This is a genomic window from Mangrovimonas futianensis (assembly GCF_021245805.1).
GTDB classification, from domain to species: Bacteria; Bacteroidota; Bacteroidia; order Flavobacteriales; family Flavobacteriaceae; genus Mangrovimonas; species Mangrovimonas futianensis.
The window spans coordinates 1-115,343 of the sequence record NZ_JAJJNF010000007.1 but is presented as its reverse complement, the minus strand read 5'-3'; the positions used below and the strand labels follow the sequence as shown (position 1 = coordinate 115,343).

106 protein-coding genes and 1 tRNA gene (1 of these 107 running past the window's edge) are annotated in these 115,343 nt (G+C 36.6%); 54 read left to right on the top strand and 53 right to left on the bottom strand.

Going from position 1 to position 115,343, the window contains the following annotated elements; translation table 11 throughout:
• The 4 genes in view from LOK78_RS12775 to miaB are tightly spaced (at most 6 nt apart) and all read right to left on the bottom strand, a layout consistent with a single transcriptional unit that may run on beyond the window.
• On the bottom strand, nt 1-88 hold the start of the coding sequence (locus tag LOK78_RS12775; protein WP_232635164.1) for a DUF8458 domain-containing protein. 914 nt of this gene lie to the left of the window's left edge; 88 of the gene's 1,002 nt are visible here — the first part of the coding sequence; the start codon lies at nt 86-88; its stop codon lies beyond the left edge, outside the window.
• Nucleotides 89-92: 4 nt separating this feature from the next.
• Nucleotides 93-602, bottom strand: coding sequence for an LptE family protein (locus tag LOK78_RS12770; protein ID WP_166961024.1), 510 nt, complete (start codon nt 600-602; stop codon nt 93-95).
• Nucleotides 603-608: 6 nt separating this feature from the next.
• Complete coding sequence (locus LOK78_RS12765) at nt 609-1,877, bottom strand: sigma-54 interaction domain-containing protein (protein ID WP_053970393.1); 1,269 nt, start codon at nt 1,875-1,877, stop codon at nt 609-611.
• Between the two features lie 4 nt (nt 1,878-1,881).
• Nucleotides 1,882-3,327 (bottom strand): tRNA (N6-isopentenyl adenosine(37)-C2)-methylthiotransferase MiaB, encoded by a 1,446-nt coding sequence (miaB, locus tag LOK78_RS12760; protein ID WP_232635163.1) that lies wholly within the window; start codon nt 3,325-3,327, stop codon nt 1,882-1,884.
• Nucleotides 3,328-3,473: 146 nt separating this feature from the next.
• Here miaB and LOK78_RS12755 point away from each other — a divergent pair, with 146 nt between their 5' ends.
• The 9 genes from LOK78_RS12755 to LOK78_RS12715 all read left to right on the top strand — a co-directional run bounded on the left by LOK78_RS12755 (nt 3,474) and on the right by LOK78_RS12715 (nt 15,280).
• The gene (locus tag LOK78_RS12755) at nt 3,474-4,709 is read left to right on the top strand and encodes an LVIVD repeat-containing protein (RefSeq protein WP_232635162.1); all 1,236 of its coding nucleotides are present in this window, start codon (nt 3,474-3,476) and stop codon (nt 4,707-4,709) included.
• Between the two features lie 74 nt (nt 4,710-4,783).
• Nucleotides 4,784-5,524, top strand: coding sequence for a hypothetical protein (locus tag LOK78_RS12750; RefSeq protein ID WP_232635161.1), 741 nt, complete (start codon nt 4,784-4,786; stop codon nt 5,522-5,524).
• A gap of 160 nt (nt 5,525-5,684) precedes the next feature.
• Complete coding sequence (gene topA / locus LOK78_RS12745; RefSeq protein WP_232635160.1) at nt 5,685-8,171, top strand: type I DNA topoisomerase; 2,487 nt, start codon at nt 5,685-5,687, stop codon at nt 8,169-8,171.
• Nucleotides 8,172-8,180: 9 nt separating this feature from the next.
• A complete protein-coding gene (locus tag LOK78_RS12740; RefSeq protein WP_232635159.1) occupies nt 8,181-9,347 on the top strand; it encodes a formimidoylglutamase in 1,167 nt (388 codons plus the stop codon).
• Nucleotides 9,348-9,510: 163 nt separating this feature from the next.
• Entirely contained in the window at nt 9,511-10,872 is a 1,362-nt protein-coding gene (gene porK, locus LOK78_RS12735; RefSeq protein WP_053970392.1) for a T9SS ring complex lipoprotein PorK/GldK, read from the top strand.
• A gap of 74 nt (nt 10,873-10,946) precedes the next feature.
• The gene (gene porL, locus LOK78_RS12730; RefSeq protein ID WP_053970256.1) at nt 10,947-11,585 is read left to right on the top strand and encodes a type IX secretion system motor protein PorL/GldL; all 639 of its coding nucleotides are present in this window, start codon (nt 10,947-10,949) and stop codon (nt 11,583-11,585) included.
• A 55-nt stretch (nt 11,586-11,640) separates the two neighbouring features.
• Nucleotides 11,641-13,215 carry a type IX secretion system motor protein PorM/GldM gene (porM, locus tag LOK78_RS12725; RefSeq protein ID WP_232635158.1) on the top strand — a complete coding sequence of 525 codons (1,575 nt, stop codon included), beginning with the start codon at nt 11,641-11,643 and terminating at the stop codon, nt 13,213-13,215.
• 48 nt (nt 13,216-13,263) lie between these two features.
• Nucleotides 13,264-14,163 (top strand): type IX secretion system ring subunit PorN/GldN, encoded by a 900-nt coding sequence (gene porN / locus LOK78_RS12720; protein WP_053970254.1) that lies wholly within the window; start codon nt 13,264-13,266, stop codon nt 14,161-14,163.
• A gap of 73 nt (nt 14,164-14,236) precedes the next feature.
• Nucleotides 14,237-15,280: an NAD(P)/FAD-dependent oxidoreductase gene (locus tag LOK78_RS12715; protein WP_232635157.1), complete on the top strand. Its 1,044-nt coding sequence runs from the start codon at nt 14,237-14,239 to the stop codon at nt 15,278-15,280.
• On the opposite strand, the gene LOK78_RS12710 is transcribed toward LOK78_RS12715, so the two are convergent.
• The gene (locus LOK78_RS12710; protein ID WP_232635156.1) at nt 15,255-15,653 is read right to left on the bottom strand and encodes a DUF983 domain-containing protein; all 399 of its coding nucleotides are present in this window, start codon (nt 15,651-15,653) and stop codon (nt 15,255-15,257) included. The genes LOK78_RS12715 and LOK78_RS12710 overlap by 26 nt on opposite strands.
• Nucleotides 15,654-15,735: 82 nt before the next feature.
• Here LOK78_RS12710 and LOK78_RS12705 point away from each other — a divergent pair, with 82 nt between their 5' ends.
• The 8 genes from LOK78_RS12705 (at nt 15,736) to LOK78_RS12670 (ending at nt 22,608) form a co-directional block, all read left to right on the top strand.
• The gene (locus tag LOK78_RS12705; RefSeq protein ID WP_232635155.1) at nt 15,736-17,643 is read left to right on the top strand and encodes an ABC transporter ATP-binding protein; all 1,908 of its coding nucleotides are present in this window, start codon (nt 15,736-15,738) and stop codon (nt 17,641-17,643) included.
• 168 nt (nt 17,644-17,811) lie between these two features.
• The gene (locus tag LOK78_RS12700) at nt 17,812-18,639 is read left to right on the top strand and encodes a leucine-rich repeat domain-containing protein (RefSeq protein ID WP_232395331.1); all 828 of its coding nucleotides are present in this window, start codon (nt 17,812-17,814) and stop codon (nt 18,637-18,639) included.
• Nucleotides 18,640-18,711: 72 nt separating this feature from the next.
• On the top strand, nt 18,712-18,891 hold the full coding sequence (locus tag LOK78_RS12695; RefSeq protein ID WP_232635154.1) for a CPXCG motif-containing cysteine-rich protein: 180 nt from the start codon (nt 18,712-18,714) through the stop codon (nt 18,889-18,891).
• Between the two features lie 61 nt (nt 18,892-18,952).
• Nucleotides 18,953-19,025, top strand: a tRNA-Met gene (locus tag LOK78_RS12690).
• A gap of 54 nt (nt 19,026-19,079) precedes the next feature.
• Nucleotides 19,080-19,382 (top strand): hypothetical protein, encoded by a 303-nt coding sequence (locus LOK78_RS12685; RefSeq protein WP_166961149.1) that lies wholly within the window; start codon nt 19,080-19,082, stop codon nt 19,380-19,382.
• A gap of 144 nt (nt 19,383-19,526) precedes the next feature.
• Nucleotides 19,527-20,492 carry an aldo/keto reductase gene (locus LOK78_RS12680; protein ID WP_232635153.1) on the top strand — a complete coding sequence of 322 codons (966 nt, stop codon included), beginning with the start codon at nt 19,527-19,529 and terminating at the stop codon, nt 20,490-20,492.
• A 32-nt stretch (nt 20,493-20,524) separates the two neighbouring features.
• Entirely contained in the window at nt 20,525-21,559 is a 1,035-nt protein-coding gene (locus LOK78_RS12675) for an Atu2307/SP_0267 family LLM class monooxygenase (RefSeq protein ID WP_232635215.1), read from the top strand.
• A gap of 2 nt (nt 21,560-21,561) precedes the next feature.
• Nucleotides 21,562-22,608 carry an NAD(P)-dependent alcohol dehydrogenase gene (locus tag LOK78_RS12670; protein ID WP_232635152.1) on the top strand — a complete coding sequence of 349 codons (1,047 nt, stop codon included), beginning with the start codon at nt 21,562-21,564 and terminating at the stop codon, nt 22,606-22,608.
• Nucleotides 22,609-22,808: 200 nt separating this feature from the next.
• On the opposite strand, the gene LOK78_RS12665 is transcribed toward LOK78_RS12670, so the two are convergent.
• Both LOK78_RS12665 and LOK78_RS12660 read right to left on the bottom strand, forming a co-directional pair.
• Nucleotides 22,809-22,994, bottom strand: coding sequence for a VOC family protein (locus tag LOK78_RS12665; protein ID WP_232635151.1), 186 nt, complete (start codon nt 22,992-22,994; stop codon nt 22,809-22,811).
• Between the two features lie 11 nt (nt 22,995-23,005).
• Entirely contained in the window at nt 23,006-23,761 is a 756-nt protein-coding gene (locus LOK78_RS12660) for a metallophosphoesterase (RefSeq protein ID WP_232635150.1), read from the bottom strand.
• Nucleotides 23,762-23,858: 97 nt separating this feature from the next.
• On the opposite strand from LOK78_RS12660, the gene LOK78_RS12655 reads away from it, so the two are divergent.
• Nucleotides 23,859-24,317, top strand: coding sequence for an RNA methyltransferase (locus LOK78_RS12655; RefSeq protein WP_053970211.1), 459 nt, complete (start codon nt 23,859-23,861; stop codon nt 24,315-24,317).
• Between the two features lie 4 nt (nt 24,318-24,321).
• On the opposite strand, the gene hutF is transcribed toward LOK78_RS12655, so the two are convergent.
• Both hutF and LOK78_RS12645 read right to left on the bottom strand, forming a co-directional pair.
• Complete coding sequence (gene hutF / locus LOK78_RS12650) at nt 24,322-25,701, bottom strand: formimidoylglutamate deiminase (protein WP_232635149.1); 1,380 nt, start codon at nt 25,699-25,701, stop codon at nt 24,322-24,324.
• Complete coding sequence (locus LOK78_RS12645) at nt 25,701-26,492, bottom strand: N-formylglutamate amidohydrolase (protein ID WP_232635148.1); 792 nt, start codon at nt 26,490-26,492, stop codon at nt 25,701-25,703. The genes hutF and LOK78_RS12645 overlap by 1 nt, the downstream gene beginning before the upstream one ends.
• Before the next feature lie 109 nt (nt 26,493-26,601).
• Here LOK78_RS12645 and era point away from each other — a divergent pair, with 109 nt between their 5' ends.
• The gene (gene era, locus LOK78_RS12640; RefSeq protein WP_053970208.1) at nt 26,602-27,486 is read left to right on the top strand and encodes a GTPase Era; all 885 of its coding nucleotides are present in this window, start codon (nt 26,602-26,604) and stop codon (nt 27,484-27,486) included.
• A gap of 9 nt (nt 27,487-27,495) precedes the next feature.
• Here era and LOK78_RS12635 read toward each other — a convergent pair whose 3' ends face one another.
• Nucleotides 27,496-28,002 (bottom strand): GTP-binding protein, encoded by a 507-nt coding sequence (locus LOK78_RS12635; RefSeq protein WP_232635147.1) that lies wholly within the window; start codon nt 28,000-28,002, stop codon nt 27,496-27,498.
• 80 nt (nt 28,003-28,082) lie between these two features.
• Between LOK78_RS12635 and der the strand changes: the two genes are divergently transcribed.
• Nucleotides 28,083-29,387, top strand: a complete 1,305-nt coding sequence (gene der, locus LOK78_RS12630) for a ribosome biogenesis GTPase Der (RefSeq protein ID WP_053970206.1) — start codon at nt 28,083-28,085, stop codon at nt 29,385-29,387.
• Between the two features lie 127 nt (nt 29,388-29,514).
• On the top strand, nt 29,515-32,322 hold the full coding sequence (locus tag LOK78_RS12625) for an outer membrane beta-barrel protein (RefSeq protein ID WP_166961176.1): 2,808 nt from the start codon (nt 29,515-29,517) through the stop codon (nt 32,320-32,322).
• A gap of 148 nt (nt 32,323-32,470) precedes the next feature.
• Here LOK78_RS12625 and LOK78_RS12620 read toward each other — a convergent pair whose 3' ends face one another.
• From LOK78_RS12620 to LOK78_RS12590, 7 genes are all read right to left on the bottom strand, one after another.
• Nucleotides 32,471-35,086 (bottom strand): carboxypeptidase-like regulatory domain-containing protein, encoded by a 2,616-nt coding sequence (locus tag LOK78_RS12620; protein WP_232635146.1) that lies wholly within the window; start codon nt 35,084-35,086, stop codon nt 32,471-32,473.
• A gap of 3 nt (nt 35,087-35,089) precedes the next feature.
• On the bottom strand, nt 35,090-35,875 hold the full coding sequence (locus LOK78_RS12615) for a GLPGLI family protein (RefSeq protein ID WP_232635145.1): 786 nt from the start codon (nt 35,873-35,875) through the stop codon (nt 35,090-35,092).
• A 275-nt stretch (nt 35,876-36,150) separates the two neighbouring features.
• Nucleotides 36,151-36,978 (bottom strand): TPM domain-containing protein, encoded by an 828-nt coding sequence (locus LOK78_RS12610; RefSeq protein ID WP_232635144.1) that lies wholly within the window; start codon nt 36,976-36,978, stop codon nt 36,151-36,153.
• On the bottom strand, nt 36,975-37,421 hold the full coding sequence (locus LOK78_RS12605) for a TPM domain-containing protein (protein ID WP_166961184.1): 447 nt from the start codon (nt 37,419-37,421) through the stop codon (nt 36,975-36,977). Before LOK78_RS12605 ends, LOK78_RS12610 begins: the two co-directional genes overlap by 4 nt.
• Nucleotides 37,422-37,426: 5 nt before the next feature.
• Nucleotides 37,427-38,026: a LemA family protein gene (locus LOK78_RS12600; RefSeq protein WP_232395401.1), complete on the bottom strand. Its 600-nt coding sequence runs from the start codon at nt 38,024-38,026 to the stop codon at nt 37,427-37,429.
• A gap of 75 nt (nt 38,027-38,101) precedes the next feature.
• Nucleotides 38,102-38,431 carry a MerR family transcriptional regulator gene (locus tag LOK78_RS12595; protein WP_232395402.1) on the bottom strand — a complete coding sequence of 110 codons (330 nt, stop codon included), beginning with the start codon at nt 38,429-38,431 and terminating at the stop codon, nt 38,102-38,104.
• Nucleotides 38,431-39,402 carry a M23 family metallopeptidase gene (locus LOK78_RS12590; RefSeq protein WP_053970200.1) on the bottom strand — a complete coding sequence of 324 codons (972 nt, stop codon included), beginning with the start codon at nt 39,400-39,402 and terminating at the stop codon, nt 38,431-38,433. Before LOK78_RS12590 ends, LOK78_RS12595 begins: the two co-directional genes overlap by 1 nt.
• Before the next feature lie 130 nt (nt 39,403-39,532).
• Between LOK78_RS12590 and alaS the strand changes: the two genes are divergently transcribed.
• The 7 genes from alaS to LOK78_RS12555 all read left to right on the top strand — a co-directional run bounded on the left by alaS (nt 39,533) and on the right by LOK78_RS12555 (nt 48,131).
• On the top strand, nt 39,533-42,145 hold the full coding sequence (gene alaS, locus LOK78_RS12585; RefSeq protein WP_232635143.1) for an alanine--tRNA ligase: 2,613 nt from the start codon (nt 39,533-39,535) through the stop codon (nt 42,143-42,145).
• Between the two features lie 4 nt (nt 42,146-42,149).
• Entirely contained in the window at nt 42,150-43,097 is a 948-nt protein-coding gene (locus LOK78_RS12580; RefSeq protein WP_232635142.1) for a GSCFA domain-containing protein, read from the top strand.
• Between the two features lie 78 nt (nt 43,098-43,175).
• Nucleotides 43,176-43,697, top strand: a complete 522-nt coding sequence (locus LOK78_RS12575) for a Riean_0653 family protein (RefSeq protein WP_053970196.1) — start codon at nt 43,176-43,178, stop codon at nt 43,695-43,697.
• A gap of 263 nt (nt 43,698-43,960) precedes the next feature.
• On the top strand, nt 43,961-45,880 hold the full coding sequence (locus LOK78_RS12570; RefSeq protein ID WP_232635141.1) for a tetratricopeptide repeat-containing sensor histidine kinase: 1,920 nt from the start codon (nt 43,961-43,963) through the stop codon (nt 45,878-45,880).
• Nucleotides 45,870-46,520, top strand: a complete 651-nt coding sequence (locus LOK78_RS12565; RefSeq protein WP_166961201.1) for a response regulator — start codon at nt 45,870-45,872, stop codon at nt 46,518-46,520. Before LOK78_RS12570 ends, LOK78_RS12565 begins: the two co-directional genes overlap by 11 nt.
• A gap of 136 nt (nt 46,521-46,656) precedes the next feature.
• The gene (locus tag LOK78_RS12560; RefSeq protein ID WP_232635140.1) at nt 46,657-47,271 is read left to right on the top strand and encodes a DUF4230 domain-containing protein; all 615 of its coding nucleotides are present in this window, start codon (nt 46,657-46,659) and stop codon (nt 47,269-47,271) included.
• A gap of 110 nt (nt 47,272-47,381) precedes the next feature.
• A complete protein-coding gene (locus LOK78_RS12555) occupies nt 47,382-48,131 on the top strand; it encodes an enoyl-CoA hydratase/isomerase family protein (protein ID WP_232635139.1) in 750 nt (249 codons plus the stop codon).
• On the opposite strand, the gene LOK78_RS12550 is transcribed toward LOK78_RS12555, so the two are convergent.
• Nucleotides 48,128-49,891, bottom strand: a complete 1,764-nt coding sequence (locus LOK78_RS12550; RefSeq protein WP_232635138.1) for an aromatic amino acid hydroxylase — start codon at nt 49,889-49,891, stop codon at nt 48,128-48,130. The two genes, LOK78_RS12555 and LOK78_RS12550, sit on opposite strands and share 4 nt — an antisense overlap.
• Nucleotides 49,892-50,254: 363 nt before the next feature.
• Between LOK78_RS12550 and LOK78_RS12545 the strand changes: the two genes are divergently transcribed.
• The gene (locus tag LOK78_RS12545) at nt 50,255-50,608 is read left to right on the top strand and encodes a hypothetical protein (RefSeq protein ID WP_157492040.1); all 354 of its coding nucleotides are present in this window, start codon (nt 50,255-50,257) and stop codon (nt 50,606-50,608) included.
• Between the two features lie 35 nt (nt 50,609-50,643).
• On the opposite strand, the gene LOK78_RS12540 is transcribed toward LOK78_RS12545, so the two are convergent.
• From LOK78_RS12540 to LOK78_RS12530, 3 genes are all read right to left on the bottom strand, one after another.
• Nucleotides 50,644-51,183 (bottom strand): DUF4136 domain-containing protein, encoded by a 540-nt coding sequence (locus LOK78_RS12540; RefSeq protein ID WP_053970189.1) that lies wholly within the window; start codon nt 51,181-51,183, stop codon nt 50,644-50,646.
• A gap of 19 nt (nt 51,184-51,202) precedes the next feature.
• On the bottom strand, nt 51,203-53,191 hold the full coding sequence (gene hutU / locus LOK78_RS12535; protein ID WP_232635137.1) for a urocanate hydratase: 1,989 nt from the start codon (nt 53,189-53,191) through the stop codon (nt 51,203-51,205).
• 127 nt (nt 53,192-53,318) lie between these two features.
• Nucleotides 53,319-53,477 (bottom strand): C1orf53 family protein, encoded by a 159-nt coding sequence (locus LOK78_RS12530; RefSeq protein WP_232395455.1) that lies wholly within the window; start codon nt 53,475-53,477, stop codon nt 53,319-53,321.
• A 49-nt stretch (nt 53,478-53,526) separates the two neighbouring features.
• Here LOK78_RS12530 and LOK78_RS12525 point away from each other — a divergent pair, with 49 nt between their 5' ends.
• A complete protein-coding gene (locus tag LOK78_RS12525; protein WP_232635136.1) occupies nt 53,527-53,850 on the top strand; it encodes a hypothetical protein in 324 nt (107 codons plus the stop codon).
• Between the two features lie 7 nt (nt 53,851-53,857).
• On the opposite strand, the gene LOK78_RS12520 is transcribed toward LOK78_RS12525, so the two are convergent.
• Nucleotides 53,858-58,240, bottom strand: a complete 4,383-nt coding sequence (locus LOK78_RS12520; protein ID WP_232635135.1) for a RemA C-terminal-like gliding motility protein — start codon at nt 58,238-58,240, stop codon at nt 53,858-53,860.
• A 250-nt stretch (nt 58,241-58,490) separates the two neighbouring features.
• On the opposite strand from LOK78_RS12520, the gene LOK78_RS12515 reads away from it, so the two are divergent.
• The 3 genes from LOK78_RS12515 to hemL are packed head-to-tail and all read left to right on the top strand — an operon-like array spanning nt 58,491 to nt 61,556.
• Nucleotides 58,491-59,399, top strand: a complete 909-nt coding sequence (locus LOK78_RS12515; RefSeq protein WP_232635134.1) for a 1-aminocyclopropane-1-carboxylate deaminase/D-cysteine desulfhydrase — start codon at nt 58,491-58,493, stop codon at nt 59,397-59,399.
• Between the two features lie 4 nt (nt 59,400-59,403).
• Nucleotides 59,404-60,255, top strand: a complete 852-nt coding sequence (locus LOK78_RS12510) for a glucosaminidase domain-containing protein (protein ID WP_232635133.1) — start codon at nt 59,404-59,406, stop codon at nt 60,253-60,255.
• Nucleotides 60,256-60,266: 11 nt separating this feature from the next.
• Nucleotides 60,267-61,556, top strand: a complete 1,290-nt coding sequence (gene hemL, locus LOK78_RS12505; protein WP_232635132.1) for a glutamate-1-semialdehyde 2,1-aminomutase — start codon at nt 60,267-60,269, stop codon at nt 61,554-61,556.
• 37 nt (nt 61,557-61,593) lie between these two features.
• On the opposite strand, the gene LOK78_RS12500 is transcribed toward hemL, so the two are convergent.
• The 5 genes from LOK78_RS12500 to LOK78_RS12480 all read right to left on the bottom strand — a co-directional run bounded on the left by LOK78_RS12500 (nt 61,594) and on the right by LOK78_RS12480 (nt 65,073).
• The gene (locus tag LOK78_RS12500) at nt 61,594-62,043 is read right to left on the bottom strand and encodes a DUF4890 domain-containing protein (RefSeq protein WP_053970182.1); all 450 of its coding nucleotides are present in this window, start codon (nt 62,041-62,043) and stop codon (nt 61,594-61,596) included.
• Between the two features lie 80 nt (nt 62,044-62,123).
• Nucleotides 62,124-63,434, bottom strand: coding sequence for an APC family permease (locus LOK78_RS12495; RefSeq protein ID WP_336246336.1), 1,311 nt, complete (start codon nt 63,432-63,434; stop codon nt 62,124-62,126).
• A gap of 59 nt (nt 63,435-63,493) precedes the next feature.
• Nucleotides 63,494-64,024: a GNAT family N-acetyltransferase gene (locus LOK78_RS12490; protein ID WP_232635130.1), complete on the bottom strand. Its 531-nt coding sequence runs from the start codon at nt 64,022-64,024 to the stop codon at nt 63,494-63,496.
• Entirely contained in the window at nt 64,021-64,671 is a 651-nt protein-coding gene (locus LOK78_RS12485; protein ID WP_232635129.1) for a class I SAM-dependent DNA methyltransferase, read from the bottom strand. Before LOK78_RS12485 ends, LOK78_RS12490 begins: the two co-directional genes overlap by 4 nt.
• 24 nt (nt 64,672-64,695) lie before the next feature.
• The gene (locus tag LOK78_RS12480; protein WP_232635128.1) at nt 64,696-65,073 is read right to left on the bottom strand and encodes a hypothetical protein; all 378 of its coding nucleotides are present in this window, start codon (nt 65,071-65,073) and stop codon (nt 64,696-64,698) included.
• A 171-nt stretch (nt 65,074-65,244) separates the two neighbouring features.
• On the opposite strand from LOK78_RS12480, the gene LOK78_RS12475 reads away from it, so the two are divergent.
• Genes LOK78_RS12475 through LOK78_RS12465 form a run of 3 tightly spaced genes read left to right on the top strand, consistent with a single transcriptional unit; the run spans nt 65,245 to nt 68,408 of the window.
• The gene (locus LOK78_RS12475; RefSeq protein WP_232395420.1) at nt 65,245-65,847 is read left to right on the top strand and encodes a SprT-like domain-containing protein; all 603 of its coding nucleotides are present in this window, start codon (nt 65,245-65,247) and stop codon (nt 65,845-65,847) included.
• A gap of 9 nt (nt 65,848-65,856) precedes the next feature.
• Nucleotides 65,857-66,936 carry a mannose-1-phosphate guanylyltransferase gene (locus tag LOK78_RS12470; RefSeq protein WP_232635127.1) on the top strand — a complete coding sequence of 360 codons (1,080 nt, stop codon included), beginning with the start codon at nt 65,857-65,859 and terminating at the stop codon, nt 66,934-66,936.
• A gap of 8 nt (nt 66,937-66,944) precedes the next feature.
• Nucleotides 66,945-68,408, top strand: a complete 1,464-nt coding sequence (locus LOK78_RS12465) for a DUF389 domain-containing protein (protein ID WP_232635126.1) — start codon at nt 66,945-66,947, stop codon at nt 68,406-68,408.
• A gap of 4 nt (nt 68,409-68,412) precedes the next feature.
• On the opposite strand, the gene LOK78_RS12460 is transcribed toward LOK78_RS12465, so the two are convergent.
• Together LOK78_RS12460 and LOK78_RS12455 are read right to left on the bottom strand one after the other, a co-directional pair.
• Complete coding sequence (locus LOK78_RS12460) at nt 68,413-69,180, bottom strand: ABC transporter ATP-binding protein (protein WP_166961244.1); 768 nt, start codon at nt 69,178-69,180, stop codon at nt 68,413-68,415.
• Complete coding sequence (locus tag LOK78_RS12455) at nt 69,180-69,917, bottom strand: MlaE family ABC transporter permease (RefSeq protein ID WP_166961246.1); 738 nt, start codon at nt 69,915-69,917, stop codon at nt 69,180-69,182. The genes LOK78_RS12460 and LOK78_RS12455 overlap by 1 nt, the downstream gene beginning before the upstream one ends.
• 109 nt (nt 69,918-70,026) lie before the next feature.
• Here LOK78_RS12455 and pafA point away from each other — a divergent pair, with 109 nt between their 5' ends.
• Nucleotides 70,027-71,685 (top strand): alkaline phosphatase PafA, encoded by a 1,659-nt coding sequence (gene pafA / locus LOK78_RS12450; RefSeq protein ID WP_232635125.1) that lies wholly within the window; start codon nt 70,027-70,029, stop codon nt 71,683-71,685.
• Nucleotides 71,686-71,702: 17 nt separating this feature from the next.
• Here the strand turns inward: pafA and LOK78_RS12445 are convergent, their stop codons facing one another.
• The 6 genes from LOK78_RS12445 to rsfS form a co-directional block, all read right to left on the bottom strand.
• On the bottom strand, nt 71,703-71,969 hold the full coding sequence (locus tag LOK78_RS12445; protein ID WP_053970172.1) for an acyl-CoA-binding protein: 267 nt from the start codon (nt 71,967-71,969) through the stop codon (nt 71,703-71,705).
• Complete coding sequence (locus LOK78_RS12440; protein ID WP_166961252.1) at nt 71,969-72,619, bottom strand: phosphatidylserine decarboxylase family protein; 651 nt, start codon at nt 72,617-72,619, stop codon at nt 71,969-71,971. Before LOK78_RS12440 ends, LOK78_RS12445 begins: the two co-directional genes overlap by 1 nt.
• Nucleotides 72,609-73,430, bottom strand: a complete 822-nt coding sequence (locus LOK78_RS12435; protein ID WP_166961254.1) for a phosphatidate cytidylyltransferase — start codon at nt 73,428-73,430, stop codon at nt 72,609-72,611. The genes LOK78_RS12440 and LOK78_RS12435 overlap by 11 nt, the downstream gene beginning before the upstream one ends.
• Nucleotide 73,431: 1 nt before the next feature.
• Entirely contained in the window at nt 73,432-74,043 is a 612-nt protein-coding gene (locus tag LOK78_RS12430) for an LUD domain-containing protein (RefSeq protein WP_053970169.1), read from the bottom strand.
• A 126-nt stretch (nt 74,044-74,169) separates the two neighbouring features.
• Complete coding sequence (gene ftsH, locus LOK78_RS12425) at nt 74,170-76,161, bottom strand: ATP-dependent zinc metalloprotease FtsH (protein ID WP_232635124.1); 1,992 nt, start codon at nt 76,159-76,161, stop codon at nt 74,170-74,172.
• An 8-nt stretch (nt 76,162-76,169) separates the two neighbouring features.
• Nucleotides 76,170-76,541, bottom strand: coding sequence for a ribosome silencing factor (gene rsfS, locus LOK78_RS12420; RefSeq protein ID WP_053970167.1), 372 nt, complete (start codon nt 76,539-76,541; stop codon nt 76,170-76,172).
• 94 nt (nt 76,542-76,635) lie between these two features.
• Between rsfS and LOK78_RS12415 the strand changes: the two genes are divergently transcribed.
• The gene (locus tag LOK78_RS12415; protein WP_232635123.1) at nt 76,636-77,367 is read left to right on the top strand and encodes a biotin--[acetyl-CoA-carboxylase] ligase; all 732 of its coding nucleotides are present in this window, start codon (nt 76,636-76,638) and stop codon (nt 77,365-77,367) included.
• Here LOK78_RS12415 and LOK78_RS12410 read toward each other — a convergent pair.
• Together LOK78_RS12410 and pyrE are read right to left on the bottom strand one after the other, a co-directional pair.
• On the bottom strand, nt 77,364-77,759 hold the full coding sequence (locus LOK78_RS12410; RefSeq protein ID WP_232635122.1) for an SRPBCC family protein: 396 nt from the start codon (nt 77,757-77,759) through the stop codon (nt 77,364-77,366). The two genes, LOK78_RS12415 and LOK78_RS12410, sit on opposite strands and share 4 nt — an antisense overlap.
• Nucleotides 77,760-77,784: 25 nt before the next feature.
• Nucleotides 77,785-78,429 carry an orotate phosphoribosyltransferase gene (gene pyrE, locus LOK78_RS12405; RefSeq protein WP_232395427.1) on the bottom strand — a complete coding sequence of 215 codons (645 nt, stop codon included), beginning with the start codon at nt 78,427-78,429 and terminating at the stop codon, nt 77,785-77,787.
• A 129-nt stretch (nt 78,430-78,558) separates the two neighbouring features.
• Here pyrE and LOK78_RS12400 point away from each other — a divergent pair, with 129 nt between their 5' ends.
• Complete coding sequence (locus LOK78_RS12400; RefSeq protein WP_166961264.1) at nt 78,559-79,140, top strand: NUDIX hydrolase; 582 nt, start codon at nt 78,559-78,561, stop codon at nt 79,138-79,140.
• 78 nt (nt 79,141-79,218) lie between these two features.
• Nucleotides 79,219-79,698 (top strand): hypothetical protein, encoded by a 480-nt coding sequence (locus LOK78_RS12395; protein WP_166961266.1) that lies wholly within the window; start codon nt 79,219-79,221, stop codon nt 79,696-79,698.
• On the opposite strand, the gene LOK78_RS12390 is transcribed toward LOK78_RS12395, so the two are convergent.
• From LOK78_RS12390 to LOK78_RS12380, 3 genes are read right to left on the bottom strand one after another with little or no spacing between them, the layout of a single operon-like run.
• A complete protein-coding gene (locus tag LOK78_RS12390; protein WP_232635121.1) occupies nt 79,693-81,984 on the bottom strand; it encodes a TonB-dependent receptor plug domain-containing protein in 2,292 nt (763 codons plus the stop codon). The two genes, LOK78_RS12395 and LOK78_RS12390, sit on opposite strands and share 6 nt — an antisense overlap.
• Nucleotides 81,977-82,870 carry a FecR family protein gene (locus LOK78_RS12385; protein ID WP_232635120.1) on the bottom strand — a complete coding sequence of 298 codons (894 nt, stop codon included), beginning with the start codon at nt 82,868-82,870 and terminating at the stop codon, nt 81,977-81,979. Before LOK78_RS12385 ends, LOK78_RS12390 begins: the two co-directional genes overlap by 8 nt.
• A 51-nt stretch (nt 82,871-82,921) precedes the next feature.
• Nucleotides 82,922-83,437 carry an RNA polymerase sigma factor gene (locus LOK78_RS12380; protein WP_232635119.1) on the bottom strand — a complete coding sequence of 172 codons (516 nt, stop codon included), beginning with the start codon at nt 83,435-83,437 and terminating at the stop codon, nt 82,922-82,924.
• Nucleotides 83,438-83,544: 107 nt separating this feature from the next.
• On the opposite strand from LOK78_RS12380, the gene LOK78_RS12375 reads away from it, so the two are divergent.
• The 5 genes from LOK78_RS12375 to LOK78_RS12355 all read left to right on the top strand — a co-directional run bounded on the left by LOK78_RS12375 (nt 83,545) and on the right by LOK78_RS12355 (nt 90,631).
• Nucleotides 83,545-85,881, top strand: coding sequence for a LamG domain-containing protein (locus LOK78_RS12375; RefSeq protein ID WP_232635118.1), 2,337 nt, complete (start codon nt 83,545-83,547; stop codon nt 85,879-85,881).
• 79 nt (nt 85,882-85,960) lie between these two features.
• Nucleotides 85,961-86,392 carry a hypothetical protein gene (locus LOK78_RS12370; protein ID WP_232635117.1) on the top strand — a complete coding sequence of 144 codons (432 nt, stop codon included), beginning with the start codon at nt 85,961-85,963 and terminating at the stop codon, nt 86,390-86,392.
• A 256-nt stretch (nt 86,393-86,648) separates the two neighbouring features.
• Nucleotides 86,649-88,211, top strand: a complete 1,563-nt coding sequence (locus LOK78_RS12365; RefSeq protein ID WP_232635116.1) for a T9SS type A sorting domain-containing protein — start codon at nt 86,649-86,651, stop codon at nt 88,209-88,211.
• 159 nt (nt 88,212-88,370) lie between these two features.
• Nucleotides 88,371-89,699, top strand: a complete 1,329-nt coding sequence (gene ffh / locus LOK78_RS12360; protein ID WP_053970157.1) for a signal recognition particle protein — start codon at nt 88,371-88,373, stop codon at nt 89,697-89,699.
• A gap of 44 nt (nt 89,700-89,743) precedes the next feature.
• The gene (locus LOK78_RS12355) at nt 89,744-90,631 is read left to right on the top strand and encodes a bifunctional 5,10-methylenetetrahydrofolate dehydrogenase/5,10-methenyltetrahydrofolate cyclohydrolase (protein WP_053970156.1); all 888 of its coding nucleotides are present in this window, start codon (nt 89,744-89,746) and stop codon (nt 90,629-90,631) included.
• 8 nt (nt 90,632-90,639) lie between these two features.
• Here the strand turns inward: LOK78_RS12355 and LOK78_RS12350 are convergent, their stop codons facing one another.
• The 7 genes from LOK78_RS12350 to LOK78_RS12320 form a co-directional block, all read right to left on the bottom strand.
• Nucleotides 90,640-90,822 carry a hypothetical protein gene (locus LOK78_RS12350; RefSeq protein ID WP_082316494.1) on the bottom strand — a complete coding sequence of 61 codons (183 nt, stop codon included), beginning with the start codon at nt 90,820-90,822 and terminating at the stop codon, nt 90,640-90,642.
• 115 nt (nt 90,823-90,937) lie between these two features.
• A complete protein-coding gene (rluF, locus tag LOK78_RS12345; protein WP_232635115.1) occupies nt 90,938-91,696 on the bottom strand; it encodes a 23S rRNA pseudouridine(2604) synthase RluF in 759 nt (252 codons plus the stop codon).
• A 15-nt stretch (nt 91,697-91,711) separates the two neighbouring features.
• Nucleotides 91,712-92,461: an alpha/beta fold hydrolase gene (locus LOK78_RS12340; RefSeq protein ID WP_232635114.1), complete on the bottom strand. Its 750-nt coding sequence runs from the start codon at nt 92,459-92,461 to the stop codon at nt 91,712-91,714.
• Between the two features lie 74 nt (nt 92,462-92,535).
• The gene (locus LOK78_RS12335; RefSeq protein WP_166961278.1) at nt 92,536-92,901 is read right to left on the bottom strand and encodes a cupin domain-containing protein; all 366 of its coding nucleotides are present in this window, start codon (nt 92,899-92,901) and stop codon (nt 92,536-92,538) included.
• Nucleotides 92,898-93,875 carry a YitT family protein gene (locus tag LOK78_RS12330; RefSeq protein WP_232395435.1) on the bottom strand — a complete coding sequence of 326 codons (978 nt, stop codon included), beginning with the start codon at nt 93,873-93,875 and terminating at the stop codon, nt 92,898-92,900. Before LOK78_RS12330 ends, LOK78_RS12335 begins: the two co-directional genes overlap by 4 nt.
• A 4-nt stretch (nt 93,876-93,879) precedes the next feature.
• The gene (locus LOK78_RS12325) at nt 93,880-94,431 is read right to left on the bottom strand and encodes a hypothetical protein (RefSeq protein WP_232635113.1); all 552 of its coding nucleotides are present in this window, start codon (nt 94,429-94,431) and stop codon (nt 93,880-93,882) included.
• A gap of 28 nt (nt 94,432-94,459) precedes the next feature.
• On the bottom strand, nt 94,460-95,986 hold the full coding sequence (locus LOK78_RS12320) for a helicase HerA-like domain-containing protein (protein ID WP_232635112.1): 1,527 nt from the start codon (nt 95,984-95,986) through the stop codon (nt 94,460-94,462).
• 136 nt (nt 95,987-96,122) lie between these two features.
• Between LOK78_RS12320 and LOK78_RS12315 the strand changes: the two genes are divergently transcribed.
• Complete coding sequence (locus tag LOK78_RS12315; RefSeq protein ID WP_053970390.1) at nt 96,123-96,752, top strand: 7-carboxy-7-deazaguanine synthase QueE; 630 nt, start codon at nt 96,123-96,125, stop codon at nt 96,750-96,752.
• Between the two features lie 38 nt (nt 96,753-96,790).
• Here the strand turns inward: LOK78_RS12315 and LOK78_RS12310 are convergent, their stop codons facing one another.
• The gene (locus LOK78_RS12310) at nt 96,791-97,354 is read right to left on the bottom strand and encodes a DUF2911 domain-containing protein (protein WP_166961290.1); all 564 of its coding nucleotides are present in this window, start codon (nt 97,352-97,354) and stop codon (nt 96,791-96,793) included.
• Between the two features lie 231 nt (nt 97,355-97,585).
• On the opposite strand from LOK78_RS12310, the gene asnB reads away from it, so the two are divergent.
• The 6 genes from asnB (at nt 97,586) to secDF (ending at nt 107,404) form a co-directional block, all read left to right on the top strand.
• Complete coding sequence (gene asnB / locus LOK78_RS12305; protein WP_232635111.1) at nt 97,586-99,250, top strand: asparagine synthase B; 1,665 nt, start codon at nt 97,586-97,588, stop codon at nt 99,248-99,250.
• Between the two features lie 333 nt (nt 99,251-99,583).
• Nucleotides 99,584-101,521 carry a DNA topoisomerase (ATP-hydrolyzing) subunit B gene (gene gyrB / locus LOK78_RS12300; protein ID WP_232635110.1) on the top strand — a complete coding sequence of 646 codons (1,938 nt, stop codon included), beginning with the start codon at nt 99,584-99,586 and terminating at the stop codon, nt 101,519-101,521.
• Nucleotides 101,514-102,476 carry a DUF6588 family protein gene (locus LOK78_RS12295; protein WP_232635109.1) on the top strand — a complete coding sequence of 321 codons (963 nt, stop codon included), beginning with the start codon at nt 101,514-101,516 and terminating at the stop codon, nt 102,474-102,476. Before gyrB ends, LOK78_RS12295 begins: the two co-directional genes overlap by 8 nt.
• Nucleotides 102,477-102,656: 180 nt before the next feature.
• The gene (mdh, locus tag LOK78_RS12290) at nt 102,657-103,583 is read left to right on the top strand and encodes a malate dehydrogenase (RefSeq protein ID WP_053970145.1); all 927 of its coding nucleotides are present in this window, start codon (nt 102,657-102,659) and stop codon (nt 103,581-103,583) included.
• A 13-nt stretch (nt 103,584-103,596) separates the two neighbouring features.
• Nucleotides 103,597-104,259: a DUF4412 domain-containing protein gene (locus tag LOK78_RS12285; RefSeq protein ID WP_232635108.1), complete on the top strand. Its 663-nt coding sequence runs from the start codon at nt 103,597-103,599 to the stop codon at nt 104,257-104,259.
• 160 nt (nt 104,260-104,419) lie between these two features.
• Entirely contained in the window at nt 104,420-107,404 is a 2,985-nt protein-coding gene (gene secDF, locus LOK78_RS12280) for a protein translocase subunit SecDF (RefSeq protein WP_232635107.1), read from the top strand.
• Nucleotides 107,405-107,480: 76 nt separating this feature from the next.
• Here secDF and LOK78_RS12275 read toward each other — a convergent pair whose 3' ends face one another.
• The 5 genes from LOK78_RS12275 to folE form a co-directional block, all read right to left on the bottom strand.
• Nucleotides 107,481-107,975: a DUF192 domain-containing protein gene (locus LOK78_RS12275; RefSeq protein ID WP_232395444.1), complete on the bottom strand. Its 495-nt coding sequence runs from the start codon at nt 107,973-107,975 to the stop codon at nt 107,481-107,483.
• Between the two features lie 4 nt (nt 107,976-107,979).
• Nucleotides 107,980-108,906: a prolipoprotein diacylglyceryl transferase gene (gene lgt, locus LOK78_RS12270; protein WP_232635106.1), complete on the bottom strand. Its 927-nt coding sequence runs from the start codon at nt 108,904-108,906 to the stop codon at nt 107,980-107,982.
• A gap of 303 nt (nt 108,907-109,209) precedes the next feature.
• Entirely contained in the window at nt 109,210-109,446 is a 237-nt protein-coding gene (yidD, locus tag LOK78_RS12265) for a membrane protein insertion efficiency factor YidD (RefSeq protein ID WP_232635105.1), read from the bottom strand.
• Between the two features lie 4 nt (nt 109,447-109,450).
• Entirely contained in the window at nt 109,451-110,935 is a 1,485-nt protein-coding gene (gene cysS / locus LOK78_RS12260) for a cysteine--tRNA ligase (protein ID WP_232635104.1), read from the bottom strand.
• A 23-nt stretch (nt 110,936-110,958) separates the two neighbouring features.
• Nucleotides 110,959-111,636: a GTP cyclohydrolase I FolE gene (folE, locus tag LOK78_RS12255; protein WP_232635103.1), complete on the bottom strand. Its 678-nt coding sequence runs from the start codon at nt 111,634-111,636 to the stop codon at nt 110,959-110,961.
• 159 nt (nt 111,637-111,795) lie between these two features.
• Between folE and LOK78_RS12250 the strand changes: the two genes are divergently transcribed.
• Both LOK78_RS12250 and LOK78_RS12245 read left to right on the top strand, forming a co-directional pair.
• Nucleotides 111,796-112,269 (top strand): hypothetical protein, encoded by a 474-nt coding sequence (locus LOK78_RS12250; RefSeq protein ID WP_232635102.1) that lies wholly within the window; start codon nt 111,796-111,798, stop codon nt 112,267-112,269.
• 19 nt (nt 112,270-112,288) lie between these two features.
• Nucleotides 112,289-115,343: PKD domain-containing protein (locus LOK78_RS12245; protein WP_232635101.1), on the top strand; the 3,055-nt coding region annotated here is incomplete at its 3' end.

Below are 115,343 nucleotides of genomic sequence, written 5' to 3'. Positions count from 1 at the left end.
CATCAATAATGGCGCGAATTCCGTCCACATCTGCAGAAGAAATGTCCTGCGGATGTTGTAAAATATTATGGAATTCGGCTCGATTCATAAGGTTACCATTTAGCTAAGGTAGCATTAAATATGTCTTGAGTCAAACGTTCAAATAATTCTTCGTGGGCTGTGTCCTTGTCCGAACCAATTAATTGTTGGTTACCGGCATAGTCATAGAAAAAGGTAAAGCGTTGTTCAAATGTTTCGTCTGGTTCACATTTGTCATAATATCGGACGTTAACTGACATAGTCAGTCTGTTTTGGGCTGCCGTATTGTTGGCTGTAGCCGTAGTTGGCGAGATGCGGTATTCAGTGATTTCCCCTTCGTAAATCATATCCCCGCCGCTTTTTACCAATTCCAAATTGGTCTGGTTAAGTAACAAATCGGTTAGGGCATTGGTGAAATCCCTGTCAAGTCCTGGCTCAATCAATAAGGCGTTGTTTTGAAAATAGTTGACTTGAAATGTTTTATTTTCGGGGCAGATTGAGGCTCCTGTAAAGGAGTAAAATCCGCAACCGGAAACCAAAACAAATAAGGCAATAATCGAAAACAGTTTTAGGAATTTTGTCATGATAGATTAGAGGTCGTATTGTTTAATTTTTCTGTAAAGGGTGCGCTCACTGATGCCCAAATCCTGTGCTGCCAATTTACGCTTTCCATGGTGTCTTTCAAGCGATTTTTTGATTAATTCCAATTCTTTGTCTTGAATAGATAAGGTTTCTTCTTCTTCCACATCTTCAGCAAAGTGGTATTTATCCTCTAAAGTTTCTTCTGGTAAAGGTTCTGGGAGGCTTCGGTTTTCTGGAAGCGATAGCACTTCAAGGTCTTCTAGATCTTCAACGGCATCTTCGGCTTCATCTTCGCCGTATATTTTTTGAATCAAACCTTCATGGCTTTTTTGAACTTCGGTAGCATTTCCGCTTTTCATCAATTCCATGGTTAGTTTCTTTAAGTCATTAAGGTCGCTTTTCATGTCGAAAAGCACCTTGTATAAAATCTCCCTTTCACTGCTAAAGTCACTTTCAGACTTGCTGTTGTTAACAACGGCAGGAAGATTGTTGCCTACATTGGGTAGATAACTTCGTAGTACTTCTGCTGTTATAGTTCTGTTTTGTTCAATAACAGATATTTGCTCAGCAACGTTTCTTAATTGTCTGATGTTTCCGTTCCATCTATATTTGAGTAGGATACTTACGGCATCATCAGTCAATTTGATAGTTGGCATTTTATATTTAAGCGCAAAATCACTGGCAAACTTTCTAAAAAGCAAGTGAATGTCTTCCTTACGCTCTCTTAAAGGGGGTAAATGAATTTCTACAGTGCTAAGGCGGTAGTATAAATCTTCCCTGAATTTTTCCTTTTTGATGGCTTCAAACATATTCACGTTGGTAGCCGCTACAATTCTCACATTCGTTTTTTGAACTTTAGAACTACCTACCTTGATAAATTCACCGTTCTCTAAAACCCGGAGTAAGCGTACTTGTGTAGGGAGCGGTAATTCTCCAACTTCATCTAAGAAAATGGTTCCACCATCAGCAACTTCAAAATATCCGGAGCGTGTTTGTGTGGCTCCTGTAAAAGCACCTTTTTCATGACCAAACAACTCACTGTCTATCGTCCCTTCGGGAATGGCACCACAGTTTACAGCAATGTATTTACCATGTTTTCTATGGGATAAAGAATGTATAATTTTAGGAATACTTTCTTTCCCAACCCCACTTTCTCCTGTCACTAAAACTGAAATGTCTGTTGGTGCTACTTGAATGGCTTTTTCTATGGCCCGATTTAATTTGTGATCGTTACCAATAATGCCAAATCGTTGTTTTATAGCTTGAATAGATTCCATAAGTTTAGTTGTTTTCAGAGTAGCCAACAGCTTCTCCAATAAGGGTAGCCGTAGTACAATCGGTGATTTTTACATTCACAAAATCTCCTACTTTATAGTGTTCCTTAGGAAATACAACCACTGTGTTCTGGCTGTTTCTTCCTGACCAATGGGCATCTGATTTTTTTGATGATTTTTCAATCAAAACTTCCTCTACCTTGCCCAAGTGTTGCTCTGTTCTGTATAAACTATGTTGTTGTTGTAGATTTATAATTTCTTGCAAGCGACGCTTTTTGGTGGCTTCAGGGACATCATCTTCCATTTTTCTTTCAGCCATAGTTCCCGGTCTTTCAGAGTATGCAAACATGAATCCGAAGTCATATTTTACGTATTCCATCAAACTTAAGGTGTCTTGATGGTCTTGTTCAGTTTCAGTAGGGAACCCAGCAATCATGTCTTGAGAAATGGCACAATCTGGAATGAGGCGTTTGATGTTGTCAATCATTTCAAAATACTCTTCACGGGTATGCTGACGATTCATTTCTTGTAAGATTCTATTGCTTCCACTTTGAACAGGTAAATGGATATAATTGCAAATATTGTTATGCTTAGCCATGGTTTCAATCACGTCTAAAGTCATATCCTGCGGGTTAGAAGTTGAAAATCTAAAGCGCATTTTTGGTTGTGCTTTGGCGCACATCTCCAATAATTGAGAAAAATTAACGGCAGTCGCTTTTTGAAGATCAGATGCCTTTGAAAAATCTTTTTTCAATCCGCCTCCATACCACAAGTAGCTATCGACATTCTGACCAAGTAAAGTAACTTCTTTAAAGCCTTTGCTCCAAAGATCATTAATTTCTTCGATAATACTTTGTGGGTCACGGCTTCGTTCTCTACCACGGGTAAAAGGAACCACACAAAAAGTGCACATGTTGTCACATCCACGGGTGATGGAAACAAAGGCAGTAACTCCATTACTGTTTAATCTAACGGGAGCAATATCGCCATAAGTCTCCTCTTTAGAAAGAATCACATTAACGGCATTTCTTCCTTCATCCACTTCGGCAACCAGGTTGGGTAGATCCTTGTACGCGTCTGGGCCAACCACCAAGTCAACGATTTTTTCTTCCTCTAAAAACTTACTTTTAAGGCGTTCTGCCATACATCCCAAAACACCAACTTTCATGTTTGGGTTGATTTTTTTTACGGCATTATATTTCTCCAAACGTTTTCTAACGGTTTGTTCGGCTTTATCTCTAATGGAACAGGTGTTGACCAAAACCAAATCGGCATCTTCTAAGTTTTGGGTTGTATTAAATCCATTTTCAGAGAGGATGGACGCAACAATTTCACTATCACTAAAATTCATTTGGCAGCCATAACTCTCTATAAAAAGTTTTCTTTGGTTGCCTTCTTTCTGATCAAGGATCAGTTTTTCTCCTTGTTTGTTTTCGTCTATGATTTTCTCCATACTAAATGTGTAGAATCTATTTCTATCAATAAGAGTGCAAAGATAGGATTAATTTAAATATAGTGACATAATGGCAGAAGTTAAAATTCATTTAATTAGGAGGCAACCTTTTTGTTATTTTTACATCTAATAGATAAAAACCAACCATGAAAAAAGTCGTTTCCTTTCTGTCAATTTTTGTGCTCCTTGTTAATTGCGCTAATAACGATGATAGTGCACAATATGAGTATGTTAATGTGGCGCATCCCATTTTAATGTCTAAAATTGAGTTGAGAACTTCGGTAGAGGTTATGGGGCCGCAAGCTATTGTGGAATCTGGGAAAATTTACTATTACAACGGTTACATATTTATCAATGAAGATAATGCAGGAGTTCATGTGATAGATAACACCAATCCCTCTGATCCCAATTTAATTGCTTTTATCAAAATACCTGGAAATAAGGATGTTTCAATTAAGGATGGATTTTTGTTTGCTGATAGCTTGATTGATTTGGTGGTATTTGATATTTCTGACATGAACAATATTGAAGAAGTCAATAGATTAGAGGATGTTTTTAATGTTTACAATTATGATATACCCGAAGGAGCTTATATGGTTGATTTTGATTCTTACGATTACACCGAAAATGTCATTGTGGGATGGTATCTTGAGGAGGAACGAATTGAGTTGAATAGTGATACAGATTTTGGTGTCAATGGTCCTTTTATTGGTGCGGCAGAAAGTAGTAGTGACGTAGGTGTTGGTGGTTCTTTGGCTAGATTTCAAATTGTCGATAACTTCTTGTATACAGTAGGGGAGTATGAATTAAGTATTATTAATATTTCCAGTCTATCATCACCAGTTTTGGATGGTAGTTTTTATGCGGGTTGGAATATTGAAACCCTTTTTTATTATGAAGATTACTTATATATGGGAGGAAACAATGGCATGTTTATATATGATATTCACGATAGGACGAATCCCATTTTTATGTCGGAGTTTCTTCATTGGGAAGGCTGTGATCCTGTAGTGGTCGATGGAAATTATGCATATCTTACTTTAAGGGGCGGAAACCCATGTGGTCAAATGGAAAGCGTTTTAGAGGTCATCGATATTTCCAATAAACAGAATCCAACTTTAGTTGGGCAATATAGTCTCGAAAACCCATATGGCTTGGGATATCAGGGAAACAGTCTGTTTGTGTGTGATGGAACAGCCGGATTAAAAATATTTAACAAAGCCAATCCTTTGGAGTTACAGCAGCTTCAGAATTTTGAAGATGTTGATGGCCGTGACGTGATTCCTCTTGAAACCACTTTGTTATTGGTAGGGGATGGTTTTTTAAACCAATATGAATATTCTGAAAACTCTATAAATCTCTTGAGTACTTTTAGCTTTTAATTCTGGTTATTAGTTGTTTAACGATGAAATATTTATTAGTTTGGAGGTTGTAACTAACCTAAAACTAAATCGTTATGTCTGATTGGGTCCGTGCTAAAATTGAAAATGCTCCAAAACTTGATTTTGGAGATGTCTTTAACGACTCCGTAGCTTTATTTAAGAAAAGTTGGTTGCATGGTTTGATCATGCAGCTGGTAATTATTGCCATAACTATTCCAGTGGTGATGATTTTTTACTTTCCTATTATTGCTTTGGCTTGGTCAGAGTCTATTGATGGTAGATACAATGAAGAGGCTGTAGAGGCCTATTTGTCTGAAATGCCGTTGGGGATGATTTTCTTTTATTTTTTGGCTATTTTGGCGATTGCCTTAGTATCCCTGGCTATAAAAACAGCATTTTTCAGAATGTTGAAAAAACTGGATGAAAATGAGGAAGTGAAAACCGGGGATTTGTTCTATTTTTTCAAAAAGGAATATGTAGGTAAAATGATTTTAATATTACTGGTTACCTTAGGTCTTTCCATATTGTTTGGAATGTTTTGTGGTTTACCATTAATATATGCCATTGTGCCCATGTCTTTCTTCAATATCTTTTTCGCATTTAATCCCGAGTGGTCGGTAGGTGATATGATTACTAATAGTTTTGTGTTAGGAAATAAAAAATGGTTGATTTCCTTTGGGCTTATTGTGATCTCTTCCATATTGGCTTCTGTGATAGGATTTTTAATGTGTGGTGTTGGTGTTTTGGTGACTTCGGCGTTTACTTATCACCCTGTGTATGTCATTTATAAGAAAGTTATTGGATTTGATAATTAGATAATTTTAAATATGATAAATCTCAAATGTAAAGTCTGCAAAAGCAGACTTTTTTTATTGTCAAGTATGTAATAATTAAGGTGGAATCTATCGGCATAATGCAGAAAATTAGGATGATTTCTTTTTTTTCGCCTACATTTGTAGCCTTAAAAAGGTATTTATGGCAAAGAATTTAGTTATCGTTGAGTCACCCGCAAAAGCAAAAACTATTGAGAAATTCTTAGGAAAGGACTTCAAGGTTGAGTCTAGTTTTGGGCATATTGCAGACCTTCCTTCCAAGGAATTAGGGGTGGATGTTGACGGTGATTTTAAGCCAAAATATGAGGTTTCCAAGGATAAGAAAGCTGTCGTAAAAAAACTAAGAGATTTAGTGAAAAGCGCCGAAATCGTTTGGTTGGCAAGTGATGAGGATCGTGAGGGTGAGGCCATAGCTTGGCATTTGGCAGAAACCTTAAAATTGGATAAATCCAAAACCAAGCGTATTGTCTTTAATGAGATTACCAAGTCGGCTATCCAAAAAGCTATTGAAAACCCAAGAGGAATTGATTATGATTTAGTTGATGCCCAACAAGCAAGACGGGTGTTAGATAGAATTGTAGGGTATGAGCTGTCTCCGGTTTTATGGAAAAAAGTGAAAGGCGGATTGTCTGCGGGTCGCGTGCAATCTGTAGCTGTTCGCTTAATTGTTGAACGAGAGCGTGAAATTCAAGGATTTGAAGCAACGGCTTCATACAGAATAGACGCTGAGTTTTCAACGGAAGATGGACACACCTTTAAGGCCAAGTTGCCAAAGAACTTTGATTCTAAGGAAGAGGCATTAAAGTTTTTAGAGCAAAATGTGTCAGCTCATTTTGAGGTTGCCGATTTAGAGAAAAAGCCTGCCAAGAAATCACCAGCGGCTCCGTTTACAACCTCTACTTTGCAGCAGGAGGCCTCAAGAAAATTATATTTTTCGGTAAGTAAAACCATGACCATGGCTCAACGTTTGTATGAGGCGGGATTGATTACTTACATGAGAACCGATAGTGTGAATTTATCGGATGAAGCTCGTAAAGGAGCTCAGAATGAAATAGAAAAAGCTTACGGATCCAATTATAGCAAGCCAAGAAATTTTACGGGTAAAACCAAAGGGGCCCAAGAAGCTCACGAAGCAATCAGACCAACTGATTTTTCAAGGCATAGTGTTAATGTGGAAAGGGACCAAGCGAGATTGTATGATTTGATTTGGAAACGTGCTATTGCGTCACAAATGAGTGAAGCTGAATTGGAGCGAACCAATGTGAAAATCTCGGCAGATAAGCATCAGGAGCAATTTACTGCCAATGGGGAAATCATCAAATTTGATGGTTTCTTAAAGGTTTACCTAGAAGGGACAGATGAGGAGGATTTGGAACAAGAAGGAATGTTGCCTAACTTGAAAGTAGGTGAATCACTCCTTAATAATTATATAACAGCGACACAAAGATTTACACGCCCACCATACCGTTATACGGAAGCTTCTTTGGTTAAGAAATTAGAAGAGTTAGGTATTGGTCGTCCGTCTACTTATGCTCCTACAATTTCAACCATTCAAAACAGAAATTATATTGAAAAGGGAACTGTAGATGGAACCGAGCGTGAATATGTGCAGCTTACTTTAGCCAAAGATCAAATTAAAGATCAAACCTTGACAGAGAAGGTTGGGTCTGATAAAGGAAAATTAGTTCCTACGGATATTGGAATGATTGTAACAGACTTTTTAGTGAATCATTTCGATACTATTTTGGATTACAATTTCACCGCCAAGGTTGAGGAAGATTTTGATGAAATTGCCGGCGGTAAGGTGGATTGGTCTAAGATGATGAGGGAATTCTATAAGGACTTTCATCCTACTGTAACAGATGTTGAAGAAAATGCTGAAAGGGAATCTGGAGAACGCATTTTGGGTAAAGATCCGAAAACCGGAAGGCAAGTAAGTGTACGTTTGGGTAAATTTGGTCCTATGGTGCAAATAGGAACGGTTGATGAGGAAGAGAAACCGATGTTTGCCAGCTTAACGCCAGAACAACAATTGAACACCATCACTTTTGAAGAGGCTATGGATCTTTTCAAACTTCCTAAGAACTTAGGCGATTATGAAGGTGAAGAAGTGGAAGTCAATAATGGTAGATACGGACCTTATGTAAGACATGGAAAAACCTTTATCTCATTGCCTGCGGGTCAAGACCCTTTAAGTGTGGAAATGGAGGATGCCGTTGTTTTGATAAAGCAAAAACAAAAGGCAGACGCACCTATATATCATTATGAAGGTAAGGAAGTGACGAAGGGTAAAGGGCGTTTTGGGCCATTTATCAAGTGGAACAATATGTTTATTAACGTCAATAAGAAGTATGATTGGGATAATTTATCTGAAAGTGATATTGTTGAGTTGATAGAGGATAAAATCCAAAAAGAAAAAGATAAGTTAATCCATAATTGGGAAGCTGAAGGAATTCGTGTTGAAAAGGCCAGATGGGGACGCCACAATATTATAAAAGGAAAAACTAAGGTGGAATTGGCTAAGACTGTAGACGTCTCAGAAATGACATTGGAAGAAGCTAAATCTCATCTAGAGAAGGTAGCACCAAAGAAAAAAGCAACCAAGAAAAAAACGACAACCAAAAAGTAATAGAAGTAAATGAATTTTAATTTTCTTTCCCCTGTTTCAGAAGCTGTTTTGGCTCATAATGAATTGCTGTCAACCCAAGCCTTAGGAAAAAAAATTAAGATTTACTCAAAACAACAGGGCTTTCCAGATCTTGAAGGCGCAAGAATTGCCATTGTTGGTGTTCTTGAGAATAGAAATGATATCAATTATATAGGAGAGGAGTTTAACTTCAACGAAGTAAGAAAATCTCTGTATTCGCTTTTTCCAGGAAATTGGTCTTCAACCATTGTTGATTTGGGAGATATCAATAAAGGGGAATCGGTGGAAGATACTTATTTCGCCTTAAAGACTATTTTGGAAATTTTAATTCCCAAAAAAATCATACCTATTATATTAGGAGGGAGTCAAGATCTTACATATTCTAATTATAGAGCTTATGATTCTTTAGCTCCTATGGTCAATATCGTTAATGTTGATTCTAAATTTGATTTGGGGGATTCCCAAAAGCCCATTAAGAATGATAGCTTTGTTGGTAAAATTATATTAGACCAACCTTATAATTTGTTCAATTATGCTTCCGTGGGGTATCAGACCTATTTTAATTCTCAGGAAGAAATTGACCTCATGGATAAATTATATTTTGAATATTATCGCTTGGGACAGGTTTCAAAAGATATATCATTGGTAGAACCAGTTATGAGGGATGCTAATATTGTTACTATTGATTTGGGATGTATTAAAGCAGCTGAATTAAGTGAAAGACAAAAAGTGACTCCTAATGGTTTTGACGGAAAGGAGATATGTGCTATTACCAGATATGCCGGTATTAGCAACAAGGTGTCGTCTTTTGGCATTTATGAATACAAGCCTTCATCAAACGATGATATCACCTCCATGCTAATGGCTCAAATGATTTGGTATTTTATTGAGGGTGTCAATTACAGGGTGAAGGATGATGATTTCTCTGATGAAGATAGCTATCAAAAATTCATAACCTTGACAGATGACCAAGAGCTCATCTTCTATAAAAGTAATAAAACCCAACGTTGGTGGATAGAAATTCCATTTTTATCAAATGTTAATAATAAATTAAAAAGACATACGTTATTACCTTGCATGCACGAGGATTATTTGGATGCCTGTAACAATAAGTTACCAGACCGTTGGTTTAAGGCTTTTCAAAAGAACAGTGTCTAATTGCTGATTTGTTAATTATCGGAAATTTTATCGTTGAAATGCACAATTTTCACGACAAAGAGTATTTTTTTTTAAAAAAAAGTTGTTTTTTCGAAAATATATAAATATGTTTACGCTCTTTTAAAAATTAAGACTAAAAATTAACCTCGAGTTTTCTATGGATATGAAGAAGTTTATTTTACTAACCGCAACAGTAGCCCTGCTTTTTAGCTGTAACTCTGGAGATAGAGGACAGTTAGTTGGAGTAAAGGGTAAGAAATGGCACCCAGAAAAACCTTATGGGATGGAACTGGTTCCGGGAGGAGCCTTTATAATGGGTAAAGCCGACGATGATTTGGCCGGAATTAATGACGCGCCATCTAAGACAGTATCTGTGAGATCCTTTTACATGGATGCTACAGAAATTACCAATAGCGAATATCGACAGTTCGTTAATTGGGTGAGAGATTCCATCATCAGAACTAAGTTGGCTATTTTGGCTGACGAGGTGGGTGAAGCACCAGGTAACGGTGGAATCGGGGAATTTGCATTTAAAGATGCAGATCCAGAAAACATGACCGTATATGAGAAGTACATGTACGACAATTACAGTGGCTTAGGTCCAACTGGTTATGAAGGAAGAAAATTAAATCATGATGCAGATTTGATTTTTGATACTGATGACTACCCAGATGAATACTATGCTGAAGTAATGGATACGATGTATCTTCCTTTAGAGGAGTCTTACAACGGTCAAAGAACTTGGGATGTTACCAAGTTTAAATTCCAGTACACTCATATGGATATAGAGAAAGCTGCCAAAAACAAAGGTGAAAAGCGTTCTGACTATATCATAAAAGAGGAAGTTGAGATTTATCCAGATACCACTGTTTGGATTAGAGACTTTGCTTACTCTTACAATGAGCCAATGCACAATGACTATTTCTGGCATGATGCTTATGGGGATTACCCTGTAGTAGGTGTGTCTTGGAAACAAGCTAAAGCATTTTGTAGCTGGAGAACTCTTTATCACAATGCTTACAGAAAAGAAAGAGGAAGACACTTTGTGAATTCTTACCGTTTACCTTCTGAAGCTGAATGGGAGTATGCTGCTAGAGGTGGATTGCAAGCTGCAACTTATCCTTGGGGTGGATACTATACCAAAAATGATAGAGGATGCTTCATGGCAAACTTCAAGCCTTTAAGAGGTGATTATGCAGCTGACCAAGCTTTATATACGGTAGAGGCAAAATCTTATGAGCCAAATGATTACAATCTTTACAACATGGCTGGAAACGTGTCAGAATGGGTAAGCGCATCTTATGATCCTGCCTCTTATGAATATGTTTCTACTATTAACCCAAGTGTTAATGATGTAAACAACCAACGTAAAGTAGTTCGTGGTGGTTCTTGGAAAGATGTTGCTTATTTCTTACAAGTATCTTCAAGAGATTACGAATATGCTGATTCTGCTAGAAGTTATATCGGATTTAGAACCGTACAAGACTACATGGGTACAGATGTAACCTTAAATGCTAGCAACTAAAATTGTATACAATTAAAACTAAATTAATATTAAACTACCAAAAAAGTATTTTACTTAACTAAAAAACAAAAATTATGGCACAGAAAGGAAACTTATCAACAATGAATATGGTCTATGGACTAGGAGCTGCAGTTGTTATTATTGGAGCACTATTTAAAATCCAACACTGGCCCTTTGGATCCCTTATTCTTACTATTGGGATGATTGTTGAGGCTATCGTATTTACCGTATCAGCTTTTGAAAAGCAACAAGGAGAATTAGATTGGTCTTTAGTATATCCTGAATTAGCTGGTGGAGAGTCTACTAGAAAACTAGGAAAAAAAGAAGAGCCTAAAGATGCAGAAGGTATGTTGTCTAAAAAATTAGATAACTTATTAAAAGAAGCTAAAATCGACGCTGAATTAATGACAAGCTTAGGAAACAGCATCAAAAATTTTGAAGGAGCTGCTAAAGGAATTTCTCCAGCTGCTGACGGAATTGCTGCTACTAAAAAATACAGCGAAGAATTGACTATGGCTGCTGCACAAATGGAATCTTTAAACAGCTTATACAAAGTACAGTTAGAAAGTGCTAACCGTCAAGCTGCTATCAACGAAGAAACTGTAGAAAACGCTGCCAAACTTAAAGAGCAAATGCAATCATTAGCTTCTAACCTATCATCATTAAATGGTGTTTATGGTGGTATGTTGAACGCAATGGGAACAAAAGCCTAATTAGTATTAGCTATTAGAAACCCTTAATTTTTAATAACAAGAAAACTAATTAGATATGGCAGGAGGAAAATTATCTGCAAGACAGAGAATGATTAACCTTATGTACTTGGTTTTTATTGCGATGATCGCAATGACCATGTCCAAAGAAGTGCTTTCAGCATTCGGGTTAATGAACGATAAATTTGTTAGAGCTAACGAATTGGCAGCAACTTCAAACGAAGGTATGCTAGCTGGATTGAAGCAAAAAGCTGAAGAGAAACCAGCAGAATTCGGTGTAGCTGCTAACAAAGCTGAACAAATCAGCAAAATTTCAGAAGATTTTTTCAAGTTTTTGGAAACCCAAAAAGCAATGATTCTTGAAAAAGGAAAATTTGAAAGAGAAGAAAATGGAGAATTACCAGCCGAAAAAATGGATAAAGGTGATTTCCTTGACGAATACTGGTTTACGGGAGACCGTTTGACTAAAGAAGGTGAAGCTTTTATGGCTCGTTTAAACAAGTATAAAAGTGATATTAAAGAAATCTTAGGTGATGATGTAAAATATCAAACTGCTGTAGAAAACTTTGATCAACGTTTTAGTACTGCTGAAGTTACTAACAATGATGGTAAAAAGCTAAACTGGTTAGATTATCATTATAAAGGTTTCCCTGCAATTGCTTCTTATACAAAATTGACTGCAATGCAGAATGATGTTAAAGCTACTGAAACTAACATGTACAACCTTTTCTTAGGAAATACTTTGGATCAAGCTGTATCATTGAAAAATTATACTGCTATTGTAGTTCCAGACAAGAATGCATTTTTCGCTGGTGAAAAGTTCACAGGTAAAGTGGTTTTAGGTAAATATGCTACTGTAACTCCTACTAAATTGAGTGTTGAAGGTGAAAACTTAGACATGAATAGAGAAGGAGCAGTTGATTCTACTGGTGCTGCTCGTATCGAGTTTACTGTAGGAAATGTTGGTGAGCATGATGTTAATGGTCAGTTTACTTTCTTAGAAGATGGTAAGGAATTACCAATTGACTTCGCTGGGAAATATGTAGTTGTTCCTAGACCAAATTCAGCGACTATTTCAGCTGACAAAATGAACGTAGTTTATAGAGGTGTTGTTAACCCAATGACTATTTCTTTCGCTGGAGTACCAGAGCACAAAGTAAATGCTAATGCTGCCGGACTTAAAAAAGTTGGAAATGGGAAGTATGAAATGAGACCTGGTTCTGGTAGAGAAGTAACAATTAATGTTACTGGTACATTAGATGATGGTTCTGCAGTTTCTGATAAGAAAACCTTTAGAATTAAGGATATTCCAAAACCAACAGGTACTATCAGTGGACAAATGGATATCGTTAAGTTACCAAGAAGAAACGTTGAAATTGGAACAGTTGGAGCAATTTTAGAAGACTTCGACTTCGAATTACCAATTCAAGTAACGTCCTTTAAGGTAAAAGTTCCTGGTCAACCATCTGTTGCTGTAAGTGGAACAAAATTAAATTCTCAAGCTAAAAACGCGTTGAGTAGAGCTAGAAGAGGGGATAATATTCAAATTTTTGATATTAAAGCCCAAATCAATGGTAACTCTTCATACAAGTTAAAAGACGTTTCTCCAGTAATTGTAGAATTGGCTGACTAATTTGTAGAAGGGATTGATGACAAGCCCTAAATTTTAAAAATTAAAAAAATGAATTGTAAAAGTTTTTTATTAACCGTTATAGGCGTTTTTTCAATGTCAGCTGCTTTTTCGCAGGCTAATATTCTTAACGCTAAAAGTCCCGATGAGATAGGGGTAAAAACTGAGGCTCAAAAGTTAGCCGATGATGATAAGCCTTTAGAGTATGGTTATGTAGACGATAGAGACGTCTTGTATTCTAGGATGATTTGGGAGAAAGTTGTTCTTGATGAGCGTGTAAACTTTCCTTTATATTATCCTGTAGATACCATGAACATTGGTAAAGATAGAAGATCATTATTTGACGTTCTATGGAAAGCAGTGAATACTGGTGATATAGAAACTGTTTACGGTGATTCATATTTTACTAGTGAGCGTACTCTTAAAGATCTAGTTCCAGCTATGTCTAAAGTGGATACTTTGGATATTGGATATGATCAATATAACGCTGAAGGAATTGTATCTCCTGAGTATGTTACCAAAAGAGATATTTCTTCTTATGATGTAAGCGCTTATTTAATTAAAGGACTTTGGTACTTTGACAAGCGTCAAGCAGAAATGAAATACCGTATTTTAGGTATTGCACCGGCTGCTCCAGACGTTAACTTTATCGACTCTGAAGATGAAGCTAACAAAGAACCAATTCCGTTATTCTGGGTATTCTATCCAGATGCAAGAGGTGTTTTGCATGAAGCTAAGTCTTTCAATAATAAGAATAGTGCAATGCCATATTCGTATGATCACTTGTTAAACTCTAGAAGATTTAACGGGTATATATACAAAGAAGAAAATGTATATGGTGACCGTAAGGTTAACGAGTACATTGCAGAAAACGCTTTGATGCAATTATTGGAATCTGATAGAATCAAAGAGAAAATCAGAAACTTTGAATTGGATATGTGGGCGTACTAATAATTCCCACAACTCAATAAAATTTAAAGCCCACTATGTTTAGTGGGCTTTTTTTATGATGTAAATTTGCGTTATGGAAGTTGATTATCTTATTGTAGGTTTTGGGTTGGCCGGATTGGCGTTTTCTGAGGTATTGGAAACCCAGAATAAATCTTTTTGCGTTATTAGTGATGACTCTCAGCAATCTTCTAAGGTGGCTGTAGGACTTTATAATCCCGTTATTTTAAAACGTTTTTCTGGGGTATGGAAGTCCCATGAGCAATTAGCTTTGGCTTTACCTTTTTATCAAGCAATAGAATCAAAACTTGGGTGCAAAATTTTGGAGCCAATGCCTGTGTATAGAAGGTTTAATAACATCGAGGAACAAAATGCGTGGTTTGAGGCTATGGATAAGTCCGCTTTGCAGCCCTATTTGTCTCCTAATATTGTTAAAAACCATAATCTCAACATAAAAGCCGAATTTGGATTGGGTGAAGTTTTGCAGAGTGGTAGAGTGCATACTGAAAGACTTCTATCAAAATTTCAGTCTTATTTAATTGAAAAGAATGCCTATGAACACGAACGTTTTGACCATTCACAATTAGAGATTGTAGCGGGAGGTTTTAAATATGGTGAATTAAAAGCAAAACATATAGTATTTTGTGAAGGTTATGGGGTGACAAGAAACCCGTTTTTCAAAGATATCCCGCTTAATGGTACTAAAGGGGAAGTGATGGTTATTAAGTCATCAGATCTACAATTTGAGAGTATTTTAAAAGGGCCATGTTTTATTTTGTCAGAAGGCAATGATCTTTACTCTGTTGGCGCAACCTATGATTGGGAAAGCAAAACACATGAAGTTTCCCAAAAGGGAAGGGATGAATTGGTGGAAAAGGTCAAGTCGTTGATTTCATGTGAATTTGAGGTAGTAGACCAAAAGGCAGGGATAAGACCAACTGTAAAGGATAGAAGACCATTGGTGGGGGAGCACCCCATTCATAAATCCATGTTTGTTTTAAATGGATTAGGAACAAGAGGGGTGATGATAGCTCCTTATGTTGCCAAACAATTATTTGAAAGCATTGAATTAGGCATCCCTCTTGACGATGAAATCAATGTGAATCGGTATTCTTTTTAGCCCAATTTTTATTGTAATGCATAAAAATATTGATCCAAATATTGCGAGAAAGCCTCATAATGATTGGACCAAAGGCCACCAAGGTCAATACAATCGAAACAAATGCCGTTAGTAAACTGGTACCTATAAATACATAGCTTATTATAAAGGCAGCTACGGCAAAAGCAATTCCTACAGCATAACTCACATACATAGAACCGTAGAAAAATGAAGGTTCAAGCCTATATTTAGTATGGCAATGTGAGCAGTGATCGTTAATTTTCAATACATCTGGTAAGATGTAAGGGTTCTTATTGGTGTACATCGACTCCATTTGGCAAACGGGGCATGTTCCTGTAAATATGCTATATAGTTTAGTTCCTTTTTTTATCATTATTAATTCCGTTATTTTTGCCGTTTGAAAGATAACATAAAACCAAGGTATAAATCAACCTTAACACCAAATAAAATCATATATGCTGAATATACATAACCTTTCGATCTCCTTTCAAGGTGAATACCTGTTTGAAGAAATTACATTCAAATTGAGCATGGGTGACCGTGTTGGATTGATAGGAAAAAATGGTGCAGGAAAATCTACCATGTTGAAGATTTTATCTAAGGAATTGGAACCTGATTCTGGCCAAATTGCCATGGACAAGAATGTAACTATTGGTTTTTTAAAGCAGGATATAGATTTTGAATTTGGTAGAACGGTGTTAGATGAAGCTTACGAAGCATTCCGTGAAATAAAATCCCTAGAAAGTAAATTGGAGGAAATCAACCACCAACTAGTAGAGAGAACAGATTATGAAAGTGATGGTTACCACCAATTAATGGTTGATTTAAATGAAGTTCAGCACCAGTATGAAATTTTAGGAGGCTACAATTATCAGGGTGAAACCGAGAAGGTGTTGCAAGGTTTAGGATTTAAGAGAGAGGATTTTAACAAACTTACAGATACCTTTTCTGGAGGATGGAGAATGCGTATCGAATTGGCCAAGTTACTTCTTCAAAACCATGATATTCTATTGCTGGATGAGCCTACCAACCACTTAGATATAGAATCGATTATTTGGTTGGAAAACTTTTTGAAAAGCAGTTCTGGAGCCGTAGTCATTGTCTCTCACGATAAAATGTTTTTAGACAACGTGACGAATCGTACCATTGAAATTTCCTTAGGACGTATTTATGATTACCCAAAGTCGTATTCAAAGTTTTTGGTGCTTAGGAAAGAAATTAAAGAGCAGCAAATGGCTGCTCAAAAGAATCAGGAAAAACAAATACAACAAACCGAAAAACTGATTGAAAAATTTAGGGCTAAGGCTTCTAAGGCTTCCATGGCACAATCGCTTATTAAGAAACTTGATAAGATTGATAGAATTGAGGTTGATGAGGAAGATAATAGTGTGATGACACTTAATTTTCCCGTTTCTGTCACACCAGGAAAAGTCGTTTTAGAGGCTGAAGATATCTCAAAGACTTATGGAGATCTACAAGTGTTAAAAGGTATTGATTTGTTGGTGGATAGAGATAGTAAAATAGCTTTTGTAGGTCAAAATGGACAGGGTAAATCAACCTTAGCCAAAATCGTAGTGGGTGATATTAAACACCAAGGTCACTTAAAGCTGGGTCACAATGTACAATTAGGATATTTTGCTCAAAACCAAGCGGAATATCTTGATGGTAATAAAACGGTATTGGACACTATGATTGACGCTGCTAATGAAAAGAATAGACCTAGGGTGAGGGATATTTTGGGAGCCTTTTTGTTTAGAGGTGATGAAGTTGATAAATATGTGCGAGTTTTATCTGGAGGTGAGAGAAATAGGTTAGCGCTTGCCAAATTGATGCTTCAACCATTTAATGTGCTCATTATGGATGAGCCTACCAACCACCTAGACATCAAGTCAAAACAAGTACTGAAAGAGGCTTTAAGGAAGTTTGAAGGAACCTTGATTTTGGTCTCACACGATAGGGACTTTTTACAAGGATTGACTAACGTGGTTTATGAATTTAAAGATCAAAAGATACGGGAGTATCTTGGAGATATCGATTTTTATTTAGAACAGCGACAAGTTGAAAACTTAAGAGAAGTCGAAAAGCGTGATGTTAAAAAGGAAACCCCAAAGGAAAGTAAGAAGGAGTCCTATGTAGATCAGAAAAAACTAAAATCCCTAAACAATAAGTTGAGTAATACGGAGTCAAAGATTAGTCAATTGGAGAAGGAGATTAAAGAGATTGATGTAGAGTTACAGACCAATTATGATGAAGTAGTTTCAGATCCGAAATTTTTTGATGCTTATCAAAAGAAAAAAGATACTTTAGAAAAATTGATGCGAGATTGGGAAGAAATTCATAGTGAAATAGATCAACTTTCATAATTAAATTTATATCTGTATGAAAATCAATGATTTTGGTGGTTTAGGGGTGTTTATGAAGGTATTGAAGTAGGATTTAGTCAGAATTACCTTTGCATTTCATCGAAAAAATTTGTTTTTCATCAGATTTGAGTCTAATATTGTTTAGAGATTAACCCAAATCACTAACCAATGAAGACTATTAAACTACTTATTGCCTTCTTTTTTGTTTCGGTTTATTTGTTTGCCGACGTTTCTCCTAAAGAAAAATCGGCTTTACTTGCTTTGTATGAATCTACGAATGGAAATGAATGGACTACAAAATGGAATTTAGATCAAGACGTGAACTCCTGGTTTGGTGTTGATGTAGAAAATGATCATGTAGTAGGGGTTAGTCTGGAATATAATAACCTTCAAGGGAAGTTACCAACTGAATTAGGAGACTTAGAACACTTAGAAGAACTGAATCTTGGGTTTAATAAATTAATAGGTAACATTCCACAGTCTATAGTTAGACTTCAAAATTTGAAATCACTTCAGTTATACATGAATCAATTGACAGGAAACATTCCTACTCAAGTTTGTGAATTGTCCAAGTTGGAAACCTTGAAATTGTATAGCAATCAGTTTTCTGGAGAAATTCCAAAGGAAATTAAAAATTTGACCTCATTGAAAGTACTTCATTTGGGGAGTAATGAACTTACTGGAACCATACCAAAAGAAATAGAAAGTTTATCTAGTTTAGAAGTATTATGCCTGCTTGATAATAAATTGTTTGGTTCTATTCCAAAGGGTATTGGGCAACTACAACATTTAAAGGAACTTATTCTTTCCACAAATCAATTAACAGGTACTGTGCCGTTTGAGTTAGGAACGCTTCCGCATCTAGATGTTTTTATGGTAAGTGATAATCAATTGGATAAGGAATATGTGAGTGTTGTTGGACAGAATCCTCCAACTATTATGAAGTTACCTGCAAATGAGGAAGAAGGTTATGCCACAGAATTTAGCGAAGATTAATAGCCAATTATAAATTGAATTTTGAAAAAAAAGAGGTTCCCTAAGACCTCTTTTTTTTTGTATCTTATTTAAATGATAGAGCACTTCTTTACATGCCCATATTGTTGGGAAACCATTTCTATGTTAATTGACGTTTCCATTAAAAATCAGGAGTATATTGATGATTGCGAAGTGTGTTGTAATCCCATTAAAGTTCAGGCTGTTTCAAATAGTCTTGAGCTCACTGGATTTGAGGCAAAATCTATGGAGTAATAATTTTTTTAGTATTATTCTTGCATAAAGTAAAAAGGGTTGTATATTTGCAGTCCAATATCGCGGGATAGAGCAGTAGGTAGCTCGTCGGGCTCATAACCCGAAGGTCACTGGTTCGAGTCCAGTTCCCGCTACAAATGACAAAGTCGCAGTATTAAACGGTTTGGAGCTTCCAAACCGTTTTTTTTATGCTTAATTTTACGGAGCTCTTAGAGCGTGAATACGAAAATGAATACGAAAGTGAATACGATTTGTCATTGAAGCAGAAATTTTCCACCCCCAAAATCTATACGGGAAAAGGTGACATCAAAAAGAGATGGTATGTCTATTTTTCCTTTGCCGACCCAGAGACTGGAAAACTGAAAAGACAGAAACCTATCTATGGGTCTGCCAACAAGTATAAGACCAAAGAAGAACGTTTGGCCGTACTTACAGTTTACCAAAAACTTACCTTGAAATTATTGAATCAAGGGTGTACGTCTTCAAACTAATTTGGACACTAGGGCCATATGATAATTGTAAAATGTTAACACTCAATGGGCTATTGGCTAAATCATTTTAAGAATATTATAACAGTCCAAAGCCCCTTGTTTTCTTGGTATTTAGATAACTTAGGACTTCTTAAGTAAAACATCATGAAAAAAATAAAAATAGGTCAAACAGACCTGCAGGTTGCTCCCATAAATTTGGGAGGCAATGTGTTTGGCTGGACCCTTAATGAAAAAGAATCCTTCCACATTTTAGATGCCTTTATAGATCAAGGCTTTAATTTTATCGATACCGCCGATATGTATTCCTACTGGGTAGATGGTAAAGGAGGCGGACAGTCTGAAACCATTTTAGGTAAATGGATGAAAGAGAGGAAAAATAGGGAACAGGTCATTATGGCTACCAAAGTGGGAGGAGAAACGGGAATACATCCTAAAGATACCAGCAAAAAACATATTTTTAAGGCAGTTGATCAATCCTTAACACGCTTGCAAACCGACTATATCGATTTGTATTACACCCACTTTGATGATGAGGTAACACCAGTTGAGGAAACCCTAGAAGCTTATCAAGAAATCATACGGGCTGGGAAGGTAAGGTATATTGCGGCTTCCAATTTATCCCCAGAAAGAATACACGACTCCTTTCAAGCCTCAGAGAAATATGGTTTGCCCAAATACCAGGCACTACAACCGCATTACAATTTATTGGAAAGGGATTTTGAATCCACATACCGACCCCTAGCAGAACAATACGGACTTACGGTGTTTCCTTATTGGTCATTGGCTTCGGGATTTTTAACGGGTAAATACCGTTCAGAAGCAGATTTGGAAAAAAGTCCGCGTGGTGGTAGTGTTAAAAAGTACCTGAATGATAAAGGACTCGCCATACTTGAAGCTCTTGATACGGTTTCAAACAAACATCAAACCACTCCAGCAACCGTGTCTTTGGCTTGGTTGTTGTCACAGCCTACCATTGGGGCACCAATAGCTAGTGCTACCAGTCAATCTCAGTTAAAAACATTGTTTGAAGCACCGCTTTTGAATTTGGATGCCGAAGATTTGGAACTGTTGGATAAGGCCAGTAGTCCTGTAAATACCATCAATTCCTAAATCTGTAAAGTACTATCAATACTATGAATCAAATAGAATTTGGTCTGGGCATGTTTGGAGATCTTTCATTCGACAGGCATACCAATCAAGCCCAACCTCCAAAAGAGCGTTTAGCACAAATGCTTGAGCAAATAAAATTGGCAGATCAATTGGGTTTGGATGCCTTGGTTCTTGGGGAGCACCACCGTCCAGATTACGCCGTGGCCTCCCCAGAAATTGTCTTGGCAGCCATGGCTTCTGTGACTAAACATATCAAGTTAAGTAGTGGGGTTACGGTTTTAAGTTCCTCCGATCCCGTAAAGGTATACCAGGATTTTGCAACGCTCGATCTGCTTTCAGATGGGCGGGCAGAAATATGTGCAGGTCGGGGTAGTTTTATAGAATCCTTCCCCTTGTTTGGGTATGATTTAAAGGACTATCACGCCTTGTTTGAAGAAAAACTACAGTTGCTATTAAAGCTTAATGCCGAGGGAACGGTGACTTGGCAAGGAAACTTTAGGGCATCCTTGCATGAGCAAACCATTTATCCCAGACCCGAAAAACCTTTACCTATTTGGGTAGCTGTAGGGGGCACGCCTGAATCGGTTTATAGAGCCGCCAAATTAGGATTGCCTATTATTTTTGCCATCATTGGTGGGATGCCACAACAGTTTAAACCCTTGATAGATTTTTACAAGCAGGAGTATGAAAATCATGGTCATGATATGGGCTCCATGCAAATAGGCGTGCATTCACATACCTATTTGACGGCTTCAAGAGAGGATTTACTAGCTGAGTATTTTCCGCTATATGCAGCACAAATGGATCGGGTGGGGAAAAGCAGAGGGTGGTCACCTTATACCCAAGCGCAGTTTGAAGGAGGAATATCTCCCGAAGGCGCTCTTTTTATGGGAGAACCCAATCAAGTAGTAGATAAAATATTAAGTCTGATAGAAATGTTTGGCTTAACTAGATATGTGGCCCATATAGATGTGGGCGGGCCTGCACATAAAGATTTAATGAAGGCCATAGAATTGTATGGAACCAAAGTGGTTCCAGAAATAAGAAAATCACTAAAACAACAATAAAGATGACAGTTAAAGCATATGGCGCACATGCCAAAGATAAAGATTTAGAACCGATTCAAATTGAACGCAGAGGGTTAAAGCCCACAGATGTTCATTTAGATATTTTGTACTGTGGTGTTTGTCACAGTGATATACACACTGCCCGCAGTGAATGGGGACCAGCCAAATATCCGGTGGTTCCTGGACATGAGATTATAGGAAGGGTAACTGCAGTAGGTAACGAGGTGACGCGTCACAAGGAAGGTGATTTGGTGGGTGTGGGTTGTATGGTGGATTCCTGTAGAACCTGTCATTCCTGTCAAGATGATTTGGAGCAATACTGTGAAACTGGAGCTACGTTTACCTATAACAGTCACGACCCACATACCGGCGGACATACTTATGGCGGGTATTCGGAAAGCGTGGTGGTAGATGAGGCATTTGTACTAAGCATTCCAGAAAGTTTGGATACTGCCAAGGTAGCACCTCTATTGTGTGCTGGTATTACCACTTGGTCGCCATTAAAGCATTGGAATGTGAAAAAAGGAGATAAAGTAGGGGTTATTGGTTTAGGCGGATTGGGCCATATGGGAATCAAGTTTGCCCATGCCTTAGGTGCCCACACAGTGATGATCACTAGGTCTCCAGGCAAAGCAGGTGATGCTGAAGCTTTGGGAGCCGATGAGGTACTTATAAGCACCGATGCCAAACAAATGAAAGAACATGCTAATTCCTTTGACTTTTTACTGAACACGGTTCCTGTTGATCATGATGTGAATCCGTATTTGGGATTGATGAAACGGGATACAACCATGGCCATGGTGGGTGCCATTGAACCGCTTTCTAAAGTACACGGTGGAGCGCTTATTTCAAAACGTAAAAATATAGCAGGTTCCATGATAGGAGGGATTAAGGAAACCCAAGAGATGCTGGATTTTTGTGGCGAGCACCAAGTGTTACCCGATGTAGAAATGATAGATATTCAAGAGGTGAATAAAGCCTGGGAGCGTGTGGTTGATGCCGATGTCAAATACCGCTTTGTCATTGATATGGCATCTCTTAAGAAATAAATCAAATAGAAAAGCAGAAGGAACCTTCTGCTTTTTTTATTCTTGAACTTCTGCCAAATATAGAGCATTTTGGTCTGGGTCTTTAAAATGGGCCAGTCTGATGTAACGATCCTTTTCAACATTAAAGAGAATACCTTTGGCGGGTTAAGTCAGCAACCGCTTCGTCAAAGTTGGTAACCCCAAGCCCGATACTCAAATTATTACCTGTTTGGGTGTTTTCTTTGGTAGGGTGCAGACCCAAAATCACATTGGCGGCTTGTACTTCGGCATAATGGTCGTCCCCAATGATTCAATAAATGTAATCCCAAAACTTCCGTATAAAACAGAATACTTTGATCCATATGGGATATCATGATGTTGATTCGGGTGGCTGTTAAAGTTTTCATGTCTTGAAGTTTTAAGTTAAGACTAAGGTTTTTTCATAATTGAAATCGTGATGTTCTTCAGAATGGATATAGCCAAACTGGTTAGTGACCATCTTGGTTCCGGAAATTTCAAAATCCCTTTGGTTGCCATGGCTGTGTCCATAAATCCAATATTGAATGTTGTTTTTGGAGATGAATTCGGTTTTATCGGTACAAAAGGCTTCACTCAACAAGTTGCCCTTAAATTCAGGGAGGTGGCATTGGGTGCTGGGTAAATGATGGGTAACCACTACCTTTTTTCCCTTCTTTTGAACTTCGTCCGAAATAAACTCAAAGGACTTATTATGTAGTTTATTGAAATGGTGCATGTAAAATTGACCGCCTTTATAAATGATGTTTCTAAAATCAATCATGCCGTTAATCACTTCATACATCTGCTTGCTGATATGCGACCACATGGTCGAAAAAATAAAGGTATAATCATCTATTTGTAAGGAGGTGTTATTTAGCAACGTGACATTGGGGGCAATGTTTTTTACAATAGGATATAAAGCATAAGCGGCATCATAACCACCGTAAAATTCATGGTTCCCGGGAATGAGAAAGACCTCTTTAAAATCCTGAGATGCTTGTTTGATAAAGTCTAGTTTGGCGTAGTTTCGGTTTAAAAAGTAGGTGTCACCAGCAATGATTAAAATATCGCCCTTTGGTATAATGGGATGCTTTTTAAACCACTCGCGGTTCTCTTTTAATTCCAGGTGTAAATCTGAACAAACTTGTATGGTCATCTGCTGTCAGGTTGTTGGTAAAGTTACAACATCCATTTCATCAAACTTGGAGATACACCCAGCTTTTTAAGCTTCCTTGAATTGTTACCTTTGCATCATGAACGATAATTTTGTCAATGAGTTTTTCGGAATCGGGATTCAAAATGGGAAAACCCCAGAGAATTTAGGGGTGCTTTGGCGGTCTGCCCAAAATATGGGAGCCAGTTTTATATTTACTATAGGAAACCGATATGCCAAACAGGCTTGTGATACCCACAATGCGGTCAAGGCTATGCCTTATTTTCATTACGATACCTTTGAAGAGTTTTACAACAACTTACCAAAGGGAGCCAGACTGGTAGGTGTGGAATTAACAGAGGATGCCGAACCTCTGGAAACCTTTCACCATCCAAGACGTTGTGTCTACTTATTGGGTGCCGAAGATCACGGTCTTTCCAAGAAGGCGATTGAGAAAAGCCATCATTTGGTAAAGTTCACTTCTCAACTTAGCCTCAATGTATCTGTTGCCGGAAGTATCGTCATGTATGACCGTGGAATAGGGAAGCCTCGTTCCTAAGATTTTATAATCTCGATTTCAGGTCTCTCAAAGCTTTTACAAAATCGGATACAATGTGTCCTTGATTGTGGTGATGTCCTTTAAACGTGATCCACTCCCCAGCAACCATGGTACCCAAAATATGAGACACATCACTAGCATACACTATGGTATTGCATATATGTTTTATATTGGTAGCCGCCATAAGAGGCGAATTGGCATCAAAGATCACTGTGTTAAAAGGTTGCCCAATTTCAAAAAAGGATTCATGTGAGCGCCCCATGGCTTGTCTTCCGGCTTTGTAGGCCATAGTGATGGCATTCAAACCACTGTCCCCATGGTAGGGTAGGTAAAAGGTGTTGCGCTTATGGGTCGTTAAACGCTGGCCATAATCTAGAAGACGTAATTCTTCCATCGGACTGATTCCTATATGGCTATCGGTGCCGATACTCCATGACCCGTTAAGTGCTTTGTAGTCGTGAAATCTAAACAGACCGTCTCCTAAGTTTCCTTCCGTAGTAGGGCACAAAACCACATGTGCGCCAGATGTAGCAATCCCCTTAACTTCATCATCATTTAAATGGGTGGCATGTACCAAATGATAGTTAGGGTTTAGGTCCATGTTGTTCAATAACCATTCAACAGGGCGCTGTTGGTAAAAGGCTTTACAGTCTTCAATCTCTTTAATTTGTTCTGAAACATGAATGTGAAATGGTCGGTTATTACCAAAGTTTCTGCCCACCTGTATGATGTCTTCACCGGTTACGGCTCGTAAAGAATGAATCCCCAAGCCAACTTTTGCCTGGTCATAATATTGTGCTGCTTTTTCACTGCTTTCCAACAAGCGATAGTAGTCCTCAATGGTCTTTGAAATAAATCGCTTCTGTTTGCTTTCAGCTTCTTTTCCAAAGCCTCCTTTTTGATAGAACATAGGAACCAAAGTTATTTGGATTCCTGCTGTTTTAGCAGCGGAAATTAAACGGGAACCAAGTTCAGCTAAGTTGCTGTAAGGATTTCCGTCAGGGTCGTGGTGTACATAATGAAATTCGGCTACCGAGGTGTATCCATGTCTCAACATCTCGCTATACAACATGGTGGCAATGGCTTCCAGATGTTCAGGCGATACTTGCAATGCCAAGTCATACATGGCCGATCTCCAGCTCCAAAAATCATCGGGTTGCCCGCTACCTTCATGTAATTCGGCCAACCCTGCCATAGCATATTGAAAGGCATGTGAATGGGCATTTTGAAATCCCGGTAAGGCAAAACCATTAATGTTTTCGGCTTGGGCCAAGTCATCTTGCTTGATAGAAAGGACGCAACCGGTCTCATCTAAGGTTACTACAGCGTTGGTCAACCAACCAGTTTCTGTTAAAAGCGCGTTGAATCGATAGGCTTTGCTCATTAGGAAAGGGTATTTATTAGGTTCTCAAAAAGGGATTTTAAAATAAGTCGCATCTGTTCGGCACGCTCGGGATGGTATTGGGTCTCGGAATCATCCATATAATTCGTCTTGGCCATTTCCAATTGCAATGCGTGGATGTTTTCTGAAGGCTTTCCAAAACTTCTAGTGATGTGTCCCCCTTTAAATGGGTGGTTATGCTTGAAGTTGAAGGAGTGGGAATCCAATACACTTATGGCTGAATCAATAAGTGCTTTGGAAGCGGATGTTTCGTCGTTGTCTCCCAAAATTAAATCTGGAAAAGGGGCTTCCTGTATACCAGGCACTACTTTTCTGATGGAATGGGCGTCAAAAAGAAGGGCTTTTCCAAATTGCGATTTGGTTTGGTTTAAAAGCTCTGAAACTTTTTGGTGATATGGCAAAAAATACTGCTGTAATCTATTTTCAATTTCTTGCTCCGTTGGCGTTTCATCTTGATATAAAGAATCGCCATTAAAATTGGTGGTTGGTACCAAGCCCGTAATCACACGGCCATCATTATACAAAGGCTTGCTATTTGGATCACGGTTTAAGTCGATAACCCATCGGTTGTATCGAGCGGTTATCATCGTGATGCCCATAGCAGGGGCAAAATTGTATAACTGATCTATAAACCAATCGGTATCGTCTGGATTGGATATGACTTCTTGTTTTAATTGCTTTTTCACGTCGTCTGGAAACAGGGTTCCAGAGTGAGGTGAACTTAATATAATAGGAACTTTTTTGGCTGTAGGTTCAATAATGTTGTATACCATGTGCTGGTTGTAAAATTAGTCTGTAGTTACAAAAGTACAAGTTATCTCTTTACCTTGATGCAAGTAAACCGTTAAGGTTGTACCTTTGCCAAAATTGAAACGGACAAAGATGGGGCATAAAGCAGGTTTTGTGAATATTATAGGAAATCCCAATGTGGGTAAATCTACATTGATGAATGCTTTTGTAGGTGAAAAATTATCAATTATCACTTCTAAAGCTCAGACCACGAGACATCGTATTTTGGGCATTGTCAATGGCGAGGATTTTCAAGTGATATTCAGTGATACCCCGGGAATTATCAAACCAGCTTATGAGCTTCAAGAAAGTATGATGGACTTTGTTAAGTCTGCTCTAGAGGATGCCGATGTGTTGGTTTATATGGTTGAGATAGGGGAGAAGGAGTTAAAGGATGAAGCATTTTTTAATCGAATTGTCCACTCTAAAATTCCTGTTTTATTGTTGTTGAACAAAATTGATACTTCCAATCAAGAACAACTGGAAGCCCAAGTGGAACTGTGGAAAGAGAAAGTTCCCAATGCCGAAATTATCCCTGTGTCTGCTTTGGAAGGATTTAATGTAGAAACCGTTTTTACTAGGATTGTTGAATTGTTACCAGACTCACCTCCATTTTATCCAAAAGATCAATTGACTGATAAGCCTGAACGATTTTTTGTTAATGAAACGATTAGGGAGAAAATATTACTGCATTATAAAAAGGAAATCCCTTATTCTGTTGAGGTTGAAACCGAATCCTTTGTGGAGGAAGAAGAGATTATCAGAATCCAATCAGTCATCATGGTTGAGCGTGATACTCAAAAGGGAATTATTATCGGACATAAAGGTTCGGCCTTAAAAAGAGTAGGTGTAGAATCCAGAAAGGATTTGGAAGCCTTCTTCGGGAAACAGGTTCATTTAGAGCTGTTTGTCAAGGTGAATAAAAATTGGAGAAGCAATCCAAATCAGCTAAGAAGGTTCGGATACAATCAAAAGTAAGCATCTGTATTACAGTAAATGTTCCTGCTTCAAGACGTCGTTCATAAAATCATGTAATTGATGCATTTGCTCTTTGCCTGAATGTCTTCCCATTCTACCCAATAAATAGAGGGTTACCCATGCTATAATCATCAAAAACATGATGGTGAGCTGTACCACAAATGGTAATTCCAAAGTCCAGTTAGAGTAAGCCCAAATTCCAAAAACGATAAAAAGACCAGCCACGATAAAATGAAGAAACATAAACATGGTCCATATGGTTGGGTTGGGGCCAAACAAACCGTGAACCGTACAGTGGTCTTGATCTTTAGGCAACACTTCCAAATGCAATTGGGGAGACCAATAATGTTGTTCTGCTTTTGGTATTCTGATAAAAACATGGTTGTCTATTCTGGAAACCACAAAGCTTTTTTGGGTGGTTTTGTTGTATTCAAATGCCTTAAGAATGGTTTGATTTGATTTTGATAAATCTAATTGAAATCGGGGTCTTAAAACAATGTCATTGGATAAAGCCATAAAAGAAGCTGATAATCTGCAGAAAAATAGTATTTTTTCTTCAGATTGTAAACACTACCTTTGCAAACAATTCTAAGATTATGAGTAGTATCGTTGCTATAGTAGGACGTCCCAATGTCGGTAAGTCTACATTTTTTAATAGGTTGATCAAACGTCGTGAAGCCATTGTTGATGCTGTAAGCGGCGTGACTAGAGATCGCCATTATGGTAAAAGTGATTGGAACGGACGGGAATTTACTGTGATAGATACCGGAGGGTACGTTGTAGGTAGTGATGATGTTTTTGAAGCCGAGATTGATAAACAGGTAGAATTGGCTATTGATGAAGCCGATGTTATCATTTTTATGGTGGACGTAGAAGCTGGTGTTACTGGTATGGATGAGGACGTCGCCAAATTATTAAGAAAGGTAGAGAAACCTGTTTTCTTGGCCATTAATAAAGTAGATAATGCTGCTAGGGTTCATGATGCTTTAGAATTCTACTCTTTAGGATTAGGGGAATATTATACCATTGCAAGTATCAACGGAAGTGGAACTGGAGAATTACTGGATGCTGTAGTTGAATCCTTGCCTGAAAAAGAAGAAAGAGAAGAAGAGGAGTTGCCACGATTTGCCGTGGTAGGGCGTCCCAACGCCGGTAAATCTTCTTTTATTAATGCCTTAATTGGCGAAGACCGTTATATCGTTACCGATATTGCAGGAACTACTAGGGATTCTATAGATACCAAATATAACCGTTTTGGTTTTGAATTCAACTTGGTGGATACTGCCGGAATCAGAAGAAAATCAAAGGTTAAAGAAGATTTAGAGTTCTATTCGGTGATGCGAAGTATACGGGCTATTGAGCACTGTGATGTGTGCTTGCTTGTCTTGGATGCTACAAGAGGCTTTGATGGTCAAGTTCAAAACATCTTTTGGTTGGCAGAACGCAACCGAAAAGGGATTGTTATCTTGGTGAATAAATGGGACCTTGTAGAAAAGGATAATAAAACCCTTAAAGATTTTGAAAAGCAAATAAGACAAGAAATAGCGCCTTTTACAGATGTGCCTATTGTCTTTATCTCAGTGTTGAACAAACAGCGTATTTTTAAAGCTATTGAAACTGCTGTAGAAGTATTTCAAAATAGGAGCAAAAAGATAAAAACTAGAGAGTTGAATGATGTTATGCTTCCTATTATTCAAAACAATCCACCACCGGCATATAAAGGGAAATACGTCAAAATTAAATTTATCACGCAATTGCCTACACCACAACCGCAATTTGCGTTTTTCTGCAACCTTCCACAATATGTAAAGGATCCTTATAAACGCTTTTTAGAAAATAAATTGCGGGAACATTTTGATTTTCATGGAGTTCCGGTAACCGTTTATATGCGTAAAAAATAGGATTTAATAGGGGCTAACTCATTGAATTTTAAGGAAAGTTTAGGTTTTTTTTAAGAAGTTTCATACGATTACTAAGCTATTTTCGTTCTCTTAACTGAATAAGCTAAACATCAATCAAAAAAAGTCAATGAAGAAATTCCTTGTGTTTATGGCATGTTTCTATGCCCTAACCTCCATTGCCCAAACCAATCCATTTAAAATTTCTGGAAAACTAGTTGCAGAAGAAGATCAATCACCCTTAGAATCGGCTACTGTTTATTTACAAAGAGTTAAGGACAGCTCTTTGATTACCTATACCATTTCTGATAAAGACGGTCGATTCTCCCTACAGGAGAAAACGGGAGATACGGAAGCCAATTTGTTTGTTTCGTATGTAGGTTATAAAACCTATTATCAAAATATCAAATTGGATAAAGAGGTGATTGACCTTAAAAATATTGTCATGGCAGTAAGTTCTGACGCCTTGGATGAGGTCGTGATTAAGGCTTCGGCTCCTGTGACCATTAAAAAGGATACTTTAGAATTTAATGTGAAGTCCTTTAAAACCAAAAAAGATGCAACGGTAGAAGATTTACTGAAACAATTACCAGGTGTGACGGTTGAGGATGATGGAACCATTAAGGTCAATGGAAAATCTGTAAATAAAATATTGGTTAATGGGAAGCCGTTTTTCGGTAATGATCCAAGTATTACAACCAAAAATTTAACCAAGGATATCATTGAAAAGATTCAGGTGGTAGACACCAAAAGTAAATCCGAGGCATTTACAGGAGAAGTGACTGATGGGGAAAACAAAACCATCAATTTAACGATTAAAGAAGAAAACAATAAAGGTGTTTTTGGAAGGGTGTCTGCAGGTGGCGGTACCGATGAGCGGTACGAATTTGCCGGAATGTTTAATTATTTTGATAACGATAGGCGAATCAGTGTTTTAGCAGGAGGTAATAACATCAATTCCCCCGGATTTAGTTTTGGGGAAATTGAAAAAATGTTTGGTCGTGGAAACAGTATGTCCTGGAACAGTAACGGTTCCTTTACGATTGATGGAAGAACTTTTGGTGGCGGACAAGGAATTACGACTTCCCAAAATGCAGGGATGAATTATGCGGATGTAATAGGAAAGGACACCGATGTCTCTGCCGATTATTTCTTTTCGGGAAGTAGCTCTTTTAATGAATCGACCACGCAACGTGAAAACATTTTGCCCGATTCTAGATACTATACAGATTCGAGATCTAGAAGCGATAATGACACAGATAGCCATTCGGCAAATTTGGAATTTGATATAAAGGTTGACTCTACATTTTTGATCAATGTGCAGCCTTCGTTTCGTTATTCAAGAACCAAGACCTCCTTTGATAATGGAGAAAGTTCCTTCAATGATGAAAGACAATTGACCAACACATCGGCAACAAATTCCTTTGTGGAAAGAGATGGTAAAACCTTTAATAACCGAATCAATATCACCAAGAAGTTTGACAAAGGAGGGTATTTACGAGTTGGTATAACCAATGAAATAGGTCAATCAAACAGTGACGATTTCCTGAATTCTGAAACCTACGTCTATGGAGCGGATGAGTTGGACCCTAATAATCCAGACTTCATTTTAATTGATGAAACCATAAGAAACCAATTTACAGATGGGAATGGTGAAACCGAAAATTTGGGTTCTGAAATAAGGTATAGTATTCCCATTGTAGAAAAGAAGTTTTTTGTGAATTTGGAATACAAGTTTAATCGAAACAAGTCTACCGATGTTAAATCCACCTATGATTTGGATGATATGGGGGAATATTCTCAATTCAATGAAGATTTGAGTACAGACTTTGAGTATTTAGATCAAAATAGTACACCGGGATTATCCTTGAGCTACCGTGGCGAAAAATTCTCAGCTAGAGCTGGAGCCGAATATATTTTTAGAACGCTTGAAAACCGTGATAATTTAAGACCTCAATTTAATATAGAACGTGATTTTGAAGCGGTTCAATTATATTCCAATGCCAATTACCGATTTAGTGGTAAATCCTCAATGTATATGGGGTATAGGCTGAACAATGATCCGCCAGAATTATTCCAGCTTCAAGCCTTTACAAATGTGTCAGACCCATTGAATACCATTGTAGGTAATCCTAATTTGGAGCCGTCAAACAATCATAGATTGTACATGGGATTCAACAATTATGACTTTCAAAAACATACAGGATTTTGGTCTTATGTCAATGCTCGAGTAACAGATAATGCTGTGGTTTCCAAAACCATCATTGATGAAAATTTTGTGAGAGAAACAACTTATGAAAATGTCGATGGGAACTATCAAATTTATGCGGGAATGGATTACAATAAAGAAGTGAAAATAGATTCTTTAAGAACGGTGAGATTTGGGGTAGGTGCCAATGGTAATTTTTCAAGAAACGTCAACTTCAATAATGGAGTGCAATATGCCAGTGACGTGAGGTCTCTATCTCCTGAAGTAAACTTTAAGTTCACTTGGAAAGATGTATTTGAAATTCGACCTAGGTACTCGTTGACATTTACAAACAATTCATACGATTTGGAAGAATTTGAAGATCAGAGATTCCAATACCACAATTTGAATATTAGAACCGGGTTTTTCCTTCCAAAGAATCTTGAATGGCGAAATGATATAACCTTTAATTATAATCCCAACATTTCGGCCGGTTTCCAGAAAAGTGCTTGGTTCTGGAATACAACAGTGGCCTATTCCTTTCTACAGGATAAAGCGACAGCGACTTTTAAAGTCTATGATTTGTTAAACCAAAATACCAATGCCAGAAGAACGGCTACCCAGAATTATATTCAAGATTCACAAAGCACCGTACTACAACAATATTTTATGTTGAGCTTTAGTTGGAAGTTCAATAGTTTGGGTAAAAAGGGAGAAGTGAATGACCGTGGTGGTTTCTGGATGGACTAAGAAATATTTAAAAATGAAATAACCAAAAAGGGGCGTCTCAAATTGAAACGCCCCTTTTCTTTTAATTATAATTGTGGAAGATCAGTCATTTTGGATGACGATTCTAAAAATGAAAATATAGGTGAGTTTGTTTAAATAAGAATCATTTTTATAAGGTAAACAGAAGTGTCAGAAATACTTGGGAAGGTCTTATAATATATGAACTTTGTAAACTATAATATTCATTATTTTGCATGTTAATATAGCTTTTTGTATTTAAAATATTATTCCACGAAAGCTTTACGTCTATAGGATGTTTTTTGAATGAATATTGGTATTGTATATTCAAGAAAACAGTATTTTGATTGCTTTGAAGGTTATTATAAAAATGTTCAAAATCTGCGTTTAAGAATTGGCGTTTACTTAGATAAAAAAAAGCAGATAAGGAATTGCTCCAATTTTTTACTCTCTCAAAACTTACATCCTTGGATTTTAGTTGTGAAGTTTTCAACTGGGTGTTCAAACCAATAGTGAGCCATTTATTTGCTTCAATATCGGCTTTAAATGCGAATTGCTTCCCAATAGTTTTATATTTATCAAATACATTATTTACTATCTGATCTCGTTTAAAAACAAAGAAGCTAGAGCTGCCAGTTAAGGTAGTTTTCCAATCATCGATATATTTACTAAGGTTCAATGCCATATTATTCTGAACTTGATTATTGTCTTGCTCAAGACTAAAAATAGTAATGGCGCCATTAGAAGACACTCGATAGTCAAACAATAGATTATTTTTAATTTTGGTTAAAGAAATTGAAACCGAACCAAACAACCCTTTAAGAGAATTCCTGTAGCGAAGAGCAAGGGATCCCCTGTGTTGAATTTGTTTCCTCAAAATGGGCTCATTGCTGGTCAAACTTCTATAATTTTCCAATATTAAACCACGATGTAGGTTCTCTGCTTCACCAAATGAATTGGATATTTGTCCTGAAAACTGTGTTTCCCAAAAAGGAGTAAGTTTTTTAGATAGGAACAGATCAGGTTCAAATGTAAGTGGTTTAGAAGCGATATTATATTCGGGTGATTCTATATTCCTCAAAAATAAAGGTGTGCGCAAAGTTATACGCCATATATTATCCTTGTATTCAAATTTGTTTGTTAAAAATGTTGTGAAAGAGCGTAATCCATAATCATTAGTCGTTTCAGTTAATGGGTTATTATTAATACCAGTCATTATATCAGATTCAAATTCTTCCTTGATAAAGGAAAACCCAGCTGTTGGAACAATTGTAAAAACTCCTATTCTTTTCGTAAATCCTATAGAATTATGGGTGTAAAAGGTATGATAATTCAAAAATTGGTGTGTTCTCTCATAGTTTTCACCATTATTAAAGTAATCAATAAAAACTCCTGGGGTTACCATCAATTCTTGAGAGGTATTTACGTAGCCTACACTAGAGTTGAATTCTAGTAGCTGCTTTCCCATTGGTTTTAAAATATGAAACTGGTTTTTAAGATTCCAGAAAGGGTTTAAAGCTTGTTGTGAGATTGAAGTGATATTATTTTTGATAAAACCATGATTCTTGTCCCAATAATTATTAGAACTAAATACATTTTTAAAGTAATTTTTCTTCACGTTTTTTTCTAACGTAATTTTAGTATTTAAGGAATGTAAACGAAAAGTATTTTCTATACTTTCAAAATAGTTTAAGTTGTTGGAGGCATTTTTGTAAATACTTTCTTGGAATCCATTTTCTTTTCGAGTTCCATTTAAGTAGGATAAATTAACTTTTAAGTCTAATCCTTTTTTTAATCTCTCAAGGTGATTTGCTGAACCAAAATGATCCCTATTATTTAACCATCTTTCATTAGAGAAAGGCGGGTTTTGTAATTGTTGAATCTTTAAAAAATTCCTTTTTGAATCATCAAATATGGGTAAGTTGGATTGGGATGATGAAAAATCAGAATTGTATGAAGATAAATCCTCTCCAATATTATTGTACTGATAACTAGTGAAGGTTTGTCGCTTTTTAGAAAGTAAGAATGGTGTGATTTCTGTTTTAAGCAAACCCGGAGAAAAGCCAATACCTCCTTCAACTTTACCGCTCAAACTTACATTATTTTTCAATTTGATATTGATAGAAGTACGTTGTGAACCTACCAAACTATCCAAAACTTTAATGGGTTGGTGATTCTCTAGAATTTCTACACGAGCTACATCTTCGACAGAAATACTTTCATTGGCAAGTTTATACTTTCCTTCCATTAAGTCTAGACCTTCAATGTAGTATTTTTCAATAGGCTCCCCCATATAGGTGATCTGTCCTGATGGAAGAATACTTAGTCCAGGCATTTTTTCTATAACATCAGCTATAGTCCTGTCGCTCTGATTTTTAAAAGTAGAAACATTGTAAGCAATGGTGTCTCCTCTTTTCCTAATCGGATCAGATTTTAAAAAAACTTCTTTCAGTTGTTCCACAGATTCCTGTAATACAATATCCAAATGTGTATTTTTTTTTGAGAGTACTTTTTTCCATTTCTTAAATCCCAAAGACTGTATTTCAATTTCGAGTCCTTCTTTTTCTAAATTAATTTGAAATGAAAAGCCCCCTAATTCGTCAGTAATGGCATATGCTATAATTGCTTGAGAATTTGTGTTTTTTATAGTTGTGACAGCACCAACTAAAGGATTGCCTGAATTATCTTTTACAGTGCCTGTTAGCTGGATTTGGGAAAATGAAACAAAACAAACTAATCCTAAAATAATGAATGACCATACCTTCATAAATTATTCCAATTCTAGAGGATTATTTTCCTTTTCCAACAACTTGGCAAAAGATTCGATATATTTTTTATGAACCTCTGGGGTAATTGTAATATTAGGGTTTTTAGAATAACTAAAAGGGTCGCGCCTATAACGAAGTTCGGTTTCCTTAAATGTTTCTCTATCTGTTAGAATGTAATGCTTTAAATTTGTTTTGAAGGCTGTGTTAGTTTCCAGCTTCTCAAAACCTAGTAATTCAAAATGATAGTGTTTTTGCATGTCATACAATTCAATAATTAAGCCTGGTAAACCATTAAATTTAAAGGGACCATCCATAATAGGTATTTCTGAGGTAAACCAAACAATATAATTTCTACCCGAAAATTTTACAGTAGCTTTTTGAGCATTATATTCATTGATGATTTTCGTTTCTCCAGATAGTTTCCAATTAAATTGGTTTTTAGGTTGTTCGTAATAAAAAAAGTCTTCTTTAATTTGACGGGTGAAGTATAATACATCCTTTTTATAGTCCTTTATTATAAAATATTGAAAATCTGTAACCGCCGTTTTTGAAGTATGCCCAGAATTACTAAACACTACAGGTTGATTGCCTATTGCTTTAGAACGACTGGAAAAAACAGAAGTATTTTCGCCAATCAATAAAACCATAATTTCCATTTTAGGATTATTTACGGATGTAGAATCTAGGCTATATGTAAGTTTATAGGTGGCTTTATACTGAAATTGATCCTTAAGGTTTTGTGAATAAAGACTAACTGAAAATAAAATAAAAAATAAAGTGATTTTCATAAGAGGTAATATGATGATATTGAGGGAGATGTTAATTTACAATATTCTTTCAATAAAAGAGATGTCTTCTTAAATTTAATATGAATTCATTGCTATTTAGACTTAGTATAATGGTCTTTGCTTTAGAAATTTAAAGATTTAGAAAGAGTTTTAACTGTTGAACAGGCTATACTTGTGATTTTCGGAGAGATTAGCTAACGTTTTTAAAATTTAAAACCAAAAAGGGGCGCCTCAAATTGAAACGCCCCTTTTGTTTTTTAAGTTACAAAGAAGATTTACCAACTTCCTCCAGCACCACCGCCGCTAAAGCCACCGCCCCCAAAGCCACCGCCAAAGCCGCCACCTCCGAAGCTTCCTCCGCCACCAAAGCCGCCAGAGGATCTGCCGTAACCACCTCTTCCCATATTGCTCAATATAATGGCGTCCCAAATATCAAAGCCGCTAGAGCGTCTTCCGCCTGAGCCACCGCCGCCCCGTTTATTTTTTGATAGGGCAATGATAAAGACAATAAGGAAAAAGATGAGAATAATGATGGGGCCTATTGGAAACTCATCGGCTTGCGAGGATTTGCGAGTTCCTTTATAAGTTCCTTCCAGTACTTTAAAAATAGCATCGGTTCCTTTATCCAAACCTCCATAGTAGTCCCCTTTTTTAAATTCAGGGATAATGATGTTTCTTATGAGTTCTCCAGTAATACCTGCTGTTAATTTATGTTCTACGCCATAACCTGGAGAGATCCATATTTTTCGATCCTTGTACGATAGTAGAACAAACACGCCATTATCTTCCTTGGCCTGACCTACTCCCCATTGGTGAGCCCATTTTGGTGCTAGTAAACCAATGTTTTCGCCTTTTGTGCTCTCAATGATGGCTACTACAATTTGAGTTGAAGTAGTGTCAGAGTATTTTATCAACTTGTTTTCAAGATTGCTTTTTTGAGAGCTATTCAACAAGTTAATATAGTCATAAACACTGGTCTGTTCCTTAGGAACAGGCGGAATATCAAATTGTGCTTGAGATACTGAGGTTAAAAGTAATAGGGACAATAAGGTCCAGAGGCGTTTGAAACCCCATAGTTTATTGCCTTGTTTGTTTATTATCATGAAATGGAACCTTTTGAAATATCGTCTGGTAATTCGTTTATATCATTGGCATCCCAAGGGAAAAAGGATTCCAGTTCCTTTCCAGCTTTTAGAATACCATCAATAAGTCCTTGTTTAAAATGTCCTTGTTTAAATTGAGCTTGGATGGCATTTTTGGTGGTCTCCCAAAAATCATGTTCTACCACCTCATTAATGCCTTTATCTCCATAAATGACAAACGAGTGGTCATCAACTGCAACATAAATAAGTACGCCATTTTGCTGTTTGGTGTTATCCATTTTTAATAAATGAAAAACCTCCAAGGCTCTTTCAAAGGTGTCTTTTTTGGCTTCTCTTTCAATGTGAACCCTTATCTCGCCAGAAGTATTTTTTTCTGCAATCCTTATGGCTTCAATAATTTCCTGCTCTTCTTCAGAAGTTAAAAAGTCTTCAATGTTGGACATAATGTTTAATCAAATTGGAAATCAACTTCAACCGGCTTTTCAGCTCCAGGTTCTGAATCGAAGTAAGGTTTGCCCTCAAAGCCAAACATACCTGCCAGAATGGAGTTTGGAAACTTCTTAACATGGTTGTTGTAAGGTTTTATAGCCTCATTATAACGTGTTCTCGCAGTTTGAATCGTATTTTCCGTACTGGTCAATTCGTCTTGAAGTTTAAGGAAATTTTGATTGGCTTTAAGATCTGGATACCTTTCTACGGTTACCAATAATCTTGATAAGGCACTGCTTAAACCGCCTTGAGCCTCGTTGAATTGTTTTAATTGTTCTGGTGTGATATTAGAAGGATCAATAGTCGTTTGCGTTGCTTTAGAACGGGCTTCAATCACTTCGGTTAAAGTAGTGCGTTCAAAATCAGCAGCTCCTTTTACTGTGTTTACTAAATTGCCAATCAAATCATTTCTTCTTTGATACGAGGTTTGAACATTACCCCAAGCTTCGCTTACGTTTTCGTTTAATTCTACAGCGGTATTGTTAAATCCTACTGCCCACCTATAAACTCCAAATCCTACAACAAGGATAATAATTAAGGGTATAAGCCATTTTTTCATAATAGTGACGTGTTTAAAGTTTTAAAATGTTATGATGATTAATACAAATAATTTGTAGCTTGATTTAGAAAATTGTTACAGCTGTTCTTTAATTTTAATGAGCTGAGATTTAATACTTTCTAATTTACTAATTATTTCAAAATTACTGAGGGATTTTTTCTTTTCCTCTTTAAGATGTGTTTTGGCACCTTCTAGCGTAAAGCCACGTTCTTTTACCAAATGATAAATGAACTGAAGGTTTTTAATGTCTTCTGGTGTGAATTTTCGGTTTCCCTTGGCGTTTTTTTTAGGTTTTAAAACATCAAATTCTTTTTCCCAAAAACGAATCAATGAGGTATTGACATCAAAAGCTTTGGCCACTTCGCCAATTGTGTAATATCGTTTTTCGGGCAAATTGATGTGCATCAGTCAAGAGATTGATTTTCCATACTCGCATGTTGCAGTAATTCATCAAACTCCTCGGCAGTTAAACTTCCGTAGTAGAAATTGATGGGGTTGATGCGTTCGCCGTCTTTATGGACTTCATAATGGAGGTGTGGTGCTTCAGATCTACCGGTACTTCCTACAAAACCTATCAAATCACCACGTTTCACTTTTTGATTTTTCTTGACGTTGTATTTGTAAAGGTGCCCATAGATGGTCACATAGCCATAACCATGATCAATTTCTATGTGATTCCCATAACCTGTTGCTCTATTGTCAGCACGTGTTACAACACCGTCTCCTGTGGCGTAAATGGGTGTTCCCCTAGGAGCTGAAAAGTCCATGCCCCAGTGCATTTTTCTTGCTTTTGTAAAAGGGTCAGAACGCACGCCATAACCAGAAGCCATACGGCGTAAATCTTCATTTCTTACAGGTTGAATGGCAGGAATGGCTGCTAGTAATTTTTCTTTTTCTTCAGCCAATTTAGCTATTTCATCAAGAGATTTGGACTGAACCACAATCTGTTTTTGAAGGATGTCCAAACGCTTGTTGGTTTCAATGATCAATTTGGAGTTGTTAAATCCTTCTAGGTCTTTATAGCGATTGATACCCCCAAAACCAGCTCTACGTTGTTCTTCAGGTATAGGATTGGCCTCAAAATATAAGCGATATATGTTGTTGTCTCGATCTTCAATACTGGATAAAACGGCTTCGGCCTCATTCATCTTTTTGTTGATTAACTGGTATTGCAATTGAAGATTGGATAATTCACGTTTTAGAGCACGCTCCTTAGGAGATTCGATATACTGGCTTGAAATAAATACTGACAAAAAACCAAAGAGGGCAGAGGCCAATAAAAAAACAGAAATATACTTAAAGGTTCGTCTTTTTTTGCGCTCTATTTTTCGGTATGAAAGGGTTTCTGGATCGTAATAATATTTTACCTTACTCATTACTTAAATTATGCTATTTTTGCAATTAGTAAAAATCATTTAAATAGATTGATTTTAAAGCGAAACGAACAAAGATAAAAATTGTTTCGCAATTAATATAATTTTAACAGCAACGAGAATTTCCAACTCTATGAAATCGCAAGAGATTCGCTCTACTTTTTTAAACTTTTTTGAGAATAAAAGTCACCTAATTGTACCATCGGCTCCGATGGTTTTAAAGGATGATCCTACCTTAATGTTTGTCAATTCGGGAATGGCTCCTTTTAAGGAATACTTCTTAGGCAATACAGAACCCAAAAGTAGCCGAATTGCCGATTCCCAGAAATGTCTAAGAGTTTCAGGAAAACACAACGATCTGGAAGAAGTAGGGTATGATACCTACCATCATACGCTTTTTGAGATGTTGGGGAATTGGAGTTTTGGAGATTATTTTAAAAAAGAGGCTATTGCTTGGGCTTGGGAATTATTAACCGAAGTTTACAAGATAGATAAAGAGATTCTTTACGTTACTGTTTTTGAAGGAAATGAAGCTGAAGGCATCCCTATGGATCAAGAGGCCTATGATTTGTGGAAAGCTATCATACCTGAAGACAGAATCCTGTTAGGAAATAAGAAAGACAATTTTTGGGAAATGGGAGATCAAGGTCCTTGTGGTCCTTGTAGTGAGATTCATGTAGATATTCGTTCTGTAGAAGAAAAGGCTCAAAAATCTGGAAGAGAATTGGTGAATCAAGACCACCCACAAGTGGTAGAAATTTGGAATTTGGTATTCATGCAGTACAACCGAAAAGCCAATGGCTCTTTGGAAAATTTACCAAATAGGCATATTGATACCGGGATGGGATTTGAGCGCTTATGTATGGTGCTGCAGGGAAAACAAAGTAACTATGATACCGATGTTTTTACTCCGATAATAAGAGAGATAGAAACTATTTCTAGAGTAAATTATGGCAAGGATGAAAAAATTGATGTAGCAGTTCGGGTTATAGCAGATCATGTGAGAGCTGTTGCTTTTTCTATTGCCGACGGACAATTACCAAGTAACACTGGAGCTGGATATGTCATAAGAAGAATCCTTAGAAGAGCGATTCGATATAGCTTCACCTTTTTGGATCAAAAAGAGCCATTTATTTATAAGTTGATTGAAACGCTTTCAAATCAAATGGGAGAGGCTTTTCCAGAGATTAGAAAGCAGCGTGTATTAATAGAAAATGTCATACGAGAAGAGGAGCAATCCTTTTTGAGAACTTTAGATCAAGGATTGTTATTATTGGCGGGAGTGATTGAAACTTCAAAGGAAAAAACAATTTCTGGTAAAAAAGCTTTCGAATTGTACGACACCTATGGATTTCCTTTGGATTTAACACAATTAATTGCTCGTGAAAAAGGATATCAAGTAGATGTAGAGGCTTTTCAAACGGAGATGCAAAAACAAAAGGACCGATCTAGACAAGCTTCTGCTTCAGAAACTTCAGACTGGGTCATTTTGAAAGACGATGATGTGGAAGAATTTGTAGGTTATGACCGATTACAGGTAGATGTTCGCATTACTCGTTACCGAAAAGTGACTACAAAGAAAGATGGAGAGCAATATCAATTGGTTTTCAACCTGACACCTTTCTATCCAGAAGGAGGTGGACAAATAGGAGATAGAGGGCATATAGAAAGTTCTAATGGAGATGTGGTTTATATCATAGATACAAAAAAGGAAAACAATGTCATCATTCATTTTGTAAAGAACTTACCAAAGAATATAGAAGAAACCTTTAAAGCTGTGGTTAACGAGGAAGCTAGGAACTTAACGGCTTCTAATCATACAGCGACACATTTATTACATCAAGCATTGAGAAGTATTCTTGGGACTCATGTGGAGCAAAAAGGGTCTTTGGTGAAAGCTAAAGGTTTGCGTTTTGATTTTTCACACTTTTCAAAGGTCGAGAAAGATCAATTGCAGCAAATAGAAGATTTCGTTAATGCTCGAATAAGAGAAAATATTCCATTACAAGAACAACGTAATATTCCTATTCAAGAGGCTATTAATGAAGGAGCCATGGCATTATTTGGGGAGAAATATGGCGATAGTGTACGTACCATAAGATTCGGGAATTCAATAGAACTTTGTGGTGGAACCCATGTGCAAGAAACAGGTAAGATTTGGTACTTTAAGATTGTTTCTGAAAGCGCCGTAGCATCAGGAATTAGAAGGATTGAAGCTATTACAAATGCTGAGGTTGGGGATTATTTTATAGAAATTGATAGAGACTATCAATCATTAAAGGAGTTGCTAAAAAGTCCTAAAGATCCTGTGACTGTGGTTCAAGAGCTTCAAGAAGAAAACAATGCGCTTAAGAAAGAAATAGAAAACTTGTTGAAAGAAAAGGCCAAAAACTTGAAAGGAGACTTGCAACAGGAAATCACCGAAGTGAATGGAGTACAGTTCTTAGCCAAACAGGTGGATTTGGATGCAGCCGGAATCAAGGATTTAAGTTTTGAATTAGGCGGACAAATGGACAATCTTTTCTTGTTATTTGGTGCCGAGCAAAATGGAAAAGCGATGTTGTCATGCTATATTTCTAAAGAGTTGGTAGCAGATAAAGGTTTGAATGCAGGAACTATTGTAAGGGAGTTAGGAAAGTACATTCAAGGAGGCGGTGGCGGACAGCCATTCTTTGCTACAGCAGGAGGTAAAAACCCGGCGGGGATCAAAGAGGCATTGGATCAGGCCAAGACTTACTTAAATTGATACATTGAAATTTAGAACCGAAATAACTTTAAACAAAGAAAAGGAAGGTCTCATTGATTACGATTCCAAGCTTTTTTTAATCGGTTCTTGTTTTGTAGAAAATATAGGTTCAAAATTGAACTATTTTAAATTCCAGTCGGTACACAACCCGATTGGAATTTTTTTTCACCCGCTAGCCATTGAAAGGTTTGTTCAAAGGGTTGTTGACGACATTCCATACAAGTCTGAGGATATTTTTGAGATGGATGGCGTTTGGAAGTCATTTGAGGCCCACTCACAGATGAATGCTCTTGATCTGGAAGACTTACTCCAAAATTTAAATCAATCCCAGCAGAATACACTCAAAACTGTAAAGGAGGCTACCCATGTAGTCATCACTTTAGGAACAGCATGGGTATATGAACATCAAGCTTCTGAAAAAGTTGTGGCTAATTGCCATAAAGTACCTCAAAGGGAATTTAGAAAGAAGCTATTGTCTATAGAGGAGATAGTTTCAAGTTTAATGAAAATAACTTCATTGTTAAGACAGCTTAACCCAACTGTAAAGATCATTTTTACAGTTTCTCCTATCAGACATATTAAGGATGGTTTTGTTGAAAACACAAGAAGCAAAGCGCATCTTTTGGCAGCTATTCACCAAATAATTGATGATTTGGATTTATTCTATTTCCCCGCATATGAAATTATGATGGACGATTTAAGGGATTACCGTTATTATGCAGAGGATTTGGTTCATCCCAATAATATGGCTATCGACTACATTTGGAATCTGTTTCAAAAGGTATGGTTTTCGGAATCAACCGAACCCATTATGAAACGCGTGGATAAAATTCAAAAAGGCCTGCAACACAAACCGTTTAATCCTGAATCCGAATCTTACAAAGCTTTTCTTAGTCAATTGGAGAGAGAAAAGTTAGAACTACAGAAAGAAATTCCGTCTATACATTTTTAATAAATACGACATTTGTCGTATTGAATTTAATTTCAGTAGGTTGCATTTTTGCTGAACTATTAATCAAAACTTATTGAAATGAAAACATTTAAATTGACACTTATGCTATTTATGGCATTGGGTTTCGTAACGCTCACTTCTTGTAAAAAGGACGACGATGGCGGTGATCCGGGTGATACTCAAGCGGCATCAGGAACCATTACAGCAAAAATTAATGGAGAGAGTTTTACTTCGCTTGAGATAACCTCTTTTGCTACTGTACAATCGGGGGGAGGTAATACGGTTCTAGTAATGCAGGGAAACTCCTCATCTCAAGCAATCAATATGCAAATTAATTATTATGATGGAGTAGGTACCTATGATATAACTGATGAAAGTGTCTTTATCCTCGCTTCTTATATTGAGCCCAACACCCAGAATCCTGCTCAAAGTCAAACTTGGAGTGCTCCTTTTGATGCATCTGGGGTGGTTGGGGAAATTAATATTTCAGAAGAAACGGATGCTACCATAAAGGGGACTTTTCAATTTACAGCCAAAAACCCGAATGATGGATCAACTAGGGAAGTAACGGATGGTTCTTTCAATTTAAATAAGATGTAGTTATTTAATGATGTCAAAGGGGTTTTTTTAGCAATATTTAAAAAGAAAAAATAAGTGCAAAACCCTTAATCTTTTAGAACGAGTAGTTTGTCGATTAAATTACTAGGAATTGATATTTTTAACTATATTTAGGAAGCTATTAATCAATTTAATAAGAAAGACATCAGTAGAAAGATCATAAGATCTCCATTGATGTCTTTTTTTATATTACCATGACAAAGATTCCCCTTCTTTTCTGTTGTTTTTTTTTCTTAAGTTTTTCTTTGATTTCACAAAACCTGGATAGTCTTTATGCAGCCACAAAGGAAATGAAAAATGATTCGGTAAAAATTAGAGCCTTAAACAGAATTGCTTCTTCTTATCTCTTTAACGATGCTAAAAAAGCATTAGATATGATTGAAGAAGGTGAGCATCTCGCTAAGCAAAGCCAATTTATGTTTGGCTTGATAGAACTTACCAATACCCATGGAATCTATATGGATATTACAGGGAAAGCTGACTCGGCTAGATATTATTTTGAAAAGGCTTTGAAATTGAGCCGAGATCATCAATTCAAAAACATTGAGGTCATGTGTTTGAATAACTTAGGGATGTTCCATTGGAACCAAAGTCATTATAAGCAAGCGTTAAATTACTTTTTTCAGGCTTTGAAAATGTATGAAAATCAAGGGAGTGAAAGAGGTACAGCTGCGCCACTTAATAATATCGGATTGATTTATCAAGACATGAATTTGCCTGAAAAATCACTAGAGTATCACCAAAAAGCCTTGGAAATTAGGGAGAAATACAATTTAGAAAAAGAACAAGTAGCATCATTAAACAACATAGGGATAAATCTAAAAACCTTGGGTAGGTTTCATGAAGCGGTTATGGTTCTTGAAAAAGGTCTTAAGCTTGCCGACAAAAGCAACAATAAAATTGGCTATTATCAAATATTAGACAACTTGGCCAATGCTTATCAAGAACTTGGAGACTATAGCAAAGCCATAGATTTGTACTTTAAGGCATTAAATAAGCCTGAGAATTATGAGTTTGACGAAAGAGAAAATATTTCAATTTTAATGAATTTAGTTTCTCTTTTCAATTACAAAAATCAACCTAAGGAAGCTTTGAAATATTCCAAACAGGCTTTTGATCTCATAGATAAATACCCTGCTGAAAGCATTGCTAATGGAGAGTTATATTTAAATACAGCTGAAAGTTATTTCATGCTTCAGGATTTGGATCAGGCCAGACAGCTAACTAAAGAATATGTGGTTTTAAAGGATTCCCTTTTTTCTAAGGAAAATGCTAAAGAGTTTGCCAATTTGGAAGTGAAATATGACACCGAAAAGAAAGAGAAGCAAATACTAGTTCATAGGGCTGAACTAGCTGAGCAAAAGCTTACCATTCAAAACAAAAACTATCAGATTTACGGAGCCATTGCTGCAGCCATTTTATTGGGGGTAATTGGCTTTTTTATGTACAACCAACAAAAGCTTAAAAATATTCAGTTGGCTAAAGAAAGCGAACTTAAAAGTGCTCTTTTAAAAATTGAAACGCAAAACAAGTTACAAGAACAACGGTTGCGCATTTCAAGAGATCTTCATGATAATATAGGAGCACAATTGACCTTCATCATTTCATCTTTAGATAATTTAAAGTATGCCTATAATATCCAAGATAGTCGTCTTAAAGATAAGTTGGACGAAATTGGGCACTTTGCTTCAGATACGATCTTTGAATTGCGAGATACCATTTGGGCAATGAATAAGGAGTATATAACCATTGAAGACCTTCAGTCACGTATTATCAATTATTTGGAAAAAGCTAAAAAGGCTACCCAAGGCGTTCAATTTCATTTAGGACTTGCTCCAACGGTTGATAAATCGGATGTGTTCGACTCGATAAAAGGTATTGCTGTTTATCGAATGGTTCAGGAAAGTATTCATAATGCTTTAAAGCATGCCAATGCTTCTGAAATCATAATAGAAATTGATAAGCCTAAAAACTATCTGGTCACCATAAAGGATAACGGTCAAGGTTTTTCCATTGATGATGTAAACCGGGGAAATGGGCTGCATAACCTAGAAAAGCGTTCAGGAGACATTGGAGCTTCTTGCCAGATTGATTCTAAACCCGGAGTTGGCACTCAAATTACTTTAAGTTTACCACCTCATAATAGTTTAAGCAATGCCAGTTAAAATTGTTGTTGTAGATGATAATTCCTTTCTGATAAAGACGGTAAAAGAAAAATTGTCTTTTTTTGAAGATTTACTTTGTAAGTATACTGCAATACAAGGAGAAGATTTGTTGGAGAAACTTGAGAAAGACCATCTCGTCGATTTGATTTTAATGGATATTGAAATGCCACAGTTAAACGGTATTGAAGCTACCGCCCATGTGAAAAAGAAATACCCGCAGATTAAGATTATTATGCTTACCGTTTTTGATAATGACGAACATATTTTCAAGGCAATAAAAGCTGGGGCAGACGGCTATTTGTTGAAAGATATTAATGCTCAGGATTTACATGATGGTATTCTAGATACCATGAATGGAGGAGCAGCAATGAATCCTTCCATAGCTCTAAAGACCCTAAAGCTTCTTAGGGAGCCCATGGAACTGGAGGATGGCAATTGTCAAGAGGAAATCACTTTAACCAAAAGGGAGATAGATGTTTTAGAACAATTGAGTAAAGGATTAAGTTATATCCAAATATCAGATAATCTATTGATTTCTTCAGGAACCGTTAGAAAGCATATTGAAAATATTTACAAGAAGTTACAGGTTCATAACAAATTGGAGGCAGTTCAGAAGGCTAAAAACAACAAGTTGATTTAATTATTAATTAACCTTTCAGTAATATAAATATTCTATTTCATACTTATTTTTACACAGCTATTAATTTATCAAAGGGGTAAAAGCATTGGTTAGGCTTTGTTGTCGAAGCAACCAATGCTTTTTGTATTTTAGGGCTATGCGAAAAATCATATTGGGAGTTGTTATTGCCTTGGCAATTATTTTTGTTTTTAGGCAATGCGAAAACAAAAAGGAAGATCAGATTATACTACAGGAAAACTCCGATCTTATTTTGGAACAAATTAAGAATGTTGGTAAGCTGGTGGTTACCGAGGGTCACTTTAGTGATGTGTTTACCTATAAAAATTCAAAGGCGCTTTTTGGCGATTTGATCAGCGCAGAAAAAAAGGCATTGGTAGTAGTCAATGCCGATGTTACAATTGCTTATGATTTGAGTCAAATTGAATATGAATTGGATGAATCAACCAAAACATTGAGAATACTGAGCATTCCAAAGGAGGAAATAAAGGTCAATCCAGATTTTGAATATTACGATGTGCAAGCAGATTTTCTTAATCAGTTTGACGCCAAGGACTATAACCAGATTAAGAATAAGGTGAAAGTTTCCTTGATGAAGAAAATTGAAGCTTCCGATTTGAAGAAAAATGCCGAAAATAGATTGATAAGCGAGCTCTCCAAATTTTATATTCTTACCAATAGTTTGGGATGGACTTTGGAGTATAACGGCTCATCTATTAATGAAATAGAAGAACTTGAATTTTTGCCATTTTAAATCAAGCTAGAATATTTTATGTTTTGGTTTATCTACGGGAAAAACCTCATGATTATCATTTTTAAAAATCATTAAAAACTGTATATTCGGCTTTAAAATATTAAAACATTATGTCCAATCCATACGTTAATTTTTCTGTTTCGGAGCATGTTGGTACCATTGAGTTTTACCATCCATCCCATAATTCACTCCCCAGTGATTTATTGAAAAAATTACAGAATGCCATTTTGGATGCAGACAAGGATCCTGGTGTCAAGGTAATTGTTTTAAAAAGTGGTGGTGATAGAACGTTTTGTGCCGGGGCTAGTTTTGATGAGCTCAAACAGATTCAAACACCGGAGGAGGGATTGGCTTTCTTTTCTGGATTTGCCAATGTGATTAATGCTATGAGGCGATGTTCCAAGTTTATTTTGGTAAGAGCCCAAGGAAAAGCAGTAGGTGGTGGTGTTGGTATTTTAGCGGCCGCAGATTATTGTGTGGCTACCCAGCACGCCTCGATCAAATTAAGCGAATTGAGCATAGGGATAGGACCTTTCGTTATAGCTCCTGCAATTGAGCGAAAAATTGGGGTAGGAGCCTTATCTCAATTAAGCATGGATTGCAAAAATTTCTATTCGGCAGAGTGGTGTCTAGGGAAGGGTTTGTATTCTGAATGTTTTGAAGATGTAAAGGATATGGACCATACACTTGAAAAACTTGCTAAAAGCTTGTCTAGTTACCATACAGATGCCATGGCATCCATGAAACGGGCTTTGTGGTCTGGGACAGAACACTGGGACAACCTACTGATTGAACGGGCTAAAACCAGTGGTGAGTTGGTTCTTAGTGAAACGACAAAAAACTTCCTGAATAAATTTTAATTCAATACTCCAGATTTTTCAATAATGTCCAATCCGTCATCAATAAGATGACCTACCTGCGGTCTGTTGGATTTGATACCTTCCAAATGCTTTAAAATAGCTTCGCAGAGTTCCTGTTTGCTGGATTGGAATGCCAATTCATATAACTCTATTGGAAGCAACCAATCTTCTGGATGGTTTTCAATTAACTGTTCTAAAACTTTGTGTCTGGAAATAGTTTGGGTATTGCCTTCTCTGTAATCTCTAACCTGTTGATAAAGTATCTCTAGCTCTTCCTCTTTAGGAGTTTTTTTAATCTTAATCGTTTCTGTAGATGACTTGTGAGTCAATAAATCAAAACTATTGAAATCTGCTGGTCCCGAAAATGCTGAAACAACTTTCTTACCAACAGCCATATCGTAAATGCCCCATTCTGGTTGGAAAAGAATCTCTTCTTTGTACGATACGGTACAGTTTTCAAAGCTGATTAAAATAATTTTACCCTGTAAGTTTCTCTTTCCTGTAATGATATTTCCAGTGACTTTGACGCCGCCTTCAAATTCTAATGTAACACGCTCTCCTTCAAAAATGTTATAGGCCGTTAGATCTCTAGGGCTCATATCCTCGATAGATATATTGATGCCTTTAAGTTTTCCTATAGGAGAACCAAAGCCTCCATTATGATGATTTGTGCCATGTCCAACAAGTTGTTTTTCTCTGTAGGAGAGAGCTGTTTTTCCTGTTGTTTGAATATAAATAGGTTTGTCTTTGTGAGAAATTACATTTGAAAAAACGCCAGAAATTTGAAGACCAGTGCTTAATTCAATAGACCCTAGAGCTTCTGATTCAATAAGTTTATTGACTCCCGATAAACCTCCAGTTCGAAGTGCCATGGTATTTGCAAATTCTTCTAAAACCAAACTTAAATGGGCAAAATTGGAGGTCACAAACAATTGGGGTTGGGGTTTCGTAATGTCAAAACTTTGGTCTGCGGCTTTAATAGAATACGGAAGTTTTTTTACTTGGTCTGTCATACACCAAGTACTTTCGCCTATTGAAGAAAGTAATCCAGCGCCATAAATTTTTGGATTATCCAAAGTGCCTATCAATCCATACTCAACGGTCCACCAATGTAGGTTTCTTATTAAAGCCATTTCACTTGGTTTACCCATGTTTTCCTGAAGGTATTCAACATCGGCTTCAGCTTTTTGAATGTCCTCTTCTTTACTTCCTGGAGCTTCTTTCAATATGGAAAGGTATCTTACAGCCTCATAAAGTTCATAATCTTTGGCAGAAGAAATGGCTTTACAACCTATTTCTCCAAATCGTCTTAAATATTCGGCATATTCAGGATTTGCAATTATAGGGGCATGTCCCGCTCCTTCATGGATGATGTCTGGTGCTGGTGTGTATTCAATATGTTCCAATTGCCTGATGTCACTGGCAATTACCAGCACATTATAGGCCTGAAATTCCATAAACGCATTCGGAGGAATAAATCCATCTACTGCTACGGCTGCCCAACCAATTTCTTTAAGAATGCGGTTCATTCCATACATGTTAGGAATGTCATCAATAGAAATGCCAGTTTGTTTTAATCCGTCAACATATGATTTGTGAGCTACTTTACTCAAATAGTCCACATTCTTTCTCATCACATATCTCCAAACAGCTTGATTAATTGGGGTGTAATCATCATAGTTCTGTGGTTTGATGAATTGTTTTAAGTGCTTTGGAAGCCTATCTAAAATGTTATTGGATTCTATTGATTGTAATTCCATAATTCTTAAAAGTATCTGGGTAAAGTTACAAAATATTCAATTTTTTTGTTGGTATAAAGGAAAATAACCTATCTTCCTTTGTTTTGCAATTCATCTTGCCTATTTAACTATTTATAAGTCAAGGACGTAATTACTATTCGGATTTTCTTTGAGGAAAAATAATTTTAAAGAGTTTTATAATTTGTTAGATGAACTAATAAAGGAGATCAAAAAATGGGAGATATTGAATATTAGATACGTTTTTATTGGATAAAGTGAAAAGCTATGCTGTAAAAGGCATTTTTCATAGCTGAGGAAAAATAATTCAATTTAATTTGTATATTTAGCACTTAAATTAAAATTCTAATTAACTATTATTATATTATGAAAAAGGTCATTTCCTTATTTGGTTTTATGTTGCTTTTCTTTGTTGGAATGCAAACTACTGTAGCTCAAGATAAAAAAGTTGCTGCATCAGAAGATTTAATTGCACAGGCTAAACAAGATGCAATAGAATTGAGTAAAAAACTACATTTAAATGGTCAACAAGAAGAGTTGGTTCTTGAAGTGTTTGTTGAGGCTGCAAAGAATACAGGAGAGATAAAAAAAGCTAATCTAGAGCCAAAATTAGAGAAAGCTAGAATGGATGTCATTAATGAAAATCTAGATCTTAAGATGACTGATATCCTAACACCAGAACAATACAAGAAGTATCATTACATGGATATGCCTAAATAAAAAAAAAGCGACTTTAAGTCGCTTTTTTTTATGCTTTATTTTTTTTGTCCAGGAGGATATTGCATTAGGATTTCATGGACAAATTCAGAAATTCTTTCAATTTTCTTATCCATGTTTTGAGTCAGGTATCCACTTCCAACACCCTGCCAAACCAATTCTTTTCTTTGGGCATCAATAAGATCAACATATAAGGTTCCTTCGGTACTTGTTGATACAGAACTGTAAGAGTTCCAGTAATAAGGACTCCAGCCCCAACCATAACCATATGGTCCCCAGCCGTTGTTGTAAACATTCACTTGCTCTCTAGATTTGGTAAAAATGCTTATTAACAAATCGGGAGTTTCAGATTTGGTAAAGCCTTTGGCTAACATCTCGGTTTCAATGGCTCGAAGAATCCTTCGTTTGTCTAAATCGCTTATTTCGGCTTTATCAATACCTGGTTTGTAAAAGGCAAATGATTTATAATTGTCAAAATTTGCGTTTTTGTCATAATCCGTTGCCACCCTTACAGAGGTGCAAGAGGATACAGAGATTAACAAAAGTAATACTCCAAAAGTTCTTAAAGTGTTTTTCATAGCGTATGATTTAGTCCTTCTAATTTAGCAAATTTTCGTCAACTAAATTTGGTAAAGTTACGCTTAGTAATGGCTCGTTTTCCATGGCTCTTTGAATGGCTGTCATCGCACCATCATTTCTGGCCCAACTGCGTCTTGAAATACCATTGTTGACATCCCAGAAAAGCATTGATTTTAAGCGCTTTTCTGCGTCTAAAGTACCATCAAGAACCATGCCGAATCCGCCATTTATAACTTCACCCCATCCAACTCCACCACCGTTGTGTATACTCACCCATGTAGCGCCTCTAAAACTATCTCCAATAACATTGTGAATGGCCATATCGGCAGTAAATCGGGATCCGTCATAGATGTTGCTTGTTTCTCGGTAAGGAGAATCTGTACCTGAAACATCATGATGATCTCTTCCTAAAACAACGTAGCCTATTTCCCCATTGGCAATGGCATCGTTGAAAGCCTTTGCAATTCTCATACGACCCTCTGCATCGGCATAAAGAATTCTGGCTTGGGAACCAACAACAAGTTTGTTTTCCTGTGCACCTTTGATCCATTGAATATTATCTGCCATTTGTTGTTGGATGTCTTCTGGTGCTTGCTTCATTAAATCTTCCAAAACTTGACAAGCTAAAGCATCTGTTTTTTCCAGGTCTTCAGGTTTTCCTGAAGTGCAAACCCATCTGAATGGTCCGAATCCATAGTCAAAACACATGGGTCCCATGATATCTTGTACATAGCTAGGATACTTAAATTCACGACCTATAGTTGGATTTTCGGCCATAACATCTGCTCCGGCTCGGGAAGCTTCCAATAAAAAGGCATTTCCGTAATCAAAAAAATAGGTGCCTTTGGCTGTATGTTTATTGATAGCATTAGCATGACGACGTAGGCTTTCTTGCACTTTGTCTTTGAATAGTTCTGGCGTGCTTGCCATCATATTATTAGCTTCTTCAAAAGATAATCCCACTGGATAGTATCCTCCAGCCCATGGGTTGTGAAGGGACGTTTGGTCACTTCCTAAATCTATTTGAATGTTTTCGGTATCAAATTTTTCCCAAACATCAACGACATTGCCTAGATAGGCCAATGAAATGGTTTCTTCAGCTTTTTTTGCTTTTCGAACTCTGGTAACTAGATCATCTAAATTGGTAATGATTTCATCAATCCATCCTTGTTCATGTCTAATTCTGGTGATTTTAGGATTCACCTCCGCACAAACGGTGATGCAACCTGCAATATTTCCTGCCTTTGGTTGAGCACCGCTCATTCCGCCAAGACCAGAGGTAACAAAGAGGTGACCATTAGGTATTTTGTTTATTTTTCTGAATCCGTTTAAAACGGTAATTGTAGTTCCGTGAACAATACCCTGTGGACCGATGTACATATAACTCCCAGCTGTCATTTGTCCGTACTGGGTGACACCTAACGCATTGAATTTCTCCCAATCGTCCGGTTTAGAATAATTAGGTATCATCATTCCATTGGTAACTACAACCCTCGGAGCCTCTTTGTGAGAAGGGAACAAGCCCATTGGGTGGCCAGAATACATGACTAATGTTTGTTCATCGGTCATTTGAGCCAAATATTTCATGGTTAATAAGTATTGGGCCCAATTTTGAAAGACAGCACCATTACCACCATAGGTGATTAATTCATGTGGATGTTGAGCCACAGCATAGTCTAGGTTGTTTTGAATCATCAACATAATGGCTGCAGCCTGCTTGCTTTTTGCCGGGTATTCCTCTATAGGGCGAGCATACATTTTATAATTGGGACGGAATCTGTACATGTAAATTCGTCCATAGGTTTCTAGCTCTTCCTTAAATTCAGGTATTAATGCTTTATGATGTTTGGGCTCAAAATACCTAAGTGCATTTTTAAGTGCCAAGGTTTTTTCTTCTTGGGATAAAATTTCCTTTCGTTTAGGAGCGTGGTTTATTTGATTGTCGAATGGTTTTAGGGTAGGTAATTCACTAGGTATCCCCTGTAATATTTCTTCTTTAAATGTCATTGTTGCTTTAATTTAGTTAAACTTGTTTGGTGTGAAGTGTTCAAGAAAAACTAGGGGTAACGAATATCTACCCGGTGGTGGGTATTTGCAACTTTTTTGCGATATGTCATTAACAACCGATCCAAGGCTATTGAGAATTTGTCTTTTTGTTATATCCGTATGGGCAATGCCTACAGCCACTTTCACAACAATAACCTCTTTTTAAATGGTATTGTTCGGTAAAGCATCGGTAGCCTTCAGGGGTTAAATAATAATCGCCTTCCTCAATAGGAATTCTTTTTTTTATCATGTGGCAAAGATAATGTAATTTGGATTGATTTTAGTTTTCTGAAAATATGATTGTCATTTCAAAAAAATTGATACCAAAAGGCTATAGTGGTTTGACTATTTTTCCTTTTATCATTTTAAAATATCCCGAATTAAGAAATGACAAGGTATTGTTGCTTCATGAAAGGATCCACAAAATACAGCAATTGGAACTTTTTATTATTCCTTTTTATGTGTGGTATTTTTTGGAATTTACCATACGATTCTTCAAGTATAGAAATAAACGATTGGCCTATCGGAACATTTCGTTTGAAAGAGAAGCTTATTTAAACGAAACAGATCCTGACTATCTAAAATCAAGATCTGTTTGGGCCTTTTTAAAATATATTTAGTTGGTGTTTATTTTAAAATCACTTTTTGTGTTTTCTTAAATCCATTTTTAAGAGTTACGGAAACCAAATAGGAACCTGTTGAAAGATTTAAGGATTCTAACTTTACCTGAGAGGAGCTTAGAGCATTCTCTTGTATAAGGCGCTTTCCTGTGAGGTCTAAAATATGAATTTCTTCAATGGGACCTTGTGAGGAATTCACCAAAATATAACTGCCATTTGGAGCTTTTATTGAAATGGTGTTTTCCAACATAGATTCAGGTAAGCTAAGCGTTTCATTCGTGTATCTTAAAATGAATCGATCGTTGTAAATGCCCTCATCACTGTTAAAGCTGAAAGGAGCCATTCTTAAATCTGAAATAATTCCCGTATAAGTGTCTTCCAAATAAATGTTTTGGGTGGCGTCTTCAAAAAGTCCGTCCACATGATTTATGGAAATGGTATAATTTCCATTTTGAGGTAATTTGAGACCTAGGGGTACGGTGTCCAATTCATCAAATGGCACGCTTTTTCCTTGGATGGCCAAAGATTTATCTTCAACCAGTGAGTATAGTTCAAATTCAATTTTCACGCCTTGAGCAGGTGCATCATAAATGGGATCATAGCCATTTATAGCATTGGAAACATATCCCACTAAAATATTGGAGGTTGGTAAGCCAGGAGATGACAAGGATAGCCAAATGCGGTGCTTTTCATCAAAAGTTATGGATGCAGTGGAATTGCTATTAGTCTTGTAAAATTGTGAATTGTCATAAGTTTCATAGCTAACAGAGTCATACTCATATCGCATGCTGTTGTCAAAATTGGCAATTTCAGAGGTACTTCCATTATCTGTCATAAGTGTGAAAAATCCTTGACCGGCCGCGATAAATCCTTCAAAACCAAATTGGGTGCCTCCAGTGGCATTATATGTTAAATAATCTGCGGAATCATAATTGGAAGCATAATCTCCATAGAATGGATCATCTGTGGCTGTTGATGGATTAATGCCGTGGGTCCATAAATAAATAAAGGGTTCTAAATGCGTCGCGTTACTGGCAAGAAACTTATCGGCGCTAATGGCTGATGGGTATGGATTCCCCAAGAGGTTCCAGTTGTCGTCATCTTTTGTAACAGGAGTTGTGGTTGGTCCGTTGGTGTAATTAACTCCTGTATAAGTTCCTCTGGAAATGGGGACAGAAATATCCCCATTGTTTGGTGTTCCTATAAATTCTGTAGTAAAACTCGTGTTGGTTGGTGAATTTGAAATGTATCCCATTCCACTGGTCATGATTTCATTACCATTAATCCAATTTCCGAAATTACTGGTGTATGTTCCCCCATTGTTTACTGATGGAATCCATTTCCAAATAAGGCCCCCAGAAGGCAGATTTCCTGAGGAAAAATTAGCCACAGGAGCAGACCAATAGACATAATCTGTCGCATCATCCACATCTGCAATTCTCTTAAGGTGTATGTCACCTGAATTGGTGGTATTATTAATCTGAACCAAGTTGGCTCCATTTCGAACATCTAGCTCTAAAATAGAAGAATCGGTGTTGTCTTCAATGGCAATCCAATCCATGACGACTAAATTATTATTATCCAAAACATTTAGGTTTCCACTGTCTTTGATGGTCAAATTTTTTGCTAGAGCGGTATACAATACTGGTGGCATGGGAGTTGTTAAGAATGGAATGTTACTTTCGGAATCTTGGATTATTACGCAATTCGTCTCATCAGGAACTCCGTAAGGAGCCCAATTGTTAGCTTCATTCCAGTTGCTATTATCCGTGCCTTTCCATACCTTGGTTTTATTGGAAATGATGACATCTTTACTGATGTCACAGCCGTTATTAAGAGTGGCAATGGCTGTAAATGTAAAATCTTCCAATTCCAGTTGAGCAATGGTTGGCTTTACATACACGGTTCCAATGGTAGTTCCAGGAACATAAGGAATAGTAGCTGCTGCATCGGTATAGGCATCCACGGAAGGTGTTCCAGACCATGTGAAAGATGGTGTTAGCGGTCTGGAGCCATAAAGCTCGATATTATCTATGGCTACACCATCCCCCCATTCAGAGTAGTAGTAAATTCGAAATCTTAAGTTTGGTTCATTTATGTAGCTTGATAAATCATAGGTTAAATGAGAGAATTGCGTTCCGTATCCGATGTCATCCGTTATATTTGCTACAATGTTGGGCCATGTATTACCACCATCTGTGGATATTTCCAAATTAACCTCTTCTGGAACTGATAGGTTGTATCTTGAAAAATACATATCTAACTCTAGGGTCAAATTGGTGAAAGTGGAGGAGTCCAATGCATCAGAAACTAATTCGTTTTCTGTGTAATCCCCTGAATCCGCTACACTTATTACGAAGCTATTTGTTCCAAACCCAGAGGAAATGGCAGGATACCACACATATCCATTAGGAACATATGTGCTAGCTTGGACTTGCCAAGTGGAAATATCATCAGCAGGTGAACCGTTTGTGATTATATTATTTTGAGAAAAGGTACCAAAACCACTTTCAAAATCTTCATCAATGAGGTAGGCAATTTCAGTATCGCCTGTTGCCGAGATCTCTATAATATCATTTTCACCGCAGATTTCTGGTGTTTCAGGTACAAAGCTTAAAGTTGTGACAGGGTTGATGGTACCAATGATTTCTAGTCTTCTCACTGATTCACAGGTACCATTGGTGGCCGTAACCCAATAGCTGGTAGTGGCACTAATGAATGGTGACCAAGTACCACTATTGGTAGTGGCTAAAAGGTTGCCACCAGTCTCAGCGTCATACCATTTAAATTGAGTGGTATCTGAAGATCCAGTAACTGTTAAATCTACATTGCCCTCCCCGCAGGTTGTACCATCGGTAATACTTGTTATCTGTGAGGAACAATTTTCAATAACTGTAAATAGATAGTCTTCGGCTTCACCTAAGTTATTTACCCCATTAGAAAATCCAAAGTTTTGACATGCTGTGTAATTGTAAGCTCCAAAAACCTCAGAACCACTATTTTGTTCCCTTCTTAGATATCTTATTCTAATTCTATAATTACCAATTCCTTGGTTGCTAGGAATTGTAAAACCAAATGATGTTGATGCTGTGACTACTACCCCTGAATCGTAAACAATTTCACTATTGTCATTTGCAAAAAACCCATCCTTATTCCAATCTACCCATGCTTTCCATCTTCCTCTGCCAGTACTTGTTCCTACCGAAACATTTATTCCTTCTCCTTGGGCTTGTATACACGGGGTGGTAGAAGTGAAATCTTGATATCCTGGGGTAGTGTTTGAGAAAGTACTTGAGTTTGAGGTGTAATTCAAAGAGCTGATAAACTCAACGTCTTCAATGTAATGATCTTCATTCTCTGGAGTTGTAGTTGTAGGGGTGCAGTAACTTGAATTGGTGGTCGTTACACTCCCAGATAACGGATTAGTTGTAAAATATAAAGGTCCTCCAGTGCAGTCCGAATTAAACGAGAAAACATAGACGTAATAGGTGGTGTTCTGGGTTAAACCTGTGGCGGTGAAGTTGGTACTACCATCAATATCCACTACAGTGGCAGTTCCAATGGAGTCTCCTATATTGTAATTAACCCCATCAACAGGTGTTGGGGGAGTAGCCGACGTACTGATTACAACCAAATAATTATCTGGTTCTGGGGAAGGGGCGGTAAATGAACCATATGCCGAATCACCTGTGGCCGATAAGGTTAAGGTTGTGGGTTGCTGAGAAGGTGTAGCGCAAGCGGGTAATGGTGTTCCTTTAACTTCAATATCATCAATAGTAAATGCAGGATAATTTCCCGTAGAGTTATCATTATTCCAGCCAAACCCCAAATAGAAACTTTGTCCGTCAACCACAGATAAATCAAGATTGGTTACACTTTGAGTCGTATTTTGTCCTTCGTACTCTCCGGGTAATACGGCCCAAGTGCTACCATCAAAGGAGTAGAGTACCGAACCATAATCAAAGTTAGCCTCACCTTGGCAAATCCAATTGAAATCTAACGTAACCGATTCAAAGTTGGTCGCATCGATGGGGGTTGTGAAATATACTAAGGTTGCAGCTACCTTGTTGGCTTTGTATTGAGGCATGGTTCCAGAAGTAGCTGGATTATTAACACTTACTGCCATAGAATATGATCCAGAAATCACATTACATCTTGTGTTGTCAAATACCCAGAAGTAATTGTCATTGGTGGCTGGTGTGGTAGTAAATTGACCATTCTGCCATCCAAGATATGGACTTGCTTGATTTTCTGGTCCAGAGGCTGCTTCAAAGTCTTCAAAAAAAAGCGTGGTTTGTGCTTGAACAAAATAACCTGATAAAAGAAGGAGGGTATAGATGAAATGTTTGAATGCTTTGCAACAATTTTCCTGTAAGTAATTTTTTTTCATATGCCAATCTAGGCAACCCAAATCGGGTTGCTATTTATTAATTATTCTTAGGATACCAAAGAAATAAGTTGGCGTATTAGTGGTTTGGAAGATTCGAGAGGGTAATTGGTAAAAGTATATTAAACTAATGTAAATATATTAATATTTGTTTTAAAAATGTTAAATCGCTGTGCATTGTTGAATATTGTAAAAAATAGGTAGAATATTTTTTAATTTCCCAATATTTTGAACGTCTATTTGTTTGATTTTTATGAATTTGTCTTTTAATTCTGTTGAAAACCAATTTGTTGGTAGTTTTTTAGGAGGGATTTCTGTTACAATAAAACGGGAGGATCGCATTCATCCTATGATTTCAGGGAATAAATATCGAAAATTGAAGTATAACCTTTTGGAAGCTCGAGAAATGGGATGTTCTAAACTACTGACATTTGGAGGAGCATTTTCAAATCATATTGCTGCCGTGGCTGCAGCAGGTAACGAATTTGGTTTTGAAACCATAGGGATTATTCGGGGAGAAGAATTGGAATCAAAGATTCCAGATAATCCTACTTTATCATATTCAGCTTCACAGGGGATAACCTTTAAATTTGTCACACGGTCTCAGTATCGTCTGAAAGGGGAGGCACATTTCATTAACAATTTAAGAGAAGAGTTTGGATCCTTTTATTTGATTCCAGAAGGAGGAACAAATAATTTAGCAGTTCAGGGGTGTGAAGAGATATTGGCGCAGGTTGATCAAGAAATGAATTATATCTGTTGTGCTGTGGGTACGGGAGGAACCATTTCGGGTTTAATAAATGCTTCAAATAAAGATCAAATGGTTTTGGGATTTCCCGCTTTGAAAGGTGATTTTTTGTCGGAGGATATTCGTAAGTTTGCAACCCAAGACCAATGGAAATTAATTACAGATTATCATTTTGGCGGTTATGGTAAAATAAATCAGGAATTGATCGGTTTTATTAATGAGTTCAAAATGAAATATCAAATACGCTTAGATCCCATTTATACCGGGAAAATGATGTTTGGTATTTTTGATTTGATTAAGAAGGGTTTTTTTCCAAAAGGGTCGCAAATTTTGGCAATTCATACTGGAGGCCTACAAGGCATTGAAGGAATGAACCAAAAGTTGAAGCAAAAAAATCTACCATTAATAAAATAATTACATGAGAAAGATAGTATTTCTTTGTTTACTAAGTGTTTTGGTGTTTAACTGTGGTTCCAAGAAAAAGGCTGCTTCGGTAAAAACAAAGAAGGAGCGTGTTGTGAGAAATCAAAATACTAGATCTGCAACCTCAAGCACACAGCCGAAATCAAATAATACGGCGCCCACTACGACTCCTAATACCTCAAGTTCTTCTAGTTCGCCAACCGTTGCATATATCAATTTATACCATGCAGTGGCTATGGAGGAAATGAAACTTTATGGGATACCTGCAAGTATTACTCTAGCTCAAGGTATTTTGGAATCTGGTTCAGGAAAGGGAAGGTTGTCTGTTGAGGCCAATAATCACTTCGGAATAAAGTGCCATGATTGGACAGGTGCAAAAATTTATCATGATGACGATCGATCACAAGAATGTTTCAGAAAATATAATGATGCCAAATATTCATTTAGGGACCATTCTTTGTTTTTAAAGGAACGAAAGCGTTATTATAAATTGTTTGAATTAGACCCAGACGATTATAGAGGATGGGCCAAAGAACTAAGAGCTGCTGGCTATGCAACTGACAGACGTTATCCCGAAAAATTAATAGACTTGATTGAGCGTTATCAGCTCCATCAATATGATGATCAAGTGTTAGGTAATCCTGCCAGTCGCAACAGAATAAGAACTGTTACGTCAACTAATGTTCCAACATCCGTTGATAATTTTGGAAACACCTATACGGTCCAAAAGGGAGATACATTATATTCCATATCCAAGAAACATAATCTTACCGTGGAGCAGTTGAGAAAAATGAACGGATTAAAAAATAATGATTTGCAAATTGGCCAAGTTCTTTCGGTCAAATAAAAAATACCAATATGTTATATAAACGCAGCAGTGAATTGTTTGCTAATGCAGAAAAGGTTATTCCTGGAGGAGTAAATTCTCCTGTGAGGGCATTTAAAGCGGTGGGAGGTACACCACTTTTCATAAATAAAGCCAAGGGCGCATACCTTTATGATGAAGATGGAAACCAGTTAATAGATTATATCAATTCTTGGGGACCGATGATTTTGGGACATGCCTATCAACCTGTTGTAGATGCCGTTATTGAAAAAACCAAACTAGGTACTTCTTTTGGGACTCCAACGGAAATTGAAACTAAGATTGCCGAATTAGCCGTTTCCATGGTTCCTAACATTGACAAAATAAGATTTGTCAACTCTGGCACAGAAGCATGTATGAGTGCCGTCAGATTGGCTCGCGGTTATACGGGTAAAGATAAAATTATCAAGTTTGCTGGTTGCTATCATGGACACAGTGATTCCTTTTTAATCCAAGCCGGAAGTGGCGCGGTTACTTTTGGGAGTCCAAATAGTCCTGGTGTGACTAAAGGAACCGCTCAAGATACGCTGTTAGCGCGATATAATGATATCGCCCATGTTGAAGAGATTGTTTCTGCTAACTCTGGTGATATCGCATGTATTATTTTAGAGCCAGTGGCCGGTAACATGGGATGTATTCCACCCAAAGAGGAATTTCTTAAAGGGTTAAGAGCTCTATGTGATAAAGAAAATATTTTATTGATATTTGATGAGGTGATGACCGGTTTTAGGTTGGCTTCAGGAGGTGCTCAAGAGCTGTTTGATATTTCCGCAGACATTGTTTGTTTTGGAAAAGTAATAGGAGGTGGTTTGCCAGTGGGTGCGTTTGCAGCTAGAAATGAGATTATGAATCACTTAGCGCCTTTAGGGCCTGTTTATCAAGCTGGGACTTTAAGCGGTAATCCATTGGCTATGGCTGCTGGACTGGCTATGTTGACAGCCTTGAATGAGGATAAGGAAGTGTTTCAACGTTTGGAAGAAAAGACCTCCTATCTTGAAAGAGGGCTGCGAGATGTATTAGAAAGAAATGAAGTTGTTCATCAAATCAATAGGGTAGGTTCAATGATTTCTGTGCATTTCTGCGATAACGAGGTGTATGACTTTGATAGTGCCGCCCATGGTAACAATGAGTCTTTTAAAGCCTTCTTTCATGGTATGTTGGATCAAGGAATATACATTGCCCCAAGTGCTTTTGAAACTTGGTTTATTACCGATGCACTTTCATATGAAGATTTGGATAAAACCATAGCGGCATGTGATGTGGTGAGTAAAAAAATGAAATAAAAAAAAGCCTTGAATCTCAAGGCTTTTTTTCAATAGGTTAAGGTCTTCTTTTCTGCATTTTTTTGTTTCCTGACATTTTTTGACCTCTGTCTGCCATTCTGTTGCGTCTTTGTTCCATTTGGGTTTCCCATTTGGTATATTGATCCTCATTTAAGATGGACTTCATTTGTTTTTTTATTTCAATTTGTCTGTCAAGTCTTTCATTCTCTCGAGCCAAACGCTGTTCTTTTGTTGGTTTTTCACCTGATCCTCTCATTTTTTGGAATTCTTCCATCCTTACCTTTCTATTTTTTGCATTTTCAAGATGGATGGCTTGAACTTTCTTTTGTTGCGCTTCAGTAAGGTCTAATGCCAAAGTCATTTTTTTAGTCTGGATTTCGGCTTGTTCTTCTGGCGTATAATCTGCCATTTTATTCATGCGTCTCTCTTGGGCGGACATGGTCTGTATAGCTAAAAAGGCCATGACCATAAACAATAATTTTTTCATAGTGTTTAAATGTTTCTGTTTGGTATTAAGACCTCTAAAAAGAAAATTGGTTTAATCTCTGTGGGAAAATTAACATCAGATTAACGGTTGTTTATCTTCTTTGAATTTTGGTGGTCAAAGTAGGTCTTGTAAATGAATTCTCCCAAAAGGCAGGAGGCTATTATAGTAACTGAAATGACAACACCTATAAAATTATCCTTGAACTGTTGCGTTATCAATGTGATGCTAGCTATGAGGCAAAATAGGAACCCAATAATATGAATGAATTTTGAACCATTGATTTTATTAGATAATTTAAATCCTACAAAATTGACCGTGGCAAATATGAGTAGAAACCCTATGCTTCCAGCTGTTGAGATGCTCTCAAGGTTGAGTGTGTTGGTTAGGATCAAATTTAAAATGGCTGTAATTAAAAGTCCGATGGGATGGTTATAGAAGCTGTCTGTTAAGCTATGTGGTAATTCATCATCTTCAGCTATTTCATAACTTACCCTACTACCGCCATATAAAGACGCATTTATGGCTGAAAAGGTTGAAATCATGGCAGCAATCGTGATGACTGTAAATCCAACTTGACCTAAAACTGGTTTGGCTGCCTCAGCTAATACATACTCTTCTGCCTTTTTGATGGTTTCAAAGGAAAGAGAGCCTACAGTAACAATAGCAATAATTATATATAGTAGAATAACGAAAATGACGGAATAAAAATAAGCTTTCGAAATATTCTTATCGGGGTCTTTAATATCGGGAGCAGCATTAGCAATAAGTTCAAAACCTTCATAGGCCACAAATATGACCATCCCTCCTGTAAGTAACTGTAAAGGCGTTTCCCAATTCGTTACTTGAAGTTGCTCCAAATGGGGATTTCCTCCCAAACCGTAAATTCCAACTCCTACAAAACCCAGTAAAATAATTAGTTTAATGATGACTGAGTAAGACTCAATTTTGCTTACTACTTTAATGCTGTAGTAATTGATCGCTGTTGCTAAAATGATAATAGCACTGGCATAAATATGAAAATCAATGGTCTTGTTGACTAAAGGAAGTAAATTTTGTGCATAGGAGCCAAAGGCCGAAGCATACAATGACAGCATGATGATGTAACTCACCCAGAGCAAGTTGTTAATACTTCCGCTGAATATAGTTTTTCCAAATCCCTCATTGATAAACCGAACCGTACCGCCGCGATCGGGGAATTTTTTCGTCAGTTTTACATAACTGTAAGATGTTAAAAGCGCAATTATTCCTGCTATTAGAAATGCTATAGGCGTTCCGCCTTTAGCCAGAGAAACGGCTAGCCCGAGGACAGCGAAAATACCACCTCCTACCATACCTCCAATGCCTATTGAAATGGCTTCTTTGAGACCGATTGTTTTGTTAGAATTTGAAATAGTTTAAGATTTTAAATTAATATTTCATTTGAACCTGTTTCATGTTTACAAGTTTCCAACTAATGGGCATTAGGATTGGATTTTCTAAAAATAAGAAGATTTGGATCCTCTTCAAAAGGTTTTGCTTCCTTCAAAAAGCCCAAACGTTCAAGTAATTTCATAGAAGCCACATTGTTATAATGGGTCATGGCAGAAATTTCCTTTAAATTTAAATATTGAAATCCAAACCGCAGAATCTCATTTAAACACTCATTCATATAACCTTTACCTTGGAACTCATAATTTAAATCATAACCAAGTTCTGCTTGGGTTCTATCCTCTGAAAAATTCCATAAACAAACAGTGCCGATGATACTATCCTTAGATCGGAGGCAGATTCCCCAATATTGAGCTGGAGGTCCATCCACAGGGTTAATAATTTTATTTATAAAGGCCAGTGCAGCTTCTTTGGTTTCTGCTTTTGGTCTGTCAACAAATTCATTGATTTTTGGGTCTGACCTTAGAAAGGAAATCATTTTCCAATCTTCAGACTTGAGCGCTCTCAACAGTAACCTTTTAGTCTTTAAAACGGGTAATGAATTTTTGCTCATGATCTCTTTGGGTGATGGATGTATTTTGTAGCAATTAGAACTTGGTGAATTTCTTTGCTGCCATCTTTTTTATTGAATGGAACTTCCATGGTCTGGATACACTGGAATAAATTTTTCTTTAAAATTTCATTAATCCGATTGGAATCGTGGTAATTAAAATAAACCCGCAAACCATTCATACCAGTAATAAAACCTGAATTCTTTTTATTTCCAGGAACGAAACTGATGTAAAGGATACCTTCTTCAGATAGCAGATCATAGCATTGTTGGAAGAAATCATCTATTTCTTCCAGTGAAAGGTAGGGTAAGCCAAATCCGCAAATGATACCCTGAAACTTCATTTTAAGTTTATTAAGGTTCCTGAAGTCCATCACTTGAAATTTAGCTTTTGGCAGGTTCTTATTTGCCAAATCCACCATGTTTTGTGAAATATCAATCCCTAATATTTCTAAATTAGGTTTTTTGTTTAGTAAGTATTTGGAAATGTTTCCAGGGCCACAACCTACATCAAGAACTTTGACGTGCGGAGGCAATTTGTTTGAGAATGCATCGTATGAATCATTATACAATGATAAATCCATAAATTTTTCCTCATAAATTTTGGCTATTTGATTCCAAGTTTCAAATGTTTCTTGATAGGCGTCCATGAAATTAAATATAGGAATACTTTTTTAGGTTTTCTTGTTTTTAAGATTCCAAATAGAATAGAGGGCTGTCAATAAAAAAGGGAGCGTACATAGTATGACTTTTAGGTTGGGCCCCAGAATTCCTGCAATAAGAATAAATAAGAACAAACTGCCCAAACATCCTATTCCAATTAAGCTTGGTATTTTGCTAGGTTTAGATTGAAATAGTGTAAAAAATAAAATCAGTTGCCCTGATAGAGGAAGTAGGGTTAAAGGATGAAGTATCGAACCTGGGTCATTAAATAATTTGATTAAAATATCTAATTCAGCTTGAAAAAGAAAAACCGATTGATCTTGACCCCATTCAAGGTATCCCAAAAGAGAAGTCAGTATTAAGGCCAGATTGAGTAGTCTTTGTTTCATTATGAAATATCTGTTGATATAAAATTAGGGAAAAAAGATGTTTAGATTTAAAGTTTTTAGTTTCACATAAATGACCTGCTCTTATGTGAAATTATGGTTAATTCTTAGACTTCAATCATCATAGTGAATGAAGACCTATCAAATTAATGGAAAATCGATTAAGTTTGCAGGATGCAACAAAAATTGAATGAATTCATTCCGAATGCGGCTGTTGCCCAAGTTCAAGAATTATTGGATCATGACCATTTGGTGGTCAAGGTGAAAAGAGAAAGAAAGACAAGGCATGGAGATTACAGAAGATTGATCAATGGTCAACATCAAATAACCATCAATGGCAATCTAAACCCTTATCGTTTTTTGATCACGTTAATTCATGAAATTGCCCATTTTGAAGCTTTTTCCCTGTTTGGAAGAAACATTAAGCCACATGGGAAAGAATGGAAGTATACTTTTCAGAGGTTGATGTTACCGTTTATTAATCCAAATATTTTTCCTGATGAACTATTGCCATTATTAGCAAAGCATTTTCGAAATCCGAAAGCTAGTAGTGATACCGATACGCAGTTGGCTCTGGCGTTAAAGCAGTATGACCCTCCAAATGGGAAACACTTTGTTTTTGAAGTTCCAACAGGAAGTATCTTTAGGTTGTATAATGGAAGGGTATTTAAAAAGGGGAGTCAACGCACAAAGCGTATTGAATGTATAGAAATAGCTACAGGAAAAGTATATTTGTTCAATCCCAATGCAGAAATTGAATTAGTAAAAAATAAATAGTTTAAAGATATGAAAGAGAATTATTATGCCATATTGATGGCTGGAGGTGTAGGATCAAGATTTTGGCCAGTTAGCACCTCTCAATTTCCCAAACAGTTCCATGATATGCTTGGGACGGGAGAAACTCTTATTCAAAAAACTTTTCATAGATTATCTAAACTAATCCCGGCACAGAATATTTACATATTGACCAATGAGAGATATAACGATTTGGTGTTGGAACAGTTACCTGAAGTAAACCAAAGACAAGTTGTTCTGGAGCCAGCCATGAGAAATACGGCACCATGTATTCTGTATGCCTCCATGAAAATCCAAAAGGAAAATCCGGATGCTGTTATGATTGTTGCTCCTAGTGACCATTGGATCGAAGATGAAGAAGCTTTTGTTCAAAATGTGGATCAGGCTTTTCAATTTTGTCAGGAACATGATGCTTTGATGACCTTGGGTATTCAACCTACGTTTCCAAATACAGGTTACGGTTATATTGAGTTTGATAAATCCAGTAGTGATACTATCAAGCCCGTATCTCAATTTAGGGAGAAACCTGATTATGAAACAGCTAAGCAATTTTTAGCTCAAGGGAATTTTTTATGGAATGCCGGTATTTTTATGTGGAGCGCTAAATCGGTTTTAAAAGCTTTCCAAAACAACCAGCCCAATTTGTATGATCATTTCAACAAGGGGATGGAAGCCTATAATACGGATGATGAGGATAAGTTTATAGCTGATAATTATCCTTTGGCAGAAAATATTTCGGTTGATTATGCCATTATGGAGAAGAGTCAAAACGTTTATGTCATTCCAGCTACTTTTGATTGGAATGATTTGGGAACCTGGGGAAGCCTTTACGATAAATTGGATAAGGATGAAGACCAAAATGCAGTGGTAAATGCGAAGACTTTAAGTGTTGATGCTTCTGGAAATATGATTCGCTCCCCTAAAAATAAAATAGTTGTAGTAGATGGTCTAAGTGATTATATCATTGTTGATAAAGAAGAAGTTTTGCTTATCTTTCCAAAAGAAAAGGAACAAGATATCAAAAAGGTGCTTCAACAAGTGAAACAGAAATTTGGTGAGCACTATGGCTAAACTAAACTATGACAGAAAATAAATTTAATTTTTCGGAAGAGGCTGAAAAGGGTGCTCAAAAAATTGAAGAAACCAAAGAAGAGGTCAAACAGGATGCCCAAGGTTTATTTAGGAGTATTAAGAAGTTTTTAAAAGAGCTTTTAGACTTTAGAGAAGATACAGATAGGGATGCTACCTTGCAGGCAGTAGTAAGTGATATTTCCTTTAAAGGAGCTACTTCTTGGATTCTAGTCTGTTCTATTTTTGTGGCCTCCATCGGTCTGAATGCAGACTCTACTGCAGTAGTTATTGGAGCCATGTTAATATCTCCGCTAATGGGTCCTATTTTAGGAATAGGAATGTCCATTGCCATTAATGATATTGATACCTTAAGGCGCTCCTTGGTGAATTTAGCAATTATGATTGGTCTTAGTTTATTGACGGCCTTTCTGTTTTTCTATTTCTTTCCTTTAAGTGAGGATAATTCTGAATTATTGGGAAGAACCAAACCAGATATTCGTGATGTACTAATTGCTTTTTTTGGTGGTTTAGCACTTATCATTGCGCGAACAAAAAAGGGAACTATAGCCTCAGTTATCTTTGGGGTGGCGATTGCAACAGCTTTGATGCCTCCACTTTGTACCGCAGGCTATGGTTTAGCTTCTGGTAATATCCCTTATTTCCTTGGGGCGATGTATCTGTTTACTATTAATGCCATTTTTATTGCGTTAGCAACCTTTATCGTGGTTAAGGTGTTGAGGTTCCCAATGATCAAGTATGCCAATTCCAAAAAAAGAAAACGTATTGCACAGTTGGCTACCTTATTGGCAATTATTGCTATGATTCCAGCATTGTGGACATTTGTAACTGTTTTAGGAGAAAGTAACTTTAATAAAGCGGCTAAAAATTTCATGGATAACGAAGTAGGGAAATTGCCATATTCCAATTATTTAAAACGAAATGTTGCCTATAACTATAACGATGGGGAAAATTCTACCATTGAAGTCAATACCTATGGTTTGAATAAAATTTCTGAAGAGACTATTATTCTTTTGGAGGGGAGAATGAAGGAGTATGCACCCTTGAAAAATACTAAATTGGTCATTAATCAATCAAGTATTGAAGGTGTCGACAATATTAAATACATGCAGGAACTTCGTTCTAGAGATTCATTGGAATTATTGACGCAATCCCAAAAGGTTTCCATATTAGAAAGCCGTGTGAAGCAATTATCCCGTTTTGAAAAGAATCAAGTACCCATGGATAAGCTAAGTGAAGAATTGAAAATTCTTTTTAAGAATATTACAAGACTTTCTTATTCCAATGTGGTAACTACCAATTTTTCTAAAATTGATACTATCTCTGTTTTTTCAGTGTCTTGGAATGATTCAAATTTGAATTCAGAGCAGAAAGAAAAGGAACGTAAGAATTTGGAAGAATGGTTAAGGTATCAGTACAAGGATTTGGATAGTTTGAGAGTGGTAAATCAATAGTTATTTACTCATTCTCTTCCTGATACATCCGTCTTACTTTTTTGAATAGTTCAGAAGAATAAACAAAATTAGTTACGGCTTCATTATCAGTTCTAAAAATGGTTGCATTGGAGCCTTCCCAAGCTTTTACGCCATCTTTTAAGAATACAATTTTCTCGCCAATTTCCATAACTGAGTTCATGTCATGGGAGTTGATAATGGTTGTAATGTTATATTCGTCTGTTATTTCTTGAATTAAATTGTCAATGACAATTGCTGTTCTAGGATCCAACCCTGAATTGGGCTCATCACAAAACAAATATTTAGGTTGGTTTACAATAGCGCGAGCAATGGCGACACGTTTCTGCATTCCTCCTGATGCCTCACTGGGCATTTTCTTTTGGGCATCAGCAAGATTAACTCTTTTTAAAACCAAATTCACACGATCCTGCATTTCACTCATGCTCTGTTTGGTAAACATACGCAAGGGGAACATGACGTTTTCGCCAATGGTCATGGAATCAAATAAGGCACTTCCTTGAAAAACCATACCCATTTCAGACCGAAGCGTTCGCTTTTGGTCTGGACTTAAATCTGTATAAGATTGTCCGTCATAAATGATTTGTCCTTTTTCAGGAGTGAACAACCCCAATAGGCATTTTAGGAATACAGTTTTTCCAGAACCACTTTGACCAATAACCAAACTCGTTTTTCCTTTTTCAAAGGTGGTAGAAATACCCTTTAAAATTTCGGTGTCCCCAAAAGATTTATGAATGTCTTTAACTTCAATCATTAACTTAAAAGCATTTGGGTTAATAAATAGTTTGATAATATAATGGCAACACTGGTCCAAACAAATGCTGTTGTACTAGCTTTTCCAACTTCTAAAGAGCCACCTCTCATGAAATAGCCATAATAAGAAGGAATAGTAGCTAATAAAAATGCGAAAACAAAGGTTTTGATAAAGGCATATGCCATATGAAATGGAATGAAATCCTCTTGAACCCCTCTTACATAATCTTCTACAGTTGTAAAACCGCCATAAACACAAGCAGCCAATCCACCTACAATTCCCAAGAACATGGCGATGGAAATAACAAATGGATAAAACATCATGGCTACAAATTTTGGGAAGACTAAATAGTTTATCGCATTAATCCCCATGACTTCCAAGGCATCTATTTGCTCAGTCACCCTCATGGTACCTATACTTGAAGTAATATAGGAGCCTACTTTTCCAGCCATAATGATGGAAATAAAAGTGGGGGCAAATTCTAGAATGACGGATTGTCTTGTGGCGAAACCTACTAAATACTTCGGAATTAATGGGTTGCTAATATTTAAAGCTGTTTGTATGGTGACAACCCCTCCCACAAAAAATGAGATAAAAGCCACGATTCCCATAGATCCGATGATTAAGTCATCAATCTCCTTAAAGATAAGTCCTTTCATTACAGACCACCTTGTTGGTTTGCGGAACATGTCCTTAATCATGATAAAATAAGCACCAATATTGTGAAGGTAGGTCATAGACTTTTTTGTTGATGCTAAAGTAAGAAAAGTATATGTTTTTTAACCTTAATTTTAACATATCCTATACGAAATGGGTTATTTTTGTGGGCATTAAAATACCCTTAGAATGAAAAAGTTTTTAGTATTTGTTTTAATCTCTATTAGTTGTGCGAATTTATTTGCCCAAAAATCTAAAAAAGCTACCCCTGAAAATGGAAGTGATTGGAATCGTCCAAAATTAGTGGTCGGTATTGTAGTTGATCAAATGCGATATGACTATTTAACACGATTCTATAACAAATATGGAAATGATGGTTTTAAAAGACTGATGAATCAAGGATTTGATTGTAGAAACAATCATTTTAACTATATCCCCACATATACTGGGCCTGGGCATGCTTCAGTTTATACAGGAACCACGCCTAAGTATCATGGAATTATTGGAAATAACTGGTATGATAAGGAAATAAAGGAAACTATTTACTGTGCAGGAGATGAGGGCGTTTCGCCTGTAGGAACGGATTCTCCTAGTGGAAAAATGTCACCTCACAGATTAATGACAACTACCTTTGGAGATGAAAACAGAATGTTTACCCAATTTAAAGGGAAAACGATAGGGGTTGCATTAAAGGATAGGGGAGCTATTTTACCAGCAGGACATACTGCTAATGCAGCCTACTGGTTTCATGGAAGTGATGAGGGCCGTTGGATAACAAGTTCTTTTTATATGAAGGAATTGCCTCAATGGGTGATTGATTTTAATAAATCAGGGAACTCAGCTTCTTATATGAAAACTTGGGATACCTACTACAATATTGATACTTATGTGGAGAGTGGTTTGGATTTAAATGAATTTGAAGGCGGGTTTAAAGGAAAAGAAACTGCAACCTTTCCTTATGATTTAAATGCCATAAAAGAGAAAAACGGATATTTTGATATTTTAAAAACAACACCATACGGTAATAGTATGACTGCCGATTTTGCTATCGCAGCATTGGATGGAGAACAATTGGGACAGGACAAAATAACAGATGTGCTTACAGTTAGTTTTTCAAGTACCGATTATGTGGGACATAATTTTGGGGTTAATTCTAAAGAAATTGAAGATACGTACATTAGACTAGATTTGGATTTGGCACGCTTGTTTAAAGCATTGGATGATAAGGTAGGGGAAGGAGAATACACAGTTTTTTTAACTGCAGATCATGGAGCTGTTGAGGTGCCTGCTTATTTACACAGTGTAAAAATACCTTCTGGTTATTTGAATAATTCAGATTCCAAAAAGAAGTTTGATGCGTTTATGAAGAAGGATTTTGGACATGACGATTTGGTTGAAAATATTAGCAATAATCAGGTCTTTCTAAATAGAGAGAAAATAAAGGAGTTGGGATTGGATTTGGATGATGTTCAAGATGCTATTGTTGAAGAGCTTTTATCCTATGAAAATGTATATAAGGCTTACACTGCACAAACTATGGCTTCAACCTCTTTTACAACAGGAGTTGAAGAATTGTTGGAAAATGGATTTAACCAAAAAAGATCGGGAGACGTTCTAGTGGTGCAAGACCCAGCCTTCATTTCTTACGGCAGAACTGGATCTACTCATGGTTCTGGATTTAATTATGATACGCATGTGCCTCTATTATTTTATGGAAAAGGAATAAAACAAGGTCATACGTTTGAGCGTACGGTAATTCCAGATATTGCTTCAACAATCTCTTCATTGTTGGGAGTAAGTTTTCCTAGTGGCGCTACGGGCAGACCTTTAGGATTTTTATTGAAATAGAATTTTATTGGAGAAGATTACTTTCTATAAAGGAAGTAGTTATTTACAAGTTCAATATATTTTCTTTTCGCTTCGTCAGGAGAAACATTTTGCACTTGAAATAGGGCATTTGTTTTAAAAGCATTTATTATTTGCTTTTTGCTGTTAGGGCGACCATAGTCATTGGTGGCCTTTTTGTAATAGGCATAAAGGCGTAATAGGAAATCTGCTGGGAATGGTTCCTTGTGTTTGTTAATGCGTTCTACGGCATCTTGAAATGTTTTATCTAAATCCTCTGCAGTCATTATTTTTCTGCAATAACCGTAATACCTCCTTTGACCACCTCATTTAAAGCAACCTTGATATTGCTATCTAAAGGTAAAAATAAATCTACTCTTGACCCAAATTTGATAAATCCAGAATCTGTACTTTGTAGAACTTCTTGTCCTTCTTCAGCGTAATTTACAATGCGCTTTGCTAAGGCGCCGGCTATTTGTCGATACAGTATTGGCCCAAAAGTTGGGTTTTCAACAACAACCGTTGTACGTTCATTTTCTTCACTGGCTTTAGGATGCCAGGCCACTAAATATTTTCCTGGATGGTATTTGCTAAATAGTACTTTTCCTGTAATAGGATATCTAGTAACATGCACGTTGACAGGTGACATAAAAACACTGACTTGAAGTCTTTGGTCCTTAAAATATTCTTTTTCAAATACTTCCTCAATGACAACTACCTTACCGTCTACACAACTTAAAACTTGAGCTTCATTGGAAGCAAAAATCCTTTTTGGATTTCTGAAAAACTGAAGGATGAGGACAAAAAACACCAAAAGTGCGATTTCCAATAAAACACGAAGCCATGATAGCGAAATGGTAAATTCTACAAGGATGGTTAGGGCAATAATTAAAATGAAAGTCCCTAAAATAATTTTATGTCCTTCTTTATGAAACATATTTAAATAATTGTAAAAACAAAAAGATATAAGGTGATGCAAAAATCATACTGTCCAATCGGTCTAATAACCCTCCATGACCAGGCATAATAACTCCGCTGTCCTTTACTTTTGCCTGTCTTTTAAACTTAGATTCTATTAAGTCTCCTAACGTACCAAAAACCGCTATAATTATACCTAAGGATAGCCATTTGGTAAAGCTAAAAGTATCTGTAAAGGTAGCAATAAAATAACTTGCCACACAGGAAAAAAACAAACCTCCTAAAAAGCCTTCAACTGTCTTCTTTGGAGATACTTTCTCAAATAACTTCTGTTTTCCAAAATTTTTTCCGACTAAATAAGCAAAAGTGTCATTAGTCCAAACCAGGATAAAACATCCTAAGAGGACATAAGGATTATAGACTTCCTTAAACTTTGAAATAAGAATCATAAATACAAATCCACTGGATAAGTAAAATGTGGTAAGTATAACCCGCTTAGAAATGAATAGAGGTATATTCTTGTGAGTGAATAAATCTTTAATCAAAAATAATTGGACAAAAATAGTAATGACATGAAGTATTTGTGTGGCCTCCTTTAATCCTGAATCTGTTTTCATGACAAACGGCCAAAATCCGAAGATCAGATATAAGATTGAAAAGGAAATAAAGGGCACATAGGATTTGTAATGGATTAGTTTTCTAAACTCAGCCATACAAATGAGTCCAAAAATAAAAAATACAATAACCAACGCATGTTCAAAAAACATAGAACAAATGAGTAAGGATATGTATAACAATCCAGAAAATGATCTGATGAGAACTTCTTTCATATTAAAGGTCTTCTAGGAGTAGGAGGTATAGATCCTTAGAATGGCTTCCGTAGGTCATAAAATCTTCTTCAGAAGAAGTGGCCTTGAAATGTTTAATAGTGGTAATGTTAGTTGGAATCTGTCTCTTATTTTTTGATTTGATTCCCCTCAGTCCTTCACTTATGCTTTCAACTATCTGACTAGTTGTAGCGAAAACAACAAAGTGATCAGGGAACTCGCCTAATTTTTTTTCAGCGATTTGATTGGACGAAATTAGTAAGGAACCATCATCTGCGATTAGATTTTCACAGGTAGTCAAGAAGAATTCTGAATCTTGAGCTGATGTTGTCATTTTAACCTCAAAGTTCTTGAAAGTATCCTTGAGGTTATTGTCAATAACCATAACCTGTTTGTTCATCCATTGGTTTTCATGAATGATGTTTTCTAATGCATCAAAGATTTCATTCAAGTCTTCACAGTACAAAAATTTACCTCCATTTCGCTTGAAATTTATGGTAAATCTTTCGTCTACTGGCAACTTAACTTCTGGCATGTATTTGCTTCGTTCATTCGACTTAATTTCTTCTTCCGAATGATCTGTTTTGGAACCAAAAAGTTTTCTAAATAGACTCATTTAGTTTCTTTGCTATTAAAATCTGGTTTTCGCGGCTTTTTTCAAATATAAAAAATCTTAACCTAACGTTATCGTTAAATTAAGATTTTTGAATAAGGTTAACAAATATAAAAGACTTTTCGAGAATTACTTTTCTTCATTAACCTCAATAGGTTCATTGTTGTCTTCCAAGTTATCCATTTCTGCTAGCTCTTCCTCTTTTGCAAAGGGACGCTTACCGAAAATTTTCTCTAGATTGTCCTTGAAAATAACTTCTTTTTCTAGAAGAACTTCAGCCAATTCGGTCAACTTATCTTTGTGTTGGGTTAATAAATTGATGGCTCTTTGGTATTGTTCTTCAACGATATCAGAAATTTCTTTATCAATCAACTCCGCCGTTTTTTCACTATAAGGCTTGGTAAAACCATAGTCATTTTGTCCACTGGAATCGTAATAAGTTAAATTTCCAACTTTATCACTCAGTCCGTAAATGGTTACCATAGCTCTTGCTTGTTTGGTTACCTTTTCCAAATCACTTAGAGCTCCTGTTGAGATTTTATCAAAGATGACCTTTTCAGCAGCACGACCACCCATGGCAGCACACATTTCATCAAGCATTTGCTCTGGCCTTACAATAAGTCGTTCTTCTGGCAGGTACCAAGCGGCACCTAAAGATCTTCCTCTTGGAACGATTGTAACTTTGACTAGTGGAGCAGCATGCTCCAACATCCAACTCACAGTAGCATGTCCAGCTTCGTGAAAAGCAATGGCTTTTTTCTCTTCAGGAGTTATGATTTTATTTTTCTTCTCAAGACCTCCAATAATTCTATCTACAGCATCAAGGAAATCTTGCTTCCCAACGCTCTTCTTTCCTTTTCTAGCGGCAATTAAAGCAGCTTCGTTACAAACATTGGCAATATCTGCACCAGAGAATCCTGGAGTTTGTTTTGATAAAAAGTCAAGATCTAAATCCTTATCTTTTTTAAGAGGTCTTAAATGAACCTCAAATATTTCTTTACGCTCTCTCACATCTGGAAGATCAACAAAAATTTGTCTGTCAAATCTACCTGCACGCATTAAAGCCTTGTCAAGAATATCAGCTCGGTTGGTTGCCGCCAATACAATGACATTGGTATTAGTCCCAAAACCGTCCATTTCTGTCAACAATTGGTTTAATGTGTTTTCGCGCTCATCATTAGAACCTGAAAAATTGTTTTTCCCTCTCGCTCTACCTATGGCGTCAATTTCATCAATAAAGATTATGGATGGAGATTTTTCTTTAGCTTGTTTAAATAAGTCTCTTACTCTTGAGGCACCAACACCTACAAACATTTCCACAAAATCAGATCCTGAAAGAGAGAAAAATGGTACTTGGGCTTCTCCCGCAACAGCTTTAGCCAATAATGTTTTACCTGTTCCCGGAGAACCTACTAATAAGGCTCCTTTTGGAATCTTTCCTCCTAAAGAGGTGTATTTTTCTGGGTTCTTTAAGAAGTCAACGATTTCCTGAACTTCTTCTTTAGCTCCTTCTAGTCCGGCAACATCTTTAAAAGAAACCTTCACCTCGGTATTTTCGTCAAATAATTTGGCTTTCGACTTTCCAATATTGAAAATTTGCCCTCCAGCACCACCTCCGCTTCCAGCAGACATTCTTCTCATGATAAAAATCCAAACACCTATTAGTAATATGAAAGGAAGCATGCTGATTAAAAAGTCGCCCCAAACATTTTGTTCTGTTTTGTAAACAACTTTTGGCGCTGGATCCAAGTTTTCATTTTTAATGACATCATTAATTTGATCCTCAAAATTTGCTAAATCTCCAAATTCAAACTTGTAGTTCGGTAATTTAGTGGCTGAAGGTAGTAAAGATGTAGGTTTTGAATTTTTATGTATTTCTTTTGATTCAGCTTCGGTAGTTAAGTAAACCTTTGCTTCACGTTTATTGACTATTTCTACCTTTTGAACATCACCATCCTTGAGATATTGAATAAATTGTGAAGGCGTTGTAGTGCTAGCATCTTGTAAGCCGCCACCACTAAAAAGTTGAAGCCCGATAAACATAGCTATCAGGATTCCATAAATCCAATAAGGACTGAATTTTGGTTTTTTATTCTTAGGATTATTTTTGTTAGCTGCCATTAATTTCTTTAATAATTCGTTTCGATAATTGTTGTTTTCGCATCACCCCAAAGGCTTTCTATGTCATAATACTCCCTAACGTGTTTTTGGAAAACATGTACAACCACGTTGACATAATCCATTAAAACCCATTCAGCATTATCCATGCCTTCCACGTGCCATGGTTTGTCTTTTAATTCTTTACTAACTTTTTTCTGGATTGAGTTTACAATGGCACTTACTTGCGTATTCGAAGTCCCCTCACAAATGATAAAGTAGTCGCAAACTGTGTTTTCAATCTCCCGTAAATCTAAAATATTGATTTCTTTCCCCTTGACATCTTCAATTCCACTTAAAATAGTTGCTATCAGTAGATCAGCATTAGATTCCTTTTTCGCCATTAATATGTTTTAATTTGTGCAAAGTTATTATTTTTTAGTTCTTTATACTTTAAATTTTTCATAAGAAATTTCAGTACTAAGATAACCAAATTATATGCGTATAATCAAACTTAATGCCACTGAATCAACAAACACCTTTTTAAGGCAGTTAAGTAGTGACAGTCTTCTAGAAGATTTTACAACGGTGGTTGCTGAATTTCAATCCAAGGGAAAAGGACAGATGGGAAGTGTCTGGGCTTCGGAATCGGCTAAAAACCTTATGTTTAGCTCCATTAAGGATATTTCGTTTCTACCAATTGAGCACAGTTTTTATCTAAGTATGGTTTCTTCTTTAAGTGTCAAACGAGCTCTAGAAAAGTTGAATATTCCCAAATTGGCTATTAAATGGCCTAACGACATTTTGTCAGAGAATAAGAAAATTTGTGGAATTTTAATTGAAAATATCATAAAGCAAGGTAAGCTTAAAGCTACAATTATTGGAGTTGGACTCAATGTCAACCAATCAGATTTTCAAGATTTGCCGCAAGCATCCTCTTTATTGGTTAGAACGGGTAAGCTATTTGATTTGGATGAAATACTTTATTTGATTTTGGATGAATTAAAGCACTATTTTCAAAAATTAGAAGCCGATGAGTATGGACAAGTGTATGATGAATACCATTCTTATTTGTTTAGAAAAAATAAACCTTCAACATTTCAAGATGCTGAAGGTTCTATATTTACGGGTATCATTACCTCTGTAAGTCCTGATGGTAATCTTCAGGTTCTCTTGGAAGATGAGAAGATTAAGGGGTATGAGGTTAAAGAAATTAAATTACTTTATTAAATAGCTTTTGGGATATTGGTGGCCAAAGTTTCTATAAATTTCGTGATAGGGCCTTTGATCATCATGGCCATCATAGGGTTAAATGAGCCATTGAAAACCAATTGCAATTCACTTTGTTCAGCACCAGTTTCTTCTATGTTTCCGGTTAGGGTGAAATCAATTTTTCCTCCTCCGGCACCCAAAACGATTTGGTTAGGGGCGTTCAGCTGCTTTTTTTGAAGTGTGATTTCTGGCATGCCTTTTAAGGCAAAGAGAAACGTATCTTCATTAAGAACTTCAAATTTGCTAATGCTTTCAGGCATTAATTTTTCGAAATTTTCAATTTTTGATAAAAAATCAAATACCTCTTGAGGCGATTTGTCTATGCTTACTTTGGGTGATTCTAAGTTCATTTTTTGTTGTTTAGAAATGCTTTAATCAATTAGCGTTCCATTCACTTGGATTAGCATTCCAATCTGACAAAGTTGTCAGGTCTTTTTGAGAGATGTAATTAGTGTCAAGTGCTTGCTCTAGGAGGGTTTCATAGTCTCCTAGAGTGCTAAGCGTCACTTTTTCCTTTTCAAAATTCTTTTTGGAAATATCAAAGCCATATGAAAAAATGGCAATCATTCCTTTAACATTCAAGTGGGCGTCTCTTAAGGCTTTAACTGCATTTAAGCTGCTCATTCCTGTGCTAATCAAATCTTCAACCACCACCACATTAGCACCACCTTCTGCATGACCTTCAATTTGATTTTGGCGCCCATGTTTTTTAGCCTCTGGTCTTACATAGATGAAAGGTAGGCCCATATATTCTGCAACCAACATACCTATACCAATGGCTCCCGTAGCAACTCCAGCAATGACATCTGGTTTTCCAAATTGTTTTTCAATTTGTTTAGCCATGGTTTCCCTGATGTAGTTCCTAATAGGAGGATATGACAAAACGATGCGGTTGTCACAATAAATAGGTGAGTTCCAGCCTGATGCCCAAGTAAAGGGATTCTTGGGTTGTAGTTTAATAGCGTTGACTTGCAATAAAACTTCTGCAGTTTTTCTTGCGGTGTGTTTGTTGAAAATCATGACAACAAAAATACACTTTTTTTAAAATAATATTCTGGTCTTGATAAGATTTAGAATTAATATAGGTTTCTGTTTGCTATGATTTAAAAATTAATACTTTTACAAAAGATAGGATTCAAAACCCCGCATATGTATAAGGTTTTTGTAAACGATAAGCCTATAGTTTTGACAACTAAAGTCGAAAAGGAAACAGACTTTAAAAACTATTTGCTTAATTCGGTAAATGTCAATAAAGTGATTAGGGAATTAAACAAGACATCTTTAAAGGAGGTGCGTTTGATTCATAAGAATAAGGATAAATTACTGAAGAAGTTTCTTAAAAAGTTGCCAAACGTTATAGCTGGAGGTGGCAAAGTGTACAATGAAAGTGGGGAAGTATTATTTATCTATCGCAATGATAAATGGGATTTGCCCAAAGGAAAGGCAGAAAAGAAGGAATCCATTGAAGAAACGGCGATACGTGAGGTTGAAGAAGAAACGGGCGTGTTGGGACTTGAAATTATAAGGCCACTTCAAATTACCTACCATATTTTTAAGAGGAATGGAAGGAACCGTATTAAGGTGACCCATTGGTTTGAGATGAAAACCAGTTATACAGGCCATCTAAATCCACAAGAGAACGAAGGAATCACTAAGGTTTCTTGGTTAAGTGAACAAGAAGCCGAAAAGGCTATGGAAAACTCCTATGCTAATATTAGAGCGTTGGTGTGAAAAATGAAATGGTCTTTTTAAGGTTTTTCACTAGGATTTAGTATCTTAGAGGTCGATTTAAAATAAAAAATTGCTTAAATGTTAAGAAAAACATGTTTTTTTGGATTATGCCTTATGTTGGGTTTTTCTTTAATGTCAACACAATGTAGTAGGGATGAGGCAGAAATGTCTCAAGCTGTCATAATGAAAGATATTGAACTTACAGCTCGATCTACAAGTTGGGAAGTTTCCTATTTTTTGGAGTCTGGAGTTGATAAAACCGAAGCATTTCAAAAAATGTCTTTTAGCTTTAATCCAGATGGAAGTTTAGAAGTTCTCAATAAAAGGAATTCCAAGTATTCTGGTGCTTGGGCTGTTGATGGAAGTATTAAGGAAACAGCAGAAACTAAGTTCCAAAATATTGATTTCCGTGTTTACTTTGCAACTCCCAGTCAAATGAAGGTTTTGAACAAAACTTGGAATATTTCAAATTATACAACAAATGAAATCGAATTGGTAGTTCACCACTCTGGTGGCCAAATCGATTACTTGAAATTAGAAAGAACCGAGGATCTATAAATATATTCTTAAACTGACATTAGGTGTCAGTCCCAAAGATTTTATATCTACTTTTTTTAAGTTTTGAGAAGCATCTCTGATGTAATATCGATTGATTGTGTTTTTCCTGTCAAGTAAATTCCAAACAGACATTCCTACAAAGCCTTTTTTGTCCTTGAAAATGTTGAAGTCGTAAGTGGCGGAAAGATCCACACGGAAATAATCACTGATTCTTTCGGCGTTGGGTGTATTGTAACTAATGATACTAGCGTCTGACTCTTCAAACATAGGAGAGGTATAGGGCTTCCCTGAATGCCAATTCAAACCTAAAGCAAATTTGAAATTATTCATACTGTATGTGGAAGCCAGTTTTATTTGATGTCTTATATCCACGTTATTAGGAAAATCTTTTCCATCATTGAGATCTCTATAATGGTAATTGTTTATACTATATGAATATCCCATCCAAGAACTAAATGCTCTAAACTTTTTATTAATTAAAAAATCTACTCCTTTGGTGTTATAGGATCCGGTGGCATTTACAAATTGATATTGATTTTGAAATCCTTGGCTTCGAGTTGTTATCCCTTCTACCTTTTTCATGAAAACTTCACCACTAACTAATAACTTATTTCTGTTAAAATGAATGCCGGTTGAAATTTGCCTACTTCTAATAATGGGCACAGAGGTATCATTGGCCAATATCCACCGACGTTTTTCAATGCCCAAAAAATCCTGTTGAAGGTCTATGACTTGTGAAGTGTTTTGACTTTTTAGCTCACCCAAAACTTCCAATCGGAAATGGTTTAAAAAACGCTGTCCAAAGCGCAATCTGGGCTCCAAAAGGAATTTGTCAAACTTTGGAATGTAATTAAATCGTACTCCTGGTTTGAAATAGGTTTGGTGATTTTTGGTTTGAAAACTCCCTTCGGCATAAATTGCATGGGAGCGAAGGACTTCTTTAATATATCTTCTGAAATCTGGATTGTTGATGTCTTCCAAATTACTGATTCCCGTTTCAAAAAACTGATATCCTCCAGTTAATTTCAAGTTGGGATGTATTAGGTAATCTGATTCAAACTTAATGGTATTTTCCTTAACCTGATTCTCTTGAATCAAGCGTTGATTGTTTACAATATCAAAATTGGTGCCGTCAAGCAAGTAGTTTGAGGCTGTGACTTCAATATTTGTTTTCCATTTTGAATTCCAAATTCTTGTATGTGAAATACCACCGGCAAAAGTTTCCTGGGAAAGGTTGCTTTTCGATTCAGATAAAGACAAATCTATCATGGATTGTTCTCGGTAATCCAATTGATTTTTCATGGTCAATCCATAAATGTTCAATTGGTCTTTATCTGTTAATTGATGTGAGATTTTTACTGAGGCATCATAAAAGTAGAATGTTTCGTCTTGGCTTCTAGAATTATCAGAATTCAAATCAGAATAGGTGAAGACACGGTCAAAATAGTCTTGATAGGTGGGTGTATTTAGGAAATCGGTTATAGCACGTCTGGCGGATATGCTAATTTGAGTGTTCTGCCCCAAAGGAATTTCAGTATAGCCATCGATATGAGTCATATTAATCCCAAAAGAAGCTTGTGAATTATTTCCTAAAGACCCTTTTGTTTCCATGTCTAAAATACTAGAAACGCCATCGCCATATTTGGCACTGCTTCCATTTTTAAAAATATCAATTTGCTTAATGGTATGAGGATTTATTGCTGAAATCATTCCGAAAAAGTGACCAGATTGATACATTTTAATACCTTCCCAAAGTATCAGGTTTTGGTCATGGGTGCCTCCTCGAACATTGATGTTTGAAACCGTTTCATCTATACTGGTAATGCTTGGTAGTGCTTGTATGGTTTGGAAGACATCTGGTTCAATTAATCCTGGCAGAATACCAAAAGCTTCAGGTTTAATAGAAATATCACCTTGTTTGTTTAAAGTTATACCGGAAGTCAAATAATTTGTGAGCAGAACTTCATTGAGGTTTTGGGTTGTGAATAAGGTGTTTTCAACCGATTGAACCGCTATAAAGGTGTTATTGATTATTTCAAAAGTTATGTTGACTTGGTTTGAAATGGAATTAAGAGCCTCACTTAGTGTTAACTCTGGATTTGGTGCCATTGCAAATTTGTCAAGAATGGTGTCGTCGGCATATGAGAAACGCACTTGAAATTTAGATTCAAGAATTTCAAGAACCTCGGTCAAGGGTCTTTTTTCATTGAGGTTGTCTTGAGCGTAAAGCATAACCATACTACTCAAGAATATCAAGAAAAAATAGCCGATTCGAGTTCTAATCACGCGTTAAAATAATGGTTTGACCTTTTTGTTTGACATTCAATTGTAGGGGTTTACTAATAGTCTTTAAGGCGACTTCTAAGTTGTTGTTTGGAAAGCTTCCGGTAAAAGGCGTTTTGAGATCCATACCTTTGACTTTGATTGAGACGTCATATTGGCGTTCCATTTCGGCAATCACTTCCCTAAAAGGCATACTTTTAAACGAACTTAAATAGTCAAGCCATGAAGGCTGTTTTTTGTTTTCTTTTTCTGTAGCTAAAATTTCCCCATCGATTATTAAAAAAGTGTCTCCCTTTTTCAAAACAGTATTATTCTGTTTATATAAAACATTGACAGACCCTTCATAGCATATTACTTCAAAAAATTGTTCTCTTTGTTTGATGTTGAATTGTGTTCCCAAAACAGAGACAATTCCAAAATTGGTGATCACTTCAAACCTGGATCCCTTTTCAACCTTGAAAAAGGCCTCTCCATCAAGGTTTACTTTTCTTTCCTTCTTCCAGTTGTTTTTATTGTAAGTTAAATTTGATAAAGCATTCAAGGTGACGTGGGAGTCGTCAGGAAGCTCCAGTTCTGCTCTTTCCGCTATAGAAGTATGAGTGGAAGTAGGCTGTGTGGTAAGGACATAGAAGATACCCAAGCAAATTACCAAAACCGCTGCAAATTTCATGAAAGGAACCATCCAACTTCTTTTTTTTGAAGTTTCGTTTTTCCTATTTAGGGCTATGGCAAGTTCTTGGTTCAAATCATATGAGGGCGCTTTATAAGACTGAAGATTTTGAGACAGTTTCATTAACTCCTCATAATCATCCAGAGATTTAAAGGCTTCAAACTCCTCAGGAGTAAGCTCGTGATTTAACCATTTATGTATTAATTGCTCTCTGTCCATAATCTTTGATATCTATATAACAGTTCACTTAATAAAAACCCTACCTTATTTTTAAATTTCTTTGATGTCTTTTCTCAATTTTTCCAAAGCGCCATAAATTCTTTTTTCTACGGCCTTTACTGAAATATCCAGAATGAATGCAATTTCCTTGAATTTTTTTCCTTCTACCCGGTTCATTAAAAATGCTACCCGCTGTGCCTCTGACAAATTGTTTATGGCCTTTTCCAACTTCTCCTGATATTCTTTTTCTTGCATCAAAAACTCTGGCGATTCATTTGTTTGAGACTTTTGCTGGGTTTGTTGATGTTTGAGAACGATCTTTTGGTGGGCGACCTCATTCAACATTAAATTGTTGGCAACGGTGAATAGGTAGCTTTTTGCTTTGCTTGGTGGTACCTTTTTACAATTTTCCCATAACTTTATAAAAGCTTCCTGTACTTTATCTTTAGGATTTAATTGCGATCCAAACTTGTAAAATAGAAATTTGTATAAATGGTCTGCATGGGTCCTGAAAGCCTTTGAAAATAGGGCGTCATCACAAATATGATCTTGTAAATCTTTGGGCATTTTGGAGGATTAGTATGTGTAAATGTAAAAAAAATGTAATTTGAAGGTAGGAGATTTTGAAATTTAACTGTTTCATATTCAAACACGTCTTTTAAAAATTTAAAGCTATGCAATCACTTTTAAAATTTTCACTCACTTTTTTAGTTTTATCTATGTTGGTTTTTTCTTGCCAAGATGAAGAAGTCATTATTGAAACCCCCCCAGCCGAAAATATTTTGGAATCGGAATCCAATCTGGTGGTTTTAATGAATATGGCCGTAACCAATGATGGTTCTGTTGATAATCTTCTAGATAATTCCAGTTGTACTGAGGTTGTATTGCCTGTCACGGTTACCGTGAACCAAACCACCATCACAATTGGCTCTTTAGATGATTTGTGGATGGTTGAAGAACTATTCACGCCAACGAGTGATGAAGTGGAGTTTACTTTCCCAATTACTGTGGTAATGGGAGACTATTCCGAAATTATCATTGAAAACCAAGAGCAATTGGACGCCCTTATTTCTGAATGTTTTGAAGAGCCTGAAGTCATTGAATGTGTTGATTTTCAATATCCCATTTCTTTCTCCATTTATAATACCGATTTTCAAATAGTTGATACGATTGAAATTAATAGTGATGAAGCTCTTTATGCATTTTTGGAAAGCTTGGAAGGCTCTGAGAATGATGTGGTTTTAGCAAGTTTAAACTTTCCGGTGACTTTGGTTTATGCTAATGGTAATACTATAGAAGTTAATAGCAATCAAGCTTTGGAAGAAGCTATTAACAGTGCTGAAGAGGATTGTGATTATGTTAATTGTAACGAGGAGCAAGTGGATGCCTATTTAACCGAATGTCACTGGAATGTGATATCTGTAGCAGGAGACGCTGAAACTTTTGCAAATTATATGATCTATTTTGATGAGAACGGTACAGCCTATATGGTTGATGGAGATACAACGGTGAGTTTTGGTGACTTTAATTGGGGTACCTCAACTACTGACGCTGGTGCAGGAGTCGTATTAGATATCTCGGAAATTGGCTGGGGTGCCGAGGTTATGAATGGATCTTGGTTGATAGAAACATGTAATACAAGCGAGTTTATTATGACTCAAGAGTCGGTTGCTGGAACCATAGAGTTTATTATCTCCCAAGACTGCACAGAAATAGAAAATCCCTTCAATTGTTTTGATGACATGACTATCACGGCCTGTGATTACGATGGGGATGGAGTGGCTCTTTTCGATTTGGAAACCCAAGTTTTAGGAAACATTATTTGCGATGTAGATTTCACTCCTTCGTTTTATATGACTATGCCTGATGCAGAAATGGCAGTAAATCAAATTCCTGCAGCAAGTAATTTTTCAAATCAAATGAATCCACAAACCGTCTACTTAAGAATAGAAAATAATAGTGGTAATTTTCAAGTTTTTGAAATTCATTTAGAAGCTGTTGAATGTGCCGCTGAATGTTCAGAAGTAGATGTTGATGGTTATTTACAGAGTTGTACTTGGAATATAGTGAACTATAATGGCAGTGATGATTTGGTGGTTTATGAACTTACATTTAATGGAGATGGAACTTTTAATATCATAGGAAATGGTCTAGATACAACGGCTATTTGGTCAACATCCCAAACACCAACTGCCGGTGTGGTGGTCACTTTTAATAATGTTGCGGGACCAAATATTCAAGCTATTACGGGTAATTGGGCTGTAGTGGTTTGTGAGGAAAATAGCTTAATGTTGGAAGCTCTTAATAGTGAGGGTACTATGGTTCTTGAGAGTACTTGTGATGATTGTGCTAATCCAGGGATTCTAACTAATGATTTGGTTCTTTACATGCCGTTTTCCAATGAGGCTAAGGATTTGATAAGTGGCAATGTGGCTGAAAACATTAGTAATGAGTTTGTAATGGATAGAGATGGCAATCCTACCTGTGCTGTTGCTTTTACAGGTGAAGATTCCTTTAGTATTCCTGTAACTGATGGAAATGCATTGGTTCAGGGTGATGATTTTTCGGTGAGCTTATGGTTTAAAATGCAAAATGATGATGCTGGGAATTTGGAGACCCTCTTTCAAAAAGGAGAAGGATTTTCAGAAGGATTCCAATTGGCAGTATATGATTTAAATACACCTTTGGTAAGCGATACTACAAGCGGATATGGTCTTTGGGATAATGATTGGAATCAAGAGGTTGATGTAGTATGGGATAATTCCGATTGGCACCATCTTGTGGTTACTAGAGATTCCAATAATACTATACGACTTTATCGTGATGGTGTTTTGAGAAATATAGACGAGAATTCTAATTTTGATATAGATTCAGATCCTTTGTCAAATTATTTGTTAGGTGATGATTTTACTGGTGCTTTAGATGATTTAAGGGTCTATAAAAGAACCTTGAGCGATAACGAAGTAGGAGATCTTTATAGCCTTGAAGGAGAATGTTACCAATGCTTATAATACAAAATTAATTAATCAATAACTAAAACTTAAAAACAGTAAACACATGTAAACCACTTTTAATTTTGCATCAGTAATAATGTTATCACTCACAATGTTGGTATTGTCTTGTTCATCGAGTGATGATGACTCCCCAAACAGTTCCAATTCAACCCAAGAAGTAGTTGATACTGCACAATCAGGAAATTGGGTAATTACTTATTTTTTTGATACTGATAGTGAAGAGACTAGTAACTTTACGGGTTATACTTTTACCTTTGGAAATGGTGGTGCTTTGACGGCCACTAATGGTAGTACAACGGTAACCGGAACCTGGTCTGTAACAGATAGTAACAGTAATGATGATAGCCCTGACGATCTACATTTCAATATTAATTTCTCCTCTCCAGCAGACTTTGCTGATTTAACTGATGATTGGGAGATATTGAGTTATACTTCTTCAAAAATAGAATTGAGAGATGTAAGTGGTGGAAATGGAGGGACTGATTTATTAACATTTGAAAAACAATAATCTCAGTTTTTGGTTGGTGACAGGAAAAGTGTAATTAATAGCAATTTATCTACTTAAGCTTTTCCTTTGGCTTTTAAAGCCATAAAATTAAGCACATGTTTGATTCTCGTATTTGATGTTGGATTTAGCATGTGCTTTTTTTTAAAAAACAGACTTATAAAATAAAAAAAAGTCTTACATATTAAAAGACAAATAATTACATTTAGAAACCCTTAATCTAACCATATATTTCCTGCTCTTTTAATCGAAATCTAGTATGAGAAATATCATTCTTTTAGTATTTGTTTTGTTTTTATGTAATATGGCTTCTTCTCAAAGTGTTGAATGGGAATATATAAATCCAAATTATTTGACACAGGGAAAGTCTATAACCAGGAATTCACAAAACCAAATCATTTCAGTAGGAAATGGTGGTCCAACTACCGCCTATAACGAATACATTAATACTCAAAAATTGTCACCACTAGGAGATCTTATTTGGGAGGAATCTATAGCTACAGGTTTAACTAACAACTACCATAGTGTAACTTGGGTGGGTACGGATAGTAATGATAATATATTTGTAGTAGGCTACAGATTTACACTCTCAGGATCAAATCAAGTGCCAAATGCAATTAAGGTTTTGAAGTATGATAATAATGGAAATCTATTGAATAATACAACGGTTGATGGTGTATTTGGTTCGGGTGCTAATACAAATTTAGGCCATAGGAATAAAGCTGAAATTGATGAAAATGGTAATCTATATGTGGCAACAACTGGTACTGTTGATAATATTACATCAGGATATGTTCTGTTGAAATTTGATAATAATGCGAATCTTCTTTGGAGCCGAACAAAAAACTTTAGCAATGTTCATTTGGTGAGGAATATGGATTATAATAATGGAAGAGTAGTTTTAACTGGAAAAGCCGCATTTTCTGATTTTGATAATAGGTTAGTGGCTTGGGATAGTTCAGGAAATGAGTTATGGTCAACACCTACAACTGGAGCTGACCAAACATGGGGAACAGATGTTGTTATGGACTCTTCAGGAAACACCTATGCTTTAGTCCAAATTTATGATGTCAACGATAATTTAAATGTAGGTTTGGTTAAGTATAATTTATCAGGAAATACAGTTTTTGTAATTACTTATCCGTTACCTAATCAAGATTCTACCTCAGGAAGACTTAAAATGTTACCGAATGGTAATTTGGTAATATCGGGGACTAATTGGTCTGTCTCTGGAGGTGGAAAACTATACGTTGCTGAGGTCTTAACCTCAAATGGAACAATTGTTTCAGATGGTATTTATTCACTTAATCAATCTAACAATTGGGTTTATAATGTTGAGGTAGCTCCCTCAGGCAATTATTATGTTTCAGGTACTTCTGATAATCAAGGAGGTGCACCAGCAGAAATGTTTTTATATGCATTTTCTACAACTAATGGGTTTGAGTGGTCAACTACCTATAATAACGAAGGAGTCTTACCTATGGGTCTAGTATTGGATTCGAATGAGAATGTTTATGCTGTTATGGAAATTAATTACACGGTCGTTAAGTTTGGTAATAGTATAACTTTATCTGATGATGAATTGTTTGACTCAGAATATGTTTTTGGTTTTTACCCTAACCCTGTAAAAGACGTATTAAACTTGAAATCAAATCAAGACATTTTTGAAGTAAAAATCTTTAATTCAAGTGGTCAGCAAGTATTTAAGCAAAAGCCTTTAAATAAAAATATAAATATTGGTCATCTAAAGCAAGGGTTTTATATTGTTCAAGTAATGATGAATAATGGTAAAATACAGACTAGTAAAATATTTAAGATTTGATAATTCTTTTTTGAATTAATAATTTTTAAAACGGTTTGATTAATAGAGAATCAGTGAATTGAATAGGTTCATTTAAAAGACTGCTCTATGCAGTCTTTTTTATTCGTATAAACACATTAAAATGTTTAAATTTGCACTTCTTAAAATTTCAAGTAACATATGTTTAATAGTTTAAGTGAGAAGTTAGATAAGGCGTTACACGTATTAAAAGGACACGGGAGTATTACCGAAGTCAATGTAGCGGAAACCTTAAAAGAGGTTAGAAGAGCGTTGCTGGATGCCGATGTTAACTTTAAAATTGCCAAAGAATTTACCAATAGGGTTAAGGAGAAGGCCTTAGGTCAAGATGTTTTGACAACTCTCCAGCCGGGTCAATTAATGGTGAAAATTGTAAAAGATGAATTGACCCAATTGATGGGTGGTGATGCCGAAGGAATCAATTTATCTGGGAATCCATCTGTTATTTTGATGTCTGGTTTACAAGGGTCTGGTAAAACGACTTTCTCTGGTAAATTGGCAAACTATTTAAAAAATAAGAAGACCAAAAAACCTTTATTGGTTGCCTGTGACGTGTATCGTCCAGCTGCGATTGATCAGTTACATGTGGTTGGTGGCCAAATAAATGTCGAGGTTTTTAGTGATAAAGGAAATCAAGATCCTGTTGCCATTGCACAAGCAGGTATTGCCCACGCTAAGGCAAATGGACACAATGTGGTTATCATAGATACCGCTGGTCGTTTGGCTGTTGATGAGGCCATGATGACCGAAATCTCAAACATCCATAAGGCGATTCAGCCACAGGAAACTTTATTTGTGGTTGATTCCATGACTGGTCAGGATGCAGTGAACACGGCAAAGGCCTTTAACGATGTCTTGAATTTTGATGGTGTTATTTTAACCAAGTTGGATGGTGATACCCGAGGAGGAGCCGCCATTTCAATTAAGTCTGTTGTAGATAAACCAATCAAGTTTATTGGAACAGGCGAGAAGATGGATGCGATTGATGTGTTCTATCCTTCGCGTATGGCAGACCGTATTTTGGGGATGGGAGATGTTGTGTCTTTAGTGGAAAGAGCTCAGGAACAATATGACGAAGAAGAAGCGCGTAAGCTTCAGAAGAAAATTGCCAAAAACCAATTTGGATTTGATGACTTTTTAAGTCAGATACAGCAAATCAAGAAAATGGGAAGCATGAAGGATTTGATTGGCATGATCCCAGGTGCTGGTAAAATGATGAAAGATATTGATATTGATGATGATGCCTTCAAGCATATCGAAGCAATAATCCATTCCATGACTCCAGAAGAACGATCAACACCTTCTGTTTTGAATGCTACTAGAAAAAAACGTGTAGCAAAGGGTTCTGGGACATCGGTTCAAGAAGTGAATCAGTTATTGAAGCAATTCAATCAGATGAGCAAAATGATGAAGATGATGCAAGGAGGCCGCGGCAAACAAATGATGCAAATGATGAAAAATATGAGGTAATCCCTCATATTTTTTATTTATAAATACAACTCAACAAACAGGATATGACAATTTTAGACGGTAAGAAAACAAGTAGCGATATCAAGGCTGAGATCGCAGAACAAGTAGATAGAATGAAAGCTAGAGGAGAAAAAGTTCCTCACCTGGCTGCAATTTTGGTTGGAAATGATGGCGCTAGTTTAACCTATGTGGGTAGCAAAGTTAAAGCTTGTGAGTTGGTAGGATTTGAATCTACACTTGTGAAAATGCCTAGTACAACCAGTGAGATTGAGTTGTTGGAAAAAATTCAAGAATTGAATGCCAATCCAGAAATAGATGGATACATTGTTCAATTGCCTTTACCAAAACAAATCGATACCCAAAAAGTGCTTTTGGCTGTTGATCCAGATAAGGATGTCGATGGATTCCACCCTATGAATTTTGGAAGGATGGCTTTGGATATGAGTACTTTCATTCCAGCTACGCCATTTGGGATTTTAGAGCTTATGGAGCGCTACGGAGTAGAGACCCAAGGTAAGCATACTGTGGTTATTGGACGTAGTCATATCGTTGGTCGTCCTATGAGTATTCTTATGGGTAGAAAAGGATTTCCAGGGAATTCTACTGTAACCTTAACGCACAGTCATACCAAAAACATTTCCCAAATAACGTCTCAAGCTGATATCATCATTACTGCACTTGGGGTTCCAGGTTTCCTTAAAGCCGAAATGGTAAAGGATGACGTAGTCATTATCGATGTTGGAATCACTAGAGTTGCTGATGAGTCCACGGCAAAAGGTTATCGCATCACTGGTGACGTAGATTTTGAAAACGTAAGTAAAAAGGCAAGCTTCATTACCCCTGTTCCTGGTGGTGTAGGGCCGATGACCATTGCCATGCTTATGAAAAATACGTTATTGGCTAGGGAAAGACACCTAAAAAGCAAAAAATAGAATTTGCTCTACGCTGGTTTGTCCCTGCGATATTTAAGCATAGAAACTCCAGATAGGAAAAATATAAATCCTAAGATTGTTAATGCCCAAGGGCTTAAGGATATGAGGTTATTTCCAAAAATACCAAGTACTCCTAAGACGAGTCCTATCATACCTCCAACGGTTAGGATGATTGCTAATATACGTATCATAAATTGATGATGGTTTTAAAGTAATCAATAAGGGATTACGTGTTAATATAGCATCAAGATAGGATACTATTTCCTGATTAAAAGGGTAGTTATAAAAGTTTTAACAACTGAAGTGCTATCTCCTGGAGCGTCTGGGTCTTGTTTTTTCTGTGAAATGTTTCTTAGATTCCCCAAGTAATTTATTGAGGTCCTTTAGTTCTTGATCCGTTAATTTACGGTATTTTCCAATGGGTACATCCAAAGGAATATTCATAATACGTACCCTCTTTAAGGTCTGAACTTCATAATCCAAATATTCACACATTCTTCTAATTTGGCGATTCAATCCCTGAGTCAAGATAATTTTAAAAGTAAAGGAGTCTATCTTCTCAACGTGGCATTTTTTTGTAACCGTATCAAGAATAGGAACGCCTTGAGACATTCGTTCAATAAAAGTTTGGGAAATGGGTTTGTCAACTGTGACTATGTATTCTTTTTCGTGATTGTTTGAGGCCCGAAGAATTTTATTGACAATATCTCCATCATCAGTCAATAGGATAAGGCCTTCACTAGGTTTGTCCAGTCTTCCAATAGGGAAAATGCGTTTGTGGTAATTGATGAAGTCAATGATATTGTCTTTTTCAACTCGGGTATCTGTCGTACAAACAATGCCCACAGGTTTATTGAAAGCCAAATAGGTGAAATCGTTCTTTTTGTTGGAAATTAGCTCTCCGTCAACAAAAACTTGATCACCGGGAGATACTTTAGTTCCCATTTCTGGGACTTGTCCATTTATGGTAATGCGGCCCTGTTCAATTAATTTATCAGCTTCCCTTCTGGAGCAATATCCAGCTTCGCTCAAGTATTTATTTATTCTTACTTGGTTGTCTTCCATGGCTGCAAAGATAGTCTAACTTTCTATAAAGTGATATATGTGGTTTGAGACACTTTCATCATAAAGCGAATGACCAAATCCTTCGGTTGTTATCAAGGTACTGTTTTTAAAATTGGAATTTATTAAAACGGCATCTTCGTAAGGTATAATAGGATCTGTTTTGTCATGGATAATTAAACCTTCTGAAAGAATGGTTTTAAGGTGCTTTACAGAAGAGAAATCATCCACCTCAATGCCATATTTATCTTTGATTCTTTTTTTAATGGCGTTTATGGTTTTTTTATTGTAACCCATCATTAGAAAATACCGACTAATGATATCTGAAAATTCAGATGGGGCTCCCAAAAGCACTACTTTTTTTACAGAAGGGGGTTGGTATTTGTGTAAATAATAAACCGAAGCCATTCCTCCTACGGAATGGCCTACAATGATTTCTGGATGGAATCTTTTTGTAGCTTCGTTGATAAATTCGGCATACAATAAGGCATTAAATCTTCTGCTTCCCGACCGTCCGTGGGCTGGAGCGTCTAGTGCTACGACTGTATGACCTTTTGCTTGAAGTTCTGGTATAATAGCTCGCCATCTCGCAGAATTACTTTCCCATCCGTGTACTAATAGAACCGTTTTTTTGGTTCCTAACCAACGGTAGGTCATAATTGGAGTTCCTTGATGGTTTAATTCTTCATGGAAGGCCGAATCCAAAAAGTCAGATTGTTCCTCGTTGATTTTTCCCTTTAATGGCTTTGTAAAAAGGAACAGGGCCATCCTACCAGCTAATTTTGATGAAAAAAGGCTGACCGAATTTATTTTAAATCCAATAAGTTTTTGAATAATCATTTTTACTTCTCTTCTCTATGCACTGCATCCATGGAAAAGGCAGGCAAACAAATAGCAACATATTCACAAGGTTCAGCAAATGGATTGGAATATTGGATTCGGGTATTTTTTTGAATTTTAATGGATTGGCCAGCACTTAAAACCACAGTTTCTCCTTCAATAATAAATTGTTTTTTACCTCTAAGGACCAACGTGTATTCATCAAATTCTGGGGTTTGAAATGGTTCACTCCATCCAGAAGGAGCAATCATATGAGCGATACTTATTTCCGAATTACCATCAGTGGCGTTTCCAAAATGTTCTTTAATGATTTTTCCGTCAGTTGTAGGGACTACGAATGGTTCAGTTTGTATGATGAATTTTTTCATTTTTTTTCTAGAGGTTTACGTTTAATCATCCCGCCTTTCAGATCCTTAACCAAGGACATTATAATAAAGGCTTTGCTGTCTATTTTGTCAATCTCAGTGTGCAGTTTTGCTAATTCCAAGCGGGTAACAACGGTATAGATTATGTCCTTATCATAGCTTTTTCCCTCACTTCCATATCCGCCCTTTCCTGCATAAATAGTGCAGGCCCGTCTTAGCTTTTCAATAAGCATGTCTCTAATAGCTTCATGCTCTTTAGATATAATGGTTACTCCTACATATTCCTCAACGCCATCTACAACAAAATCTACTGTTTTTGCTGCTGCCAAATAGGTTAAAATGGCATAGAGTGCAATTTCAATAGAGAGCATATAAGCTCCAAAGGAGAATATAACAATATTTATAAGTAACAGAACATCACCAACCGTTAAAGAGAGCTTTCTGCTTAAAAAGATAGCTAAGACCTCAGTCCCGTCAATTACAGCTCCACCTCTTATGGACATTCCAATTCCTAATCCAAGGAAAAAACCACCGAAAACAGCAATAAGTAATTTGTCATCAGTAATGGTTGGGTAATTGAAATAATGAACAACAAATCCCAAGAAGGCAATGGCAGCCATACTTTTAATAGCGAATTTGATATTAAAGGTTTTAGCGCCCAAAATTAAAAAAGGAAGGTTAACAAGAATGAGTAAAAAACTTAACTCTATTGTTGTAATGTTCTCTAATAAAAGCGAAATACCTGTAGCTCCGCCGTCAATAAATCCGTTGGGGAGTAAAAAACCTTTCAATCCAAAACCAGCAGAAAACACCCCAATAATGATATAAAGTGATTCCTTAGTAGCATGTGAGACTTCCACCTTTAGGGACCTAATGGCAGGTACAAGTTGCCGTTTAGTTATGGGTGCCGAAGGAGCTTTTGCTTTAAGCTTTTTTCGGGCGATATCTGCTAGTATTTTAGAGAAAAAAGGGTTCATTGGTTTACCAACCTATCATGAAGTACTTGATTTTTGCTTGATCAGGTATTTGGATGGCTTCAATTTTAGCATTTTGGTCAAATTGAAGTTCTCCAGGCAATTCTGATTTTTCGATAGTAAAGAAACCATCAAATTCGTTAACAAAAACCACAACATTCCTCCAAGTGGTTTCAATTTTTGATATTTTATAGTTTTTTTCCAAATCGCCAAAAGTGCTATTTACATTGATCCCTTTTGGAGTTTTGAATCTTGGGTCGATCACCTTTACTGTTGAAATAGTAGAGGTAGAGTCATTTTTAGATTTAGCGGTTAGCTCAAGTAATGACTTGCCTTCCTTATCAAATATTTCGATGCCTTTGTTCGGGTTCATCATGGCATCTCTACCAGTTAGAATTACAACCGAATCATTCGAAAATAAAGATTTGATGTCTTTCACTTGAGTAGAATCTGTAAGTAAACCAATATGTCCTTTGTCAATTTCAAAAGGGTCTTGGGTTCTTTTACATCCCATGGTTATTAAAGCTAAAGCAGTTATAATAAAGGGGTATTTTTTCATAAAATTGAATTGTTGTTATATAGATATATTATTTAATCATTTTTCCTAAAATTCCTAATACACTTCTTATTACCGTAGGGCTGGTAAGTACTTTGACAATCGGATTTTGCCGGTTGTTTGATGAATAGGATTTTCTCGTTTTTGCCTTTTCAAATTTTTCCTTTTCTTCTTTGGCTTTTCTTTTAGTCTCTTCTAGTTCAGCTTTTTCAATCTTCTCCAACAACATTTCATAGGCACTTTCGCGATCTATGGTCTCATTGTATTTGGATACTAGTTTAGATTCGCTTAATAGTGTATTTAATTCTTTTTCAGTAAGAATGTCCATTCTGCTCATTGGAGCTCTCATCATGGTGGCAGCCAATGGTGTTGGACGACCTTTTTCATCCAGTGCAGAAACCAAGGCTTCTCCAGTTCCTAGTGAGGTGAGAACGTCAACAGTATCATAATATTCTGAGTCTGGATAATTTTGAGCAGTAAGTTTGATAGCTTTTCTGTCTTTAGCCGTAAAAGCTCTTAAGGCATGTTGTACCTTCAATCCTAGTTGACTTAAAACGGCTTCTGGAACATCGGTTGGATTTTGGGTGACAAAATATAAACCAACTCCTTTACTTCTAATTAGTTTGACAATACTTTCTATTTGATCTAGTAAGGCATCTGATGCTTCATTGAAAATCAAATGGGCTTCATCTATAAAGATGACCAACTCAGGTCTTCCTGAGTCGCCTTGTTCTGGAAAGGTCGAATAAATTTCTGCCAAAAGGCTCAACATAAATGTTGAGAAAAGTTTAGGCCTGTCTTGGATATCTGTTAATCTAATGATATTGATGTAGCCTTGACCCTGGTCATTTATTCTCAAAAGATCTTGCGTGTCAAAAGATTTTTCTCCAAAAAATAGATCGCCGCCTTGTTGTTCAATTTCAATAATCTTTCTTAAAATGGCACCAGTAGAAGCAGTTGAAATTCTACCGTAGGATTCTTGGAATTCATCCTTACCTTCATTAGTGGCATATTGAAGGATTTTTTTAAAGTCTTTTAAATCCAGTAAAGGTAGCTTGTTGTCATCACAATATTTGAAAATAACCGATATGATTCCAGCTTGAGTTTCGGTAACACCAAGGATCCTTGATATAAGAACAGGGCCAAATTCGCTAATGGTAGCTCTCAATCTTACGCCACCTTGTTCGGAAAGTGACATAACTTCAACAGGAAATGATTTTGGAGTGAAATGCAAACCTATTTGCTCATGTCGTTCATCGATTTTTGCATGTCCAGGACTTGGTTTGGCTAAACCGCTTAAATCACCTTTAATGTCCATTAAAAGCACAGGGATGCCTTTATCACTCAAATTTTCTGCTAGAACCTGAAGGGATTTTGTTTTTCCGGTTCCCGTGGCTCCGGCAATAAGGCCATGACGATTCATGGTTTTTAAAGGGATGTTGACAAACGCATTTTTAATGGTTTCTCCATCTAACATGGCCGAACCAACGGTGATAAAATCTCCTTTGCAGGCGTTACCCTCTTGAATAAAATTTAAAAAACGTTCTTGTCTTTCCATCCTTGAAAATTTTTATAAAAGTAGTACAATTTTAATCAAGTTTAAAATGGGTGATAATGGGTTATTATCATTTAAAACCTGTAAAATATTTCTAATATATCTAGTGGCTAATGGGTTATTGGTTATCTTTGCGCCGATGAAAAAAGAGATGCAAGCATTGGTAGAAAGAGGTGAAATGTTACCTCTTATGGAAGAATTTTATACCATTCAGGGAGAAGGATTTTACAAGGGTACAGCGGCTTATTTTATAAGAGTTGGAGGTTGTGATGTGGGATGCCATTGGTGTGATGTCAAAGAAAGTTGGAATGCAGAATTGCATCCACCTACAGAAATTACAACAATAGTGGAAAATGCTTCAAAGTACAGTGATACAATTGTAATTACAGGGGGTGAACCATTAACTTGGGATATGGGGCCTATAACACGACAATTAAAGAATAAAGGACTAAGGATTCATATTGAAACTTCTGGGGCATACCCTTTGACAGGTGAGTGGGATTGGATATGCTTGTCGCCTAAAAAAATGAAGCTTCCTACCAAAGAAGTTTATGAGAAAGCTCATGAGTTAAAAGTGATCGTTTATAACAAAGATGATTTGCGGTTTGCTGAAGAGCAGGCAGCTCAGGTTTCCGAAAATTGTATTTTGTACTTACAACCAGAATGGAGTAAGCGCGATAAGGTGATTCCATTGATAGTTGATTATGTTATGAATAACCCCAAATGGAAAGTGTCACTTCAAACACATAAATATTTAAATATTCCGTAATAAAAAGAAAGCCTTGAGTAATCAAGGCTTTTCTATTTTTAATCTTCTACTTGTTCAGGTTTTGGTTGCTCTTTTACCGGGACAATAACTCTTAAATTTCCCCATCCCACGTACATGCTTCCATCGTCTGCAAATGCAATGGAAAAAGGTTCAAGGTAATCTTCAGATGAGCTCACTGGAGCAGTACATCTTAAGACGTCGTTTTCTTCATTGTAGCTATAAGCACCCCATACATCTATATCTTTATTAATAATAAAGACCCATTCCTTCTCTCCAGGAATGGAAAATAAAGAGTAAGTTCCTTTTTTTATGGCTTTTCCGCCAAAAAAAGCGTCTTTGTAGAAAGTGATTTCTGTAGCCTCATTGGCTCCTGTTCTCCATACTTTTTCTAAAGGAGTTAGAGATTCTACTGTTCTTCCTCTTAGTTGAGGTCTACTATAAATAACTTTTACCAGTTTGTTTGGTTCATTGTGGCTTGAAGGGTATGCAGCAGCATCCATGGGACTTACGTCCAAATCTTTAAAATCTTGGGCGCTGGTTCCCACAGAAAAAAGTGAAAAGCAAAGAATAAATAGAGAGGTTTTTAATAGGTGTTTTTTCATGTTACAATTTTTTAAAGACTTAAAGATAAAATCATCTATCCAATTAAACGAATTTTTTGAAGAAATGATATGAAAAGTTAACTATAAGTTCTTAAAAGAGGTTTAATACTTTTAAAATGATATTGTGTTAACTGTTTTTAGTGTTAAATGAAATCAAAAAACGTTTTGTTGTTTTTAAAATGAAACTATAAACGCATATTTGCTTCGTTATTAATACTAAGTTTTAAAAATATGTGTGGAATAGTATGTGCGTTTGATTTAAAGCAGAAGTCTGAGGTTTTAAGATCTCAAGTTTTGGAGATGTCTAAAAAAATTCGTCATCGTGGTCCGGATTGGAGTGGAATCTTTGATAATGATAAGGCTATTATGGCGCATGAACGGTTGGCGATTGTAGATCCAGCTTCAGGAAAGCAGCCTCTTTTTTCTCACGATAAAAGTTTGGTTTTAGCGGCTAATGGAGAAATATATAACCACAGAGAGTTGAGAAAGCAGTTTGAAGGAGATTATGAGTTTCAGACTGAAAGCGATTGTGAGGTAATTTTGGCTTTATATAAAGAAAAGGGCGTTGACTTTATTGATGAAATGAATGGCATTTTTGGATTTGCTATTTATGATGTGGAGAAGGATGAATATTTCGTTGCCCGAGACCATATGGGAATAATACCATTATATATAGGGTGGGATGAAAATGGAACTTTTTATGTTGCTTCAGAATTAAAAGCATTGGAAACCTATTGCACTAAAATTGAGTTGTTTCCTCCGGGACACTATTTACATAGTAAGGATGGTGAAATGGTTCAATGGTATAAAAGAGATTGGGTGGATTTTGATGCCGTTAAGGATAATGAAACAAGTATTGAAAAAATAAAGCAAGCTCTTGAAGCGGCGGTACACAGACAATTGATGAGTGATGTGCCTTACGGGGTGTTGCTAAGTGGCGGATTGGATTCTTCGGTTACTTCGGCTATTGCTAAAAAGTTTTCCCAGAAAAGAATCGAAAGTGGAGACGTGGCTGATGCTTGGTGGCCGCAATTGCATTCTTTTTCTGTAGGCTTGGAAGGCTCCCCCGATTTGGCAGCTGCTAGAAAGGTTGCTGACCATATTGGGACCATACATCATGAAATTAAATTCACAATACAAGAAGGCTTAGATGCTATTAGAGATGTAATTTACAATCTTGAAACATATGATATTACTACGGTTCGAGCCAGCACCCCGATGTATCTTATGGCCCGAGTGATTAAATCTATGGGAATCAAAATGGTGTTGTCTGGAGAAGGAGCTGATGAATTGTTCGGTGGATATCTTTATTTCCATAAGGCGCCAAATGCCAAAGAGTTCCATGAAGAAACTGTTAGGAAACTGAGTAAATTGCATATGTATGATTGTCTCAGGGCTAATAAAAGTTTAGCGGCTTGGGGCATTGAAGGAAGGGTTCCATTTTTAGATAAGGAATTTATGGATGTAGCTATGAGCATTAATCCTCAAGATAAAATGATTAATGGCGAACGTATGGAGAAATGGGTCATTAGAAAAGCATTTGAAAGTTATTTGCCCGAGAGTGTTGCTTGGAGACAAAAAGAGCAATTTAGTGATGGTGTAGGATACAGTTGGATTGATACCTTGAAGCAGGTTGTTAATGAGGCTGTGTCAGATGAGCAACTAGCGAATGCTAAATATAAATTTCCAATTCAAACACCTACATCTAAAGAAGAATTTTATTATCGTTCCATCTTTGCTGATCATTTCCCAAGTGATGCTGCAGCTATGTGTGTGCCTCAAGAGCCAAGTGTAGCCTGTAGTACCAAAATTGCTTTAGAGTGGGACGAAGCCTTTAAAAATATGAATGAGCCATCTGGTAGGGCTGTGTCAAAAGTGCACGCCGATGCCTATTAAAAGTTGTTTTTTGTTGTTTTAATTCCTTTCTTTATTTTTCAGAATCCCGCTTATGCGGGATTTTGTCATTTTATCAAGTTTGCTGGAAATGTTAAAAGTGGGTAAAATTCAATTTAAGGTACTTTTTAGCGGTTTTAAGAGGTTTTCTGGAAATTAACAATTGTTGATAATTTAATGGTAAAGTATCTCAAATGCTTTTAAAAGGGGCTTTTAATTCGTATATTTGAAAGTCTGAACCTAGATGCACTGAGTGCATTTTTTTATGGTTAAAGAACAAGTTTTTTCTGGTTCAGATCATTGAATTAAAACAGCTAAATAACTAAAATATATTTTATGAGCGAAGAAGCTAAAAAGCAGTATTCCGCCGATAGTATTCAGGCATTAGAAGGGATGGAGCACGTAAGAATGCGTCCTTCCATGTATATTGGTGATGTTGGTGTAAGAGGGCTTCACCATTTGGTTTATGAGGTGGTGGACAACTCCATTGACGAAGCTTTGGCAGGTCATTGTGATCGAATAAAAGTGACCATTAATGAGGATAATTCCATTACTGTAGAGGATAATGGTCGTGGTATTCCTGTCGATCTTCATAAAAAGGAAGGAATATCTGCTCTTGAAGTAGTTATGACCAAAATTGGAGCTGGGGGTAAATTTGATAAAGATTCCTACAAGGTATCTGGAGGTTTACATGGTGTTGGTGTGAGTTGTGTGAATGCGCTATCAGAACATTTAAGAGCAACCGTTTATAGAGATGGTCAAATTTGGGAACAAGAATATGAACGTGGAAAATCACTTTATCCAGTAAAACCGATTGGAGAAACAGAGGAAAGAGGAACCATTGTAAGTTTTAAACCAGATCCACAAATCTTCCAGCAAACGTTAGAATACAGTTATGATACTTTAGCTAGTAGAATGCGTGAATTGGCTTATTTGAATAAGGGAATCACCATTGTATTGACAGATAGAAGAGCGACTGATAAGGAAGGTGAATTTGAAGGTGAAATATTTTATTCTGAAGAGGGGTTGACTGAGTTTGTGAAGTATTTAGACGGAACAAGAGAGCCTATCATGAAGGATGTAATTGCTTTTGAAGGAGAGAAAAATGGTATTCCTGTTGAGGTGGCCATGGTGTATAATACGTCTTATGCTGAAAATTTACACTCTTATGTAAATAATATTAATACTCATGAAGGAGGGACTCACTTATCCGGTTTCCGTAGAGGTTTAACACATACCTTAAAGAAATATGCTGATGAATCTGGAATGTTAGATAAACTGAAGTTTGAAATTTCAGGAGACGACTTTAGAGAAGGATTAACAGCAATTGTATCCGTTAAAGTTGCGGAACCTCAGTTTGAGGGACAAACCAAAACCAAATTAGGTAACCGGGAAGTTTCGGCATCCGTAAGTCAAGCCGTTTCTGAAATGCTAACCGATTATTTGGAAGAGCATCCAGATGATGCCAAAATTATTGTTCAAAAAGTAATCTTGGCGGCCCAAGCGCGTCATGCGGCCCAAAAGGCCCGTGAAATGGTTCAGCGTAAAACGGTGATGAGCATTGGAGGCCTACCAGGAAAATTAAGTGATTGCTCCGAGCAAGATCCTGCAAAATGTGAGGTGTTCCTTGTAGAGGGTGATTCGGCAGGTGGAACTGCAAAACAAGGGCGTGATAGAAACTTTCAAGCAATCTTACCGCTACGTGGTAAAATTTTGAATGTGGAGAAGGCGATGCAGCATAAGGTGTTTGAAAATGAAGAGATTAAAAATATTTTTACGGCTTTAGGAGTGACCATTGGAACCGAAGAAGATAGTAAAGCTTTAAATCTTACCAAATTACGTTATCACAAAATCGTTATTATGTGTGATGCGGATATTGATGGTAGCCACATTGCTACTTTAATCTTAACGTTCTTCTTTAGATATATGAAGGAATTGATTGAAAACGGACACGTCTATATCGCAACGCCTCCTTTGTATTTGGTTAAAAAAGGTAATAAAAAACGTTACGCTTGGAATGATAAGGAGCGTGATGGTATTGCAGAAGAGTTTGGAGGAAGCGTAAGCGTTCAACGTTACAAAGGTCTTGGAGAGATGAATGCTGAGCAGTTATGGGATACAACCATGAATCCTGAATTTAGAACGCTTCGTCAAGTAAATATTGATAACGGTAGTGAGGCAGATCGCATTTTTTCTATGTTAATGGGTGATGATGTACCACCTCGTAGAGAATTCATTGAGAAGAATGCCATCTACGCGAATATTGATGTATAGACTATCTTTATTCTTTATATTTATTTCCTCGACTGTATTTGCACAAATTGAGGATTTAGTTGGAGTGACACAGGATTTGGTATTTCTATCAGAGCAATATGTGACTCCAGCTGCAGAGGCTGCAGTGTACCAATCTTCAGGAGGTTGGTACACATCGGCTAAAGCAAAAGACTTATGGGATTTTGAGTTTTCTCTTCAAGGAAACATGTTGTTTGTCAACTCTAAGTATGATTCTTTTTTAATTGACGAATCCCAACTTTACAATTTAACCATTCAAGGTGACGAAACCACAGCTTATTCTCCAACCGCACTTGGAGGAGATGATTTTGTGCCCTTGGAAGGACATATAGGAGATTACACCTTTGAATTTGACTCTCCTGAAGGATTGAATGAATCCAATGTTAAACATGCCCAATTACAGGTGGCAATGGGACTTTGGAAGGGAACTACAGTGATTGTTAGGTATTCTCCAGAAATCAAGATTAAAAAGACCTATTATCAAATTTTAGGTTTTGGATTGCAGCATAATCTGAATCAATGGTTTCAAAAAAGTAATGCAGAACCTACTTTTAATTTGGCTGCCTTAGTTTCTTATTCAAATTATTCCGTAAGTAATACATTTTCTGCCGTAAGTACTCCTTTGGGTTCTTTAAATACCATTTCTGTAGACGGAAAATCCTGGGCTTTTAATCTTTTAGCTTCAAAGGAGGTTAGCAATTGGACTATTTCATCGGCTTTGGGTTTGACATCAAGTAGTTTTGAATATACTATGGGTGGAGAAGGAGAGGGTTTACTAGAGACTCTTAATAGTGCTTTGGAAAACCTTGCTGACAGTAAATCAATGTTCAAGGCCGATTTAGGTGTAGACTATCGATTCCATGATTTTTCATTTAACTCAATGATCACTTTCGGTAAATTCACTAACTTAATAGTTGGTATCAATTATAATTTATAAGGCCAAATTATAACTTTCCTTTTTTCATACACCCTTTGAATTTTGAGTTCTAAAAACTTCAATCGTTTGAAGTTAAAAAAGTTTGTGTTTGAGTTTATATTTCCTTAAATCTGGAATCCATATTGCTCGAAAAGTTTTAAATTTGTGGGAATTATTTACAAATCTTAAAAAATTAAATACATGAAAGTTACAGTAGTTGGAGCAGGAGCAGTAGGGGCTAGTTGTGCCGAATATATTGCGATTAAAAATTTTGCTTCAGAAGTTGTTTTATTGGATATCAAAGAAGGATATGCTGAAGGTAAAGCAATGGATTTAATGCAAACAGCCTCTTTGAATGGTTTTGATACAAAAATTACGGGTGTAACAAACGATTACACCAAGACTGCAGGTAGTGATATCTGTGTTATTACTTCTGGTATTCCCCGTAAACCTGGAATGACTAGAGAAGAATTGATTGGAATCAATGCCGGAATTGTTCAAAGTGTAACTTCAAACCTAATTGAGCAATCTCCAGATACCATTTTGATTGTAGTAAGTAATCCTATGGATACTATGACGTATTTGGCTCACAAAACTTCAGGTTTGCCAAAACACAGAATTATAGGAATGGGTGGAGCTTTAGATTCAGCTAGATTTAAATACAGATTAGCAGAAGCTTTAGGAGCTCCTATTAGTGATGTTGACGGAATGGTAATTGGTGGTCACAGTGATGTGGGTATGGTTCCATTAACACGTTTAGCTACTAGAAATTCTGTGCCTGTTACCGAATTTATTTCAGAAGAAAGATTAGACCAAGTGAAAGAAGATACCAAAGTTGGTGGGGCTACTCTAACCAAACTTTTAGGAACTTCTGCGTGGTATGCTCCAGGAGCAGCTGTAAGCGCTTTGGTACAAGCTATTGCATGTGACCAAAAGAAAATTTTCCCTTGCTCTACCTTGTTGGAAGGTGAATATGGATTAAATGATCTTTGTATCGGGGTTCCAGTTGTTCTAGGTAGAAAAGGAATTGAAAAAGTAGTTGAAATTGAATTGTCTGAAGAAGAAAAGCAACAGATGTTTACCAGTGCCGAAGGCGTGAGTAAAACAAATGGTTTATTAGATGTTTAATTGGTCTGAATTTATGAAAAGATTCGTTTTTCTATTTTTATTATCTATTCATCTTACCGTATTTTCTCAAGAAAGTTTTGATGAAGGCGTAGCTGTGGGCAGTATGACCATGTCAAGCAACAATGCAGAAGTTCAAGGGCAATTGGCGATGATGGGTGATATGACAACAACCACTTATTTTAAGGGGAACAAAACACGTTCTGAATCTAATAATTTAATGGCTGGTGAAACCATTACCATCATTGATGCTAAAGCCAAGAAGATGTTATTGTTAATGAATAACATGGGAGGCAAAATGTATTCTAAAAAGGATATAGCGCCTACACAGGAAGATTTAGATAAGATGACCGTAGAAAAAGGGACTGAAACTAAAACTGTTTTAGGCTATGAATGTCAACAATATTTTGTGACAATTGAAGAAGGAGGCATGAAAATGACTTCAGAGTATTTTGTGACTGATAAAATTCAAGCAGTTTCTGAACAGTTTTCCGGTTATGGTTCAAAACTGGAAGGTTTTCCTTTATATATGGTTATGAAAATGAATCAACCAGAAGCTGAAATTACCTTGACTTATGAAATTAAAGAATTAAGAAAAGAAGAGGTTTCTGATGATAAATTTGACATGACAATTCCAGAGGGATATACAGAACTTCAAGTTCCAAATCCACAGAATTAATAGGATGGAATTTCAGATAAAAAAAAGAGCGACTATACGGTCGCTCTTTTTTTTTACAAAATATTAATTTCTATTGGGTATTCATTGTGTAAATCATATATTTGCTCGTTTTTAAAAATAACGTTAAAAAACTAAAATAAACTAATTAATATAATAGATAATGCAGAACAAAGGACTAGTAAAACTGTTTGCAATTTTGTTCGGCTTGGTAAGTATTTACCAGCTTTCCTTTACATTTAAAGCAAATAGTATTGAAGATGAAGCAAGGGCTTATGCCAGTGGAGATGCGGCAAAAGAACGTCAGTTTTTAGATTCTATTTCCAACGAAAAAGTATTCAGTTTAGGTGTAGCAGACTATACCTATAACCAAGTTAAGGACAACTCCATGAATTTAGGTCTGGACCTAAAAGGAGGGGTTAACGTTATTTTACAAGTGTCTGTTAAAGACATTTTGAAAGGACTTGCAAATTACTCTAAAGACGCCACTTTCAATCAAGCATTGGATAATGCTTCAGAAGCGCAAGTAACTAGTCAAAACACCTTTGTTGAAGATTTCTTTATTGCATTTGACGAAATCAAAGGAGATAAAAAATTAGCGTCTCCTGATATTTTTGGAAATAGAACCTTAAGTGAGGAGATTACTTTTGATATGTCCGACAGTGAGGTGCAACCAATTATCGAAAGAAAAGTTGATGAATCAATTGTGTCTGCGTTTGAAGTATTACGTAAGCGTATTGATGAATTTGGTGTAACATCTCCAAACATTCAGCGTTTAGGGAATTCTGGTAGAATTTTAGTGGAGTTACCAGGGGTTAAGGATGTAGAGCGTGCTACAAAACTATTACAAAGTACAGCTCAATTAGAATTTTGGGATGCTTACAGAGGGGATCAATTTTTGAACTTTCTTAGTGAGGCTAATGAATTGTTGAAAGACATGGAAACGGAGAAGGATGCTGAAAAGCAAGCCGATTCTACAGTTGCAACCGATACTACCCAAGATGATAAAATTGCAGATCTTTTAGGAGACGATCCAGATTCAACCGCTGTCAATGATAACAACCCTATTGGAAAATTAATTAAAGGATTTGGTTACCAAGGTGGTCCTGTAGTAGCTCAATTTGCTACTAAGGATAAGGGAACTATGGAAGAATACTTGAATATGCCTCAAGTAAGAGCCTTATTGCCTGCAGATTTTAGATATGTGAAATTTGCCTTTGGAAAACCTGATACCGATAGTGAAATAGTTGAATTGTATGCTTTAGCAGGAAACCGTGATAACATGCCTCCTCTAAGTGGAGCTGTAATTACAGATGCTCGTCAAGAATATGGTCCAACGGGTAAGCCAGTTGTTTCTATGCAAATGAATAGCAAAGGAGCTAAAATTTGGGAAGAAATGACCGGTGTAGCTTACCAACAACAGAGTCAAATTGCTATCGTTCTAGATAACGTTGTCTATTCTGCACCAGGTGTAACCACTGGGGCTATTTCAGGAGGGAACTCTCAAATCTCTGGAGATTTCACTCTTAATGAGGCAACCGACTTAGCTAACGTATTGCGTGCAGGTAAGTTACCAGCATCAGCAGATATTATTCAAAGTGAAGTAGTAGGACCATCTTTAGGACAAGAGGCTATTGATAGCGGTCAGTTATCATTTGCAATTGCATTGGCCTTGGTTCTATTATGGATGATCGTTTATTACGGAAAAGGTGGTTTATTCGCTGATATCGCTATGTTGTTCAACATTCTTTTAATCTTTGGAGTTCTTTCAGGATTAGGAGCAGTATTGACTTTGCCAGGTATTGCGGGTATCGTTTTGACAATTGGTATGTCTGTAGATGCTAACGTGCTTATCTTTGAAAGAATCCGTGAGGAACTTGAAAAGGGTAAAGGACAAAAGGAATCCATTCAAGACGGTTTTAGTAATGCTTTATCTTCTATTTTAGATGCTAACATTACAACTGGTTTAACGGCTTTAATCTTATTTGTATTTGGTACAGGACCAATTAAAGGATTTGCTACTACCTTATTAATTGGTATTGGTACATCATTGTTTACTGCTATTTTCATTACAAGATTGATAGTTGATTGGTATGTGAATAGAGGAGGAACTTTAACGTTCTCAACTGGTGTTACTAAAAACTTATTTAGAAATATCAATATTAATTTCTTGAAGAAGCGTAAGGTGGCTTACATTTTATCAGGAGCTTTACTAGTAATTAGCTTAGGTTCTTTGTTTACAAATGGCTTGGATCAAGGAGTTGATTTCGTTGGAGGTAGAACGTATCAAGTTCGTTTCCCACAAGCAGTTAGTTCTTCAGAAATTTCTAAGACTTTAAATGATTTCTTTGGAAGTGCAGACGCCAAAACTTTTGGTAATGCAAACCAATTAAAAATAACTACCAAATATAAAGTTGACGAAACAGGAGCTGAAGTTGATGAAGAAATCAGAAAATCGCTTTACACTGAATTACAACCATATTTAGGAGATGCTAGTTATGATGATTTCATCAGTGACAATGAGCATAAGACAGTTGGTTTAATGAAATATTATAAAGTAAGTCCAACGATTGCAGATGATCTTAAGAAAGAGTCTTTCTGGGCGGTTTTAGGATCCTTGTTAGTGGTTTTCCTTTATATCTTGTTACGATTCAAGAGATGGCAATTCTCATTAGGGGCAGTTGCGGCTGTTTTCCATGATGTGATTATTGTTCTTGGGGTGTTCTCTTTAACCTATAAGTTTATGCCATTCTCCATGGAGATTGACCAAGCTTTTATTGCTGCCATCTTAACGGTTATTGGTTATTCATTAAATGATACCGTGGTTGTGTTTGATAGAATTAGAGAGTTCTTCAATGAGCATACAGCTTGGCCATTCAATAAAGTAATTAACTCTTCATTGAGCAGTACATTAAGTAGAACATTGAATACCTCACTTACTACCTTGGTGGTGTTGTTGGCTATTTTCTTCTTCGGAGGGGATTCTATTAGAGGATTTATGTTTGCCTTGATAGTTGGTGTAGTTGTTGGTACCTATTCATCCTTGTTTATTGCAACACCAATCATGTATGATTCAGTGAAAAAAGGTGATGCTAAGGAAAGTTTAAGAAAGAAAGAAGAAGTTGTTGAAGAAACAGCAGAAGCTTAAATATAGAACTAACTAGATTTTATTAAAAAGCCTTTCCAATTGGAAAGGCTTTTTTTATTACATATGTGTAAATAAATTAATTTCTAATATAGGATATGGAATCGCCTACTTTTAAGCCCCATTGATCAGACAAACCAGCATTTACTTCCAATACGTACATGGCCGGTTTATTTGAGGGTAAAGAAGTTTCATTCATGGGTTGGGCATTCTTCTGAAAACTGACAATCTTTTGGTCTTTGTCCAGATAAATAATATCCAAAGCAATTTGGGTATTCTTCATGTAGAACCATCTTGGGTTGTAATCTTGAAAAACAAAAAGCATTCCTTGACTGTCTCGCATAGATTGACGGTACATCAAGCCTGTTTCTCTTTCATATTCAGAATCGGCTATTTCAATATCCAATTGCTTTACTATGGAATCTGTCTTTTGGTGAAATAGCTTTAATTCACCTTCTTTCTTAAAGCTGATCTGTGTTTGCTTAATATTATTTTGTTCAGGTTTTTCTTTACATGAAAAGCTGAAAATACCTCCCATTAGCAAACAGTATAAAGACACGTTTTTTAATTTCATGGCTTTATGCAACTTTGTGTTTTGGTTTATAAACAAACATGAAATAGAAGCCTAAAAGAATAAAAGGTATGCTTAACCATTGGCCTGTATTTAAAGCCCATGTGGCTCGCTCATCAACCTGTGCCTCTTTGACAAATTCAACAAAGAACCGAACGGTCCATAAGAAAACTAAAAATAGGCCAAATAAGAATCCTTCTTGTTGTCCTTTATTGGTTTTAAGGTAAACCCACACTAAAATTAAAAATACAATAATGTAACAAAAGGACTCATATAATTGAGCGGGATGTCTATAAGGGACAGCCTCCAATAGATTAGAAAACTGTGGATTATTTGTTACCGCCATATAAGCCTCTTGAACCTTATTGATCCCTGTTAATTTAACAATTTCATATTTGCTGTATTCATCCTGAATGAATCGGACTCCTAAAGGTGAATCGGTTATTTTACCTATTATTTCAGAGTTTATAAAGTTACCTATCCTAATAAAGATCGCACCGCTTGCTACAGGTATAACAATTCGGTCCAAGATCCACATTAGGGTTTTATATTTGTATTTTCTTCGGTATAAATACATGCCAGTAATGATTCCAATGGCCGCTCCATGGCTTGCCAATCCTTGAAACCCTGTAAATTCGATCCCGTTTTTAAAACTGAAAGGAAGGAAAATGCTAAAGAAATCTTCCTTGATTAATTCGGCTTGATAAAATAAGACATGACCCAATCTGGCACCTATTAAAGTAGCTAGAACCGTATAAAGAAATAAAGGATCTAAATATTCAAGTTTTACTTTTTCTCGAATGAAAATTCGTTTCATGATTTGCCATCCCAAAAGAAAGGCAATAATCCACATGACACTATAAAAATGGATTTTGAAATTTCCGATAATATCAATTCCTGAGACGGGATTCCAATCGAATTTAAGTAAAAACATAGAGTTTAATTTTAAAGGGTAAATATAGCCAATTGAAACTCGGAGAAAAAATAAAAGAATTATAACAATACGTTATTTTTTTGGGTCTTTTTCAGGAACTGGATCATAACCACTACCTCCCCAAGGCGCTGGAGCGTTAAGAAAATGTACGGTGTACATTTTTAGAGAACAGGCGAGCTGGCGGGTAGGCTAGTTGTCATCCTTGTCAGGAACTGGGTCATAACCACTACCTCCTCAAGGCGCTGGAGCGTTAAGAAAATGTACGAGGTACATTTTTAGAGAACAGGCGAGCTGGCGCGTGGGCTAGTTGTCATGCTTGTCAGGAACTGGGTCATAACCACTACCTCCCCAAGGATGACAACTAAAAATCCTCTTAATAGCCAACCAACCGCCTTTTAAAAGACCATGCTTTTGTAAAGCTTCAATGGTATAATGAGAGCAAGTGGGCTGGTATCTGCAAGTAGCAGGGAATAGAGGTGAAATGGCACCTTGATAAAACTTTACCAAATAGATAAACGGTTTTATCAAGATGTTTTTCATATGCTTAATTTGTGGAAAATGTAGTGCCTTCTTTTCCGTCTTTTAATTGAATTCCTAAGGAAGTAAGCTCGTCCCTAATTTGGTCTGAAAGTGCAAAGTTCTTATTCGCTCTGGCTTCTTGTCTTAGCTTGATAAGTAATTCAACGGTACCTGTCAGTTTATCGTCTGAATTATCAGAACTGGATTGGCTAGGTAACAATCCCAGAACATCAAAAACAAAGGTGTGAATGGTATTTTTAAAGGTGTTTAAATCTTCTTGACTTATCGATTCATTACCTTCTTTTATTTGATTGATATATTTAACCCCTTCAAACAAATTTGCTATTAAAATGGGCGAATTGAAATCATCATTCATCGCATCATAACATTTTTGAATCCAACTTGGTAGATCAATACTACTTGTTGCTGAAACAGGTAAATGATCCAAGTGGTTAATGGCTTCCATTAAACGGTTAAATCCTTTTTCACTAGCTAATAAACCGTCATTTGTAAAGTCCAAAACGCTTCTGTAATGAGCTTGAAGCATAAAGAATCTAGCAACTGAAGGAGAAAAAGCTTTGGTTATATTGGCATTATCTCCTGTGAATATCTCATTCGGTAGAATAAAGTTTCCAGTCGATTTGGCCATTTTCTTACCATTCATTATAAGCATGTTTGCATGCATCCAATAATTAACTGGTGATTGTCCTTTTGCAGCTTCATTTTGAGCAATTTCACATTCATGATGAGGAAACTTCAAATCCATACCACCTCCATGAATATCAAAATGTTCTCCTAGGTATTTGGTGCTCATGGCAGTACATTCTAGATGCCAGCCAGGAAATCCATCGCTCCAAGGTGAAGGCCATCGCATGATATGTTGAGGCTCTGCCTTTTTCCACAGCGCAAAGTCCTGAGGATTTCTTTTGTCACTCTGACCATCAAGTTCACGAGTATTGTGAATCATATCTTCAAGATTTCGCTTGCTTAGCTTACCATAGTCATGACTTTGGTTAAACTTAACGACATCAAAATATACCGAACCGTTAATTTCGTAGGCAAAACCATTTTGAAGAATATCTTTGATCAATTCAATTTGTTCAATAATATGTCCGGTTGCTGTAGGTTCAATACTAGGCGGTAAAAAATTAAATTTATTCAGAATATTATGAAAATCTACAGTATAGCGCTGAACCACCTCCATTGGTTCAATAGATTCTAAACGTGCTTTTTTAGCAATGCGGTCTTCCCCTTCATCAGCATCGTTTTCTAAGTGACCTGCATCTGTAATATTTCGCACATATCTTACCTTATATCCCAAATGCTTAAGGTACCTAAAGACCATATCAAAAGACATAAAAGTCCTAACATTTCCTAAATGGACATTGCTATATACGGTAGGTCCGCAGACATACATGCCTACATAGCCGTCATTAATAGGTTTGAAAAGTTCTTTTTCTCCGGTAAGGGAATTGTAAATTTTAATGGGCTGCTCTTGATACAAATGCATGAGTTATAAAAGGTAGGGGGTGATTAAAATTTAGTTTCTAACTGAATATAGTCTAAAAACTCTCTCCTAATTTCTTTTTCTTTAAAACGACCGCCAAATTCTGCCGTAACGGTACTGCTTTCTATGTCTCTAATTCCTCTGGAGTTGACGCAAAGGTGTTTGGCATCAATAACACAGGCTACGTCTTGAGTGTTTAGAACTTCTTGAAGTTCTTTAACAATTTGAATGGTTAAACGTTCTTGTACTTGAGGTCTTTTCGCATAGTAATCTACAATACGGTTCATTTTGGATAGTCCAACAACCTTTCCATTTGAAATATAAGCTACGTGGGCTTTACCTACTATAGGAAGTAAATGATGCTCACAAGTTGAATATAAGGTAATGTTTTTTTCAACCAGCATTTCACCATATTTATATTTGTTGTCGAAAGTAGAAGCGCTTGGTTTGCTTTTTGGGTGTAAACCGCCAAAAATTTCCTTAACAAACATCTTAGCGACTCTTAGCGGAGTTCCTTTAAGACTGTCGTCTGTTAAATCTAATCCCAAGGTCTCCATAATATGTCTCACATCATCCTTAATGATGTCAATTTTTTCATCATTAGTGAGTTTGAAAGCATCGACTCTCAGAGGGGTTTCATGGGATGTTCCTATGTGATTATCTCCAATAGATTCAAACTCTTCTAAATTTTTATCAAATTTCATTATCGCTCCTTAAAAGTGGTAGTAATTTAATTTGCAAAGATAAGAATTTCCCCTTGAACCGTCGGGAATCTTAACAGATTATTAAAATGCAGGAAATATTAACGTGGGTAGTTTTAATTTTTTATTATTTTTAGGCTCTTTTTAACAAAAAATTAGGTTATGAATTTAAGAAATATGGCACTTTGCACAATGTTTTTTTGGTTGATCTTCTTTAAGGTCAGAGCTCAAGAAAACTCAAATTATCCTTCTTTAAAGCCAATAGAATATAAAGAGAATGTCAGAGCTCCTTTTTCTGCTCAAGAATTGGGATTCCTAGAGGAAGTTTATGGGGAGTATTTGGACCAAGTTGTTATAAATAATAATCAGAAACAAAAAGAAATAAAAAATTTACTTAGAAACCGAATTGAGTATCTTCAAATTAATGATGCAAGTGATCAGAAAAAATGTGAAATGCTTTCAGAGGTTTCCTTATTTGATGCCTACAATAAAAACCTTACGAGAGACAAAAAATTTAATCAAGACCTTTTCAATCCCTTAAAATATAATTTCAATTTTTATTCTCGAGGATCGCAAATGTATAGAGTAGATGGAACTAACTATTTTATCTTAATTCGTTCTCAATATAATTATTAAGAAATTATACCTCATAGCTATGAAATATTTATTTTTCCTTTTCTCCTTCTTTTTGATTTCCACCATACATTCACAGGATGTTCTCATGCAAAATGGAACTGTGAACCAATGTTCAGGGGTTTTTTATGATTCTGGTGGAGCCACTAGTGGATATGCCGTTGGTGAAAGTTATGTAATGACGATATGCCCAGAAAGTGATGGCCAACAAATTCAGTTAGACTTTACTGAGTTCAGTACGCAATTGAATACAGTTACCATGACCATTTATGATGGACCGGATACTACTGCGAATGCCTTTGGATCTTTTTCAGGTGGTGGACCAGTAAATAGTCCGGGTACAGTAACGGCTACGCCTAACAATCCATCAGGTTGTTTAACTATTGAATTTGATAGTACAGGTGGGTCACAAAGTGTCGCTGGATGGGCAGCCGATATTTCTTGTTTGACACCGTGTCAAACTATAGTATCTCAATTGGATAGTGCCTCTCCGGCTCCCAATGAAGATGGATATATCAGAGTGTGTCAAAATGAGGAAATAACTTTAACTGGTAGTGGTGATTTTTCAGTAGATGGTACGGGCGCTACTTATGAATGGGATCTGGGAGATGGAAATACGGCTTCTGGTCAAACAGCAACCTTTTCTTATAGCGAACCAGGAGTTTATATTGTAAATTTAAATATTACAGATACTAATACTTCTGTAAACCCTGATGGGTGTCAAAGTACAAACTTAATTAATCAGGTGGTTCAAGTTTCGACAGATCCTGATTTTACTGGTACCGAGGCAGCTGATACGGAGCTTTGCTTTGGGGAGTCCACTACAATCACTGGAGTTGTAACTCCTACTGACTTTATTAATGATTGTACACCACCAGTAAGTGGAACTACATATTTACCTGATGGCTCAGGTGCCGTTTATCAAACATGTATAACAGTAGATTGCTATGATTCAGATCAACTTCTAACAGATGTGAATCAACTAGTAAGTATTTGTGTTAACATGGAGCATTCCTTTGCCGGAGATTTAGATATCATTATTACTGGGCCAACAGGTCTGGATACTCATCTGAAGCAATATCCAGGTGGAGGAGGAACTTATTTAGGAGGGGCCAATGATGATGGATCAAATACCCCTGGAGTAGGAGCTGATTATTGTTTTTCAATGTCTGGTTCTGTAATTCTTGAAAATGCTCCAACCATGATAGCTGGAAGTAATCCGCCGAATAATTCTTATGTCCCTGGTACCTATTTGCCTGAAGGATCTTTTAATGATTTAATAGGAAGTCCTTTAAATGGCGATTGGTGTATTACCATTATAGATAATCTATCCGTTGATAATGGATATATATTTTCTTGGGGATTAGAATTTGACCCTAATTTACAACCTCCAGAACTTTCATTTACACCTGAGATTGAATCAGAGTCGTGGAATGCAGATTCATCAATAATTGATACAAACGGTAATGTAATTACAGTACAACCTCCAACAGAAGGACAGTACTGTTATACCTATACCGCTGTAGATGACTTTGGTTGCGAATATTCCGAGACTGTTTGTGTGACTGTTTATCCTGAAATTGTAAATGAAGAGCCCAATGATTTATTTATTTGCGGGCAACCTAACCCACCTTATATTTTTGATTTGACTCAAAACACATCAGTGATTTTAGCAACTGCTGATAATCCTGATATTTTTGAAGTCACTTATCATAATACAGAATCGGATGCCATTCTAGACACTGGAATTATTGATCCTGCCGATGCCTATTCCGGAACTGATGGTGAAGTGATATGGGTTAGGATAGATTTACCGGGAACAGATTGTTTTGAGATTGACAGTTTTACTTTAAATGTAGTTTCTGAACCAATCATCAACCCAGTTGAAGATATGATCCAATGTGATGATCCTTCAAATGACGGCATCGCCGATTTTGACTTGGAAACGCAGACCTTAGGTATTTTGGGCACGCAACCTGAAGGCGATTTTATAGTGACCTATTATGACAGTTTTGCTGCTGCCGATTCAGGAACCGGTTCTTTGGATAGTCCATACACGGTGACTTCATCCCCTCAACCTATATGGGTTCGTATCGATCTAAATGCTGAGACAGCATGTACCACCGTCAGCCCCGACCCAGTATTCTTTTTGATCATCGAGCCATTTGCCGACACGAGCTTTACGGTAGACCCTACCTGTGACGGAGCGGTGGTGACCCTTACGGGCGAACCTGGCGGGACCTTCAGTTTTGGGGATCCCCAGCCACCGGTTGCGGTGATTGACCCAACTACCGGAGAAGTGACCGGAGCCTCCCCATCCGAGGAGATCACCATCATATACGCCCTAGACAACGAATGTAGCGCTTCCTCTGAAGTGACCTTCAACGTGATCGACATAGACGACCCGAGCTTCACCTTGATCCCGACCTGTGACGGTGCCACAGCCGAGGTAACAGGTACCCCTGGCGGGACCTTTACCATGGTGGACGTCAATGGCGTTGGCGGTACGATCAACCCGGATACCGGTGAGATCACCGGCGGTCCATCCGAGGCGGTCTATGACGTGACCTATACCACCAGCGGTACCTGTCCGGACTTTTTGACCCTGACGGTAACCGTACCTTTCTCCGAGGATACCACCTTTGAGATGACCCCCAACTGTAGCGGAGCAACCGCCACCATATTGGGCGATGTGGACGGGACCTTTAGCATGGTAGACCTAGGAGACGGTGCCAGCATCGATCCTGCCACGGGAGAGATCATTGGCGGACTTTCAGGAGCGACCTATACGGTCACCTATGCCTTTGAGAACGTATGCAGTGAGCCAACGACCTTGGATGTGACGGTGATAGTGACCGATGACCCAAGCTTTACGCTTACCCCTACCTGTGACGGCGCTACAGCTGAAGCCGTAACCCCGGGAGGGACCTATGCCTTTACAGACCCACAGCCAACAGATGCCGTGATTGATGCAGCTACGGGAACCATCACCGGTGGAGCCCCTGGAGCGACCTATGAGGTGGTGTATACCACCAACGGTACCTGTCCGGACACGACGACCAATACAGTAACCGTAC

What these genes read in the sequence shown, in the direction of transcription:
- LOK78_RS12440 (WP_166961252.1), bottom strand. Translation starts at nt 72,619, where the DNA reads ATGTTTCATAAAGAAGGACATAAAATTATTTTAGGGACTTTCATTTTA.
- LOK78_RS12365 (WP_232635116.1), top strand. Translation starts at nt 86,649, where the DNA reads ATGAGAAATATCATTCTTTTAGTATTTGTTTTGTTTTTATGTAATATG.
- miaB (WP_232635163.1), bottom strand. Translation starts at nt 3,327, where the DNA reads ATGGAGAAAATCATAGACGAAAACAAACAAGGAGAAAAACTGATCCTT.
- LOK78_RS12355 (WP_053970156.1), top strand. Translation starts at nt 89,744, where the DNA reads ATGACAATTTTAGACGGTAAGAAAACAAGTAGCGATATCAAGGCTGAG.
- LOK78_RS12515 (WP_232635134.1), top strand. Translation starts at nt 58,491, where the DNA reads ATGAATTTGTCTTTTAATTCTGTTGAAAACCAATTTGTTGGTAGTTTT.
- LOK78_RS12445 (WP_053970172.1), bottom strand. Translation starts at nt 71,969, where the DNA reads ATGACTGCAGAGGATTTAGATAAAACATTTCAAGATGCCGTAGAACGC.
- LOK78_RS12395 (WP_166961266.1), top strand. Translation starts at nt 79,219, where the DNA reads ATGTTAAGAAAAACATGTTTTTTTGGATTATGCCTTATGTTGGGTTTT.
- LOK78_RS12295 (WP_232635109.1), top strand. Translation starts at nt 101,514, where the DNA reads ATGTATAGACTATCTTTATTCTTTATATTTATTTCCTCGACTGTATTT.
- LOK78_RS12455 (WP_166961246.1), bottom strand. Translation starts at nt 69,917, where the DNA reads ATGACCTACCTTCACAATATTGGTGCTTATTTTATCATGATTAAGGAC.
- secDF (WP_232635107.1), top strand. Translation starts at nt 104,420, where the DNA reads ATGCAGAACAAAGGACTAGTAAAACTGTTTGCAATTTTGTTCGGCTTG.
- LOK78_RS12710 (WP_232635156.1), bottom strand. Translation starts at nt 15,653, where the DNA reads ATGATAAAAAAAGGAACTAAACTATATAGCATATTTACAGGAACATGC.
- LOK78_RS12500 (WP_053970182.1), bottom strand. Translation starts at nt 62,043, where the DNA reads ATGAAAAAATTATTGTTTATGGTCATGGCCTTTTTAGCTATACAGACC.
- LOK78_RS12685 (WP_166961149.1), top strand. Translation starts at nt 19,080, where the DNA reads ATGCTTAATTTTACGGAGCTCTTAGAGCGTGAATACGAAAATGAATAC.
- LOK78_RS12540 (WP_053970189.1), bottom strand. Translation starts at nt 51,183, where the DNA reads ATGAAAAACACTTTAAGAACTTTTGGAGTATTACTTTTGTTAATCTCT.
- LOK78_RS12750 (WP_232635161.1), top strand. Translation starts at nt 4,784, where the DNA reads ATGTCTGATTGGGTCCGTGCTAAAATTGAAAATGCTCCAAAACTTGAT.
- LOK78_RS12485 (WP_232635129.1), bottom strand. Translation starts at nt 64,671, where the DNA reads ATGGACGCCTATCAAGAAACATTTGAAACTTGGAATCAAATAGCCAAA.
- hemL (WP_232635132.1), top strand. Translation starts at nt 60,267, where the DNA reads ATGTTATATAAACGCAGCAGTGAATTGTTTGCTAATGCAGAAAAGGTT.
- LOK78_RS12770 (WP_166961024.1), bottom strand. Translation starts at nt 602, where the DNA reads ATGACAAAATTCCTAAAACTGTTTTCGATTATTGCCTTATTTGTTTTG.
- LOK78_RS12620 (WP_232635146.1), bottom strand. Translation starts at nt 35,086, where the DNA reads ATGAAGGTATGGTCATTCATTATTTTAGGATTAGTTTGTTTTGTTTCA.
- LOK78_RS12700 (WP_232395331.1), top strand. Translation starts at nt 17,812, where the DNA reads ATGAAGACTATTAAACTACTTATTGCCTTCTTTTTTGTTTCGGTTTAT.
- ffh (WP_053970157.1), top strand. Translation starts at nt 88,371, where the DNA reads ATGTTTAATAGTTTAAGTGAGAAGTTAGATAAGGCGTTACACGTATTA.
- LOK78_RS12380 (WP_232635119.1), bottom strand. Translation starts at nt 83,437, where the DNA reads ATGCCCAAAGATTTACAAGATCATATTTGTGATGACGCCCTATTTTCA.
- LOK78_RS12610 (WP_232635144.1), bottom strand. Translation starts at nt 36,978, where the DNA reads ATGATAATAAACAAACAAGGCAATAAACTATGGGGTTTCAAACGCCTC.
- LOK78_RS12615 (WP_232635145.1), bottom strand. Translation starts at nt 35,875, where the DNA reads ATGAAAATCACTTTATTTTTTATTTTATTTTCAGTTAGTCTTTATTCA.
- LOK78_RS12250 (WP_232635102.1), top strand. Translation starts at nt 111,796, where the DNA reads ATGAATTTAAGAAATATGGCACTTTGCACAATGTTTTTTTGGTTGATC.
- LOK78_RS12330 (WP_232395435.1), bottom strand. Translation starts at nt 93,875, where the DNA reads ATGAACCCTTTTTTCTCTAAAATACTAGCAGATATCGCCCGAAAAAAG.
- LOK78_RS12285 (WP_232635108.1), top strand. Translation starts at nt 103,597, where the DNA reads ATGAAAAGATTCGTTTTTCTATTTTTATTATCTATTCATCTTACCGTA.
- LOK78_RS12370 (WP_232635117.1), top strand. Translation starts at nt 85,961, where the DNA reads ATGTTATCACTCACAATGTTGGTATTGTCTTGTTCATCGAGTGATGAT.
- LOK78_RS12460 (WP_166961244.1), bottom strand. Translation starts at nt 69,180, where the DNA reads ATGATTGAAGTTAAAGACATTCATAAATCTTTTGGGGACACCGAAATT.
- hutU (WP_232635137.1), bottom strand. Translation starts at nt 53,191, where the DNA reads ATGACATTTAAAGAAGAAATATTACAGGGGATACCTAGTGAATTACCT.
- LOK78_RS12310 (WP_166961290.1), bottom strand. Translation starts at nt 97,354, where the DNA reads ATGAAAAAACACCTATTAAAAACCTCTCTATTTATTCTTTGCTTTTCA.
- LOK78_RS12545 (WP_157492040.1), top strand. Translation starts at nt 50,255, where the DNA reads ATGAAAAAGGTCATTTCCTTATTTGGTTTTATGTTGCTTTTCTTTGTT.
- LOK78_RS12415 (WP_232635123.1), top strand. Translation starts at nt 76,636, where the DNA reads ATGCGTATAATCAAACTTAATGCCACTGAATCAACAAACACCTTTTTA.
- LOK78_RS12520 (WP_232635135.1), bottom strand. Translation starts at nt 58,240, where the DNA reads ATGAAAAAAAATTACTTACAGGAAAATTGTTGCAAAGCATTCAAACAT.
- alaS (WP_232635143.1), top strand. Translation starts at nt 39,533, where the DNA reads ATGAAATCGCAAGAGATTCGCTCTACTTTTTTAAACTTTTTTGAGAAT.
- LOK78_RS12590 (WP_053970200.1), bottom strand. Translation starts at nt 39,402, where the DNA reads ATGAGTAAGGTAAAATATTATTACGATCCAGAAACCCTTTCATACCGA.
- LOK78_RS12600 (WP_232395401.1), bottom strand. Translation starts at nt 38,026, where the DNA reads ATGAAAAAATGGCTTATACCCTTAATTATTATCCTTGTTGTAGGATTT.
- rluF (WP_232635115.1), bottom strand. Translation starts at nt 91,696, where the DNA reads ATGGAAGACAACCAAGTAAGAATAAATAAATACTTGAGCGAAGCTGGA.
- LOK78_RS12575 (WP_053970196.1), top strand. Translation starts at nt 43,176, where the DNA reads ATGAAAACATTTAAATTGACACTTATGCTATTTATGGCATTGGGTTTC.
- gyrB (WP_232635110.1), top strand. Translation starts at nt 99,584, where the DNA reads ATGAGCGAAGAAGCTAAAAAGCAGTATTCCGCCGATAGTATTCAGGCA.
- LOK78_RS12765 (WP_053970393.1), bottom strand. Translation starts at nt 1,877, where the DNA reads ATGGAATCTATTCAAGCTATAAAACAACGATTTGGCATTATTGGTAAC.
- LOK78_RS12660 (WP_232635150.1), bottom strand. Translation starts at nt 23,761, where the DNA reads ATGACCATACAAGTTTGTTCAGATTTACACCTGGAATTAAAAGAGAAC.
- LOK78_RS12635 (WP_232635147.1), bottom strand. Translation starts at nt 28,002, where the DNA reads ATGGCTTTATCCAATGACATTGTTTTAAGACCCCGATTTCAATTAGAT.
- LOK78_RS12655 (WP_053970211.1), top strand. Translation starts at nt 23,859, where the DNA reads ATGAACGATAATTTTGTCAATGAGTTTTTCGGAATCGGGATTCAAAAT.
- LOK78_RS12525 (WP_232635136.1), top strand. Translation starts at nt 53,527, where the DNA reads ATGATTGTCATTTCAAAAAAATTGATACCAAAAGGCTATAGTGGTTTG.
- porN (WP_053970254.1), top strand. Translation starts at nt 13,264, where the DNA reads ATGAATTGTAAAAGTTTTTTATTAACCGTTATAGGCGTTTTTTCAATG.
- LOK78_RS12595 (WP_232395402.1), bottom strand. Translation starts at nt 38,431, where the DNA reads ATGCACATCAATTTGCCCGAAAAACGATATTACACAATTGGCGAAGTG.
- mdh (WP_053970145.1), top strand. Translation starts at nt 102,657, where the DNA reads ATGAAAGTTACAGTAGTTGGAGCAGGAGCAGTAGGGGCTAGTTGTGCC.
- LOK78_RS12385 (WP_232635120.1), bottom strand. Translation starts at nt 82,870, where the DNA reads ATGGACAGAGAGCAATTAATACATAAATGGTTAAATCACGAGCTTACT.
- der (WP_053970206.1), top strand. Translation starts at nt 28,083, where the DNA reads ATGAGTAGTATCGTTGCTATAGTAGGACGTCCCAATGTCGGTAAGTCT.
- pafA (WP_232635125.1), top strand. Translation starts at nt 70,027, where the DNA reads ATGAAAAAGTTTTTAGTATTTGTTTTAATCTCTATTAGTTGTGCGAAT.
- LOK78_RS12465 (WP_232635126.1), top strand. Translation starts at nt 66,945, where the DNA reads ATGACAGAAAATAAATTTAATTTTTCGGAAGAGGCTGAAAAGGGTGCT.
- LOK78_RS12555 (WP_232635139.1), top strand. Translation starts at nt 47,382, where the DNA reads ATGTCCAATCCATACGTTAATTTTTCTGTTTCGGAGCATGTTGGTACC.
- LOK78_RS12670 (WP_232635152.1), top strand. Translation starts at nt 21,562, where the DNA reads ATGACAGTTAAAGCATATGGCGCACATGCCAAAGATAAAGATTTAGAA.
- cysS (WP_232635104.1), bottom strand. Translation starts at nt 110,935, where the DNA reads ATGCATTTGTATCAAGAGCAGCCCATTAAAATTTACAATTCCCTTACC.
- LOK78_RS12565 (WP_166961201.1), top strand. Translation starts at nt 45,870, where the DNA reads ATGCCAGTTAAAATTGTTGTTGTAGATGATAATTCCTTTCTGATAAAG.
- LOK78_RS12705 (WP_232635155.1), top strand. Translation starts at nt 15,736, where the DNA reads ATGCTGAATATACATAACCTTTCGATCTCCTTTCAAGGTGAATACCTG.
- topA (WP_232635160.1), top strand. Translation starts at nt 5,685, where the DNA reads ATGGCAAAGAATTTAGTTATCGTTGAGTCACCCGCAAAAGCAAAAACT.
- LOK78_RS12740 (WP_232635159.1), top strand. Translation starts at nt 8,181, where the DNA reads ATGAATTTTAATTTTCTTTCCCCTGTTTCAGAAGCTGTTTTGGCTCAT.
- LOK78_RS12325 (WP_232635113.1), bottom strand. Translation starts at nt 94,431, where the DNA reads ATGAAAAAATACCCCTTTATTATAACTGCTTTAGCTTTAATAACCATG.
- LOK78_RS12410 (WP_232635122.1), bottom strand. Translation starts at nt 77,759, where the DNA reads ATGAACTTAGAATCACCCAAAGTAAGCATAGACAAATCGCCTCAAGAG.
- LOK78_RS12560 (WP_232635140.1), top strand. Translation starts at nt 46,657, where the DNA reads ATGCGAAAAATCATATTGGGAGTTGTTATTGCCTTGGCAATTATTTTT.
- LOK78_RS12315 (WP_053970390.1), top strand. Translation starts at nt 96,123, where the DNA reads ATGAAAAAAGAGATGCAAGCATTGGTAGAAAGAGGTGAAATGTTACCT.
- porL (WP_053970256.1), top strand. Translation starts at nt 10,947, where the DNA reads ATGGCACAGAAAGGAAACTTATCAACAATGAATATGGTCTATGGACTA.
- LOK78_RS12680 (WP_232635153.1), top strand. Translation starts at nt 19,527, where the DNA reads ATGAAAAAAATAAAAATAGGTCAAACAGACCTGCAGGTTGCTCCCATA.
- LOK78_RS12475 (WP_232395420.1), top strand. Translation starts at nt 65,245, where the DNA reads ATGCAACAAAAATTGAATGAATTCATTCCGAATGCGGCTGTTGCCCAA.
- LOK78_RS12490 (WP_232635130.1), bottom strand. Translation starts at nt 64,024, where the DNA reads ATGAGCAAAAATTCATTACCCGTTTTAAAGACTAAAAGGTTACTGTTG.
- rsfS (WP_053970167.1), bottom strand. Translation starts at nt 76,541, where the DNA reads ATGGCGAAAAAGGAATCTAATGCTGATCTACTGATAGCAACTATTTTA.
- LOK78_RS12430 (WP_053970169.1), bottom strand. Translation starts at nt 74,043, where the DNA reads ATGAGTCTATTTAGAAAACTTTTTGGTTCCAAAACAGATCATTCGGAA.
- yidD (WP_232635105.1), bottom strand. Translation starts at nt 109,446, where the DNA reads ATGAAAAACATCTTGATAAAACCGTTTATCTATTTGGTAAAGTTTTAT.
- porK (WP_053970392.1), top strand. Translation starts at nt 9,511, where the DNA reads ATGAAGAAGTTTATTTTACTAACCGCAACAGTAGCCCTGCTTTTTAGC.
- LOK78_RS12335 (WP_166961278.1), bottom strand. Translation starts at nt 92,901, where the DNA reads ATGAAAAAATTCATCATACAAACTGAACCATTCGTAGTCCCTACAACT.
- folE (WP_232635103.1), bottom strand. Translation starts at nt 111,636, where the DNA reads ATGAAATTTGATAAAAATTTAGAAGAGTTTGAATCTATTGGAGATAAT.
- asnB (WP_232635111.1), top strand. Translation starts at nt 97,586, where the DNA reads ATGTGTGGAATAGTATGTGCGTTTGATTTAAAGCAGAAGTCTGAGGTT.
- LOK78_RS12755 (WP_232635162.1), top strand. Translation starts at nt 3,474, where the DNA reads ATGAAAAAAGTCGTTTCCTTTCTGTCAATTTTTGTGCTCCTTGTTAAT.
- LOK78_RS12625 (WP_166961176.1), top strand. Translation starts at nt 29,515, where the DNA reads ATGAAGAAATTCCTTGTGTTTATGGCATGTTTCTATGCCCTAACCTCC.
- era (WP_053970208.1), top strand. Translation starts at nt 26,602, where the DNA reads ATGGGGCATAAAGCAGGTTTTGTGAATATTATAGGAAATCCCAATGTG.
- LOK78_RS12645 (WP_232635148.1), bottom strand. Translation starts at nt 26,492, where the DNA reads ATGGTATACAACATTATTGAACCTACAGCCAAAAAAGTTCCTATTATA.
- LOK78_RS12275 (WP_232395444.1), bottom strand. Translation starts at nt 107,975, where the DNA reads ATGAAATTAAAAAACGTGTCTTTATACTGTTTGCTAATGGGAGGTATT.
- LOK78_RS12340 (WP_232635114.1), bottom strand. Translation starts at nt 92,461, where the DNA reads ATGGCCCTGTTCCTTTTTACAAAGCCATTAAAGGGAAAAATCAACGAG.
- LOK78_RS12350 (WP_082316494.1), bottom strand. Translation starts at nt 90,822, where the DNA reads ATGATACGTATATTAGCAATCATCCTAACCGTTGGAGGTATGATAGGA.
- LOK78_RS12375 (WP_232635118.1), top strand. Translation starts at nt 83,545, where the DNA reads ATGCAATCACTTTTAAAATTTTCACTCACTTTTTTAGTTTTATCTATG.
- pyrE (WP_232395427.1), bottom strand. Translation starts at nt 78,429, where the DNA reads ATGATTTTCAACAAACACACCGCAAGAAAAACTGCAGAAGTTTTATTG.
- LOK78_RS12510 (WP_232635133.1), top strand. Translation starts at nt 59,404, where the DNA reads ATGAGAAAGATAGTATTTCTTTGTTTACTAAGTGTTTTGGTGTTTAAC.
- LOK78_RS12605 (WP_166961184.1), bottom strand. Translation starts at nt 37,421, where the DNA reads ATGTCCAACATTGAAGACTTTTTAACTTCTGAAGAAGAGCAGGAAATT.
- porM (WP_232635158.1), top strand. Translation starts at nt 11,641, where the DNA reads ATGGCAGGAGGAAAATTATCTGCAAGACAGAGAATGATTAACCTTATG.
- LOK78_RS12695 (WP_232635154.1), top strand. Translation starts at nt 18,712, where the DNA reads ATGATAGAGCACTTCTTTACATGCCCATATTGTTGGGAAACCATTTCT.
- ftsH (WP_232635124.1), bottom strand. Translation starts at nt 76,161, where the DNA reads ATGGCAGCTAACAAAAATAATCCTAAGAATAAAAAACCAAAATTCAGT.
- LOK78_RS12480 (WP_232635128.1), bottom strand. Translation starts at nt 65,073, where the DNA reads ATGAAACAAAGACTACTCAATCTGGCCTTAATACTGACTTCTCTTTTG.
- LOK78_RS12715 (WP_232635157.1), top strand. Translation starts at nt 14,237, where the DNA reads ATGGAAGTTGATTATCTTATTGTAGGTTTTGGGTTGGCCGGATTGGCG.
- LOK78_RS12470 (WP_232635127.1), top strand. Translation starts at nt 65,857, where the DNA reads ATGAAAGAGAATTATTATGCCATATTGATGGCTGGAGGTGTAGGATCA.
- LOK78_RS12400 (WP_166961264.1), top strand. Translation starts at nt 78,559, where the DNA reads ATGTATAAGGTTTTTGTAAACGATAAGCCTATAGTTTTGACAACTAAA.
- hutF (WP_232635149.1), bottom strand. Translation starts at nt 25,701, where the DNA reads ATGAGCAAAGCCTATCGATTCAACGCGCTTTTAACAGAAACTGGTTGG.
- LOK78_RS12320 (WP_232635112.1), bottom strand. Translation starts at nt 95,986, where the DNA reads ATGGAAAGACAAGAACGTTTTTTAAATTTTATTCAAGAGGGTAACGCC.
- lgt (WP_232635106.1), bottom strand. Translation starts at nt 108,906, where the DNA reads ATGTTTTTACTTAAATTCGATTGGAATCCCGTCTCAGGAATTGATATT.
- LOK78_RS12665 (WP_232635151.1), bottom strand. Translation starts at nt 22,994, where the DNA reads ATGAAAACTTTAACAGCCACCCGAATCAACATCATGATATCCCATATG.
- LOK78_RS12435 (WP_166961254.1), bottom strand. Translation starts at nt 73,430, where the DNA reads ATGAAAGAAGTTCTCATCAGATCATTTTCTGGATTGTTATACATATCC.
- LOK78_RS12550 (WP_232635138.1), bottom strand. Translation starts at nt 49,891, where the DNA reads ATGGAATTACAATCAATAGAATCCAATAACATTTTAGATAGGCTTCCA.